Below are 89,877 nucleotides of genomic sequence, written 5' to 3' on the forward strand. Positions count from 1 at the left end.
AGCGGACAAACCGGTTGGACCAGCTTTCGATAGCAGCCAGAATCCTGAGCTGCTCTCGCCAGACCTGTACTCAAGTGGCGCCAAGTCCGGTCAGGAGCCGATGGTTCGCTATGGTCGATACGCTCTGGTGAATACCGCTCCAGAGGCCGAACAGCGTGACCTGATGGCCCAGATCATCGATGTCAGCATTCCGGCCAATATGCATCCGTCCGTCCAGGATGCGATGCAGTATGTGGTCAGCCGCTCAGGCTACACCTTGTGCCCACCGAGCACCGGTCACGTAAACATCTTGTTCACACGCCCTCTTCCTGCTGCCCAGTACAAGCTAGGGCCAATGAGCCTGCGCAACACGCTGCAGGTACTGGCCGGTCCGGCATGGCAGGTCAAGGTCAACGAAGTAACGCGCGGTGTGTGTTTTGTACTGCGGCCAGGTTACCAACTGCCGGAGACGTCTAAGCCCGTGGCACTGGCTCAACCTGCGCAACCGGCCAGCACTGGATCAACCTCGGTAGCCAGCACCTCCCCTGCCGTTACCGTTGTAACTGCCCCGGCAACCGGAACCCCATTCAGCAAGGACACATCGCCTGCAGGGCAACCGCAAACCACGGTCGTCACGCAGGCAAAAGCGCAACCAGCTGCATCCATCAGCACCCCAGCCAAGGAAGGCACCCCTACCCAGCAAAAGCCGACTCCTGTGAGCGCGGCTCCGGCGAAGGCCACATCTCAGACCACCGTCACCAAGAGCATCGCTTCGACCAGCCAGGCTCCGATGAAACCTGAACCAGCAGCGAAACCCGTAGCAACCGTTGCGCCACAGCAAACGTGGAATGCACCTGTGGGCAGTACCTTGCGTCAATCGGTCGAAGACTGGGCCAAGCGGGCCGGCTGGCAGGTTATCTGGGTACCGGAGGACCTGGACTACCCCATCGAAGCACCGCTGAGTTTTACAGGCTCCTTCAGTTCGGCGGTCAGGCAGATATTCCCGCTGTACGACAACGCCAAACGGTCCTTTGTGGTGGACGGTAATGAGGGCAATGGTCAGCAGGTTCTGCACGTATCGGAGAGGAAAAAATGAGCATGCCCTTCATGCGTCAGACCGCTCTGAGTCTCGCTGTTCTAACGGCATCAGCATGCTCAGTGCAACGGGTGGATGAAGCCGCTGCACGGGCAGAGGCTACCGCCGATTCTGCCGGCCGTTACGCGGCTATCCAGCGTAACAAGCAGCAACAGGAACGTCGGGACACAGTGATATTCAGCGACAAACCCTGGGTTTCAACGCAGCCAGTTGTTGCGAGACGAGGCATCCCCACCAAGTATGACTGTGAGGTCGCATATAGGCCTGCTGGCAGTGTCGGAATTGCTGAAATTGCCCAGTACATTTCCAGACAGTGCGGGATCCCTGTCCTGGTCTCGCCGGATGCGCTCAATCCTGGCCTGCTGAACGCTAATGCACCTGCACAGGGCAACAATGCGCCTCCAATCAGCACGGCCCCCAACCCTGATAGCCTGGCCGGGTTGCTGCCTGCAGGTATTACGGGCGGCTCCAACCTGGCGCAGGCCTCTCAGGGGAGAAGTTCTGACTTCGCATCCATGCTGACACCGAACCTCGTCAGTGGGTTGCGCTTCACAGGGAAAGCCTCGGGTCTGCTGGATGAGGTCACCGCGCGGCTGGGACTCACCTATCGATTCAATCCCACCTCACGGTCAGTGCAGGTCAGCTATTTCGACACCAAGGTGTTTGACGTCTACGCATTTGGAGACGTGCAGGAAATCAAAAGCACCGTCAGATCCGGTATGACCACCTCCTCAGGTTCGGGAAGTGGTTCGTCGAGCGGATCATCGTCAGGTAGCAGTTCCTCAGGCGTTTCGGGTGACTCGGGCAGCAACCAGAGCACTACAGTCACTCTCAACACATCGATCCTGACTGACATCCAGAGCAACGTGAGGGCAATGCTGAGTACCTCGCCGCCTGGTCGCATGTATCTGTCACCGTCGACCGGGACGTTGACCGTGACTGACCGGCCCGACGTGCTTTCGAACGTTGAGACCTATCTGGCCAAGACCAACCACGCGATCACCCAACAAGTGCTGTTCAATGTGAAGGTGTTTGAGGCGACGCTGACCGACACCGATCAGCTGGCTTTGAACTGGGCGGCCGTCTACAACTCGCTGAGCACAAAGTGGGGCCTGTCTCTCTCGAATACTGTGCCAGGCATCAGCTCCAGCGCAATCTCGGGCTCTGTTGGCATTGTCGATACGGCCAACTCTGCCTGGGCAGGTTCGAACGCGATCATCCAGGCAATCGCAGAGCAGGCCCGGATCTCGAATGTTCGATCGCCGTCTGTGACCACATTGAATCTGCAGCCTGCTCCGCTGCAGATCGGCAACGTCCAAGGCTACATCCCATCGGTTCAGACCAACACCACGGCGTCAGTGGGCTCCAGCACGGCAATTACTCCGGGCACTATCACCTCCGGCTTCAACATGACACTGCAGCCTCGCTTGATGGACGATGACGAGATGTTGCTCATGGTATCGATCAATATGAGCTCCAAACCTACCTTCGAGCCATTCACGAGCAACGGCTCCAGCGTCCAGATCCCCAACTACGATGCGAAAAGTTTGTCACCGAAGGTGAAGCTGCGCAGCGGTCAGACATTGATCCTGTCGGGCTTTGAGGAGCTCAGCGACAACACGGACAAGATCGGCACAGGTTCCCCCGGATTCTTCGGGCTTGGAGGTGGGCGTAAGCGCACCTCGTCAAAAAGCGTTCTGGTAGTGCTGATCACCCCGATTGTGACCAACTGACATGGCGAACCTGTTCTCTCTGATACGAAAGCGCGCTACTCGCCCCCCAACGCCCAGCGATGGCAAAGTTCAGATTCTGACTTATCACGGACGATCTTTCGTTACAGGCCTGCTGTGGCACCCGTTGGGTAGCCTTACCGGCTACATGAAGGAAGCACGCCAGTTTGGTCGCACCCAGCAAATGGACATCGTGGCCATCAGGCATACCGAGTCGGTGATTCAGGCTGGATTTGTTTCGCAGAATGACGGTGCAGTCAAAGGTATGTATTCCCTTGCAGCTGCACTCGCCGGGCAGCTGGGCGCATCGTGGCTGGCTGCCTGGAAGATCGAGGACGCCGAGGATAGATACGCCTTGGTCGCAGTGTACCGAGGTGCGGTCATACCCGGTGCAGACCTGGTAGGCAGCAGTGAGGAAATAAAAAAGAAGGTGGCTCAGCAACTGAGCCGCTCGATGAGCTTCGACAAGATTTTTCTCCCCCCGGAGTTTGGTCGCGGTGGCGAACAATTCGACCCTGAAGCATTGTTGCAGCCATCAAATCTCAAGCGCGAATACAAACTGACACCGCTGGCATTCGGCCTGTCCAGACAGGAACTGCTGAAAGCCGGGGTGATTGGTGCCTTGGTCGTGGCCGGCCTGATTGGGTGGCACCAGTGGAATGAACATAAGCTGCAACTTGCTCGTCAGGCGCAGCAAGCGGCAGAAGCTGCAAGGCAAGCCGAATTGGATGCCCTGAACCAGCGAACAAACTCCCCAGTTGTGATCGAGGCGCTTGTACATCCGTGGGTAAAACAGCCTTCTGTCCCAGTATTTCTTAGAGGCTGTAACGGCGCAATTGACCAGTTACCACCGGCAATCGAAGGATGGCTATTCGTCTCAGCTAAATGCGACGGAACGCTGATGTCAGCCAACTACAACCGGACCGGCAACAGCACCACGCTCGCTTTCAGCGCCGCTACGGCGGGCTACTTTGCAGATACGCCCGCGTTCTACGACGAAGGCAACATGGCCGCGGTGAAGCTCACCTTCGAGCTGCCGCTGGCGGGTGATGACGTTCTGAACCCGGCAACGCAGGCCTTGGACAGCATCACTTCATGGCTGCAAGCCCAGAACGTCCAGCCCAAGATCACGGAAGTACCTGTGACGGTTGTCCAGCCACCAGCTTTGCCTGGCCAGCCAGCCCCTCCACCACCACCGCCTCCGGATTATCGACACTTCGAGATCCGCTACACGAGCCTGTTACCGCCAGCGACTGTTCTTCAAGGCGTGGAAAGCACGGGCATGCGCCTGCGTGAAATCAAAACCGACTTTCAAGACGGCAAATTAACCTGGAACGTCATAGGTGACCTCTATGTGTATTAACCCTCGCGCCTCCATTCTGATGACGTTTCTATTGTCCTGCGTGGCTGCCGGCAACATGGCCGTCGCTGCCGACCCATCTCCCACCGACCTGAGCCGGATCAACATTGGTGAGTTGTCCCAGGTGCAGAGTGAAACCCTGCTCTTCACAGCACAGGCGGCGCGGGCTCGTGCCAAGGAAGACATCGTAAACGGAGCCAAAACAACCACGTCTGTGCCGGTTCAGACTACGCAGAACGCTTACACGACGCCCGCCCCGGCCAGCAACAGCACACCGCAGTTGCCGGTGGTCAAGACCGTGTTCAGGATGAATAACGCTCTGTATGCAACGTTACTGTACGGAAGTGGTTTCGAGGTCGATGCATCTGTTGGTAATGCTGAGCTGCCAGGAGGATTCAAGGTAATCAGCGTGTCACTCGACAGCGTGGTACTGGGCCATGACGGACGCCGGTATCCATTAGGTTTCTCGACCCGGGCACCAAGTGGCTCGGTTGACGCGCCCCAAATGTCACTGCAGACACTCAAGCCTGTAGCTCCGGGGCAGCCCTCGGCTATGAGTCCGCTGTCCAGCATGTCGCAGGAGTTTCAGCGATGAGCGGCGCGGTACGAATTGAGCCAGACATTGAGGCTGATCCGTTGGCACGCCAGGTCGCCCGGCCGACCGCAGTCGTGCAACCGATCACCATTGCCATGCAATCTGACGTGGTCGGAACCGTCCTGACTGCGGAGGGAAATCGGTGGGGGGACATCACCAGCGAGTTGCGTCAGCTCGTTGCCTTGTTAGCACCTGCCCCAGAGGCTGAAGAAGCAGAATTGCTCGTGTCGTCTCAGCACATGCACGACCCTTATGTGATGGCATTTATGGACCGCCTGGACCGAGCCGGCGTGCCGTTTCAGACCATCAGCAGCACGCTCAGCGACATCAAGTCTCTGTATCAGAATGCGGGTAAAGCTTTCGCCGGATCTATAGACAGTACCCAGCGTCAACAAGAGGTGATTCGTATCATCGGCGCGGCCCATGCACGACGTGCTTCCGACGTTCACTTCATCGTTGGCCACGAAATCACCTACATCAAGTTTCGTGAGGACGGTCTCTTGCGGGAGTACGGGCAGATCCAGAGCGCCGTAGGAAACGAGCTCTGTTCTTCACTTTTCAACTCAATGTGTGACGTCAAATCTGAGGGCTACTATCAACCGGAACTGAAACAAGATGCGCGCATGGCTCGCACCTTCCTCGATCAATTGGGACTGTCAGGGGCCCGTGTAGCAACCCGCCCTCTCGTCGAAGGGCCTTTGATGGTGCTGCGACTGATTTATGACGATCAGGAGAAACAGTCCGTCGGCGATCTGGGGTTTCTGCCAGAACAGAATTTGCTGTTCAAGCGGCTGAGAAGTCTTCCTTACGGCGTGATCATATTGACCGGTCCGACTGGATCAGGGAAATCGAAGTCGCTCCAGGTGCAGATCAACCTTCTGGCTGAAGAGTGCAAAGGCACAAAACATATCCTGACCGTTGAGGACCCGCCCGAATATCCGATGCGTGCAAATCAGTCCCCTCTTGGCAGCAATGAGTCATGGGGAGAATCCATTACAAACTCCGTGCGACTCGACCCCGACATACTGATGTATGGGGAGATTCGAGACCTTGAATCAGCTCAGGGGGCACTGCGAGGGGGGATGACCGGCCACCTGGTTTTATCGACTCTGCACACCAACAACGCTGTAGCAGCAATTCCTCGCCTGATCGACATGGGGGCTGATACAAGCCTGGTCACCGACCCAACACTCATTGTCGGCCTTATCAACCAGTCACTGCTGCCAACGCTGTGCAAGAAGTGTCGCGTGCCTGCGCGCAGCCAGATCAGTACCTTGGATCCGCAGCTGGTCGAGCGGCTCGAAAAGATGACCGTGCTGGATCAGGTCTATCTGGCTGGGCCGGGTTGCTCTCTATGCCGTGACGGGGTGAACGGCAGGGCCGCTGTCGCCGAGATTCTTCTCCCGACCCACCGGTTCATGGAGGAGATCCGAAAAAATGGCCCAAGCGCTGCGCGCCAGTATTGGGTCAAGCACATGGGTGGTATCACGAAGGTTGCCCACACGCTCATCAAGATAAATACAGGGCTGATTGACCCGCGCATGGCAGAGGCCGTAGTCGGTCCATTGGATTTTGACAGCTACATGCTGGATGCCGAAGCGCCTGAGGCAGAAGTCCATGCTCAGTAAGGTGATGGATGCCTGGTCTGGGCTTGTAGATGGCTTTTACAGGAACCAGTTTGGAGGCAATGAGCGGATCCGGCTTTACGAGAGCATGACCGCTCTGCTCGAGAACGGGGTGCCGCTCGACCTGGCTCTTGATCGTATTGGATCGATCTACAGTGATGGAGGCCGACGTGCTCGACATCCGATCGCGCTTGCCAGCTATGGCATAGGCAAAGCTGTGGACGGCGGCAAGACGCTGGCCCAGGCCTGCCTTAACTGGGTGCCTTATCAGGAGCACGCCGTTATCAGCGCCGGCGAGAAGTCAGGGAACTTGATCCAGGCATTCAGCGACTGCGTGCGGATCATCGAAGCTCGGCAAAAAGTGATGAAGCTGGTGGTCTCAACGGCCTCGTACCCGGTTTTTGTCTGGAGCCTGATGGCCTACTTGCTGAACGTAATCGCCACCCGGGTGGTGCCGGCCATGAGCCGCTCATCCAACCCAGAAGCCTGGTCCGGCGCACCCATGGTTCTGCACATGATCGCCACCTTTGTGACTAACTGGGGACTTCTGACTTTGTGCCTTGTGGTAGTCCTGGTTGTCACCAGTGTCGTCACTCTGCCTTACTTCCGTGGCCCTTGGCGGACAAGGCTGGAGATCTTGCCTCCCTGGTCAATCTACAAAGCGCTCCACGGCTCAACGTTCCTCCTCAATATCGCGGTCATGCTGCGAGCAAACATCGATCCGCTCGGAGCGTTGGACACGTTAAAGCGTGGGGCAAATCCGTGGCTGCGTGAACGCCTGGAAGCCGCCCACTACGGGGTTCGGATGGGTAAAAACTTTGGGGAGGCTTTAGATCTTTCCGGGCATGAATTCCCAGACCACGAAGCGATTCAATTTCTGATTGTTCTCTCCACTACGCAGAGCTTCTCGGCTGCAGTGCACCGCTACAGCCTTCGCTGGTTGGAGATATCACTGAAACAGGTCGAGCGTTACGCAAAGACACTGTCCCTCGTATCCATGGTTCTGATCGGCCTGTTGATGATTCTGGTCATGGTCGGGGCCTACAGCATGACCGGCAATGCCACACAAGGCATGACGCACTGAGCACTACACCCGTTACCCACATACCCAGGACCACACACATGCAAAACACCAGTCACTCCGCTCGGGCGAACCAGATCGGTTATATCTCGATTGAATTGCTCTTCGTTCTCATCGTTATCCTGATCGGGATGGGCTACGCCCTTTACAACGGTTGGGGCGCGATGGGCAGTTCGGACGTCAACAACGAACAGGGTAACGTCGGTCAATTGATCGCGAACACTCGCAAGCTCAAAGGCAGTACCGGTTACGGAGCGTCAGGGACCGATCTGATCGCCCAGCTCAGCTCGATACGTGGCCTGCCCAATATGTCGTTCTCCAGCGGCAAGCTCTACAACGCCTGGAGTGGCCAGGTCACTGTGGTTGCCAACGGGATGACATTCACCGTGACCGAGGCCGGTTTGCCCCAAGATGCCTGTGTGACACTGGCCACGAAGATTGGACGCGGGCAGAAGGTCACCACCTCTATCAATGGCGGCACAGTTGTGAACGGCGAGGTGAGTTCAGCTGCTGCCACCAGTGGCTGCTCTACTGATAGCAACACGTTGGCTTGGACGGCCTACTGAGCATGAACCCAATTATCGACACGCCTTTTAGTGACCTCTACTTGGGGCCGGATTTTACGGACGTAAAAGGCCTGGATGGCCAGAGCGGACGTGTCGAGGCTCCGGAAAACTGGAAAGAAAGCGCCCTGCTATTACGGGAGGAATGCGCAAAGCATTTTGAAGTGCATCAGGATCCTGAGTTCTCGTTGATCAAAGAAGGAACGGTGCTTCGCGTCACTCAGATACCCGATGCCTTTGGCCAGGCCGTGTTCGTACTGCGCAGATCAAATGCGCAGGTCCGGCAGTTCGACCAATTGGGTTTTCCTGAAGACCTTGTCGAATCGCTACTTACGAAGCAGGTGCGCGGCCTGGTGATTTTTTGCGGCGAGATTTGCACCGGTAAGACGTCAAGCGCAGCTTCGCTGATCATCGCCAGGCTAAATGCGTGCGGTGGGATCGCGTTGGCTGCAGAGGATCCAGCTGAGACAGATTTGAACGGTCGTCACGGACCTGGTCGTTGCATCCAGATGCAGGTTTCGAGACGCAATGGCGGGTATGAGGAGGCTTTGATGAGAGGCCTCCGCTCTGGCGCGGACATGATGCTTATCGGTGAGATCAGAGACACCCCCACGGCAGTTCAGGCAGTGCGAGCGGCAATCAATGGCCTGTTCATCATCACCACAGTTCACGCGGGAACAGTACCGCAGGCGATCGAGCGAGTAGCGACTCTTGCGGAGCCGGCCATCAGCAACGTCCGATCAATTCTGTCACAGGGTTTGGTAGCTGTAGCTGCGCTTGCCCTCGAAGGTGAAGGCGAAATGCGACATCTGAAGATCCAGAGCCTTTCACTGACTGGACCTGACGGCCCTGGTATTCGCGAGAAGATCCGTTCGAATCAGATCGCGATGCTTAGCCAGGATGTGGATCAACAATCGAACAGGAGCCTCTGGGGATGAATGTTCTCAAGCATGGCCAGACCAGAAAGAATGGTTTTGTGGTGATCGAGCTGCTCTTCGGCCTGATCATTTTCGCCATTGCGTCGGCCATAGGCGTCTCGCTGATGGCCGACAGGATGGATGCGCAGAACTATCAAATCGCAGCTCAGCAGCAGCAGCAGATCGCAGAGGCCGCTTCTAAATACTTGAAGGACAATTTCGCAACGGTCTATGGATCGGCGGGCACAACCACGCCTGCGACGATTACCCCTCAGATGCTACGCAACACCAACTATCTGCCAGCCAGCTTCAGTGACACAAATGCATTCGGTCAAAGCTTCGTGGTGCTTGCTCGAAGGGTCAACGTCAACCAGCTCGAATCCATCGTGATCACTACCGGTGGCCAGGCTATCGATGAGATCGGTACCCGGACGATTGCGGAAAATATGGGTGCGCCGGGTGGCTTCATCCCGTTCAACAACACCGGCGTTATCCAAGGAGTACGAGGCGGCTGGCAACTTGCGCTGAGCAACTATGGGATCAACCCAGGCGTTGGCCACACTGCGAGTGCCTTGTTTCTCCAGGATGGCACGCTCTCCAACGACTACCTGTACCGCAACGCCATCCCAGGAAAGCCTGAACTCAATCGCATGAACACGGCGCTCAGTATGGGAGGAAACAATGTCAACGATGTGGCTGCATTGAACGCCTCTGGAACAGTGACGGTTGGAGGTAATGTCGACACTGCTGGGTCAGTGAACGCCGTTGGCAATGTGAGTGCCTCGGGATCTGTCACAGCCCAGGGGAATGTGAGTGCGTCGGGGAGCGTCACAGCCCAGAGCAACGTCATCGCTGCAGGTGATGTATACGCGCAGTCGGTGAATGCCTCGGCCAACCTCACGGGGGCGGCTGCCCGCATATCAGGCGAGACTGTCACAGGCGGTTGGTTTCGCACTCAGGGCGACACCGGCTGGTACAGCGAAAAATGGGGTGGTGGCTGGTACATGAGTGACTCGGACTGGGTTCGGGTCTACGGCGACAAGAACCTCTACACAGCCGGGAACATCCGGGGTGGGACAGTGACTTCGGAAGGTCGCGCGACCGTCGGTGAATACCTGCAGCTGAATGGCGTTGCAACTGCCGGCACTGCCTGTGCTGCAAACGGTATGGTTGGTCGAACCAGTACGGGTCGATCCCTTTCTTGTGATAACCAGGTCTGGGTGGTGAACGGTTCCAGTGCCCCTACCTGCACGGCAAAAACCATCCCCGGCTACGACGCAAACGACGTCACTACCTACGCTTGCCCAGTCGGCTACACAAAAGTTGGTTGGGACACGGCCGGCTCAGGCCAACGATTCAGCAGTACCCCAGGAATCGTGGTCGGCCAGAACGATTACGCCACCATTTTCTGTTGTCAGTTCTGACCAGGCTCATAACTGTCATCGAGGACGTAGAGTGAACATTTACTGGCTTGCAATGGTGGTGATTACAGCAGTGCTCGGAATGGTTTATGAGAAGTCACACCAGGCAGAACAGAGCTCCCAGACCGTAGAAATCTCCTTGATTGCTCATAACGTCCTCGTCTACAGAAATGCCTTGGCCGAGTATGCCTACGCTCACAAAGCTGCATCAGGAACGGTGGCCGATAACCAGTTGGCACTGCCCACCTGGTACGCGCGTTACCCTGGGGTGGAGGGAGTGATCGATGCTGGACGAAGTTACGCGTTCGTCGGATCCCCTCCTCCCGGTCTTGTTTCAGAGATGATCAATTTGACTGGGGGGTCGCTGGCCATCGGAACGGCGTCGTCTGGCAGCCTTGTCACCCCGTCATCTGGTAACGTGGGGGTCGCACTGCCGGCGACAGTACCCAACGGCGCAGCCGTGGCGTACCAATGAGTCAATTGACGGATCGTCACAGATGCGAACAGAAAGGCAGCAGGGGCGCATGCCCCTGCTGGTGTTGCTTAGACTTGTTGAATTAGTCGAATCAGACGAATAGACCAGTAAACGGTCTGCAGCGCTCTAATCAACTCTTCAGGTATGAATCGCAGCATGGCGATGTCCTCGCAGAGTGAATGGGATCAGGATTAGGCTCCTGACATATCCACACGACAGCGAGTAAACCCCCTAGAGGAGTTGACGCAGAGGGTTACCAGCAATACTCTGAGATTTCCTAGGTCCCGTTGTATGCGTCATGTGTTGCACCGATGTTAAACGCAAGAAAATTGCATTGCCACCTGATAAAGACAGTGATGCACTCTGCCCCCGCCTCGCGCGGGGGTTTTTATGACTACGCGATTTTCGTAGAAATGGTGTTTTGAGGTATCTGGAAGCATCCGGGAGACCTCTACGAGCCTTTCCGTCAAATTTCGAGATTTGGAGTGAGCAGTAATTACCAACCTTAATTCTCCGACGAGTGGTAGTGGTTGAAGGGTGGCCCACAATCCGCGGTTCTCAGTATTTGACTTTAAACGTCGGAGAGTCTTCCGGTCGCTGGCCGCGCCGATCATACAAACGCGTCGTGCTGATGTTTGCGTGCCCCAGCCAGATCTGCACCTTGGCAATGTCCGCGTCATGCTCAAGCGCGTTTGTCGCCGCCGTGGCCCGCAAACCATGGACGCCCAGACCATCAACCTTGATGCCGGCAGACATCGCCCAATGACACACGATCTTATAAATGCCATCGGCGCTCAGCCCGGTACCAGAGGCGCGACCTCGTAGTGACCTAAACAGCGACCCATTCCCTGCTCCTCGCTCAAGATCCTTTTCCATATATGCGTAGATACGTTCGGCGGCCACGGGGTGCAGCGGTAGCCAGCGCAGCTTGCCGCCTTTGCCGTTCACCCGCAGGTGCTTAATGCCCCGTCGCTCCTGCAAGTCGCTGGTTTTCAACTGCGCGCCCTCCTCCCGGCGCAGGCAGTGGTACAGCAGCACGGCCAGCACAGCACGATCTCGTAGTCCCTTGAGGCTGTCAGCCGGCGGCGCATCGAGAAGCGCCTTGGCCTGGTGGTCCGCGAGCGCGGGCGTCTTCCCTTCGTTGCTTTCGATCCGGGGCCGCTTGACGCCGTGGACCGGATTGCCCCCTGCCACTGCATTGTTCTCGAGCAGATGATCAAACAGGCTGGCAAGCGCGGCGAGTTTACGCCGGATCGTTGCTCCGGCCAGACCACGCTGCTCCAACCGAGCGCGCCAGGCCAGGACATGTGCGCGCGTCACGGCCCGAAACTCTTCGGCCCCGGCCAAGCCGACGAAACTGCAGAAGTCTTGTAGGTCGATCTGATACGCCCGGCGGGTACGTGGATTATCGATATTGGCAAACCACTCCACGGCTGAGGGTACAGCCGTCAGTTGCTGGAACTCCGCCGCCGTAAGCCGACGTCCGCCATCCTCAATTGAGATCAATTCTCCCGGCATGGACCGTACTCCGCGTCCCATTTAGCCTTAATAGCAGGCCACTCATCCGATGCCATGAGCTCACGCTGCAAGCGCTCATGGATCGGCTCAGGCACTAGGTGCTGCCAGCGATCCATTTCGGCGATCATTTCCATGCTACGAATCTCATCTCCGATTACGGCTCCCACCGCCGCAAAACGTATCCGCGCCTTGTGCCAGAATCCATCTGATGTGCCAAATTGATACAGGGGCACTATGGGCAGGTGGTGCTTTTGCCAGAGTTGCCAGAGCGCGCTTAAGGCGAACCCGCGTCGTCGATAATCTGCGTCGATTTCGATCTTGTCGATGTAGAGCCGGTCCTGCAGCGGGTTGATGCAGTAATCAATGTGGCCCACTCGCTTGCCCTCGACCTCCAGCCTGGCCAAATAGTCCATCCCAGGGAAAACGAAGTTGCCTCGTGGCGCTGCTTGCTCCTGAACCAACAAACTCAACTTGTGCGCCACCTGAATCATCATTTCAGCTTCGCGTCTATGAAAATAATGCCGAACTGGCTCAATGATAGACATACGGTCAGCCCTCCTGAATTAGCGTGATAACGTATTTCTTACATTGGTAAGTAACGGCCATAACCGACAATGGTACGCATGCGCCGCCGGGGGACGTGGTGTCAACGAGCTGACGAACAGCCATAATCCTTCACGATTTCTAGCCGATAGCTTCAAGACCAGGCCTCTGGCCATCTTGCAGTGGGAAGTCCTATGCGGCTCAGAAATATAAACCTCGCTCCACGCGCCACCTTGTTTTTTTCGGCCATCATTTTGCTGGTCGTGGTCTTGGGCGTCATCGCCATACTGCAGATGGGCAAGCTTCGCGATACGGAAAAGGATGTCGAACTGAATTGGCTACCCAGTATTCGGCAAACCGCGATGATGAACTCCACCGTCCTTCGCGTCCGGTTGGAGACCCAGCGGGCCGTTGCCGATCCTCAAACCGTTCAGCAGACCATCGTCAAATTTCCTGCCTACCGGAAAGCCATGAAGGATGCGGTCTATAACTATGAGACCCTCATTGCGAGTGACCAGGAGCGACAGTTGTTCTTGGCCGTGAAAAAGTCCTACGACGATTACGCAAGCCAACTGGATCTGCTGGAACCTTTGTTGAAGGCAGGCGACACCGCTTCGATTGTCAAACTCGTCGCTACCGGTATACGTCCCCTCACGAACCAAATGGAAACTCAGGTCGAGGAATTAACACAATTCAATAACAAAGGCGCTGCGCTTGCCGGTGTTCAAGCGACGCAAGTTTATGATTCAGGTCTTTACATCGTCATCGGCCTGATTATCTTCGTCGCGCTCCTGACTCTTTGTTTGGCAACTCTTCTAACCAAAACGATTACGTCGCCCATCGGGAGCGCCCTTAGCGTCGCCGAACGCATTGCCTCAAGCGACCTGACGAAGGAGGTTGAGGTAAGCGGTACCGACGAGGCAGGCAGGCTTTTGAGCGCGTTGGCCACGATGCAGCAGAACCTTCGAAGCACGATCACGCAGATCGCTGACTCCTCATCCCAACTGGCTGCCGCCTCGGAAGAAATGACCGCGGTGACTGAGCAATCCAGCCTTGGCCTGGTGTCGCAGAATGATGAAGTAAATCAGGCTGCAACTGCTGTCACCGAGATGAGCGCTGCAGTGGACGAGGTAGCACGCAATGCCGAATCAGCTTCCGAAGAGTCCAGGAAAGGTCAGGGCTATACGGAGGTTGGTTTGGAGCGTGTATCGCAGACGCTTAAGTCCATCGAAAAGCTGTCGAGCAACGTGCGCGACACCAGCGAGCAGATCACTGGCTTGTCCAATCGTGCACAGAACATTTCCAAAGTGGTTGAGGTGATCAGAGCCATTGCTGAGCAGACCAATCTGCTTGCGCTCAATGCCGCGATCGAGGCCGCTAGGGCGGGTGAACAAGGCCGAGGCTTCGCAGTCGTTGCCGACGAAGTTCGAGCCCTCGCTCACCGCACGCAAGTGTCTACGCAAGAAATTGAGCAGATGATTCAGGCCATTCAGAACGATTCTGACCAGGCCGTGAAGGCGATGGCCACCAGCAGAGAACTGGCTGCAGAATCCCTAAGCGTCGCAGGCGATGCCAGCAGTTCGCTTGACCAGATCGCGACAGCTATTACGGGCATCAACGAGCGTAACATTCTCATCGCCACCGCTTCGGAAGAACAGGCGCACGTCGCCCGGGAAGTCGATCGCAATCTGGTTAGCATTCGCGAGCTGGCCTCCCAAAGTTCTGCAGGTGCAAGCCAGACTGCAAGCGCTTGCAACGAGATGTCGAAGCTTGCGGTTAATCTGAATCAGCTGGTCAATCGTTTCAAGGTTTAAGGTATTCACGTACGTCAGCGGACTCGTCCGATGTCCTTGGATATCGGACCTAGACTGTCTGGCGATATACCGTCCTCCCTGAGCCTGAGCCTGCAGGGATTGCACAGTCTATTGGCTATTGGGTTGATCGGCTGTTTGTGTTTTGTGGGGTGGGTGACGTTGCGGGCCCGTGAAGATGTCCCGTAGGATCATTGATCTGAATTGTCTTCCCATGCTGCCATCCATCCGCACCTGGATCTGCTTTGGGGATCTGAATATCGGCTCGTTGAGCTTTGATTGCCGACTTGACGATTCCCAAGCGTTGGTTGCGTTGTTGCTGCATTGCGGGATCAGCCTGGCCGTCAGCTGTGATCCCCATCATCAGTTGTGGAACACCTAGGGGAAGTGTTTTGTCTTGATCGGTGTGCCAGGTGTGCCACGTCTTGCCATAGGTATGAGCCAGTCGCTCCACCCGGTCAGCAATACACGTCGTGGGCTCGCTGGTAATGACGGCTGCCGGGCTTCTGTCCTATCAAATAATCAGCACGCGCTGAGAAGAGGAATATGAAAGGTTTTCTGGTGACTTTCTTTACTCAACAAAATCGTCGCTATCAGGGAAAGATGCTCGGCGACTGGGTCGTTGATTTGGCGAAAGAAATGGGACTGCGGGGTGCGACCCTGTCCACAGGTATCGAAGGCTTTGGGCATACCGGCCGGCTGCATTCCTCGCATTTTTTTGAACTAGCGGATCAGCCTACCGAAATTCGTATGGCCATTACCGAGGACGAATCTGAACAGTTATTCAAGCGATTGGAGCTTGAAGATATCTCGTTGTTTTACATAAAAACCCCAGTTGAGCTGGGCTTCGTCGGAACAGAGGTCACCTAGTTTGGCCCTCTTTCATAAGCGGTGACTCGAAGACGCCTTCGCTTGCCTCGTACTCCGAAACACGATTTTACATTTTGGACAGACCTAGCTAAGATCGGCGCATTGGAGATGGCATTCCTCCATTAACCAAACGCTGCGCCCGTAGCAGCTGATGATGCCTACAGAAACCTGATCGATCAGGTCTGTAGGCGTTCGCGCTCAGATTCCCTTTTTGGTCAGGCCCACTTACTTTTTTGTGGCTGGCCAAATGTCTAAATTTCGACGACCTGAACAACTCGACTTACTTCCCTATATAGCGAAATGGCTTGCGCTTGCAGGTCTTGTAGCTCTTTTGGCAGGCTCTGCTTCTGCGTTATTCCTCCTTTCCTTGGATCATGCCACCCAGTGGCGAGAAACCCATCCTTTGGTGATCTGGCTCCTGCCAGTGGCTGGCTTTGCTGTGGGACTTGCATATCACTTGATAGGCAAACCCGTTGATGCCGGAAACAACCTGATCATCGATGAGATCCATGATCCTAAGAAGATCGTGCCTTTGCGCATGGTGCCGATGGTGCTGATTGGAACCGTGATTTCCCACCTTTTTGGTGCATCTGTGGGACGTGAGGGGACGGCGGTGCAAATGGGCGGTGCCCTTGCCGATCAACTGACGCATGTCTTCCGTCTGCGCCGCGAAGACCGTCGGGTGATTCTCATGGCCGGTATCAGTGCTGGCTTTGCGTCCGTCTTCGGCACCCCTCTTGCCGGGGCTTTATTCGGACTTGAAGTATTGGCCATTGGACGTATGCGTTACGACGCGCTTTTCCCTTGCGTGGTTGCGGCAATCGTTGCTGACCAGGTGGGGCAAGCCTGGGGCGTGGTTCACACGCATTACGTCATTGGCGAAGTGGTTCCGGTGCAGCTGTGGAGCGTCATGGCTGTGGTGGCAGCTGGGATTGTCTTTGGCCTTACCGGCCTGCTATTCGCGACTGCGACCCACAAGCTCGGAGCCTCCGTTAAGCGGCTTATCACCTATTCACCATTAAGACCCTTCGCCGGCGGCCTGCTGATCGCAGTCGCAGTGTGGGCGCTCGGTAGTAACCATTACATCGACGTTGATAAGTACATCGGGCTAGGCATTCCGAGCATCGTCCAATCCTTTCAAATGCCAATGGCCCCTTGGGACTGGCTTGGAAAGATGGTGTTCACCGTTGTCTCCCTGGGGACTGGATTCAAGGGCGGCGAAGTCACACCGCTGTTTTACATCGGTGCCACCTTGGGGAATGCGCTGGCTCCCCTCTTGCACCTTCCCTTCGGCATGCTGGCTGGTATCGGCTTTGTCGCCGTCTTTGCCGGTGCAGCTAATACGCCACTGGCAACCATCGTTATGGCCATGGAGCTCTTCGGGCCCGAAATTGCTCCGCTTGCAGCCATTGCCTGTATCGCAAGTTACCTCGTATCCGGACACACCGGGATCTATCACGCCCAGCGCGTCGCCCACAGCAAGCATCACCGTCCTCTTCCGGAGGAAATCCGGCTCTCTGATATCAAGCAATTTCATGCTCAAAGTGAATCCGCCAGCGAGCGGAAAGTGACTCTTGCGGGGGAAGAGAAATGATTGAACATCACCAAGATCGCCTGAGAGCTTTGCAACTCTATTTTCCTGGCGCTAGCCGGGCTCGCGTGACCAGCTTCTGGCACCACCTAAGCGCACCTGCACTAGCCCAGCACCTCCTTAAAGTTGCTCAAAAAGCAAAAATTGAGCAGGTCATGCTCAAGACGATTTCTGCAGGTTATTTGCCAGGCTATCGCATCTCCCATCATCACCCGGAGCTTGGCGATATGCGTCATCCCCAGTGTCTGGAATTGCTGGATACAGAGGACAAGCTGCGCGCATTCCTGCGCGACCACGCTGACGAGTTACGCAAAGTGCGAGCAGTTCTTCTCTTATGTGAGTTACCGCTCACTGACGCGTCGTAATTCAGTTTGAAAACAGCTCGGAAATGAAGAGGTAAGGCCGACCGAAGCGTCGGTCACTCGCGACATTAGAGGATGTAGCTATGAACGGCTTTCAACTGACGTTTTTCACCGAACAGAGTACCAACTACCAGCACCTTCCACTGGGAGAGTGGTTGGTCGAGTTCGCAAAGCGAGAGGGCGCGCTGGGTGCGACGTTGGTAAGCGGTACAGAGGGGCTAGATCATTTGGGGCGTTTGCATACCGCACATTTCCTCAGCGGTGCCGATCATCCCGTCACGGTGACGATATCCACTGATGAAATTGGGTGCGACAGGTTGCTGGAGGCCTTGGCCAAGGAGTCGTTTTCACTGAGCTATATCAAATTGCCCATCGAATACGGTCGAGTGGGCCAGGCGAAAAACTAAAAAACGCACCTTGTTGGACAACCAATAAAAAGGATAAGCGCCATGTACCGAGTTTATAACCTACGTCCACAGCCAGCACCTGCTAACTGGGCTCGTGACAACAAGCCGCTTCTCGTAGGACTGGTTTTCTGGTCACTTTTTCTGGCCGGCATCGCAGGCAGTCAAAAGGTCTCGAGCGAGGGGTGGTACATAGTCACCTCGCTCGAAGGCGCATTGGTCACGCTGCGTATGCCCAGTGAGAAGTCCTGCAAGGCCGACGTAGCCCAGACCTGCGTACCGGGCTACGAGCTGAGAGCACAGCAACATTGAGCGCGATGGCGGTTGGCAATCCAAAGATGAGATCGCGAAATGGAGCTCACCGACGTCGGCTCATCAAAATCATTTTAGAGAATTGGGAGACCACATGAGCGCAGTGACGCTGAGCATCGTATTCGGGCTTGTGATGGGCAGGTTTTTCACAGGATCCGTCTATGAGTTCGCCGCGCTTTTCATCGTAAGCGTTGGAGTGTCCTTGCTGACCTTTCATCTGCTAAATCAAAGGCGCGTCAGGCTACAAGCCCAGACGGCGTATTGCTGCTCTGTAATGGTTGCTTCAAACCAAATGATGGAGCTTTTCCAGATGGCAAAAAGAGGGCAGTTCATGCCCTTGGTGGGAGAGATTCCTGAACTAATTATTGGAGGCTTCTTGGTTACCGCAATTGCGGTGTCGGCAGTGCAGCTGTTCAGGATACTCATGGAGAGCTGACGTCCGACATAGAGGCCTATCAACGGTTTCACATCGTTAATGACGTTCCCGAATCGTTACTTGGAGAAGATCTATGAAAACGCAAATCCAGGCCATTCATGCACGTGAAATTCTCGATTCACGCGGCAACCCTACCGTTGAAGTCGACGTCACCTTGGAGTGCGGCGCCATGGGCCGGGCTTCAGTACCGTCCGGTGCCTCTACAGGCGCTCACGAAGCAGTTGAGTTGCGTGACAAAGATACACAGCGGTACTCCGGCAAGGGAGTGTTAAAGGCCGTTAGCAATGTGAATACCGAAATACTTGAGTCTCTGAGGGGCATGAATGCGATTGACCAGGAACAAATTGATCATTTTATGATTAAGCTGGATGGAACCTCTGATAAATCCAGGCTTGGAGGAAACGCGATCTTGGGCGTGAGCCTCGCCGTTGCCAGAGCGGCGGCTTCTGCGCTGAACTTGCCCTTGTTCCAATATCTGGGCGGCGAGCAAGCAGCAAGAATGCCCGTCCCGATGTTCAATATTCTCAATGGCGGTGTTCACGCCAACTGGCAAGGCCCTGACTTTCAGGAATTCATGATTGCACCTACAGGGGCTGGCAGTTTCAAGGAAGCCTTTCGTTGGGGCGCTGAGGTGTACCACGAGCTGAAAGTGGTGCTTAAGGACGCCGGCTACTCAACTGCGGTCGGAGATGAAGGCGGCTTTGCTCCGACGCTCAAGAAAAACTCAGATGCCATTGAGCTGATCCTCAAGGCAATTGAAAGGGCCGGTTACGCCCCTGGATCTCAGATCGAGATCGCTATCGATCCAGCATCCAGCGGTTTCTATGAAAACGGTCTTTACCATCTGCGTTCGGAAGGTCGTAAGGTCGATGCCCAAGAGCTGATTAGCCTCTATTCCTCCTGGGTCGACAAGTACCCGATTGCGGTACTGGAAGATGGCCTCGCGGAAGACGATTGGGCGGGCTGGAAGCTATTGAATACTGCGCTGGGTGACCGGATCGAGTTGGTTGGAGATGACCTGTTTGTCACCAACGTCGAACGGATCCAGCGAGGCATCACAGAAAACGTCGCCAATGCCGTACTGATCAAACCCAATCAAATCGGAACCCTGACTGAGACCAAGGCCGCCATCGTAATGGCCTATGGGGCAAATTGGGGGGCGATGGTTTCTCATCGTAGCGGGGAGACGGTGGACAGCTCCATCGCTGATCTGACTGTCGCGATGGGGACTGGCCATCTCAAGACAGGAGCTCCATGCCGGGGGGAGCGGGTCGAGAAATACAATCAGTTTCTGCGAATAGAAGAGCATCTTGGCAGCCGTGCGTTTTATGCAGGACATGATGCATTCGTGCGCTGACGGCCTATCGCCGGTAAACCTGTTGGACTGGTTACCGTAAAAAAACGAACCACGTATAGCTGTTGGCAAAAACGTCAGTGGCATTGGCCTTTCCTAGACGCTTGGAGATATGAGCATGAGCTACACGGATATTCCAGCTGGTAACGCGATCCCCGATGACTTCTTCACCGTTATCGAGATTCCTGCAAACCACTCGCCGATCAAGTACGAGGTGGACAAGCCAAGTGGACAGATCTTCGTTGATCGCTTCCTCAGCACGCCGATGTTCTACCCGGCTAACTACGGGTTCATTCCAAATACCTTGAGCGATGACGGCGATCCTTTGGACGTCCTCGTGATTTGCCCTTACCCGGTATCACCTGGCGTTGTCATCCGCAGTCGCCCAGTAGGTGTGATGTACATGACGGACGAAGCTGGTGCGGATGCCAAGGTAATCGCAGTGCCTCATGAAAAACTCAGCTCTATGTACAGCAATGTAAAGGAATGCTCTGACCTCCCTGCGTTACTCCTCGCACAGATTCAGCACTTCTTCGAAAACTACAAAGCGTTAGAGCCGGGTAAGTGGGTGAAAATGGGCCGCTGGGGGAGCGCAGACGAAGCGCGGGAAGATATTCGTAAATCGGTAGCGGCCTATAACCTGAAGAAGGAGGCTTGCAAGTAGTGTTACTCAATCAGAAGAGCGCAGAGCAGGAAATTTCTCTGAAGGTAAGAGAAGACTTTTTGCTGCTGCCGAAAACTGCTGAATTGACGCGCTGGGTAATGGCCCAGTCCACGGGCGGAAGAACTTTACCGTATTTCGATCCACTGGATGGCGGCGTCTTCGCAAGGGTATTGATCTTGTTGGAATCGCCCGCTCGAACGGTCAGTCTTCCACGGTATGTCTCAAGAGACAATCCGGGGCCTGCACAACGCAACCTGAAAGGTTTCATTGAGCAGGTTGGACTGGCACGTCACAAAACCGTCCTTTGGAATTTGTACCCTTGGTTACCAGATCTCGATAAGCCCAAGGGTCCGCTCCGCAGAGCGCAAATTGAGGAAGGTATCGAGATGCTGATCACGCTACTGACGCTTTTCCCTGATCTCGTCACTATCGTGTTTGCCGGACGTGTTGCCCAGAAAGCCATACCGCGTGTTCGGCTCGCCTTCCCTAATTTTTCATTGCTGGAAATGCCACACCCAAGTCCCCTTTCTGTTTGCACTCACCCGAATGTTAGGCAGCGCATTTTGTCCACACTGCGTCACGCCAAACAGTCGATCAAGTAGCCAAAGGCTCAGGTTTTGCTCGCCTTGTTCAGCGAGTGGATACACGGCGAGACGAACAAGTTGCCGCGATAGGCACCAGCCAGGGTTTTAGCCGCGACGATCATCCACATGACAGTCAGCATCAACACCAGCACCACGCCAAAGAAGCTAAAGAACGTGAGGTGCAGCATAGAGCCCAATTTGAGGGTTGTTACGGCGTACACTCCCAGCGGAAAGGTGAAGCCCCACCAGCCGAGGTTGAAGGGAATGCCCTCCCTGAAGTAGCGCCCGGTAATTAGCAGCGCCAATACCATCCACCACAATCCCAGCCCCCAGAACAGCACACCACCGATCAAGCCAATGCCCTCGGCTACGCCGCCGATGCTTGCCATTCCATGAGCAGCAAAGATTGCTGGAGCATCGTTGCCCAGCAGCAACATCCCCAAAGCCCCGGTACCGATCGGCCCTAAAGACAGCCAGCTCGATGCTGCCATGCTTTCATGAGGTAGTTTGTGCAGCGCCATGCGCAGTAACAGGATCACCAGTATGCTCAAGGCGACGGGCACCGAGTAGGCCCACAGCACGTAGCTGGTGATGAGCATGGTGAACTGTGCGCTCGCATCAGCGAGGTGCGGAGCCAATAGACCGCCACTGGCGGCAGCCACCTCAGCCGCAACTACTGGCAGCAGCCATACCGCTGTCATCTGATCAATGCTGTGCTGCTGGCGAGTAAACATCATATACGGGATCAGCACCCCGCAGGCCAATGCCATGGTGACATCGATCCACCACAACACTTCCGCTAAAGCGACTACCCCACCCCCCCAGCGTGGCAAACCATAAAGGAGAAAACCGTTGATGATGGTCGCCAATCCCATGGGGATAGTTCCAAAAAACATCGATACAGTGGAGTGGCCGAAGATCTGTTTGGCCTCGTCGAAGAACAATACCCAACGGCTCGCGTACATCAGCGTAAACAGGCAAAACAGCACGATATTAAAAAACCACAAGGCTTCCCCTAACGCTTTGGGCCACTGCGCAACAAAGGGCAGTTGGCCCAGAGCCAGCGCCAGAATCCCGGTGCCCATCGTGGCGGCGAACCAGTTGGGTGTGAACTGCCGGATCGCTTCTCGTGGATTGGACAAAGCCGCCAGTGGATGGCTGCCGCCCATTATAGCTGCGAGTCGTGTCTCACTCATTTTCGCGCTCCCGCTTCAGTGTGCCTTCAATATGACATGGTTGAAGTATAGCTTGATGGGAATAGCGGTAAAAACGGATAGTATAGGTTTATATGACCTATAAAGAAGGTAGATTACATGAAGCTAAGCCTACGCCAGCTACAAATTTTCTGCGCCGTCGCGCAGCACGGTAGCACCACCAGCGCCGCCATTTCGGTGTCACTGTCCCAATCTGCAACCAGCGCCGCACTGAACGAGTTGGAAAGCGCCTTGGATACCAGGCTGTTCGACCGTGTAGGCAAGCGTTTAGTGCTGAACGATAACGGCCATGCCTTACTGCCTCAAGCCAGAAGGATGCTTGAGAATGCACAACAGATAGAGGCCAGTTTCTTACCCGGCCATGCCGGGCTGAAGACACGCTTGCGGGTAGGATGCAGTACCACGATAGGCAATTATGTTCTGCCATTGATTCTCGGTGAGCTACGTCAATCAACACCACATTTGAGGGTCGATGTCGACATGGCCAACAGCATGGCTATCGCAAGAAGAGTCGCTGATTTCGAGATTGATATGGGCCTGATCGAGGGGCCTTGCCACCTGCCCGAACTCAGTGCCGAGCCTTGGCTAATTGATGAGTTGCTTATTGCCGCAGGCCAACGGCACCCCTTGGCACTAAAGCAGCAGGTCACACTTGATGATCTTCGTACCGCTGAATGGCTACTGCGCGAGCCAGGTTCTGGTACCCGTGAAGAAGTCGAACAATTGCTGCTGCGTCATTTGCACGATCTCGCCGAAACGCGCCAGATCGGCAGTTCAGAGGCCATCAAGCATACCCTCGCACAAGGCATCGGCATCAGTTGCCTGTCCCGCTGGGTCGTTCGGGATCTACTGGCCTCTGAAGTCTTGGTTGAACTGCCGCACGCGTTGCCTGCACTGACCCGACGTTTTTTTCTGATCCGTCACCGGGACAAATACATCTCGCCTGGGCTTGAGCGATTCTGGGAAAAATGCAGTCAATTCGTGAGCCAGGAGTAGCTAGACCTATTTATAAAACAGGTAAGAGCTACCAAAACAAGTTGTTTGCGGAATTTATCAACGACGCATAAAGTCAACTCATTGCCCTGCAGCGATGAACGAGTTGTATATGCCAAGGCGCGACTGGGTGCCTTGCTTACCCTATGAGGAAATTCTGATGAATGTGATAAAGAAAACCGTCACAGCCCTGACGTTGGGTGTTGCGTTGGCCGCATCGATGAGCGCGTGGGCCGCGCAAGATCGCTGGACGTTTGACGGCGATATTCACAACAACTCGCTGGCCGTCAGCCCTGATGAAACGACGGCGGTGGTCTCTTACAGTCAGCGTCCAGATGTAGTGGTTTATGATTTGAAAACCGGTAAGGTTCGCCAGGTTCTCACCGGCTACGTCACGCCGCGAAATATTGTGTTTTCGCCAACTGGCGATGTGTTCTACCTCTCCGACAGCAGTTTGGGGGTCGTGCGCAAGATTGACACCAAGACTTTAAAAGTGATCGCAGATATTCCGTTGGGCGCAGGTGCTTTTGGTACCACACTCAGCAAGGACGGAAGCCTGCTCTACGTCAACAATGAAGCGGCCAGCACGCTGTCGGTCATTGACCTTGATCACCAGCGGCCAGTAGCTGTGGTACCTGGCTTCTCCCAACCGCGCCAGGGCATCCGAGTAAGTCCTGACGGCAAAACCGTCTATGTCACCAACTTTCTTGGGGACAAAATTACCTTGGTCGACAGCAAGACCAATACGATTGAAGGTGAGATCACTGGCTTCAACAAGTTGCGCGCCATCTCCATATCGGCGGACGGCAATACGCTGTACGCGGCTAACAGCGGCAGTAACAGCATCGCAGTTGTCGACACTCAAAAACGCGCCATCACAACCACCGTCATTGTTGGCAAAGACCCCTACGGCGCAGCCCTCACTCCAGACGGGCTGCACGTCTACTCGGGTAACCTCGGTGACAACAGCCTTTCAGTGATCGACACCAAAACGCTGAAAGTGACCACCACTGTGACCGGTTTGAAGGCACCCCGCCAGGCCATTGTCTTCACCAAAGACAAGTCGAAGGCGTATGTCCTCAATGAGGACTTGAGTATCTCCACAGTCGATCTCGCCAGCAACAAGGTGGTGTCGACGCTCAAGGCCGACTGATTGAACAGCGCAGGCCTTCATGGGGGCCTGCTGATACTCCACGACCAAGTGAATAATAATGAGTGAAAATGATGAGTCCTGGATGATGGATCGCCGTCGCTCATTGAGATGAGCCAATGATGCTTGACCGTGAGCGTCGCTTTGCTCAATTGAGGAAGGCACAGGGTCCGGGGGGGGGGAGAGCCCAGCATTCCAGCAAAAAATGATATCGGGACGTTTTTTCTATGGAGTCGAATTAACCTGTTTGTGGCTCGTCTATTGTCTGATCGCTTGCCGTTTCAGAGGCAGGTGGGTCTTCTAAAAATTAAAAATGACCAAAGGAAATACATATGTTCAAAAAGATGATTCTCACCGTCGCTGTTGCCGCCAGCTGCATGTCGGGTTTGGCGCTCGCCGATGCGCCAGTCAAGCTTGCTGAAACGGACAAGGGAAAAGTACTCGTAGACGCAAAAGGTATGACTCTTTATACCTTCGGTAAGGACACCTCGGGCAAGTCGGTCTGCAATGGGCCATGCGCTTCAAACTGGCCACCTCTACCGGTATCCGCAGACGCGAAAGCGGGTCATGATTACTCTGTCATCACTCGAGACGATGGCACAAAACAATGGGCATACAAAGGCATGCCACTTTACAGCTGGGTCAAAGATACCAAGCCAGGGGATACAACCGGTGACGGCGTCAACCAAGTCTGGCACGTTGCCAAGCCGTAACGTCAAATAATTAATAGGCTGGCTTACGCCACTGGCTTTGTCAGTGGCGCAAACCAGAAGAATACACACCTGATATTTTCGCCAACATACAGCCGCCGCGCCTCATAAATCTTTGATGGATCATTTCAACGAAAAATGGGGCCGAGGTACGGTACACCTTGGACGTATTCCCGTAACGCCAGCCTGAGGATTTCGTTTGGCCGGGAGTCTGTGACGATGCGCATGGTGGTTCCATCCAGCCGCTAGTGGACCGATATTCTGAGGCAACGCCAATTAGAACGGTAGGGCATCGTAAATATGCGGGCGAAGGTCTGCTTATGGCCGAAAGCTGCCGTTAATAAGCCGACCAACAGGCGTCGCTTTATTGGTTGGTGCGCATGGCTTACAACTCAAACAAGGGTATGGTTTTGGGCGTATCAAACCGGCCCGCACAGCGCTACCTTCAGCATCTAACAAACGTACGCTGAGGAGTCGAAACAGTGGAGACTGAACGAGGTGTTGAGGAATGGAACGGTCGATGGTCGATCGTTGCCGGACGTGCTGTATGCACTGGCTGCATGGAAAGCCAAGCGCTGGAAGACAGCGAAAGCCCCTTTCTACATGCCGACACCTGTCCAGCCAGCGATGTGGAAGGTCATCATCCATGGGCAGCGTTGCACCACATCCTCGGCAGTGCGCGTGGGTGAGCTGCCGCTTAGGCCTCGATCACTTCAATTAATACTTCACTTTATAGGTGGGTGAATCCTCCGGCCGGTTCTCCCGCCGATCGTAGATCTTGGTCGTGCTGATGTTGGCATGACCCAGCCAGGCCTGGACCTTGGCGATATCGGCTTCATGCTCCAAGGCGTTGGTGGCTGCCGTTGCTCGGAGTCCATGAACCCCAAGGCCGTCGACCTCAATCCCGGCCTTTTTCGCGTAGGCCGTGACGACGGCATAGATGCCGTTTGCCGTGATACCGGCGCCGGTCAATTTACCTCGCAGCGGCATGAACAGTGGCACCTTCCGTTCGGCCAGATGATGCTCTGAGTTTTCCAGGTACTGATGAATACGCCCGGCTGCGATCGGGTGCAACGGGAGGTATCGCACCTTGCCGCCCTTGCCGTGAACCTTCAGATGCTGAATACCGCGGCGCTCCTGAATGTCGCTCACCTGCAGCAGCGCCGCTTCTTCGCGGCGTAGCCCGTGATAAAGAAGAACAGCCAATAGCGCCCGGTCGCGTTGCCCTTTGAGCGTCGTTTCATCCGGGGCTTCGAGCAGCGCTTTGGCCTGGTGATCGCCCAATGCCGGAGTCTTGCCTTCGTTGCTTTCAATCTTCGGCCGTTTTACTCCGTGCACGGGATTGCCGCCGGCGATTGCATTGCTTTCCAGGAGATGATCAAAAAGGCTGGCCAGCGCGGCCAATTTGCGCCGGATCGTCGCTCCCGCTAAGCCGCGATGTTCTAGCTGGGCACGCCAGGCCAGAACGTGCGATCGGGTCACCACACGAAACTCATCGGCCGAAGCCAAACCGACAAATCCGCAGAAGTCTTCTAAGTCATTTTGGTAGGCGCGTCGTGTGCGAGGGTTGTCGAGGTTGGCAAACCACTCGACTGCGGCCGGCACCCGGGCCAGTGTCTGAAATTCGACTGACGTCAGCCTGCGCTGATCGTTCTGGGCGGTTTTCGTCAGTTCATGCATATCTATCTCTCTGTTGGCACAGCTACGATCACTGATGGTCATCCCAGTCACCAAAGCAACGCGCTAAGCTATCGGCGTACGCAGATCGGATAAACGGCAATAATTGGTGATAACGTATTTTATCACCCTAAATTAGCTTTCGCTTGGATCGGAGGTTCTCTCGAAGCGCACCTCCTACCGATCATCAAAAGTGCAGAGTCATCAGGCTTGCTATCAGGAATCTCACTGCTATTATCAAATCGCCACTATCAAAAGGAATTGCGTCAATGACTGGACCAAGAGTTTACGTTATCCAATATGATGAAAAGAACGAGTACCCCTATGGATTTGTTTCAGTTCCAGATTGGGAGATGAAGCTTCCAGAAAAGATTCAGGACGAGGATGCACTTCGCATTCAATATGTAGTTGAATATAATAAAGATGGGGACGCAGAACTTTACAAAGTTACAGGATGGGACCGGAGGATAGTAAACCGATCGCAAGGAAAGATGATTGACTGGACTCTGAGAATAGGGGGGACAGTTGGATTATCCAAGGAGCAGGTAAATTACTTGTTGGATACTTACCGTCCAGGTACGGAACTGACATCTTCTCAAGTGACAGACTTTGACGCCTTTCTAAATAGATCTCGTAAACCTCCAGAGGTCTTCGACCTAGACGGAGTTTTAAGGAAGGCAATGTCGTTGGAGGATGCAAAGCTTGCGGTTTCGAAATTCTACCATGTTAGACCTGAGCAGGTTCAAATCAACATCATAGGATAAATGACGGCATTCGGTGGACGCGTGAGGCGCTTCAGATAACCCTGTTGGACCAGTATAGGGTTTTCTAAGGCGCATAACTTCTCAAGCAGGCAATGTTTCTCCTTTGAGTAAAACGACCTCATCGGAGTCCTTATGCGTTTGTATCTGTGCGAGAAGCCCAGCCAGGGTAAAGACATCGCCGCCGTACTCGGGGCCAAGACACGAGGTGACGGCTGCATCAAGGGCAATGGTGTGGCCGTGACCTGGGGAATTGGGCACTTGCTGGAAACGGCTCCACCGGATGCCTATGGCGATCACCTGAAAAACTGGAGCCTGGATACACTTCCAATCCTGCCTGTTGAATGGAAAGTGCTCGTAAAGCCGAAAACCTCCAGTCAGTTCAAGATCGTCAAGCAGCTTCTCAAGCAGGCTACCGAGCTCGTCATTGCGACAGACGCTGACCGCGAGGGGGAGATGATCGCGCGCGAACTGATCGAGTATTGTGGGTACCGAGGACCGATTCAGAGGCTATGGCTGTCTGCGCTCAATGAAGCATCCATCCGCCAAGCGCTCAACACCGTCAAGCAAGGCTCAGAAACCTACCCGTTGTACCTCTCGGCGCTCGCTCGCTCCAGAGCGGACTGGCTCATCGGTATGAATTTTTCGCGGCTATTCACCCTGCTCGGCCGACAGGCCGGGTACACCGGTGTGCTCTCCGTGGGCCGTGTCCAAACACCGACCCTTCGCCTGGTGGTCGACCGCGACCGGGATATCTCGAACTTCATACCCAAACCGTTCTGGAGTGTCGAGGTTCAACTCTGGACGGCAGGACAATCGTTCTTGGCGAAATGGGTCGCCGATGAGTACGTGGTAGATGAGGAAGGCCGTTGCCTTGATCAAGCTGCTGCAGCTGCTGCACTGGCCGCGCTGAAAAGTAGTCAGGCTGCCTCAACAGTTTCTGTTGATACAAAGCGTGGCAAGGATCCAGCTCCGCTCCCGTTCGATCTGAGCACCCTGCAGGAGGTGTGCTCTGCAAAGTTTGGGATGGGTGTGCAAGAGACGCTGGACGTAGCACAGTCACTTTACGAAACTCACAAGGCGACGACCTACCCAAGGACCGATTGCGGGTACCTGCCGGAGAGCATGTTTGACGAAGTGCCGATGGTCCTCGATGCTCTGAATCGAACGGATCCATCCATCGGCAAAACGCTGCAACTGATCGACCCGGAGCAACGTTCCCGGGCATGGAATGACAAAAAAATCACTGGTCCCCACCACGGGATAATCCCCACGCTTGAACCTGCAAACCTTTCAGCAATGTCTGAGAAGGAACGCAAGGTCTATGAATTGATCCGCGCCCACTTCCTTGCGCAGTTCCTGCCTACCCATGAGTACGACCGGACCGTGGCCACCTTCGAATGCAATGCCGTTCTACTGCAAGCAGTGGGCAAGCGAATCGTGGTCCCAGGCTGGAAGGTTCTTTTTTCTGCATCGTCCGAAGAAGAGGCTGATGACAGTGGCGGCCGCTCTCAGATCCTGCCAGTGCTGCAAATTGGCACTCGGTGTGACGTTCAGGACCTGCATCTCAAATCGCTGAAAACTGAGCCGCCCAAGGCTTACACCGAAGGTACATTGATCAAAGCGATGAAAACCATTGCCAAGCTGGTGAAGGATCCACGACTGGCTCAAAAGCTCAAGGAAACCACCGGTATTGGTACTGAAGCAACTCGCGCAGGCACGATTCAGGGCTTGATAGACCGAGGGTCACTCATCAAGAAAGGTAGCGCGCTGCGAGCAACTGAAGCAGCATTCTCGCTAATTGATGCGGTCCCTCCTGCTGTGGCCGATCCCGGCACAACTGCGATATGGGAGCAAGCGCTTACGATGATCGAGCAAGGCACCTTGACGCTCGATGATTTTATCGCCAGACAATCGAGCTGGATCACCAGGCTCGTCGAACAATACAAAGGCACCACCTTGTCGATCAAAGTGCCCGAAGGTCCCAAGTGCCCTTTGTGCAGTGCGAAAACCTCGCAGCGTAAAGGATCCTCAGGCGTTTTCTGGGCGTGTTCCCGCTACCCCGAATGCAAAGGTACGGTGAACATTGGTACAGGGAAGAAAAAATCACCTGGCAAGTCAGCCAAGCCCCGAGCCGCTACTGTCAAGAGCAGCTGAGAGGCTGGTGATAGCGGGGTTACAAATGATGTGCCACAATGGGGCTACTACCAGTTCCACCCCGCTGGTCACTGACGGTCATCAGTGACACCCTGGAGAAGTCGGCCTTGCCTTCATTCTCCTCCCCCAAAGTACGCAAAGCATCGGGAGGGGCGTACAGATCTTGTTGTGAATTCTCCCTGTGTCTCCCTGTTCAGTAGCAGACACGCAGCCGTCTAACTCGTGAAAGCGGGTTCATAGGCACACAGAGTTCACAGAAGGTTCGATGCATAGTCGTCTCAGGGCCGCACTGGTGTTGCGGTCCACTTTTTTTTAAAAACGCTTCCGACTCTCTCGGCAGGTAACCTGGTCATCTCGCAACGCTGGATGACCAGGTTACCTTCCGAGGTAGCCACTTTTCGCTGCCGGCGCCCACCGGTGAAAAAACGGGTTCCCTTTGTGCGCGAATGCGTGCCTTTTGATAACTGGCCCAAGCCACGACAACGGGCCGGGTGATGTCGATGTAGCAATGCGTGCGATCAATGCCCAGGGATCCTCGCTGAGCTAGCGCTCACAGGTGGCAAACTTTACAAGTTGTTGCAAAGTACACATCGGCTGAGAGCTAGCGTCTTCAATGAGATAGCTCTCAGCACGATTCCCATTGAGTCAGCGTTAGAACAACATTGTTTCTCCAGCCAGATAAAGCGTCTGTTCGCGTGAAATTCCTTTAACAGGTTGTTCTTTCGCGTGAATAAAACAAGCTCTAATTACGCCTCGCTTTTGCGGGGCTGAGTCAGTAAGGAACGCTGTATTTTGCGTTCATCAATATTAGGAATTAACATGAGTGTGCTGAAGGGAGTGCTTGACTGGATGATCACTAAACTTGCGTCTAAGCAATCTCCAGTAAGACCAGAAACAGTTGAGAACCAAGCGGCTCAGGCAGCCTTAGAACTCGCTGCGATTCTGAGAGTAGGGGGAGCCTTGGAGCATGATGAGATCCCAATGATCACACGTCGACTGCAGTCCGTGATTGATGCGACAAATGCCGTGGTTGCTGCCTGCGAACCAAGTCAAGCAGAAGGAAGATACTGTCGTAGAGAGCTCTGACACAAGCATCTCACGCTGGTCGTGGCCAAACCCGACAGCTCGTGCTTGACAAGCCTTCAAAGAATTCACATTCTCAAGACATGTACCGCTGACGTTGTCAGCAACATGCCCGGGTAGTCAGGATCTCACGACTACGATGCGTCCCACGCATTGATCCCGCCCAAAGTTCGCAAAGCTTCCGGAGGCGCGAACGATCGGTATTGGTTACCGATGGATGCATATTTCACATCGCCCGCAACGCTGCACTCGGCTTGGCTGAGTCATGTCATACAACTCACCTGCCCTCGGGGAATACTTTCCCTTAGGGACAAGTTTCTCCGTTTTCTACTATTTGAACGGAGACTGACCATGTCGAATCACACGGCTATGCACTCAGCATCTCAGAATGTTGAAATCACGAAACGCGTTGATATGCTTTATGGCGAGGCATGCCGTCAATTTCCGACATACGAAACGATGGTCTTTGAGCATTTCTGCTCTCAGATGATTGAGACTTTCGGCGATGACGAACTGGCGCTTGAAGCAGCAGATGCGTTTACCTATGCACGCTTGGACTATGATTATCTTTCCCCGTCAGAAATCAAGGCGGCAAGGGAAATTAATCGAAGCCATGGAATCTGCAGTCACGGTCTTACTGAAGACACCTGCCCATGCGGTTGTTTTGAGTTCACTGGGCCAGAGGTTTATGAGCACTATGGACCTGAAGATTGTGACCTTACTGATGCTGAAGTCTTTGAAATAAGTGATCCAGCCCTCGCGATGAGTGATGAGGAATGGGAGCTTATGAATGAACAATGGCGTCAACAAGAAATGTTATACGCAAGCAAACCTATCCGTAACCTCCTCAAAACTTTGTGGATTAAGGCGTTGGAGTTATCAACTATTCGTCGAAGGTAGTCTGGATCTCACGACTACGATGCGTTCTACGCATTGATCCAACCTAAAGTTCGCAAAGCTTCCGGAGGCGCGAACGATCGGTGTTTCAAACGCCGATGGATGCACATTAAACGCGTCACTCACCCAGCGGGGAATCACTCCCCTCTCGGGCGGTGTTCTCCGCAATTTTCCCTGGAGAAACATCATGAGTACAGCAAGCTTTCGTTTTGGCGTTATGGTTGGTACAGCATTGCGTGAATGCATCCGTGCAGTCACTCATAAGCCTAATCCTGAACCAGTGCAAGTCGCACCACAGCAAGTCAGGACAATGCCTGAACCTGTGATGTCCAACGAACAGTGGGAACAATACCGCCTGCCGGCATTGGCTCGATGCAAACACGTCGATCTTGCTGGCTGGTATGATCACCACATGCAAGAAATTCAAGCCAAACCCGTAAAGAAACCCCGGAAATCTCGCGCATCGAAGGCGCTTGAAACATCCCAAAAGCAGGATGCTGAACCACCAGTCAAGGCCCCTGTGATGGGTCCTTTGGACCAGCTCATTGCCTAATACTCCCCACCCTTGGCAAGCCCCTCATGTATTGAGGGGCTTTTTTCATTTGGAGGGTTGACAAACGAATCGCCCTTAAAGGATTCTAAAGCCATGTACCGCTGACGTTGTCAGCAACATGCCCGAGGTAGTCTGGATTTCATGACTACGATGCGTTTTTCGCATTAATCCAACCCCCAGTTCGCAAAGCATTCGGAAGCGCGAACGGTTGATCAGTTTATCTGGTTGATGGATGCACAATGATTCTCTCACCCCATCGGGACCTTTCCCGTAGGGTTGGTCTCGTGCCCAGCAGGAGACCTTCATGAAAAGCAGTATTGCGCTGTACCAAGCATTGATTTCAATCGATGTTCCGGAAGACCGCGCCGCTGCAGTCGTCGATGCTCTGGAGTCGGATATGCAAACGCAACTCGCGACAAAAGCCGACATCGACACTCTCGAGTCTAGACTCGAACTGAAACTCACCATTCGTATGGCCGTCATGCTGACTGCTGCTGTAGGCGTTATGCTTACTGCGTTCAGATTCATGCATTGATTGTCGTAAAATTTCGCTTTACCACCCATGCGGGGAATACCTTCCCCTTGGGCGAAGTGTATCTCCGCTTTGAACACTCAAAACTGGAGATACATCATGAGCAATTCTACCAACGAAACCAAATACTTCGACCTGCACACCGTCGGCATTGGCTATCTCAACCGCATTCGTGAAGTGAAGCCTCGTAAGGGCGCTCCTTTCATGGCTGTGACAGTAGCTGCCCTCAAAGGCACATCTGAGAAACCTGAGTACGCCTACATTGACTGCAACGTGGTTGGTGCTGAAGCTGACAAGCTGATTCGCCGTTGCCAGGAAGCTGTTGCTGCCGAGAAGAAGGTTCTTGTCTCTTTCCGGATCGGCGATATCTGGGCTGATGTTTTTACTTACAGCAGTGGTGCTAAGCAGGGCCAAGCAGGTGTCAGCCTCAAAGGCCGTCTCTTGTACCTTGCCTGGATCAAAGTTGAAGGTGAATACGTCTATCAGGCTCCGCAGAAAGAAGAAGCACCTGCCTCTTCTGAAAGTTCAGAGTCCGAAGCTACCCCAGTCGTTCAATCCGAGGCGTCTGCCTCCAGCGAACCAACTGATGTGGCTACTCCAGCTGCTACTCCCCCTAAGCCAACACGAGCAAAACCAGCTCGCGCAGGACGAGGAGAGAAACAAGCCGCTTGATAGATTTTTTACAACCTCAAGGCGCCCTGCAGGCGCCTTTTCTTTTCTCCACATAGTAGGTAACGACTTCATGAAATTCGCTATCGCTACACTCGTGCTTACAGTGCTAAGCATATTTTTTCTGGAATTTGGACAACAGCTCTCCGCTCAACTACTGACACAGATCGGCGCAGGAGGACTGGTCGCCACTTTTCTTGCAATGACAGGTATGGTGATCACTTCTTGACACTAAACCTTCTACTTTACCCTTAAGGCCCCCACCCTTAAGGGTCCGGGGCCCTTATATTGGAGCTCCTATGGACAGTAATACTAATAGACTTACCTTGCGACTTGAGCTCGCTTTTCTGATCTCAAAAGCACACACTCAAGATAGTATCTATCAACAGGTTTTGAACAAAGATACGCCTCCAGATCGCTTTTCCAGTTTGTATTGGGAGGATGTCCTGGACAAGCTCGAAGACTTGGCCCTATTGGACCACGTTGAGAATTTCACACCGGACCACAGCTCGTATATTGAAGATGCTGCAATCCTCAGGTCTTACTGGACTCTTCGGGAATGGTGCGGGATAGATATATATCCTGATAGCCCATCCGCTGTAACAGAAAGACTCTAACCAAACGTTCTCAAGAACGAAAACCAACCTGACCGGGTAATTCACCACCCGGTCGGGCCAGGTGGTTACCCGCACCTGGAGAACTACTATGTCCACCGCCATAAACCACTTGCCATCCACTTTGCTGAAATTGCCAGTTGTGCTGACGCCTTCCGCATGGAATGAATCTGTTCACCTGGAAGCCCCATCACATATTGCAGAAGTCGGCACTCGCCTAGGCGAAGTCGTACTCGAAGCGTATCGTGAACTCCACCTGCAACCCGATGAAACCCAGATAGACTTCGGTATCTATCGTTTCCCACCTAACGGTGACCGCTCAGGGCGTGAATGGCTGGAGCTAAAACTCCATCGCATTGATGCAGTACACGGTAATTCGTACCTGTGTATTTCGCTGAGGGATGAAAAGCCGCTCTATCTTTGCTGACCCAGTTAGCAACCTGCAACCACGAACAAGCCCGAATATTCGGGCTTTTTTTCGGGCTCCCATATTAGTGGCCTGCCCGATAATCCGGAGTAGTCATGATCAACCTGCCCGGCTATTTGGCCATACGCACCATCAGCGGTCGCAACGGCGCTTTCAACGTTGGGCGACTTTCGACGTCCATCGGTGAGTTCGTTATCAAGGACGCGCTGCTGGACCAGTACCACGAGGGCAAATATCGAGGTGATTTTGTTATCACCGAAATTCGTCCCTCCTACTACACAAACGGCGGCAGATTAGTGGTAGAAGTCCGCGCCAGGCTGGACAGCATGTCTTTGGACGATGTGGCCAACCTGAGCGCAGACGAGGCTGAGAGGCTGTCCAACAACGAAACTGACCCACTCGACGAAGAAGCCTCGGGAGGCTCGTCGTCAACCAAACCTCGCCCGACTATTCAAACAACTCCGAGAAGATCAGTTTCTGCTGGCAGTGACGCACCGTTCGGGATGTCGAGATCCGAGCCTGAGAAACAGGTCACCGCACATGAGGCTGATGCAGAGCTGTTCGGCACGATCTGGCCGATTGGACGTTCAGTCAAGCTGGACACAACTGTAGACCGTAAGCGTCTGCGGCAACAATGTGTTCGCCTTGGCGAGCTCGGGTATGAGCTTGACTTCAAGCTGCAGATTTGGAATCTCAGCACTTATTGACCTTGCTCAGAACTGAGCGTTTTCTACTTTTACATCCCCTGAGGGCTCCCTCATGGGTGCTCCTCATTACTAACTGAAGGAGCATCACATGCATCCGCTTTTCATAAATATCAAGAAAGCGATCCTGGATATCATTGAGGATCAACTCACCAACAACGAAGAAGCGCCTGACTCTGAAATCTGGAACATTCTGGTCGACGAACTTGACTTGACCGTAGAACAGGCAGACGCGGCCATAGCAATGCGACCGCGCTTCCGATGCGAGATATTCATTGCTGGGCAAAGCCCGTTGTATCAAACAAACACCGTAACCTTCGATCCGCTTGAGAAAAAACTCGTGGCTGCTGAGCCTTTGAGTTTCGATCAGATCCTAGAGATATACACGATGCTGCTGAAGAGTCGACCGGGTTACCGACTCAAACTGGGGGCTCACTGGGCAGCCGGTTTGAATTCAGAGGGTGAGCTGTATTGCACCCATCTAAACCCATGCGACAAAAACGTCATGTTTGAAGTTTACGACTTCGACCGCGATGCGTTCGTTGATGGTCGCTGGCAGTACGAGACAGAAGAACAAACTCGGGCGGCAATCGATAAACCCGAATTTATCCGCTAAACACATTGAATCCCGAGGGGCATCACCGCCCCTCAGGGCGGTTCCCCTCGTGTTTTGGAGGACCTAATGCCGAACCGCACTCAACTCTTTCACATCGAAGAATGCCCGGATCTGTACGTCGACGCGTGCGTCTGTGACGAGCAGCGAAACCTGATATTTCTATCAGCCTGGGGCCGCGACACGGCCATGCAGGAGTTTCTGGCCAGACTCACACTCGGTACCACCGAGAACGGCCTGGACCAGTTCCACATCGTCATGAATGACCAACGCATCCCGGTGTTCCCTAATACGGATCTGTTGGAAAAACGCACCACTCGCCAGCTTCGCGGAACGCTCTTCGGCAGCCTGCTGCACTTATGGCTGTTCGATCAGCGTTGCTCGCAGCCGGATAGAGCAAACCATTCTGCTTACGCGCTCATCAATCAAGCCCAAGACCCGTTCGATAGGTTGTGGCCGCTGATCGTAGACACTTGCCCTCTTCCGTTCCTTCCACATTGGCGTGAGCCGGTGATGGAGGTCCTTACTGCGCACAACATGTTGCACCCGCTACCGGGAGCTATTGGCTCGGTGACAGCCTGGCGTTTGTCGCTGCAGCTGGACGTGCTCGAAAAAGCTCTCGGCGAACTCATTCGCGCAGGGAAGCTCACCACTGAAGTTACGGCGTAGTTCACGCCCACCAGTCCAAGGAGCCAACCATGGCTTTGATGTTCTCACGGCTTGCCCGTAATTTTGCACGCAACGGCTATTACCCGACTGACGAACTGACTCTGGAGCGCACTCTGCAGGCATTGTTGCCGGCGACCTCGGGACGGATGCGGATTCTTGATCCGTGCTCGGGAGAAGGAGTGGCTTTGGCTGAGGTCGCACACCGGCTGGAGCGAGACCGAACAGAGACGTATGCGGTTGAGTACGACAAAGAGCGCGCTGATCACTCGAAAACGTTGCTGGACCGAGTGCTGCAGGGTGACTTGATGGACACCATGATCTCTCGACAGTCCTTCGGACTGCTCTGGCTCAACCCTCCTTACGGGGATCTGGTCGCTGATCACTCTGGCGCTTCACAGTACCAGGGTAGCGGCCGCAAAAGGCTGGAGAAGGCATTTTACCAACGGTCACTGCCGTTGCTTCAGTACGGAGGGGTGATGGTATTCATCGTTCCTCACTACGTGCTGGACGACGAGCTGTGTGGCTGGCTCACCAATCACTTTACCGGGCTGCGGATCTGCGCCGCGGTAGACCGGACGTTCAAACAGGTCGTGATATTCGGAATCAGGGTACGGCGTCAGGATCTGGCAAGATCCCGGGAACTGGCGGCGATGCGTGAGTATCTGCGGGCAATCGGATCCGGGGAAGAAGCTGCTGATCTGCTACCGGCCACTTGGCCATGGGAGCAATACGCTGTCCTACCGATCGCTAATGACCTGGAACACTTCTACCGAATCACTCTTGAACGCGAGCAATTCAGTGAAGAGGTTCTTCGTCTGAGAGGCCTATGGCCTGATTTTACGCTGCACTTTGGCCAGACTGGCGCTCAACCGCGGGCCCCGGTGAAGGCACTTTCACGGTGGCACTTGGCACTGGCACTCGCTGCTGGAGCCATAACTGGTGTAGTGACCTCTCGTTCCGGGCGTGTCCTGGTGCTCAAGGGCGACACTTACAAGGATAAGGTTCCCAAGACCGAATTCACTGAGGACGAGGACGGCAACGTGTTTGAGACACGGATCTTGACTGATCGTTTTGTGCCCAGGATTCGGGCATGGGATATGACGCCAGGCTCATCCTATCTAGGGTACGCACTGACCATCAGCTCGGATGCGACAACACCAGCTACACACGAAACCACCTCAAACACTGCTGCAAGTAGTCAGAACGCTTCAATTGAACTGGGCCGTGTGATGGTCACGCACAGCGTTCAAAGTCTGCTTCAAAATAGCTCTCTCGACGTGAGGCAGTACCTGCGGCGTCACGCGACGGGCGATTGGGGCGAGATTTCGAACGACGACTGGGACAGCAACCAGCAAGCACTGAGTGCTGATGGCCGATTGTTTTCCGGGTATGACATCGACGCAGAGGATGAGACCAGACTCTGGATCATTACCGAGTCTGATCGCTCAGCAACAACAGTCATGTTGCCATCTGACTACTAAGAAACTTTACCAACACCTTTCAATCATCTAACCGCACCTCAGGGTATGAACAATACCCTTGGTGGTGTCGTGCATGCCCTGTTTAACCCAATAGTGGAGAAACATCATGAACGACCTGCCTTTGGCTGCGCCTGCAGGCCACCCTTGTGTGCCAACTTTGAACATCGGGCTCACTGAGTTTATCGAAGAGTTTGGCGACGAACTCCTGGAGTCACTCAACCGCTCCAACCCACCGGTTTACGCCGGCATCGACAATCCGGCTCGGCAGTGGGTGCTGGACGGCCTCAAACGACAGCCCTTCCCTGCCCAGGCTCAAGTGGTCCAGGCAATTGCCGCGCTTTTGCTCGATCAGAATGAGCAGGCTGGCATCATCAATGCCGAGATGGGGACAGGCAAAACAATGATGGCCATCGCTCTCGCTGCAGTCATGCATGGAGCTGGTTATCGCAGGACGATGGTCATCGCGCCTCCGCACCTGGTCTACAAGTGGCGGCGCGAAATCCTCGAAACCATCCCAGACGCTCGCGTCTGGGTGCTCAACGGACCGGATACCCTGGTCAAGCTGCTGAAGCTGCGCGATCAACTGGGTGATACCTACGACGGACGTCAGGAGTTCTTTATTCTCGGCCGTGTGCGGATGCGGATGGGGTTCCACTGGCGTCTGGCCTTTTGGCAGCGACGTGCCGGCGGTGGAAGGAGCCTGGCAGCGTGTCCAGATTGTGGGCGTCTGCTCCAGGACCAGGAAGGCAATCTGATCACCGCTGAGGAATTTCAGCGTGAAGAGCGACGTCGACGCTGCGAACACTGTGATGCCGCTTTATGGACGCTGATGCGCCCGGGCAAATCGGATGGCGGCAGCCGCCGTAACACGATCCTAAAGTCGATGTGCCGCATCCCTACAATCGGACCTGTTCGTGCAGAACGGCTTCTATCTGACTTCGGCGAAGACTTTCTCGCCTCGATGCTCCTGGACAATGTCTCTGAGTTCATCAACCTGATGGACGCCAAAGGCAACTTCATCTTCAGCGACCGCCAGGCCAAGCGCATGGAGCGTGCGATGGCGAACATCGAGTTCGGGTTCGGCGAAGGGGGTTACCAACCCACCGAGTTCATCAAGCGCTACCTACCTTATGGGTGCTTCGACCTACTGGTCGTGGACGAGGGGCACGAGTACAAAAACAGTGGATCGGCACAAGGTCAGGCTATGGGCGTGCTCGCAGCCAAAGCACGAAAGACTGTGCTGCTGACCGGCACTCTGATGGGCGGGTATGCAGACGATCTGTTCTACCTCCTGTTCCGAATCCTCACCAGACGTATGATCGAGGACGGCTATCAGCCCAACGCGCGAGGAAGCATGGCGCCGGCGGCGATGTCTTTTATGCGGGATCACGGGGTATTGAAGGATATCTACACCGAGCGTGATGGCAGTTCTCACAAGACTGCCAAAGGTAAGAAACTCTCAGTGCGGACGGTCAAGGCTCCGGGGTTCGGCCCGAAAGGCATTCACCGCTTCGTTCTACCCTTCACTGTGTTCCTGAAACTCAAGGATATCGGCGGCAACGTGCTACCTGGTTACCGGGAGGAGTTCATTGACGTACCGATGTCTCCAGACCAGGAGGCGGCTCACCGTAAGCTTGCCCAGACATTGACCGCCGAGCTTCGGCAGGCGCTGGCTCGTAGAGATACGACGCTGTTAGGGGTGGTGTTGAACGTGCTGTTGGCATGGCCGGACTGCTGCTTTCGACCTGAGGTGGTGAAACATCCTCGATCCAGAGACACGTTGGCTTTCGTGCCGTCGGTCTTCGATGATGACGAGCTCATGCCGAAGGAACAGGCCCTTCTGGACCTATGTCTTGCTGAAAAAGCCCGGAACCGCAAGGTTCTAGCCTACTCGGTTTACACGGGTACCAGAGACACCACGAGCCGCATGAAGCGGGTGCTCGAGCAATCGGGACTGAAGGTGGCAGTGCTGCGTGCATCGGTGGACACCGCCAGGCGCGAGGACTGGATCCTTGACCAGGTTGATCGAGGCGTCGACGTACTGATCACCAACCCGGAGCTCGTAAAAACAGGTCTGGACCTGCTGGACTTTCCGACCATTGCGTTCATGCAGACGGGTTACAACGTCTACACGGTGCAACAGGCGGCAAGGCGCTCATGGAGGATCGGACAGAAGCAGGACGTCCGGGTGATCTTTTTCGGCTACATCGGCAGTTCTCAGATTACCTGCCTGCAACTGATGGCCAAGAAGATCGCCGTATCGCAGAGCACTTCAGGGGATGTTCCAGAGTCTGGATTGGATTCACTGAACCAGGATGGTGATTCCGTAGAGATGGCACTCGCCAGACAACTCATCAACGCTTGAACATGGCCACCTTCGGGTGGCCATTTTTATATCCTTCGGGTGCCTCCAAGCAACACACTTCCTGCCCCCAGCGCCGCAGGCCATGGGGTTCGAGTCATGTAAACAGACGCTTACTCTAGTCTTTATCTTGAAGCGCATGCCACATGGCCACTTGCCTTAAGCATCCTTCAAGGAGAATATGTGCCCTCATTTGGAGGGACCTACGATGAACAACGAACAACTCAAAGACACGCTGATCCACGCGACTCGGGATTTTTGGGCGGCCTACAGCAGCCCGTTGTTGCTGAGCAACCTACCCAGCTCTCTGTCCGAGAAGGGAATAGCAGACTATAAGTCCATCCTTGGAAATACTTCATTGAAGGCCTTTGTAAGCACCTTAGCCGAACAAGGCCACCTCAAAGTTGTCACTCACCCGCAGCACCGCGCGAAGATTGGGCTTATTCCCGCCGAAGAGTCTTACGATTTTCCGCAAGAGGAGGATGCTGTAAAGCAAAAGCAGAAGTACACCGGTGACAGCCACGCAGTCCGGTTACTCGACATCCTTAGCAAGCTAGATGATCAGGATCTAGTAAACCTCAATATCCCAGTCTCTGTGCTGGCAAAATTGCACCGCATGCCATGAACGTTTTCATTGCGCTGGCAACCACGAACGACTTTCTTCGAAAGGAATTCATAAAGCTCCGCAATGGCGTCGCCCTTCCCGCTAACCTCAGTGAAACAGCAATAAAACTTGAGTTGGGTACTCCAGAGGTTGGGCATTGGGACACACTAGAAGACTATTTTCACGCAAAATCAGCTTGCAATGACGCTCTACTCGTAATTGCGGATCACGCTTGCGCGACTAAAATCGACTTCACTCCAACGGCGCTTTTCAGCTATAGACTGGAAATTCCCCAACGAGTTGAGAATCCTGCGCCATTTCTAAAACATCATCTGTCTCGGCTCCTAAATCACTTCAGTGCCTTCAAGCAGCTCAATGCAAGGGGCGAAAATTACCTTGTCTCGATCCTGCCAGCCCTGAACTTTGATGCTGATGAATGGCGCCAACTACTCGACAAGGTACGTTGTGAAACACACAGTGACACCTTTATCAAAGAGGTAGAGATTCTACTGACAGACATCCGCAGAAAGAGACGGAAACCCAGGCGTAAAAACAAGGATCGAACACATTTCTTTATAGATGATGATGATAAGCATTTTTTATACGGGAAAGAACATCACTCACAGTTCCAAACAGGTGAACCTCACACTAAGTCTTGTGACCTCAACGGCAGATTCAGGTTCGGCAGGAAAGTGGATGATCCTCTCAGGCACTTCAACGTGAATCGCGGGTCGGGGCGAAACCCATCGGTTAAGGGAGCATTTGTGAATTGCCATAATGAGACCCGTGAGGTCACTAAAACGTCTCACCTGAACATGTTCATGAACGACTTTTTTTGATCGAAAAAAAAGGGGAATCAATTAATTGATTCCCCTTTCCTGCAGCCTATCGCTTATTCCACCCTCAGCGTCAATAGAAAGGATTGCTGCTCTGAAACGAATACGTTTCTGGTGCTTTCCCAGCTATTGGCAACGCATTCATCAGTCGATGACCAGGCCGGTGTCCAACGTATTGGATTCAGCAGCCCGGAAGGCGTGGAGCGTAGCGCTGTATCGTACGATATCATCCTAACAAACTTTTGCGCAAGAAGACTTACCTCCTTGACCGGTTGAGTACCCTCGTAGATCAGCCCGAAATCCTGAGGTTATCCCTGAGAATGTTCGCGAATTCCCAGGAGGAGAATTTCTCTCTCGGAAACCCAACGCAATCCAAAAACGGTTTGGTACTGATTCTGATGATCGCTTTTGCGAACCTGCCTCACATCTTGAGTGAGGTCCTTCATGAAACTGCCACTGCGCCCTTCTCTTTCCCGCGCTGCCATCCTGCAAATACTGACCCTGATCGTGCTGATCGGCATGTTGGTCTACCAGCAGTGGCAGATTTTCCACCTCAATGCCGGCTTTGAGTCCGCTGCAAACCTGGAAACCGTCAACGCCATCACCCAACGCATCAATGGCGTGGATGACCGGCTCGATGCCGCCAGCCAGATGAAGTCCGTGACCATCGATGATTTCAGAGCCGGCCAGCAGGCTTTGTCCAACCGCATCGATGCCGTTCAAGCCCTCCTGAAGCAGGTGCAGGAGGCGGCGAAGGAGGCTGCCCAGCAGGGTGCCACAATGGAAGAGGTTGTGGTCATGGGGGCTCGGATCGAGGAGCTGCAGGTGAAACTCCAAGACCTGCGTGCGGCTAAACCAGCATCTGTTCAAATCACGGCAGCCAAGCCAAAGACTCCACCCCCCTCCCGCAAATCAACAGCACAAACCAAAGTTCCGGAGGCTCCTCCACCGTTTTCGGTCGTGGGTGTGGAGTATCGCGGGGGCGAACGTTTCTTGTCAGTTGCCCCGCCTGGCAGCACTCAACTGAGTCAATTGAACTTGGTACGCCCGGGCGACGTGGTCGCGGGGAGCAACTGGCAGCTCAACAGCCTGGATGACTCGCGCGCCCTGTTCAGCATCAACGGCTCCACCCGCATACTGCCCCTGCGCCCTTAGAGGTTCACATGTCCATTTACACCTTGCGAATGTTCACACTGACGGGAGTGATCCTGCTCTCAGCAACTGGCATGGCCAACGCCGCCAGCAATAGTTCAGCGCAGTCCACCAGTAGAGAGCAGCAGAGCGCTTTGCTGGACAGCCAATCGCAATCGAGCGACGAGATGCTGGCACGAGACTGGAACCTCAGTCCTCAGGAATGGCAGCGCTATCAAACGCTGATGCAGAGTTCACGAGGTGTGTATTCCCCCGGGCTGGATCCGCTAACTGCATTGGGTATCGAAGCCCGCAATGATGAAGAGCGCCGGCGGTATGCAGAGCTCCAGGTCAAAGCCGAGGCGCAGCGCACGGCAAAAGAATTGGCGTATCAACGCGCATATGACGATGCCTTCAAACGCCTCTATCCCAATCTGATGCCCATCGCCAGTTCGGCGTCCCAGGGGGGGACCGCGAGCCCTGCTAACCAGGGCAATGGCCGATTGGCAGTGTTCGTCAAGGACGATTGCCCGGAGTGCTCCGTTCGGGTTAAGGCCCTTCAAGCTCAGAAGCAGCCGTTTGACGTGTACATGGTGGGTAGCCAGAACGACGATGAGCGAATTCGTAACTGGGCGATTGTCTCGGGGATCGACCCTGCGAATGTCAGAACCCGACAAATCACACTCAACCATGACGGTGGACGTTGGCTTGGCCTGAGCTTGGGTGGCGAGTTACCGGCCGTTGTGCGAGAGGTGAATGGGCAATGGCTGCGTCAGTGACGTGGGCAGGCCTTGCCCTGCTGTGCTTCGCGTTGACAAGCCGTGCAGCCGAGCTTCCGCCGCCGGCTTATCAACTGGCTGCTCACGCCGCGAACATTCCGTCGGAAGTGCTCTACTCGGTGGCACTGCAGGAAAGCGGGACGCCACTGCGGGGCCAACTGGTCCCGTGGCCTTGGACGCTGAACGTTGCCGGCGCAAGTTATCGTTTTGCAACCCGTGCCGATGCCTGCACCGCACTTATCATCGCACTCGCGCAGGCGGGTCCCAAGCGGGTCGACGTCGGATTAGGTCAGGTCAACATGGGCTGGAACGGCCAGAGATTTAAATCAAGCAATCCGTGCGACGCGCTCAATCCCTACAAGAACCTCGATGTAGCTGCCCAGATGCTCGCCGAACTGCGCGCGCTTGGCGGTGACTGGATCACCGTAGCCGGACGCTATCACCGGCCTGCCGGCGGCGCTCCAGCCGCCAATTACCGCAAGGCCTTTGCCAAACATCTCAGCCGGGTAACCGGCATCCAAATGCTGGTGACCAATCCATGACCCGATCAGTGATCCTCGGCGCAGCGCTCTGCCTGCCATTTATGATCTGCCAAGCTGCAGAGCTCACCGTGGTTGAAGACAAAGGTGGTGACTCAGCGCTGCCTTACTATCGATCTCTCAATCCCGAGCCGTCCTCTTCTGTCTCAAATGACCTGACCTCGCAACTGGATCCTGTAGCAGCACAGGGCTTGCCGGTACGCACCACTCGAATGACTCCGGGGACAGTTCAGGGCCGAATCATCAACGCGCCAGGCCTGCAGCCTTTGTTCCTGATCGGTGACGATGAAACATCACGCCGATGGCTACAAGAACGCGGTGCGGTGCTGAAGCAGATGCAGGCCGTAGGACTGGTGGTCAACGTGGCCACACAAGAACGACTTGCCGTAGTCAGGAGTTGGTTGCCCGACGCGCTCGTGTCCCCCGCATCAGGTGACGAGCTTTCTCAACGACTCGGCCTGAATCACTATCCGGTGTTGATCACCCCAACCGCCATCGAGCAATAGGAGGTCGGATTATGGCTCACGATTACGCCATTGAATCACTGCTCAGACCCGCCGTAGAGCTGTACACCGTGTACGTGTGCGCTGCAGGTGCATTCCTGTGCGTGTTCGCTCCCTGGGCGTTTGCGCTTACTCCGCTGTTCGGCATCGTGACCTCCGCGGGCTTTCTCGCTTTGGGTTTAATGCGTCTGAAACAAGCATGGCAGGTGCTGCGCTATCGCCGAAACATCCGTCGACTGCCTCATTACACGATGACCAGTAAAGAAGTGCCGGTCAGCAATCAACGTCTCTTCATCGGTCTTGGCTTTCGCTGGCAGCAGCGCCATACCCAGCGGCTGATGGACACTTACCTGCCGAAGTACGCCAGCTACGTTGAAGCTACCCCCCTTTTCCGCGCAGCGCGTCGTTTTGAGGAAAGAGCTGAGTTCGCCCCATACCCGGTCCGGCTTCTGGCCAGAGCCACATCATGGGACGTGCCCATCAATCCTGTGCGACCTCTGCCCCCCGTCGGCGGTTTGCCAAGGCTGCACGGCATCGAGCCATACGAGGAGAACGTCTCTCTCCCTTTGGGTGAGCGAGTAGGCCATTCAATTGTCCTGGGCACTACCCGTGTCGGAAAAACGCGCCTGGCTGAATTGTTCATCACTCAGGACATTCGGCGTAAAAAACACGGCCAGCATGAAGTCGTTATCGTCTTCGACCCGAAGGGCGACGCCGATCTGCTCAAGCGCATGTATCTCGAAGCCAAACGCGCCGGACGCCTGAATGAATTCTATGTGTTCCACCTGGGCTGGCCGGATCACTCGGCACGCTACAACGCCGTAGGACGTTTTGGTCGGATTTCGGAGGTGGCCACCCGGATCGCTGGCCAACTCTCCGGCGAAGGAAACTCGGCAGCATTCCGTGAATTCGCCTGGCGTTTCGTGAACATCATCGCAAGAGCCCTGGTCGCACTGGGCCGCCGACCTGACTACCTCCAGATCCAGCAGCACGTGATCAACATCGAAGGGATTTTCCAGGAGTATGCCTCTAAATACTTTGATGAATCTGATCCAAAGGCCTGGGAGGCGATCGTCGCCATTGAGGGCAAGCTCAACGACAAAAACGTACCGTTCAACATGAAGGGTCGGCCGTTCCGCGTGGTGGCCATCGATCAATACCTGTCTCAGACGCGCGTGGCAGATCCAGTGATGGATGGACTGCGCAGCGCGGTCCGCTACGACAAGACCTATTTCGACAAGATCGTCGCCTCGCTGCTGCCACTGCTTGAGAAGCTGACAACAGGCCGCATGGCGGAACTGATCTCGCCGGACTATCAGGACGTGAACGATCCTCGACCGATCTTTGACTGGATGCAGGTGGTCCGCAAAAAGGCCGTGGTTTATATCGGCCTGGACGCCTTGTCGGACACAGAGGTCGCCGCTGCCGTCGGCAACTCTATGTTCTCCGACCTGGTCTCGGTCGCTGGCCATATCTACAAGTTCGGTGTCGACGACGGACTACCGGGCGGCGTCCCTGGCACCAAAGTGCCTATCAACCTCCATGCCGATGAGTTCAACGAGCTGATGGGTGAGGAATTCATTCCGATGATCAACAAGGGTGGTGGTGCCGGCATGCAGGTGACTGCCTACACCCAGACAATGAGCGATATCGAAGCGAAGATCGGCAACAAGGCCAAGGCTGGCCAGGTGATCGGTAACTTCAACAACGTGTTCATGCTGCGCGTCCGCGAAACGTCCACCGCCGAGCTGCTGACAAACCAGTTGCCTAAGGTTCAGGTTTTCACATCCACCCCGGCCAGCTCGGCGAATGACAGTGCAACGGGCAGTACCGCGTTCACGTCCTCCAGTCATGACCAAGTTCAGCAGGTCAGCGTGCCAATGATTGAGCCAGCGCATGTCGTCGGCCTCCCCAAGGGCCAATGCTTTGCTCTCATGGAGGGCGGCAATCTGTGGAAAATAAGAATGCCTTTGCCCGGGCATGATCCTGATGAGGTGATGCCGGCAGATCTGCAGGCCTTGGCGGAAAGCATGCGTCAGACGTATCAGGTGGGCAAGGTCGACGACACTGGCTGGTGGTCAGCGCCTGGTTATCAGACGCTCAACGAGTCGCTGCCTGCAGATCTGCTCGACGACTTCAAAAAAATCGGTGCTGCACCTGAGGATGCGGCATGACTCTCGGCGGGTTGAGCGATCGGCAAGGGGGCATCTGATATGGCTGACGTTGCCGATCGCGCGAAACAGCAACAAGACCACGAACAGTCGTTCATAGGATCTCTTTTCACCCTGCCCTTCCGATTCGCGGCAGTGATGTTCCTCTCTCTGGGGGGAGCCATCATCGTCGAATGGATCTGCATGTACTTTTTCTGGCCGGAGGCCGGTTGGCAGCATGCTCGTGCAATGCTCGATCATGAACTCAGCTGGCTCTCCAAGGGGTTCCTGCAGAGTGTGGTTGTTCAAGAGCCAGGCCGAACGGCGACATGGCTGGTTCAAACCACATATGACTGGCTGGTGGTCAAGACCGGGCTTCAGGACTGGGTTCAACACACCTCTGATTATGCTGCGACAGGACAACGATCACGCGGTTTCGATATGCGCTACATGCTCGGCGTGGGAGTCAGCAAGTTTCAGGATTACGGCCTTGCGGCGCTCTACACGACACTGGTGTTTTGCGTGCGCCTGGTGATCCTGACCCTCGCAATCCCGTTATTTGTGATGACGGCGTTTGTTGGTTTTGTGGACGGACTGGTACGCAGAGACTTGCGGCGGTTCGGTGCCGGCCGCGAGTCCAGCTACCTATATCACAAAGCTCGAGCAACGATGGTGCCGCTGGTGATCATCCCCTGGAGCCTCTACCTGGCTCTGCCATTCAGCGTGAGCCCATTGTTGGTGCTCCTGCCATGCGCAGCACTGCTCGGCCTGGCGGTCAGCATTACGGCGTCCAGCTTCAAAAAATACCTTTAGGTGCCCTCCATGCAATGGACAGAAGAACAACTGCCAGCTATTCACTCCTTCGCGAAGAAGCTACTGGTCCAGGCATTTGCCGGTACCGGGAAGACAACGACACTCGTCGGTTACGCCACGCATAATTCGTCGGTCAAAATGCTGTACCTCTGCTACAACAAAGCCGTTGAGATCGCGGCAAAGAACCGTTTTCCACGCAACGTGACCTGCAAAACAGCTCACGGCCTTGCCTACGCTGTCTATGGCAGCCAGTACAAACACAAGCAGGCTGGCAATCTGCGTTTGACCGACATCGCGAGGACGATCAATACCCAGGATTGGGAGCTGGCCAAAGACATCGTTTCGACCCTCAATGCTTTCATGGCCAGCAAAGATCTGGAGCTGCTGGAAGACCACTTTGTGCGATTCCAGAGCAACCGCAGACTGACCTCGGTCCAGCAGCAGTACATGAGTAAAGCGCTCAACCTGACCAGAGGCGTTTGGGAGAAGATGGTCGATATCAACGATCGCTCAGTCCCCATGACGCACGATGGCTATCTGAAGCTGTACCAGATGAGCCAGCCAGATCTGAGCCAGCGTTTCGGTGCGATTTTGCTCGACGAAGGGCAGGACGTGAACCCGGTCATCGCGAACCTGGTCCAGATCCAAACAATAACTCAAGTCACTGTAGGTGATCGGCATCAGCAGCTGTATCGGTTCAGAGGCGCTGTGGATGCTTTAAACAGCCCGGCGATGAAGGACGCAGAGAAACACTTCCTGACTCAGAGCTTCAGATTTGGACCGGCAGTTGCCTACGTGGCCAACGTCATCCTTTCCTTCAAGGGTGAAAAGATCCCCCTGCAAGGCCTGGGACAGCCGACGTTGGTGAAACGAGCCTTACCGGACGACCTCCCTCACCGCACCTACCTGCACCGTACTGTGAGCGGTGTGATCGAGAACGCGCTGCGCCTGGTCAACCAAAACCACCGCATGCAGTGGATCGGAGGGATCGACAGCTATTCCTTGCGCGATCTGGAGGACCTGTTCTATTTCAGCCGGCATATGAATGACCAGGTCCAACAGCGCAAATTGCTGACCGACTATGCCGATTACGACCAGTATGTCGTGATCGCGAAGGCCACGCAGGATCCTGAGATGCTGCGGTCGATCAAAATCATCGAAAACTATGCAGATCTGCCCCAACGCATCGAGCAGCTGCGTGCTGCATCTGTCACGTCGGAGCTCGATGCAACCGTGACCCTTACCACCGCGCACAGAGCCAAAGGTCTGGAGTGGGACTTCGTTGGACTTTATGACGACTTTTCTGCGGATCCGCTTTCACCTGACATCGACGCAGGCAAACGCGACGATGAGCTGAACCTTCTATACGTCGCTGTCACACGAGCCATGAAGATTCTTGCCGTCAACTCGCTGGTGATCGACATCATGCAGCGCTTCAAAGACATGAAGCAGCGCTCGAAACCTTGATGCGCTGCCCCATCCCCAACCAACTACTTCTTATGACGCAAGTCTTCTTCGGTCAGAGCCAAGAAGCCAGGTTCTACACCGCTATGCGCTACAACGCTTTCGAAGCTCGCGTGTGTCCAATCCGGTTTACGTTCGGAATCAAGGGTAACGATTGCCCACGAACCGTCTGGTGAGATGCCAAGACCCGGGGCATATCGTTCGATCCAAACAGAACGCTCAAGAATTTTATCCATTGACGAAAGCGCCTTGGGAAGGGCTTTTTCAGAATCAAGACGCTTAACAACACCATACATGATGTCCTCAATGACGTTTGTAACTGACGTGCCATTGTAGTCACGAAGTTGAGCTATCAGACAGACAAGGAACCCGTCATCCTTGATACGCACACGAACAAAACATGCTCCCATGGAGTGGAAGCCTTTGTACTCAAAATTGTGATATTCCAGCGTCTGCATTCCCAACGTTCCCTTTGAATATAACTGCGTAGACCGGCTCATGACCGGCGTAGTAAATATCTCACTACCTATACCATTTTCCAAATGGAATAGGTTTGGCGCTTCGCCCAGCGCTTAGAGACTGCAAAAATGAACTGGCCTTCCCCATCTACTCGCAGCAGGTATCCGATGACACTCTATGAATACACCCAGACCTTCGTCCCCCTTCCCTACAAAACCGTGACCAGCGGCATGTTGATGTTCAAGTCGATAGATGAGACGACCCAGCCGGATGTTGAGAGGTATCTGAGCGACCCAGAAACTCTGGCCGTGTTGAATCGACATGGCAGAGAAGGATGGGAGCTGGTGAGCGTTCAGCAGATCAATCGCGGCCGTGAGCAAATTGGCAACCAAAACGCCCAAGGCTGGGCGCTTGGTTACACTCTCAGTACGGGCTTCCTTTTCTTTTTCAAACGCTGCGTGAGAATTCAACAAGTCGAATAATGGGACTTCGACCTGCTTTCTGGCGATAAATGACTTGAAGGGAGTGTCGCGGGCCTCCTAAACGTCATGAGCATCGTCCAAGTCGTCAAGAAGCCATGAATAATCTTGATCAAGCATAGGTCTCATCGAGTCGTCGAAATGAATTCTCGCGCGTTTGAGCTTAAAGTTGGACGTCGGCTCGGTTATTTTCCAAAATTTTATGGTCGATTTTTCCCCACCCAGCATCGACATGGTCGACTCGAAAATTGCTGAAGGACAGTTCATACCAAATGTGACGGATTTGACGGGGAATGGGCTACGGTCTAACCCGATGGGAGCGAGTAACCTCCATTCTTTCTCGTATCTCCACTCGCCCGACTTTGTGAGTAGGGAGGCCCTCTCGACCTCGAGCTGCGACTGCACGTCACCATCCTGCAACCACCGGAGAATTGCGTCGGCTAGTATTTCACGGCTCTGGCCATACACGACTTTATGGATACGCGTCGATTTGAGATCCGAAGTGTCGTACTCAATGCACACACCTCGATGCTGCTGCCCATAGTGTGACCACATCAATGGGCTTGTCGCATTCGCACTGAGGCAAAGAACGCCCGTGGCAAGTGTGTCTTTGACTTCACTCTGAATCAGCGTCAACAGCTCACGTTGATAATAGCCTGCCTGATCGGTGATCTCTGGATCCGTCGCCATATACTCTATGCCACGAATAGCATCCTGTACCTCGGTCTCCCCGAGTCGAGCTCGGTGCAAGTCGAGTCTTTGCCCCTTCAATTTTAAGCGTTTCAGCGCTGCAGAGGACTCCTTCTCTACGCGCCTAATGACCATTAACTTTAGAAGCAATTTCAGTCTTTCAATGCTTTGGTTACCAGCGATTACGACAGGCCGGCAATCTAATGGATCGTTGAACGTCCCTGGATCAGCGTAAAAAACCTTTCCGTGATACAGCTGCTCTACCATACGATCACTGAAACTTAGATATTTGTACAAGCTTGCTGGCGCTTTACCCATCACATCAATAACTCCAATCAGTCCCTATGAAGCTCTCCGCAGCATGTCTGCTCCGACTCAACATTGAGAGCGCTGCATGCTGTGCATTAAAGCCTCGCCAAACGATTTTCTCCATTGAATCTCTGGCCGGACGCGCAGTTAGCAGGCCAACCTAAACCCCCTCAGACCTAAAAAGGGTTTCATACTGATTCCATCCGGGCCGATGGTCATGCTGTGTACATAGATTCCTACAGCTTCCAAGGCCCGCGACGTGAAAATCAAACTCCCCGCGATCAAACCAGCGTTTTCAAGCGTGCAGATCTGCCTGTCTGCAGTCCTCATATGCACACCGCTGCTTTCCTCGCATGCCCGAGCAGCCGGCACGGCTTCCGAGCAAGCCAATGTGGAAGTAATGATTCGCCAGCTCAATGCGCTAGAGGCCGTTGCACAGCGCAGCGTTGACCTGCCCAGTGAATCGGCTCAGCGCTATCACCTGGATTACTCCAGGTTAGTCAGCGACATAGCTCGCATCCGCCAGGGCCTGCAGGACTATCTGACTCCCTCCCGGGCTCAGCCCCGCGACCCCGTCGAGATATCAGGCCATTACAACGTCAGCGGTGATCACACGCCATGACGATGTCCTCAACCCAGACCAGTGCCTTTCAGGCCGCTGCCGGATTTTCACCAGCCAGCAGCAACACGCTGTGGACCGGAATTGCGATGGGCATCCTCCTGCTATGGGGCGTCTGGGTTCTTCTAAGCATTTATCGCGGCTGGGCAACCCGAAACCTCGATAGATCGGCTGCTGCCGCTTCTGCCGCTCGCTGGGCCGTGCTGTTCATGGTTATGACTTTCATGCTGTTGAGTTGATTTTTCCAAGGAGATAAAGATGACGCTGTATTCATTGTTCACTCAGGCACGTGCCTTTTTGAAACGCCGGCCTTTTTCGGTCCTGCTGATGGCCGCTACCCCTGGCACTAGTTTTGCCGCCCTACCGGGTGCCCAAGCCCCCACGCGCGGCACTGGGACCAGCTTCCTGCAGACCTTCCAAAACTATGCCTACGACGGCTTCATGCTGCTGGGTCTCTGTTTGTGCGCGTTCGGCATCGTTCTGGTGGGGCGACATGCGCTGGGCGTCTACCACGAGATCCACATGGGCAAAGCCAAATGGGCTGACTTGGGCAGTACCGCTGTAGTCGGTGTTTGCTTGATCGGCGTCACGATCTACCTGGTCACCACCGCTACCAACATCCTTTAAGTCGTAGAGGCTCCCATGACTGAGCTCCAGCAAGATCAGCATGAAGACGGCACCCTGCGTTTTCTGCCCAGTCGCTTGAATAACCAGCCCGTGGTGATTGGTGGTCTTACGGCGGATGAGATGTGGGCGACCGTATTCGGCTGCAGCGGCATAGGCTTTGTGATTGGTCTGCCGCTGGCATTCATCATCACACCGTCAATGCCCGTGGTGTGCGCCCTGATAGGAGGAGTTTTGGGACTGCTCATCGCATCTCGGGTCTTGCGACGCCTCAAACGCGGTAGACCGGAGACATGGATCTACCGCAGGGTCCAGCTCCAGACGGCAATGCTCGGCCCGACCTCATTCAACAAAGCCAACCTGGTACTTCGATCAGGCAACTGGACTTGCCGCCGGAGCGAGCAACAATGAGCCGTTTCTTGAAATTGGCCGACTCCCAACGTGCCCACATCAACAGCTTGAGGATAGCGATTGTCTTGATCGCGCTGGTGGCAGCAGGCCTTGGTTTCGGCTGGTGGAGTGCGCCGAAGCAATTGACCGTTCACGTTCCGCCAGATCTGCGGTCTGGAAGCACGCGAATGTGGTGGGATGTCCCTCCACAATCGGTATACACATTCGGCCTGTACATCTTTCAGCAAATGAACCGGTGGCCGGTCGACGGCGAGCAGGATTACCAGGCAAATATCACCCGTCTGGATGCTTACATCACGCCATCTTGCAAGCATTACCTGCAGAGTGATTTTGAACTGCGCAGGTCTAGCGGTGAGCTACGCAAGCGCGTCCGGGGCGTGTACGAAATTCCAGGTCGAGGCTATGGAGATTCCCCAGAGATCAGGACGGTGACCAACTCTATCGACGATTGGACTGTGACGCTCGATATAACAGCAGACGAGTATTACGGCGGGCAGTTGGTCAAGCGTGCCCTCGCGAGATATCCACTCCACGTTGTACGTATGGACGTCGACCCTGAAACCAATCCCTTCGGTTTGGCTTGGGACTGCTACAACGGCGCACCACAACGCATCGAGGGCAATGTTGAAGCTCCCGCAACTCCGTCGAAAGGAGTCTTCAAATGAGCGTTTTGCGAGTAATCACATGCTCGACATTACTGGCGGTGTTGGCTGGCAACGCCCAAATCGCCTCGGCGGTCGAGATTCTCCGCTGGGAGCGGTTGCCACTGGCTATTCCACTGCGCATCAATCAGGAACGCATCGTCTTCGTTGATCAGAATGTTCGTGTTGGACTCCCGCGTTCGCTGACTGAAAAGCTGCGGGTGCAGAGTACGGGGGGCGCGATCTACCTATATGCGAAGGAAGCGATAGAGCCAACTCGACTTCAGCTGCAGAACGCCAAGACCGGTGAGATCATTCTGGTCGACATCGCTGCTACAGAGGCATCTACGGATCAAACGCCGCTCGAGCCGGTGAAGATAGTCGAAGGTGAAACATCATCAGCACGCTATGGAGGGGCTGCTACAGCACGCTCAGCCAAGGCCACTACGAAGAACACGGACTCAACCAGCCGTTCAAGCGATGAAGACGATGAACCAGAGGAAGTGGTCAAGCGAGAAACGCCCGTCCCAGTCGTCCTCACCCGCTATGCAGCCCAGATGCTCTATGCGCCGTTGCGCACCGTTGAGCCTGTAGACGGCATCGCCCAGGTGAAGGTTGAGCGCAGCCTTGATCTGGCGACCTTGCTTCCCACTCTACCTGTGAAGTCCACACCCTTAGGCGCATGGCGTCTGGATGATTTTTGGGTGACTGCCGTGAAGCTGCAGAATCAGACGGCGCAGCGGATCACGCTTGATCCTCGAGAGCTCATGGGTGAATTCGTCACTGCAGCGTTCCAACATCCTTATCTTGGATCACGCGGCGATGCTAGTGACACCACGACCTTGTACCTGGTCACGCGGGGACACGGGCTGACACAGGCGGCCGTATTCTCGGCGACCCAAGCAGATCCGCGTGCAGCGCAAGGAGCGAAGCATGAAAGGTAATCCGCTGCTCAAGTACCTGGTGATTCCATTCCTCCTGCTTGTGATTTTCGTCGGCATCAAATCACTGGGAAGTGCCCCCGCACCAAGTACCGAAACCCCTGCTCCAAAACTGACGGCTGAGCAAGCCAAAGCCCTGGGTGTGGAAGGCGACACGCCGAGCGATACGCTGCGCACGGTCGTCGCTGAAGGACGCGAGCTCAAGCAACAGATCACCGACGTCATCGCACAGAACACTGCGGTCAAACAGGATAACGAGACCCTCAAACAGCGACTGGCAAACATTGATCAGACAGTCGACCAGCGCCTTAAAAACGCCCAGGAACAGTTCAAGCTGGATAGTCAGCAGCAACAGCAGAGCGTGTTGGAGGGCTTGCGCAAACAGATGGATGAACTGACCCGAATGGGACAAAACAATAATTCCAATTCGGATTTACCGATTGGGTTAGGTGTTCAGCCTGGTGATGGCCAACAGTTCAAATCGGAAACAAACGGTTCAGACATCGTGTGGATCGATCCACAGGACGCGACGGCCCTGGATAGCAATGGCAAACCGATCACTGCCGGCAATAGCGTCCCCGCGAGCGCCTACAGCTTTCCTACAGCCTTCGGCGAGTCCGTGGACCGAGGACAGAAAGCGCTCACGACAGGTGCTCAGTCTGTCCGCGATGACATGGGTGGCCAGCAACAGGAGCGTAAGAAGGTACGACGTGCCTACACCCTCCCTCAAAACTCGACGTTGATGGGCTCGGTGGCCATGTCCGCGTTGATCGGCCGGGTTCCTGTTGATGGGACGGTTAATGACCCCTACCCGTTCAAGGTGCTGATCGGTCCGGACAACCTGACTGCCAATGGCATCGACCTTCCTGACGTAACCGGTGCGGTGGCCAGCGGTACAGCGTCCGGCGACTGGACCCTCTCATGCGTGCGTGGGCAAATCAAAAGTCTGACCTTCGTGTTTACCGACGGCACTGTCCGCACGTTGCCGGCACCGGTTCAGGGTGGCAATCAACAGAACAACAACCAGAACAACTCTGGAGACCAACAACCCATCCAGGGTGGCCTTGGCTGGATCAGTGATCCATACGGCATTCCATGTATTGCGGGCGAGCGACGCAGCAATGCGCAGCAGTACATCGGTTCACAAGCCCTCATCACCGCAGCAGGCGCTGGAGCAGCATCGTTGATCAAGACAGAGGGAAGCACCTCCTCATACGTCTCGAACGCTTCTGGGACGCTTGGTAGCACCGGTTTGTCTGGTAACGAGGCGATGGGGAAGATCCTGACCCAAGGAGTCACGGACGTTTCGAGCTGGGTTAACAAACTCTACGGACAAGCGTTCGCGGCCATTTATGTCCTGCCTGGTGCGCAAGTCTCACTGCATATCGATCAAGAGCTGGAAATTGACTACGAACTCAAAGGCCGCAAGGTCAAGTACGCCTCAGGAGCGAACCATGCCAATGCCAACCTGGATTGATCACTTGGGCTCAGCGCGCAGCGCGCTGATGTATTGCCTTCTCACGGCGGGCTTGCTGGCTGGATGCTCGACAAACAAAGAGCAAATGCTGCCGCATGGTCAAAACACCATGATGGACGTTTGGAACCAAGGAACGACCGGTTCGGCGGGAAGCGCTAGTGGCCGGCAGTTGCTCGATGCGCGCTCGGAGTTGCGCCGTCCAATCGATGTACGTGCTACCCAGCCCTTGCAGGACAGCGCGGCCTACACCCGTACCGCTCAAAACGAGATCTACAGCCAGTTCAAACGACTACCCAATCCGGATCTTGTCATGTACGTGTTTCCGCACCTTGCGGGCTCCGATCCAGCACCAGTCCCTGGCTACACCACTGTTTTCCCGCTCTATCAGCGTGTGCAGTACGCCATGCCTGGCGAGCGGGTTGAGGACTACTGATGACTCTTTTTCAACGGCTCAAAAGCCGCGCGCCCCTCAATTCAGCTACGCAGACGGATATAGCGGGCGACCCTCTGCTGAGCGAGCCTGCAGCGGTCGAACTTGAACAGCCTGAAGATGATCTGGTTGAGGATTTGAAAGCCTCAGATCAAAACGATGTGGATGCGGCACTTGAGCGTTACCTAAAGCGACTTGAGGATCAGGGCATACCCGCGCCTGGCGATTGGAGAAACCCGAAGCAGAAGCCTGCCACGGTTGGCGACGTCGCCGCGCTGTACGACGTCAAGCCGAGCTTTGTAGACCTCCTTCCATGGATTGAGTACCTGCCAGCGGAGCAAGCGATGCTGCTTGAGGATGGCAAATCCTTGGCAGCATTCTTCGAACTGACTCCGATCGGCACTGAAGGCCGTGATCCCGACTGGCTTCGCAAGGTGCGCGATGCCCTGGAGAACGCGCTGCAAAATAGTTTTGACGAGCTCGATACCTCACCTTGGGTTGTGCAGTTCTACGCGAAGGACGAAACCAGCTGGGATGACTACCTTCGGAACCTGCGTGAATACATCCGACCACAGGCTAAAGGCAGCCCGTTCTCGGAGCTGTATCTGGATCTGTTCAAGCATCACCTCGATGCAATCGCCAAACCTGGTGGTCTTTTTGAAGACACCACAGTTTCAAAATTGCCTTGGCGTGGCCAGCAGCGCAGAGTGCGGGTAGTCGTGTATCGCCGGGTAGTCGGTGATGCAGCGTTCCGTGGCCAAACCCCTGCCATGCACCTGGACAACATTTGTCAGCGCTTCACAGGAGGTCTGGCCAACGCCGGCATTAAAAGCAAACGGATGGACGGTTACGACATCCGACACTGGCTCCTGCAGTGGTTCAACCCTCACCCCGATCACCTGGGAACGACGCTCAAAGACTTTGATCGCTTCTTTCAACTGGTGAACAAACGCACAGAGGATGCCGGCGAGGATCTTCCACTGGTCACTGGCGACGACTTCGCACAGGGACTCTTTTATCGAGAGCCAAAATCCGACAGTCAAAAAGGCTTGTGGTACTTCGATGGCCAGCCTCACAGAGTCATCATGCTGGATCGGCTGCGCGAAGCCCCGAAGACCGGCCACCTGACTGGCGAAACACGTAAAGGCGGTGATGCCTTGCATGCCCTGTTCGACAAGTTGCCGGAGGACACTGTGTTGGCCATCACCCTGGTCATCACCCCTCAGGACGTGCTGGAGGCTCATCTTGAGAAGCTGGCACGCAAGTCGGTGGGTGACAACCAAGCTTCACTACTCACCCGCGAAGCGGTAAACGATGCCAGGAAACTGATCGGTCGTGAGCACAAGCTGTACCGAGGCAGCATCGCCTTTTACCTCAAGGGAAATGACGAAGCACAGCTCACCGCGCGCAGCATGCAGTTGACCAACGCATTGCTGGGTGCCGGTATGGAACCCGTAGCATCTGACGACGAGGTGGCCCCACTCAACAGCTACCTCCGTTGGCTTCCCGGGAACTTCGACGTCAATCAAAAGCGAGCCATGGACTGGTACGTGCAGATGATGCTCGCCCAGCATGTTGCAAACCTGTGCCCTGTGTGGGGTCGCTCCAGTGGTACCGGGCATCCTGGCATCACGCTATTCAACCGTGGTGGGGCTCCACTGACATTTGATCCATTCAACAAGCTGGATCGTCAGATGAATGCCCACATGTTTCTGTTCGGCCCCACAGGGGCAGGTAAGTCCGCCACGTTGAATAACCTGCTCAACCAGCTCATTGCGGTTTACGCTCCCCGCCTGTTCATCGTCGAGGCGGGTAACAGTTTCGGTCTACTCGGGGATTTCGCGAAAAAGCTTGGGTTGACAGTCAACAGGATCAAGCTAGCCCCGAACTCAGGCGTTAGCCTGGCTCCGTTCGCCGACGCTATTCGCTTGGTAAACACACCGAGCCAGGTCAAGACCTTGGACGCTGATGACTTAGAGAGCTCTGACGAGGACATGAATGCCAAGCCCGATGAAGACGATGATGAACGGGATGTCCTCGGCGAGATGGAAATCGTAGCCCGTTTGATGATCACCGGCGGTGAGGAAAAAGAGGAAGCTCGGCTGACCCGGGCTGACCGCAGCGTAATCCGACAGTGCATCCTTGCAGCGGCCAGAATTTGCTCCGACGCCGATCGCACCGTCCTCACGGAAGATGTCCGTAATGCGTTGCGCACGGCCGGGGAAGACACCTCCATCCCGGAGGGCAGACGCAATCGGATGCTTGAAATGGCCGAAGCCATGGACATGTTTTGCATGGGCGCCGACGGGGAGATGTTCAACCGTACCGGTACGCCTTGGCCTGAGGCAGATCTGACCATCGTCGACTTGGCCACCTACGCACGTGAGGGCTACAACGCCCAGTTGTCGATCGCTTACATCTCGCTGATCAACACCGTGAACAACATAGCGGAGCGTGATCAGTACAAGGGCCGTCCTCTGGTCAACGTGACAGACGAAGGCCACATCATTACCAAAAACCCCCTCCTCGCCCCTTACATTATGAAGATCACCAAAATGTGGCGAAAGCTCGGAGCCTGGTTCTGGCTGGCAACACAGAACATGGATGACTTTCCTCCCTCAACTGCACCAATGCTCAACATGATCGAGTGGTGGATCTGCTTGAACATGCCGCCTGACGAAGTGGAGAAGATCTCCCGTTTCCGTGAGCTCACACCTGCACAGAAGGGCTTGATGCTGTCAGCACGCAAAGAGAGCGGTAAATACACCGAAGGCGTGGTTCTTTCGAAATCGATGGAAGTCCTGTTTCGCGCTGTTCCGCCGAGCCTGTACCTGGCATTGGCCATGACCGAGCCTGAAGAGAAAAAACAGCGTTACGACCTGATGCAGTCCATGGGTGTCGACGAGTTGGGAGCTGCCTTGGAAGTAGCTGCAGATCTCGACCGGAAACGAGGTATTGAACCCCTGAACATTACATTCCCAACACCCCGTGCATTGGAGAACCTGGCATGAGAGCCATGGATGCCCTGACTCAAAACCTGATCGACAGTCTGACTCAAATACTTCAGTGCCCGCAGGAAGACTCCCTGCTCGCATTGAAAATCTGCGCGCCGGTACTGATCGAGCACTTACAAGTCGTCAAACATGTAGCGGTAGATCGCCGAGAGATTCAGTCTCAACTGCACAAAGCTTTGGATCAGTGGCTTGAGCATCACCCTCAGCCTGAAAGCGCCCAGAAAGCTCTTCTGACGCTGCTGGATCAGGAGCTGCTGGCAAAACAGCTCCTCGACAAAGAGGCCTCCGCATGAAGCGACCGACGCGCTGGCAAATCCTCTACTGCATCGGTGCGGTCGCCTTGGCTATCTCACCTTTTCTGCTGACCGAGCTGCAGAATAAGCCTGGCGTCACAGGTGGCCCCGTGGCGCCGGCAGCCGATCAGAAGAGACAAAGTGGCGGATGGGTCTACGGGAGCCGTGAGGCGCGTTTCACCATCATCCAATATGCAGATCTGGAATGCCCCTACTGCAAGGATTACTTCCCACGCCTCAAAGCCTGGATTGATCAGCATCCGGACGTGAATCTTCAGTGGCACCATCTGCCCCTGTCGATGCATGAGCCTGCAGCGAGCTATGAAGCTCGGTGGGCCGAGTGCGCGGGGATCGAGAGAGGCAATGACGCCTTCTGGCTCGCAGTCGAGCTCATTTATCAGCGTACTCGGTCAAACGGTGACGGAACTGCGGGCAATCCGCAGATCCCCGGGCTTGAAGATCGACAGCACTTCATCGATACCTGTGCTGCGAGCAACCCGTCCGTGCAACAGGCAGTCATTAGCCAGGCTCACAAGGCAAGCCAGGACGGCATCACGGCCACACCTACGCTAGTCATCAAGGACAAACAATCTGGCCGCTCGATCAAGCTGCAGGGAGCACCTGACGGTGACGTGCTTCTTTCCGCAATAGATTGGCTAGCTGCGAGGCCGGCCGCTGGTGATCACCAGTGAACACAAACGTCTTTAAGAGCGAAGTATTGGTCAGCTCATGCCACCCAGTCCTAGGTAGAGTGTACTGGAGCTTCGTCTGGAACGGCGACTGCAACTACCCCGACTATTATGGAATCACCGACAGTCGCGATTTCGCAATGCGACTGCCCCAAGGATGGCGCGATCATGATTACCTTAACTGGGCGCACAGATCCCACGTATACAAGGTATTCGATCCAGACAGCTTCAATAGCGACTATGTGCTGGAGTGGCGCGAGGAAGATCCAGATAACGAGGATCAGCCTGCGCAGTGCCAACGTTTGACGGGGCGGTTGGCCAACCTCCAATCAAGAAGTGGTCAAAGCATTGAAGAGTTCAGATACTGGATGTTCCACGCAGATTGGCAGGACATTCCATACCTGAAGCTGGTTTGATTCCTTCCGATAAAACTCCTGCAAAACTACCGTAAGCGTTCGGTGAGGTCGTCTAAGGAGCTATAGGTATGCAGCTGAGCTAGTTCGCGGATGGCCCCGCTGGCAAACTGCATTGGGACCGGGAAGCTGAAGACAACTACGCTTTCCACTGTAAAATCTCCTGCGATGCCAACAAAGGCACCCACTCGGCCCTGATATTCCCGCAGTACACGCACTCGGTCCAAGTGCTTTCTGAGCAGATCACGCTTGCCGTTTACTTCTAAGTTGCGAAAATCGCTTAGCTGTTCGGCAATTTCCCCGTAGGTCTTACGAAACTGCAGGTCCTTGCACTCGATGATGAGGACGCGCTTTTGCTCCGGGCTCCAGGCAAGGACATCAACATCTCCATAGTCACGGTCCAGGCTTTGCTTCAGGATCTTGGTAAGCTTGAGTTCGGCTGCTGTCTGCCAGCCTAGCTCCGTCAGTCGAGCCAGCACCTTCGCATTGAAGGCCATGCCATCTCTATTACGCGCATAGCCTGCGTAGCGTCTCATCGCGCTCCCCAAATGCCGGTCTGGGTAGCTGCCACTGTAGTAGCTCTGCACCGTCGCGGCGAACCCTTCACGCACCAGGCCGGGTGCAAGGATCAGGATAGGGTCGTCCTCAAGGTCGAGTTGGAAGATCGGTCGACGTAATGAACTTAGCCGCCGACGGAAGCGCCAAGGATCGATATCCTTTTGATCGTACCCATGCGGTACATCGGCCCAGGCTCGGCGGGGAGCCAGCACGAAGTGCTCGAGTATCGTTAGCCCCGTCTCGATCGAGTCCGCCATGGTCAATACCTGCGAGCGCCGTATAGCGAGCACTGCCTGCTGCTGGTCGATCCCATAATCCTCGAGGGCATCTAAGAATCGCCGGTAAGCATCCAGATCAACGCCAAATTCCTCCAGCCAGGCTTGGTTAAACTGAGTGTCGACGTCCTGTTGCACGCTTGCCGCGACCTTTGGCTGTTGTAGGTTCTTGTCATAGCGTCGCACCGATGCCTGGTAGCGATAGGCGCTGGTTGCCGAGCCGTAACCTTCCATCACCGTGTCGATAAAATCCTGTTGCACATGAACATCGCCGAGCGGCCGGATGATCACAATCGGCTTCATCAGGTCCCAGCGGATTAAATCCGACCAGCCTCCAATGTGGTAAAGCCGCGACGCCTTAGCCAGCAATTTTGCCAAGTCCAATTTGCCTAGTGGCTTGCACGTGCCCAGAGGCGATTCGCACAGCGCCATTTCCAGCAGGTTTCGGCTTGGCTGGAAGACGGCATTGAGCGTGTACTCATGATCGCGCATAGCACTCAACGCCCCCGTCTGGTTCTCGCGCAAGGCTAGGACTGCTGCGGCTGTACGGTGCCAGCGATCCCGCGAAACACCCGCCACCTCATGATTTTCTAGCACTGCGCGCACCACGCTCTCCCTGTCGAAGCGTCGTAATTGCTCACAAAGATCTCGCTGCAGTTGCCCGACTAACTGCCCAAAGTAGGCAAGGCACTCCGCCTTGCCTGTTATCCGCCCGCCGAGCTCGCGCCCGCGCACTGCCCAGCCCATACCCAAGCAGTCCGCTGCGTCGTCCAGCCGACTAATAGTGATCAGGGAACGACTTGCAAGCTCGGTAATTGCATCGCGATAGCTACGCACCGGAAATACATGGGCGTGCCGCGCCTTAGTGTTCGGCACGATCTGTGTCACAAGTGACTCGACCAGTTCAGACGCCGCACCGGCAAGGGTGACCACGCCTTCTACAAATGCCCGGACCAATGCGCGCTCGGCGATGTTCTCGGGATGGTAGATAGCCTGATCGAGGCCTTGGTCGATTAACAGCTCGACCGTCCGCAACTGTGGGTCCAGCCGACAGGTGATCGCTTCCTTGGCATCTGCTTCGTTGCCCCACTCGGACAGATCTGCGGCCAGAGGCGGGTAGACAAAGACGCACCGCCATAAGATAGGCCCATGGCCAAGTTGCTGCGCCAGCACACGTTCCAGCACCGGCGCGCATCGGACCAACCAGGTGGCCACCATCTTCCAACGATCATAGCTTTCCGTGTCCGGTCCCCCAATGGGAGACGCTAACTCACTCCACCAGCAGCGCTTGGTAGTCAAGAACGCCCCTTTAGGCCGCCCTGGCGCATTGACGCTGCCGTACAGCGGTTGAAGGTCATCCTCGTCGAAGTAGCTAGACTCCTCTTTTCGGATGATAAACCAGGAGCCATCCACGTATTCCCGCGCGTGTTCGTCTGTGGCAAGAAGCGCCCGATGACGAAGATCCAGAAGACCGTTTTGTGTGATTGATACCACAAGGCTGGTTACACTAGCCTCGACCGGGATCTCGGCATGCGGAATCATGTGGCCATTGAGCGCATCCGTCCACGCGCACATATTTAGGAGTCCGTTGGCGTTCTGCAGCCAGACGTTGCTGCCTTTCAGCCGCATCTCAGATTCCCACAACCGCCACAGATCCAGTGTATTGAAACCATTAATATGGCTCAGCGTACAAAGATCGTGGATGGCGATCGCCTCGATCTTCCAGTCCGCTCGTGGCGGTGCGACGAACGACATGCCCATGCCACGTCCGACCCCACAGCAAACTAGCAAAGTGATGCCGCTTTCAAACCCCGCACTCTCGCTCGCCCGTTGCTGGGCTTGCTCCACGATCCGAGAAACATCGGGCGCGACTAACTCGGTCATCTTGTCAACGCCGGTGAAACCGCCATCGGCAAAATTCTGGAGGCTATCTAGCACAAACAACATGTTGAGCCAGCGGCCAGCGTCTACCATACGAGTCAGGTGCGCCAAAGGCGCTGCCTGTTCATTCGTGAATGACAGCGGCTGCCTGGAGGTCAATGGCACCGCATCATGTAGTAACTGGACGTATTCGATGGCCAGGTTGTATCGCAGCGATGCGCGCAAATAAGGAACGCTAAAGCTGCGCAGACACCACCAACGGATGGCTAGAGACACTGCGGTCGGCAACACGAGATACAGGGTATCGCCGACCATTGCCAATGGGCGACGCTCCAAATCAGTATTGCCGAATGATTGCTCGCTCAGCCCCTGCCTGAGCTGGGGAGTGAACATGAATGGGCGTAGATCTTCGACATCTACATCAATTGCCCGCAAGTCTGCGGCAGTAAGTCCGACCCCATTACGTAATTCCGCTGCCTTCGACGCCATTCGCAAAGGCAGGCTAGTGAGGCCCATTTCGGCGCCGCGCAGATTACGGCTAAGTCCCGCCCTTGAGCAGAGCAGATCCGACACCTTCAACAATGCGTGCCCCGCATCGGCTATGACTTTGAAATTCCCCTCGACAGGCATCTCGTCTAGTAAGTTGACAAAACGTTGCAGATAAAAGCCTGCGCCCTCCCAGATGCCTGAGAGGATTCGGTAGTTACCGCGTCTGGAACTGATGTTCTGGACCAGTACGTCCTCCGGAGGATCCTCCAATACACCCACCGCACTACCTGCCACGTGAAAACCGTGCACCATCATTTCTGGAGGCAACGATCGTTTACCATTGCCCGCCGCGATGGCCATGTGAATCAAAAGCTCAATACGTAGACAGTGTTTTTGGCAATCCGCACGAAGCAGCAGCCCACCGAACGCCGCCGCACTTTTCACCGGGCAAAAACCGTCCAGCTTTTTAGGCAGTGGCGAACAAGCTGCCATTAGCGAACCGAGAGATTGTTGGCAGAATCCTTTCGCCATCTCAGTTAGTAATGAGCCATAATCCACTTGGTATGGGCCGAATTCCGGATCCTGCGTGTCCATATTCAATCCTTTGAAGCACCCGTTATAGTTGTGGTTTCGAGCAAACCGCTGGCCAGGGTGGAATTGCACAGCAAGATTCGGATGCACTATGCAAGGCTCGATTGAATAACGCTAGTAGGGAGCATGTGCAGCCTTGCGACAGGTGCTTGGCCAAAGCGGACGCATGCACGCTGCGCATGAAAACCATCGTAGCTTTGGAGAAAAACGCGCGCGCCCTTGCCCGCGTTTCATGTACTGGGTTGATAGACGGTGCCGAACGTACCGATTCCGCCCTTGACACAACTGGCGAACTTGTAAGAGCCTGGATAGGTAACTTCAGCTTCAAACCCGTAATGAGGGCTACCTACTAGTGGCCTCGACGCAGCTGTCTGCGTGAACATCCCCAAAGCTCGCAAAGCAACCGGAAGCGCGAGCGGCCAACTGACGTTGGTGGCTGCACACTCCTCACTTCATCAACCCAATGGGAATCCTCCCATTGGGCCGGGTTCCCTTTTTGAGAACCCTACATGAATACCTTCTCACTGCTCATCACCCCTAAGATAGGGGAAGCCCGCGGCGTCCCACGTATTTGGCTTGAGGGCCAAAAGCTTTTAAATGCCGGCATCGAAATAGGAACTCGTTTTTCACTCATCCGCCTAGAAGGACAGACTAGGCTGGAACTCGTGCCAGCCACATCACCAGAGTTCAACACAGGCGATGTCACGGTCTCCAGGCGGGTTAAAAATGGAATCACGACACCCCTCATCGAGATCCGGACAGCACTACTCAGAAGCTTGTTCAAGACCGCAGAGAAAGTCCGAGTTGTCATTCGTTTGGGAAGGATCATCATCACCCCCCTCGACAATGACAAGAGGATTGAAGAGCGTCTGGCGCGAATGAAGCGCAAGCTCGATGCCCAAGAACCACTGGCGGTATGCAGTCTGTTTCACGGTGGAGGAGTGCTGGATCGTGCGATACACGCCGGCCTGGCGCGTTCAGGAATTGATACGTTTGTCAGGATTGGTATTGAGGTTGAAGATCAGTACCTGGACGCCAGCCTGCGCAACAACCCAATGCTTTGGCGAGACACTTCATTCGCAATCTGTGCAGATGTCCGGGACGTACAGCGCGGCACGGGCACACCGGAATGTGATTTGGTTGTTGCGGGCATTCCTTGTACTGGAGCGTCCCGTGCAGGCAAGGCCAAAAACAAACTCAATTCAGCCGAACAACATCCGTCCGCGGGCTCGTTATTCATAGACTTTCTGGACTTTGTCCGGTACTCCAACCCAGTCATGGCAATCGTCGAAAATGTACCTGATTACCAGACCAGCACTTCGATGGAAGTGATCAGATCTGTGTTGAAGTCATTGGGCTACCGGCTGTTCGAGTGCATCCTCGACGGTGCCGTGTTCGGGGCTTTCGAAAGCAGGTCCAGGATGGCTTTGGTTGCATACACGGAGGGGGCTTTTGAGCCTTTGAGACTGGATCAGATCACCCCTCTTCGCACAAAAGAGCGCTCACTCAAGGATCTCATGGACGCTGTGCCAGAAACAGATGAAAGCTGGAAGTGTTATGACTACCTGGGACGTAAAGAGGAGCGCGACATTGCTAGCGGCAAGGGCTTTCGCAGGCAGTTACTGACACCTGAAGCAACCTCATGCGGTTGTATTGGGCGTGGGTACGCGAAGGCAAGATCGACAGAACCATTTATTCGACACCCAAGAAACCCGGCGCTCAGCAGGCTTCTGACGGTAAGCGAACATGCTCGCGTCAAAACCATACCGGTTGAGATCGTTGAAGGAGTATCCAACACCACAGCCCACGAAATGCTGGGTCAATCTGTCATCTATACCGCTTTCGAAGCGATAGCGGCCGCTGTAGGAAAGTTGATAACGAAGCTGCACAGAACTGCCACACCGGCAGGTGTGATGGCGGCTTGAAAACGTCCGGCCTACCTTATGGGTAGCGCCGGGCTATCCTCGAAAGGTTTTAGTACCAGCCATGTTGCTTGTGGGTTTTCCAAATCTTCACTGAGCATGCAAGGCCACTTACAGCGCAGATCGCCATGAATACGAGCTCCGGAGTCCCTCTACTGTCCCAGCCGGTCAAGGCGCTAAGCGAGTCATACCCCAAAGCCACCGTACCGGCTACGACCGCAGCCGTACCGCCAAAAATGAGCAATAAATAAAGCAGAAATGTTTTCATCGCATTACCTACTGTTTGTCCAGGTCAGCCGCTACCCAGCCTTTTGCACCATTATATTCATCACCTCCTTCGGCGATGAAAATGTGGCCAGTTTCATCCACAGCGAATACACCCGGGCGCTCATGGCTCGCGTCACGCAATGAATCCTTCCAACCGTATACCTCGCCTTGCCAGATCAGCACAATGCCGCCATGGTGATCCTGGTTGAGATCTCGCCACTTAGTGGCAGTTGCGCGCAGAGCTCCGCTGAGATCGGTCATGGCTAAATCTCCTATCCTGATGGGGCCTCGCGGCAATAGGCTGCTTATGTGGCCTATGCTGGACCACCATTCCAATTGGAAACGGCAGACTTCAGCTCTACGTCAAGCATTTCGCACTGCTCTTCACCCAGCAAACTCTCTGCCTGCAGAGCGCCGATCCACCCCTGAGCTTGAGCTGCAACATGGAGCATCACCTCCAAGTCGCCAGCTATGGCCACGTTCTCGATGCGTTGACGGGCACGTTCCATGATTTGGACGCTTGGATCATTGTCTTTCATCGTAGATTTTTCGCTCTGTTCTGACCTATCAATGACTTTTCACGCAGCACTTCAAAGACCTCGCGCGCAAGTGCTGCCATCATCAGAACAAATCCCAATAGCAGAGCAATAATACATGCCTCGCTGTACGCCAGATCTGCAGTGCGCTGCCCTGCTTCCCCCAGACCTATAGAAGCCAAAACCGCAATCAATTGAGCCACTGCTAATTTCATAAGACGTTCCTTCTGTCTTTTCGATGCAAAAGTCGTGTATTTCTAATTGCCAAGCCCCGCACGAAGCGAGGTTTGGAGTGAAGCTGTGCGGCAGCCAGATTGGCGGTCGGCACTGGGCGCGAAAGGTCTTTTCCTAATGCAACTGTGTGCTCCGCAACAACAGTGCAGTCGTCCAGCGAGACAGCACCCGAAACATCCTCCACCATGATAACCGGCTCGCAGCAAAAGCTCGATCGTAAGCTTGCAGGCCCGCTTGCTGCACTGTTTACCGACACCACTACCGCGCCTGCTGCTCGATGGCAGGCTCACGGTCCAGACAGGCGCCACCAAACCCCAACCGTCCCGATAACGGTTTCCTACTGACGACAGTTCATTAGTCGCGTTTTCTGTACCTGACACCACTTGCAGGTACTGCCTAATGCCACCCTCCAGCCCCTACCGCCTCAGCGGCAAGAACCGCATGGCCTTACTGATCTTGATTGCGGCCATACAGGTCCCCCTCACGAACGCGGAGACGTGGATCGTTACCGACCGGAACCACCCAGTTCAGGCACCGGCACATGTCCGGCTGATCCTCCTCGACGAATCCGAACGGCTCGAAGCCAAGCTGTCGGAAGGACTGCCAGCGAACCAGCAACAAGCCATCGCGATCATGCAGCAACGCCTCATGAGCAGCGATGCGCAGCGCTTGCAACGAGATCTGGCTTTGGCTCAACAAAACCTCGTAGACGCCTGGAGCATGGGGGTAACGAAGGTCCCTGCAGTGGTGGTCGACCGCAAGTTTGTTGTGTACGGGGAAACCAACGCTACGGCCGCTGAATATCGCATTGCCCAGTGGCGCGCCACCGCCAAATACCAAAATGCAACTGGCCGGGGGGAGGCACCGCGATGAACTTGCCAAAGCCTCCAGCATGGGCAGCCCTGGCACTGTCGATCACAACCTGGCCGGCAGCAGCGGGCACGGTGACATCTGCCACCCTGGTCGCCTCAACCCTGTCACCTGACTGCCTGGAATACAAGGTGGTCGGGATCTGCTACTGGCTGCTTTGCACTCCGTTTGGATGCAAGGTGAAGACGTCGACCAAGGTTCGTCACTTCGTTCCAGACGCCGTGGTCTCAAGCTACTCGAATACCGGTGAAAACCCTTGGGTGGAGGTCTCTTCGTTGAGCTCACCCACTTCATTCGCCCAGGATGGCGGTGACGGAACCACTAATCATAATAACGAGAATAGCCTGGCTAAATTCAAAAACGCTGACGTCATAGGCCACCCCGGGGGTGCAACATTCAGTAAGTTTGCCAGCGCCTCGGGCTATGCCTGTCAAGGCGCTGCAACGCCCTATATGCCCTACCTGCTGAGCACCTTGGACACCGTCGCCTGGCGTTACGGCGTTCCAGAATCTGTGTATCCAGAAGCACTGATTCCCGGCCGTCGAGAGGTGGGTGGTCTGACGTCGGGGGACATGTGGGGAAGCGTCTACCCTCGCAGTGGTTTTATCCATCAAGCCGACGATTACAAGGCGGCATCCGTGATAGCGCAGCGTGCAGGTGACGTGGTCACTCGCAGCGGTCAGGTTCATGTCTATCAACCGCTTCTGGCACAGCCGCAGCCAGGCTACTGGCCGGCAGGAGAATTGATCGAGACCGACGCCACCACCGGTAAGTGGCAAGAGCTCACGCCGACCCTCAGTCAAAGCTGCGCGGTATTTCCAAACCCCCAGCCCCGTGTGCAGGCGACCGATGGTGGTTACGCCTGGGCGTTATGGCGCCCGTATTCCTGCTGCAAGCGGGAAGGACAAACCTTTCTTGGCAGTACGGACTTTCAATGATGATCAAGAGGACTTCAACTATGCGCCGCGCTGCCTTTCTGACTATTGCATTCATGAGCACCCTGACAGCCCATAGTGCTCTCGCCGAAATCCCGGGAATCAATGCAAGCTCATCGGGCAGCGTGATCGGTGACGACGTGCTCTACAGCGTTGGAGGCGGCAACGCTGTGACGATGGGTACGGCGGGGAATATGGATAGCATCAGCATCGGCGGTGGCTGGAACAGCAACCTAGTCTGCGGAAACATGAGCATGAACAACACGCTCCAGAATCAGTTGAATGGAGCAACTTCCGGATTTCAGACGATCATGGGGTCGATGATCTCAAACGCTACCAGCGCCGTCTCATCACTACCAGGACTGATTATCCAGCGGGCTAACCCGGCTTTGTACAACCTGCTTACCAACGGCATTCTGCAGGGTCGTCTTGACTTCGACCGCTCCAAAGGCACTTGCCGTGCCATTGCTGACAAGATGCTCGACGTCGCCGGAGGACAGATGGGCTGGAACAAGATCGCCGAGGGCCAGGCTATGAGTCAGGCGGTGAAAAACGGGAACACAGATGCTGTCTCAGCCGTTGCACAGGTCGAAAAGCAGGGAGGGAATGACGGTATTACGTGGCTCGGAGGGAATAAGGCCGGCGGATCTGGCCAGCAACCTATCAAGGTCGTAGGCGACGTTACCCGAGCGGGATACAACTTGCTGAACGGACGCGGCGCTGCCGATACATCGTCCATTAGTCCTTCGGCCTGCAACAACGGCATGGTGTGTTCCACCTGGTCCTCGCCTCAGGCAGCTACCACGTTCGCCAACCGGGTACTGGGAGAGCAACAACAACGCACTTGTGAGGATTGCACCAAAACAACCTCCACTGCCGGCGTTGGCCTCACACCACTCATACAGGAATCCTACGACTCCAAGCTCAAGGCGCTGCAGGAATTGATCTCGGGCAGCAAGGCCCTCACCTCAGAAAACTTGACTGCAGCGAGCAGCGATTCTCTGCCTGTTACCCGTGGAGTGGTCGAGGCACTCAGGACTGAGCATGACCAGGACATTCTCGCAAAACGTCTTGCTTCAGAGGTAGCGTTATCTGAGGTTCTCGGCAAAGCGCTACTGCTTCAGCGCACTATGTTCACCGGCAGCAAAGAACCGAACATTGCCGCCAACGATGTGGCCCTGCAGGCGGTCAGTCAGCAGAACAGCAGCCTGCAACAGGAAATTGACAACCTCAAGACCGAGTTGGATATGCGTCGCAGCTTGGCCAGCAACTCACCGACAGCCATCCTACAGAGGGCTCAGAGCCGGAAGGACAGCTCCAAAGGCATCTTTCAAGGAGATCCAACGCCAGACCGCCTCGATCAGCTGCAGAACCCTGCGAAAGGTAACTGATCATGAGTTCATTGCCGGTTGCCAAGGGATGGCTACGTAGGGGCGCAAAGGCGCTTGTATCGTTCACCTGGCCGGTCTTGCTGACCATTGTTCTGGCTTTGATTTTCATGACGGCCATCGTACATTTCTTTGGAGATATTGAGCAGTTCAGGGAATGGCAAAAAGCGCACTACAACTACATGCTGGCCTGGCGGCTGTCGCTTTATGCGGCGATAGGGCTCGGCTGGTACAGGCTAAGGCGCACCCTTAAACAGCGAGCATCAGAAACAAACCTATTCCCCTCGGGACTTCGTCGCTGCGAGGTCATGGCCATCTTCGTCATTCTCCTTTTCGAGCTTCGGCGCGCCGCCACTGTAGCGGGAGTTGACCTGCCATGATCTTGCACACGAATGATTACCTTGAGTATTACCTGACGTTGGTCGGATGGCTCATAAACGGCGGCATCTGGAACATGATCGAGGACAGCGGACTCTTCGCAGCGCCCTTTGCCGCCATTGTCATCAGCGAATGGCTCAGAGCCCGCGGTGAGGGAGCTGATGAGGGCAACAAGGGCGTCCTCTCATTGGCCCGAGTAGAAAACCGGTTCTACACGGCAATCCTCGTGATCATTCTTGCCTGTATGCCTCTGGTGAACGTCAGCATTGATACCATCCAGTTCGACCGAAGCCGCTCAGAGCAATGCCAATACTCAATACCCAATCCGACTGATACAGGCTGGGAAACATCCTTCAGTACGCTGAACGGTAAAAGCGCCACAGTGCCCGTCTGGTGGCTGTTTGTGCATGCGATGTCCAAGGCAGCAACTGCGGCCTCAGTCGCAGCTATTCCCTGTGGAGTGGATTTGCAACAGGTCCGGATGGACGTCAACAAGGCCCGCATCAACGATCCGCTGCTTGCCCAGGAGGTCGCTGACTTCACGAACGATTGCTACGCACGTGCGCGCGCAAAGCTGTTCATGACCCAGCCTACCCTTAGCAATGATCAACTCAACGACGTCAACTGGATCGGTTCGCACTTCTTCCTGCAAACATCCGGCTATTACAGCGATGGTTTCTCTGGGTTCAGATCACACACTCCCCGAACCAAATGGCCCTATGACGCAACCCGGGACGCGGGCCTGCCACAAACCACTGGTGGTGGTGGGTTTCCTACATGCACTCAATGGTGGTCGGATGGAAGCGTCGGGCTCAGAGCCAGGCTGCTGGCACAGGTCAGTCCAGATCTGCTGAGCAAGCTTGCTCAGTGGGCAAAATTCATGACCCAGACCGAAGTGAGCGACTCGGTCATCCGGGATCTGGTCTCTCCGAGGAAGCAGCAACTGACCCAGGGTCAGGTTTATTCAGACTATGGCGGTCAAGTCGGTGGCTCTGTGCTAAATGACTTTACACGCCTTGCAGCTACAGCTGGTCAGGCAGCAGGATCTCTTGTGATGTATCCAGCCATGGACAGTGTAAGACAAGCAGCGCCCATGGTGATGGCCTTCCTAAAGATGGCTCTCATCATTTGCATTCCGTTTGTACTGGTGATCGGGGCGTTCGACTTGAAAGTCGTGATGACGGTGACTTTCGCAGCATTTGCCTTGATTTTCGTGGACTTCTGGTTCCAGCTCGCACGATGGGTAGACAGTACGATTCTCGATGCCCTCTACGGCAACGGGATCGGCAGCAATGTTCCTCACACCAATTTTGACCCGGTATTTGGAGCGAGCAATGCGCAAGGAGATCTGCTGCTGGACTTCGTGATGGGAGCGATGTTCATCGTGCTCCCCAGCTTTTGGATAGTAGCGTTGGGCTGGAGTGGGGCGAAACTAGGAAGTTTGATGAGCGGATTGGCTACTGGCACTAGCGCGGCTCAGGACGCTGGAGGGAAAGGTGGACAGTTGGCTATGTCAGTAGCCAAAGGGAAGATCTGACCAACTACGTAATGTGCCAGGTACTGGTTTGAAACAGCTACCTGGCGCACTTACTCGACCCGATGGCTACCAACATAAGTCCCATAACCATCCAAGCCTTCACGGACTTCGATCTTCGTTGCCTTGTTGGCATCCAAGTCAAAGTCGACGCTCTGCGATCCCTGCTGAATCGAAGGGCTGCTAAAGATGCCGATTCCGATCGCGATGATGGCAAGCAATCCAAGAAGCTGTAGCAAGCCCCAAGTTGCGAGCAGCGCTCCAGCACCGAGGACAGCCACCCGAGCACTCCACTTCACAGCGGTCACAATAAGTGCAGGTATACCGGCACGGCCCAGCGATGACCACAAAGCTTTTTCCAGGCGCAAAACTGCAGCCACACCACGGCCCAGGCCCTGCCCGATCCGCATTGCAGCGCTGCCTTGTACTTTAACTGTGCTCATAGCCACCTCGTGACTCAATCAACATGTCGTTCTGACATCATTTATAGACCTATAAACTCACATATTCAACCTACTTTCCCTTAGAAATCAACCTTCCGACGAACAGCCGGCCGACTGTTTCAGACCGTATAACGCTTCGGTACGACAGTGTTTTCAAATGAAATACTGTTCCATTAATCCAAGTGCGTCCGCGCTTCCATCCCTACCATTCCAGAGCTGCTACACACTTTTCACCTCCCACAACTGATCGAGCCTGGTCGTATAACTTTGACTCATCAGCTCGCGACGCATAGCCCACTCTGGATTGGAAGGAACACTCCCAGCTCGTAAAGTCCCTCTGCCCCAGCGTGTATTGATCTCGTCCAGGACTCCCATGACCTTCTCCGAAGATGCCGGCTGCGAAGCAGCGAACATGTCATCCGTAAATTCGCCAGGCTGTCTCAGATCCAGCAACAGAACCTCAGCTTTGCTGTACTTGAACCCCGGTCGAAACAAACGATTCACTGCCTCAGTCGCCGCCCTGGTCATCAAGCGCACGTCGTTGGTGGGGTATGGCAATTCAACCAAAGCGCCGTTGGCGTACTTGGCTTCTTCCGGATTGAACATGCCGGTACGGATGCTGACGCGGATCTTCTTGCACAGCGAGTTTTGAGAACGGAGCTTCTCGGCCGCACGCTGAGTGTAGGTGGCCACCGCCTCTTTGATAGGCTGAATGGTGGTTAGCCGTTTTCCGAACATTCGGCTGCAACATATCTCCTGCTTGGGTGGTGCAGCTTCGCCCAGCTCCAGGCACGAAGTACCTGCCAGCTCACGTGCGGTCTTTTCAATGACCACGCTGAACCGGTCGCGCAGAGTACGCGGGTCGGCGGTTGCAAGGTCCATTGCGGTGCGGATGTTCATAGCCTCCAGGTGGGCATTCATCTTCTTCCCTACCCCCCAGACCTCTGAGACCGCCGTATTACGCAGTACCCAGTTGCGGTTATGCAGGTCGCAAATGTCTACAACACCGCCTGTATGGGATAGCAGTCGCTTAGCAGTGTGGTTTGCCAGCTTGGCGAGCGTTTTCGTAGGACCGATACCCACACCAACAGGAATGCCAGTGCATTTAAGAATGTTCGCCCGGATGCGTCGACCGAACGCTGTGAGATCGCCAGTGACCCCGGTGAGGTCTGCAAACGCCTCATCGATGCTGTAGACCTCGGAGGCTGGCACCATCGACTCGATGATCGACATGACACGCTCGCTCATGTCGCCATAGAGCGCGTAGTTGCTGCTGAACACCTTTATGCCGTGGCGGCGCAACACCTCTTTGATCTGAAAATAGGGAGCCCCCATTTTCACAAATGGCTTGGCGTCGTAGCTACGGGCGATGACGCAACCGTCGTTATTGCTGAGTACCACGATGGGCGTTTTCTCCAGATCTGGACGAAAAACACGCTCGCAGCTGGCATAGAAGCAATTGCAATCGATAAGCGCGAAGACAGCCTCATGCTTTTCCATGACGGCGCATGCTGTAGTTCACTACGCCCCAGATGACGAGGTTGTCACCCTCCAGGATGTGCTTGGACGGGTAGGCACTATTTTCGGATTGAAGTTTGACAACCCCATCCATCATGAAGAGCCGCTTGCAAATCGGTTCCGAATTATTAAGCGCTGCCACAACGATCTCTCCATGCTCGGCAGTGCGACTGCGATCAACGACGATCAAATCCTTATCAAAAATACCTGCCCCAATCATGCTGTCTCCGAGAATTTTCGCCAGGTAGACATGCGGTGCCCGTACCTCGGCCAGTTCGTCTAGGGACACGTGCTTCTCGATGTAATCGACAGCGGGAGAAGCAAATCCAGCTGGCACCTGAAATGAGTAGAGCGGTAGCTTGATACCCCCTTCAGACAACGGACCAAGAATGACTACGCTCATGATGAAGACCTTTCTATAAAGTTAGCTGTATAGATATACAGTTAACTCTTTGGCCCGCGCGCGGTCAATCGTACTGAAAGGCATTTTCGACGAGTGACATTGGGGTGACATCATGTGCGGACGCTACTCGATCTACGAATCCATGGACCACTACCTCAAGGAGCTTGCCCCAGAGCAGATCGTGATCAATGGGTACGACCTCCTGCCCATAGAGCGCTACAACGTGGCTCCTAGCACTCGGGTTGAGATCATCCGTCCCACCGAGGGGGGTCTGAGTGTCGACAAGGTTCGGTGGGGGTGGGAGCCTTTCTGGGCGAAAGGCAAACGACCAGCCCCAATCAACGCTCGAGTCGAAACCGTAATGACGGGAAAGTTCTTCAAAGAGCTCTGGCCTACCGGACGGGCAGTTGCCCCAGCGAACGGTTGGTTTGAATGGGTGAAGGACCCGGATGACCCCAAGAAAAAGCAGCCCTACTTCATCCGTCTCAAGAGTAAAAAGCCTATGTTCTTCGCGGCATTGGCCCAGGTCCACAGAGGGCTTGAGCCGCATGATGGCGACGGGTTTGTCATCATCACGTCGGCAAGCGACTCGGGAATGGTGGACATTCATGATCGCCGCCCGGTGGTACTGACGGCAGAAGATGCGCGGGCATGGCTTGATTCCGAAACTACACCGCAGAAAGCCGAAGCGTTGGCAAAAGAGCACTGCAGGATTGTTGACGATTTTGAATGGTTCCCGGTTGATCGCGCAGTGGGGAACGTGCGGAATCAAGGACCGGAGCTCATCCAGCCCGTTGAGCTTTGACTGCCCCACGCCTTTGACTTCGACCCGACCAACGGCTGTCCGTATTCGTCTGCCCCCGGTAGTCCGCACCGAAAGGGCGAAATGGGCTGAAGCAAATGGCAAAGCGAAGGGTTTGAATGGAATGGGGGAATAAGGGTAAGTGCCTTACCCGAAAGGGCCGGCGAGTCCGCCGGAAATGGATGCCGAAAGGGTTCGAAAGGCGTCCTCAATAAAAATGAAATTTACAAAAAATGTTACTTAACAGTCACTTGGAGGCTACATTTTTTTACGCAAGCGTGGCAACATCCGATTCTGTCACTGTTTGGATCCCAGCCAATCGAGTGACGGCTTATGTATATAACCTTTCCAGGATGGATATAGGTTTCGACTTGTCACGCTGAGCCATATAAAGCAAAAGGCCCACCAATGACTTCATCATGGGTGCCTAAATGCTTAGTTTCTTCACGCGAAGAAAAGCGTCTCCGATCTCGTCCAATGCTGCTGCAGGCTTTTTCAAACCAGAATCTCCCGACGCGTTGCTGTCGACTTCCCGACGGCGCCAGTTGATTGAAAACATCTGGCAGCGGACCTCTCTGCCCCGTGAGCAGTTCGAGACGCTTTACATGCAGGCATTCAAGAGCTACGCAGCCTTGGTGCAGCATCTCCCAGCCTCTGAGAATCATCACCATGCATATCATGGTGGCATGCTGGATCACGGTCTCGAAATCGTCGCCTACGCACTTAAGATACGGCAAATGTATCTGCTCCCCATCGGAGCGCCGCCCGAGTCGCAAGCGGCTCAGTCAGAAGCATGGTCTGCAGCATCGGCCTATGGTGCGCTCGTCCACGACCTGGGAAAGATTGCGGTAGACGTCAAGGTTGAACTCGCAGATGGCACTATCTGGCATCCATGGCACGGGCCTCTGGATCAGCCATACCGATTCAAGTACGTGAAAGGTCGAGACTATCGGTTGCATGGAGCAGCTTCGTCGCTGATCTACTCCAATGTGATTCCGGCGAAGGCATTGGACTGGCTCAGCGGGTTTCCCGAGCTCTGGTCTCAACTCGTGTTCGCGTTCGCAGGTCAGTATGAGCATGCCGATATCCTTGGTGAAATTGTCTCCCAAGCTGACCAGGCATCCGTGGCACAGGAACTCGGAGGCAATCCTGGCCGAGCTATGTCAGCGCCCAAGCAGTCTATCCAAAGGCAGCTGGCTGAAGGCCTGAGGATGCTCGTGGCGGATAAATTCAAGTTGAATCAGCCAGACGGTCCCTCAGACGGATGGCTGACTCAGGAAGGCTTGTGGCTTGTCAGCAAGCCAGCTGTAGATCAGCTCAGAGCACTTCTGCTGTCTCAGGGTATCGAACACATCCCCTCGTCCAACGCCCCAATGTTCAATCTGCTCCAGGATCAAGCGATCATTCAGCCCAACGGAGAGGGAAAAGCCATTTGGAAGGCCAGCATCGACAATGGTCGTGGCTGGAAGAACACGTTCACAGTGCTGAAAATAGCGCCGGCACTGATCTGGCCAAACACCACTGATAGACCTGAGACGTATACCGGTACGCTGACCGTGGAATCTGCACCAATGGCGGATGACAACGAGCAAGTTCCTGCTGGAGGCGACGAATCTCAACCGGTGAACAGCAAAAATACGCCTGCGGCATCAGCAGTGCGCCCTGCACCTCAGCAAGCACCTCCTGCAGCAAAAGATTTTGATGCGCTGGACGAGCTGCTCGATCTGTTCCCGGACCCGGTAGCGACAGCACCGACTCAACCAGCACCCGAGCAGGTAGGCGATGACGATCAGATTCCGTTTTTGCCCCCTCCTCCGGCACCTACCAATCTTAGCCAACCTCGGCAGCTTGTGGGTAACAAGGCAGAGAACCACACAGCCCCAGTCGAAGAGCCGGCAAAAGTCTTGCCGGAAGGTAGCTCAAGCCACGGCTTGAACTTCCTCACCTGGCTGAAGGGGGGCGTGATCTCCCACAGGATCATCATCAATGACGCCAAGGCACGTGTGCATACCGTGGATGGCACTGCGTTCCTGGTGAGCCCGGACATATTCAAACGTTACGCACTTGAGCACCCGGGCATAGAGCGTGAAGCTAAAGAGCGGGATCTGGAAGCTTGGCAGGTCGTTCAGCGTTCTTTTGAGAAGCTGAAAAAACATCGCAAGACTGGCGCAGGCCTGAACATCTGGACATGCCTGGTCAAAGGACCACGAAAAAGCAAGCAACTGCGGGGCTATCTGCTCATAGAGCCTAACGACGTTTTCAGCGAGGTGCCCTATGACAACCCGGTCATCAGCTTGGCAGAATTGGTAGACAAGGACACATCTGAATGAAACCGATGACGCTTCCGGAACTGACCCAGGAATACATACTCACTCATGACCTTAGGCCCGACACCGTCAAGATCTATTGGGCTGCCACAAAATCCTACGTCAGATTCTTCGGCGACTGCCTTGCCTGTGAGACGACCCACCGAGACATGCTTGACTGGCGCAGGTCTGAGCTCGAGCGGATCTCCAAGCGCAGCTGGAACACGTACTCCAGCCATTTGCGCACCATCTACGGCTATGCAATCGAGCACGGTCTGCTGGAGCTGGTTGTTAACCCACTTAAAAACACGCGTGTGATGCCGCCCAAGCGCCCAAAAAAGACAGTTGCGAACGACGCAAGCGTCCGCGCTCGTAACTGGCTGAGGATGCTGACCGCAGAGGAGCGTGCCACCGCGAAACGGACAGAAATTACACCTGCCTGGTTCTGGCTGAGCGTGTTCGAAACGTTCTACTACACGGGGATCAGGCTCAACGCGCTGCTATGCCTGAGATATGCGGATGTATACCTGCGCGACCGGCTGATCAGAGTCAGAGGCGAAACGGAGAAGACTCATCGTGAGTTCCTGATTCCTATCCCGGACGGCCTGATGGCTCAGATAGAAACACTTATGCAAGCAGCGAAGGCCTTGAGGTTCCAGCCGGGTGACCAGTTGTTCAACGTAAACAGATTTTCAGGCCACTACCGCCGCCATGAGATGAACTCCAACCAAGTCGAGGCGATGTATAAAAAACTCACTGCGATGACCGGTGTACGGATGACGCCTCACCGCTTCCGACACACGATCGCCAGTGAGCTAATGACGCTACCGGAGCGCAACATCTATCTGACCAAGAAATTGCTGAACCACTCGAATATAGCTACCACGATGGATTACATCGAACCCGACTACGACATGATGCGGGAGGTGATGAACGAACGAGGAAAGCGGCCGGCCAAAATCAGCTACATGGCAAAACCGGATGCGACGCTGCGTGCTGATAGACACCGATCAATATCTGCTCCAGTTAAGGACTTGACTGCATCGACTACGACTCGCGAAACAACTGCAGAAGCCGAAAGCTCAGTCGGCCAGGCCTTGGCTAGGCCCCGCGCACTGCCTACACCGGTCTCGACCATGTGCCCATCAACTGCTCAAGATACCAGGACAGTGAACCGCGACGAGACGCCCTCACCCACTAGTGACCGCGACACCGCAGTCAGCCAGCTACCGTTAGGCTGCTCCAGTCCAGAAGATCTGTTGAGAAGCTTGGGGGAACTCACCAGGTGGGTACAGAACAACATTGCCGGCGGAGGAATTGGTGCTGAACCAGTAATCGAGGAAAGACCTGTCCCAAGCCAGGATGCTCGGCATCTACGCCCTGAAATGCTGGAATTGGCCGGATGGATCGGCAGGTCAGGCTGATCACTTGCGTTGGATACTTGTAAAAATACTCAATCTGCCATTATCAGCAGATGCATCGCGATGCCGATTATTTAGTTATCAGGCCTAATGACTGCTTCATATGGGCCGATACACGCGCAGCACAGCATTTTTTGCCAAAAAAAACGCCCCGTACACAAGCTTTCGCTCGGTACGGGGCGCTCCAATTTGACATCACAGCTTGCTGGCGCTATGTTTCGCGACAGACGGCTGCTTGTTTGGGTATAAGACCCCTCATACGGTAAAGCCTGCCTCAAACTGAGACATGAACACCCATCAAGGTCCTAAAGATACAGCCACAACAGTGTTTGGTCGGGGTAAGGGGATTCGAACTCCTGACATCCTGCTCCCAAAGCAGGCGCGCTACCGGACTGCGCTATACCCCGGTAAATCTAAAAAACACCTCCGAGGAGGCGTTTTCTATTTGGGTGACGCTTGTGGCGTCACTCCCTAAGATCCAGCCAGATACAAACTGACCAAAAATGGTGGGTCGTGTGGGATTCGAACCTACGACCAATTGGTTAAAAGCCAACTGCTCTACCAACTGAGCTAACGACCCAAATATGGTCGGGGTAAGGGGATTCGAACTCCTGACATCCTGCTCCCAAAGCAGGCGCGCTACCGGACTGCGCTATACCCCGACTAAAACTGCATTGAATCTTGCGAAATCTGGCTCCACGACCTGGACTCGAACCAGGGACCCAGTGATTAACAGTCACTTGCTCTACCAACTGAGCTATCGCGGAACTATCGATTTCAGATTCAACTTTACAACCTGTTGCCTTGAAACCAGCGTGCTGTTAACTCGTTGATTTCAATCTCATCGACCTTTGCGCTTCGTTTGTATCGTTGCGTTCACGTCTCTGAGGCGCGCTATTCTACAATTTTAAAAACACCTGTCAACCCTATAAATTGCTTTTTAAGACAATGATTTGCGATTTTTTCCCAGATCCCCTTTCAGGCCCGATTTTACTGCTGGCAGCATCCTCAGAAAAAAGGCCCTCGGCGAGAGGGCCCTCTATATAGAGCTGGCGAGCGCTATCAGGCAAACACGATCTCGTCGTCGACCACCTTGCCGGTGATGGTGGTACCGGGCATGAAGCTGCCCGAGAGGATCATCTGTGCCAGCGGGTTCTCGATCCAGCGCTGGATCGCCCGCTTCAGCGGCCGTGCTCCATAGACCGGGTCGTAACCGACGGCAATCAGCTTGTCCAGCGCCTCGGGGCTCAGGGTCAGCGCCAGCTCGCGCTCAGCCAGACGCTTGCGCAGGCGGCCCAGCTGGATATCGGTGATACCGGCGATCTGGTCACGCGCCAGCGGTTCGAAGATCACCACTTCGTCAATCCGGTTCACAAACTCCGGCCGGAAGTGCGTACCGACCGCATCCATCACCGCAGCACGTTGCGCCTCACGATCACCGACCAGTTCCTGGATCTGCGCCGAGCCCAGGTTGGAGGTCATGACGATCACGGTATTGCGGAAGTCCACCGTCCGCCCGTGGCTGTCAGTCAGGCGTCCGTCTTCAAGCACCTGCAACAGGATGTTGAACACGTCGGAATGTGCCTTCTCGACCTCATCGAGCAGGATCAGCGAGTACGGCTTGCGACGCACGGCTTCGGTCAGGTAACCGCCCTCTTCGTAACCGACATAGCCCGGTGGTGCACCGATCAGGCGAGCCACGGAATGTTTCTCCATGAACTCGGACATGTCGATACGCACCATCGCCTCTTCGGTATCGAACAGGAATTCGGCAAGCGCCTTGCAGAGTTCGGTCTTACCCACACCGGTCGGGCCAAGGAACATGAACGAACCGCTCGGGCGATTCGGGTCGGAAAGCCCTGCACGCGAACGACGTACGGCATTGGAGACCGCGACCACCGCTTCTTCCTGACCGATTACCCGGTTGTGCAGCAGGGTTTCCATGCGCAACAGCTTCTCGCGCTCGCCTTCCAGCATTTTCGACACGGGAATACCGGTCCACTTTGACACGACTTCGGCAATTTCTTCCTCGGTCACTTTGCTGCGCAGCAATTGGTTCTCGGGTTTGCCGTGCTGATCGACCATTTGCAGGCTGCGTTCCAGGTCCGGAATGATCCCGTACTGCAACTCGGCCATGCGGTTCAGGTCGCCACGACGACGCGCCGCTTCCAGTTCCTGACGGGACTGCTCTATTTTCTGCTGGATCTGTGCAGAACCCGTTACTTCAGCTTTTTCCGAGGTCCAGATTTCTTCGAGATCGGCGTATTCCTTCTCAAGGCGCACCACTTCTTCCTGGAGTTTTTCCAGACGCTTGATAGCCGCTTCATCCTTTTCCTTCTTGAGCGCCTGAGCTTCCACTTTCAGCTGGATCAGGCGACGCTCAAGACGATCAAGCACTTCAGGCTTGGAATCGATCTCCATACGAATGCGGCTGGCCGCTTCGTCGATCAGGTCGATGGCCTTGTCGGGCAACTGGCGATCGGTGATATAGCGATGGCTCAGCTTGGCCGCGGCGATGATCGCACCGTCAGTAATGGCGACCTTGTGGTGCACTTCATAGCGCTCTTTCAGGCCACGCAGGATTGCGATGGTGTCTTCTTCGCTCGGCTCGTCCACCAGCACTTTCTGGAAGCGACGCTCAAGTGCAGCGTCCTTCTCTATATATTGGCGGTACTCGTTGAGCGTGGTGGCACCGACACAATGCAGCTCGCCGCGAGCCAGCGCAGGCTTGAGCATATTGCCAGCGTCCATCGAGCCTTCGCCTTTGCCGGCGCCGACCATGGTGTGCAGTTCGTCGATGAACAGGATGATCTGGCCTTCCTGCTTGGACAGTTCGTTGAGCAGCGACTTCAGGCGCTCTTCGAACTCACCACGGTACTTGGCACCGGCAATCAATGCGCCCATGTCCAGCGACAGCAAGCGTTTGCCGCGAAGGCCATCTGGCACTTCGCCGTTGATGATGCGTTGCGCCAGGCCTTCGGCGATAGCGGTTTTACCCACGCCAGGCTCACCGATCAGCACCGGGTTGTTCTTGGTACGGCGTTGCAGGACCTGAATGGTGCGACGAATCTCGTCATCACGACCGATCACCGGGTCGAGCTTGCCTTCTTCGGCACGCTTGGTCAGGTCAACGGTGTACTTGTCCAGCGCCTGACGCGACTCTTCGACGTTAGGGTCATTCACGGCACCTTCGCCGCGCAGGTTGTTGATGGCGTTTTCCAGGGCTTTCTTGCTGACGCCCTGCCCCAGCAACAATTTGCCGAGCTTGCTGTTCTCGTCCATTGCCGCGAGCAGCACCAGCTCGCTGGAAATGAATTGATCGCCTTTCTGCTGTGCCAGACGGTCGGCCTGGTTAAGCAGGCGCGCAAGATCCTGCGACATGTTGACGTCGCCAGTGGGGTTCTGGATTTTTGGCAGTCGGTCCAGCTCTGCGCTCAGTTCCTTGCGCAAGCTGTTGATGTCGAAGCCTACCTGCAACAGCAGAGGCTTGATGGAACCGCCCTGCTGCTCAAGCAGCGCCTGCATCAAGTGCGCAGGTTCGATGGCGGGATGGTCGAGGCCAACGGCCAGCGACTGGGAATCGGATAACGCTAACTGTAATTTGCTGGTCAATCTGTCGATACGCATTAGTCACCTTCCTTTAATGCAGGCCGGAGCAATGAACACACCTATAACGAAAACCTGCTGAATAGCCAGTTAGATGCGGACGATTCTGCGCGTTTCAAGCGTGCCGTGGTTGATACAGATCAGACGTGTGTTCAGCCAAGCCTAGCTGGCCCGCGCAAAAGAGCCTGCAATCAGGTGTGATCAATCCAGATCAGCGAGGCGAAGCGGCCAGTGCGCGCGGCACGCCTGTAGGAAAAGAAGCGCGGATCGGTGAAGGTATCCAGCCCGCCGCCGTACACGGCAGAGATACCTTGGGCTGCCAGTCGTAACCGGGCGAGCGCGTAGATGTCGGCCATGAAACGATCAGGATTCGAACTGGCGACAAACGCAGCGACCGTCTGCGGGTGGCTGGCGGTAAAGGCCTCGCGCACCTCGGGGCCGACTTCGAAAGACGGCTGGCCGATGGCCGGACCCAGCCAGACCATGATGTCTTCAGGAGCGCACTGCAAACTGTCGGCGGTGGCTTCCAGCACACCGGCCGCCAGTCCGCGCCATCCGGCATGCGCGGCGGCGACGCGGGTGCCGTCGCGACGACAGAACAGTGCGGGCAGACAATCGGCGGTCATGATGGTGCAGGCAACGCCAGGGCTATCGGTCCAACTGGCATCGGCTTCGACAACCCGGGACGGATCAGCAGGCACGACGTCGACGCCATGCACCTGCTTCAACCAGGCGGGCTGAACGTTGAGACTGGAGGTCAGGCGCTGGCGATTGGTCGCCACGGCCTGCGGGCTGTCATCGACGTGATCGCCCAGATTGAGGCTGTCGAACGGGGCCAGACTGACCCCGCCCGAGCGGGTGGTGACGCACGACTTGATCTGAGCTGGCGCAGGCCAGTCAGGTATCAGCCAGTCATTCACCCGATGAACGCCTCGCGATCCTGCTTGAGCAGCGACAGCAACCAGACGAAATCATCCGGCAGTGGCGACTCCCAGCTCATGCGCTTACCGGTGGTCGGATGATCCAGCTCCAGAAAGCGGGCATGCAACGCCTGCCGCGGGAAGGTCTTGAGCGAATCGACCATGGTCAGGCTGGCCGCTGGCGGAATACGGAAACGACCGCCATAGGCAGGGTCGCCGACCAACGGATAGTTGATATGCGCCATGTGCACGCGAATCTGGTGGGTACGCCCGGTTTCCAGCTTGACCCGTACATGGGTGTGCGAACGGAAGCGCTCCAGCACGCGGTAATGACTGACCGCCTGCTTGCCGCCCTCCATCACCGCCATGCGCTGGCGCTGCTGGCCGTGACGGCCGATCGGTGCGTCGATCTTGCCGCCTGCGGTCACCACGCCAATCACGATGCACTCGTAGATACGACTGACACTGCGACTCTGCAACTGGGTAACCAGTTGGGTCTGTGCCTGAATGGTCTTGGCGACCACCATCAGACCAGTGGTGTCCTTGTCCAGACGATGCACGATGCCGGCACGCGGAACATTGATGATGTCCGGCACATGGTGCAGCAAGGCATTGAGCAGCGTGCCGTCGGCATGACCGGCAGCCGGATGCACCACCAGACCCGCAGGCTTGTTGATGACGAGGATCTGGTCGTCTTCATAGATGATGTCGAGCTCGATGTCCTGAGCAACCCATTCACCCTGGGCCTCCTGCTCGGCAATCAGCTCGAGAACAGCGCCACCATGCACGATGTCGCGGGGGCGCAATACGCCTCCGTCCACAGTCAGGCGGCCGTCCTTGATCCAGGCGGAAAGGCGCGAGCGCGAGTGCTCAGCGAATAATTGTGCGGCGACTTGATCGAGGCGTTGACCGCCCAATTCGGACGGCACCTCTGCGCGGAGTTCTATATTTTCGGACATGACCAGACTAGGTGGCGGCTAGCCTTTGGTTTCGGCAGCGCGCTTGTGGTTAAATACGGCGTCTTTTGTCCCGCCGGTATCGCGGGGCGCTCATCATAACAGGACGGCCCCGCCCAAGACAGCAGGCCGTTATAGGGACGCAAGCCGCCATGCAAGTGAAACACCTGCTGCTGATCGCCATCCTCGCATTGACTGCGGCCTGTTCGTCGAAGGAAGTCATCGACGAAAACCTCAGCGAAGTCGAGCTGTACCAGCAGGCGCAGGCCGACCTGGGAAACAACAGCTATAACAGTGCCACGGAGAAACTCAAGGCACTGGAATCACGCTATCCGTTCGGTCGCTACGCTGATCAGGCCCAGCTCGAGTTGATCTACTCGAACTACAAGAACGGTGAACCCGAAGCAGCCAAATCCGCTGCCGAGCGTTTCATCCGTCTGCATCCGCAACACCCGAACGTCGATTACGCGTATTACATGAAGGGCCTGACCTCCTTCGATCAGGACGTCGGCCTGCTGGCGCGCTTCCTGCCGCTGGACCAGACCAAACGTGACCCGGGCGCTGCCCGCGACTCGTTCAACGAGTTCGCTCAGCTGACCAGCCGCTTCCCGAACAGCCGCTATTCGCCGGATGCCAAGCAGCGTATGATCTACCTGCGCAACCTGCTGGCCTCCTACGAAATTCACGTAGCCGACTACTACCTGACCCGTCAGGCCTATGTCGCCGCCGCCAACCGTGGCCGCTATGTCGTGGAAAACTTCCAGGAGACGCCATCGGTAGGTGACGGTCTGGCCGTGATGGTCGAGTCCTATCAGCGTCTGCACCTCGACGATCTGGCAGCCACCAGCCTTGAAGTGCTCAAAACCAACTACCCGAACCACCCGCAATTGGCTGACGGCAAGTTCACCCCGCGTCAGGCGGAAGCCGACAACCGCTCGTGGCTGTCAAAAGCGACCCTTGGTCTGATCGACGGTAGCGCACCGCTGCCACCGGGCCAGACCCGTGCCGATCAGGACATCAAGAAGCAGTATCAGGACGCCAAGGACGCCATTCCGAAAGAGCTGTTGCCGGAAAATCAGGCAGAGCTGGACGAGCAGGCGGAAAAAGACGCCGAAGCTAAAGGCACCAAGAGCCGTTCGTGGTTCAGCTACATGACCCTGGGTCTGTTCGACTGATCTTCACGCCATTAAGAAAGAGGCCTTCGGGCCTCTTTTTTTATGCAGCACATTTATGCGCCGCAGCCACTGTGCGCCTGACTGTACCTTGGCTACACTGCGCCATCGTCAATCACTAAGCTGGTAGTCATGGTTCGCTTACTCATGTGGGCCGCGTTGATCGCGGCGGTGATCTGGTTCGTCAAGCGCCTGATCAATCCCCCCAAGCCGAAGTCCCGTGCCGAGCCGCCTGAAATAGCGGCCACCCCAATGGTGCGCTGCGCACACTGTGGCGTTCATCTCCCTCAGGATCGCGCGCTGAGCCAGGCACAGCAATGGTATTGCAGCGAGGCACACCGCCTGGAAGGCCCTGCGGCACGTGACCGCTGACACGCCCTCGCTTGCCAGCCCACAGGCGCAAAGGATTCTGCGGCTTTACCACCTTTATCGGCTAACCATCGGCGTGGTACTGGTCCTGCTGATTTCCAGCAGTCTGGAAACCGAACTGTTGCAACTGGCCAATCCAAACCTGTTCCGCTCGGGTTGCTGGCTGTATCTGGTGTTCAACATTCTGGTCGTCGTGCTGCTGGAGCGTCCCAGCCGTCAGGCGCAGCTGTTCAGTCTGGCAATGACTGACGCAATCATGCTCTCTGCGCTGTTCTACGCGGCGGGTGGCCCTTCCAGCGGCATCGGCAATCTGTTGATTGCTTCCGTAGCAATCAGCAATGTATTGCTGCGGGGCCGTATCGGTTTGCTGATCGCCGCCGTTTCTGCCATCGGCATCATCTACCTGACGTTCTATATCAGCTTCGGTACACCGTCGGTTTCCAACGACTACGTGCAGGCTGGCTCTCTGGGTGCCCTGTGCTTCGCCGCCGCACTGCTGGTGCAGGCGCTGACAGCGCGCATGCAGGTCAGCGAAGTGCTGGCCGAACAGCGTGCAGCGGATGTCGACAGCCTTGAAGAACTCAACGCGCAGATCCTGCAACGCATGCGTACCGGCATTCTGGTACTGGATGCCAACCGTCAGGTGCTGCTGGCCAATCAAGGTGCCCTTACCCTACTGGGCCACGAGCGACTGGTCGGCCAGGTTATCGACGCTTACTCGCCGCAACTGGTGGAACGCCTGCGCCAGTGGCTCGTCAACCCGATCATGGTGCCGCGTAGCGTCACGACTTCACCCATCGGGCCGGTGCTGCAACCGAGCTTTGCCGCGCTCAATCGTGGCGATCAGCGCCAGACGCTGATCTTTCTTGAAGACCTGTCGCAAATTGCTCATCAGGCGCAGCAGCTCAAGCTCGCCGCACTGGGACGCCTGACCGCCGGGATTGCCCACGAGATACGCAACCCGCTGGGCGCAGTCAGCCATGCCGCACAGTTACTCAACGAATCTGAAGAACTCAGCGCAGCGGACCGACGCCTGGGGCAGATCATTCATGACCAGTCGGGGCGTATTGATCGGGTCATCGAAAATGTTCTGCAATTGTCGCGCAGACGCGAAGCGCAGCCCGAACTGCTGGACCTGAAAACCTGGCTGGAACACTTTATCGCTGAATTTCGCAGTTCCGCTGCGCCCAATCAGTCGATTCATGTCGACATAAGCCCCGGCACGCTGACAACCCGCATGGATTCAGGGCAACTAACACAGATCATGACCAACCTGCTACAGAACGGCCTGCGCTACAGCGGCAGAAATCATTCGTCAGCGCAGGTCTGGCTGAAGCTGCATCACGACCGACAAAGCGATTTGCCCATTCTGGAAGTACAGGACGACGGGCCAGGGGTCAGCGAGCAACATTTGGCCAAGCTATTCGAGCCGTTTTTCACCACGGAAAGCAAAGGCACCGGTCTTGGTCTATATCTGTCACGCGAGCTGTGCGAAAGCAATCAGGCGCACCTGGAATACGTCCCGCGGCAAGGTGGCGGCAGTTGCCTGCGCATAACCTTCGCCCACCCGTTCAAAACGAGCTGAGCATGAGCCAACGGCAAAAAATCCTGATAGTCGATGACGAGCCGGATATCCGCGAACTGCTGGAGATCACTCTGGGGCGCATGAAACTCGACACCCGATGCGCCCGCAATGTTGCCGAGGCCCACGACTGGCTGGCCCGCGAGCCGTTCGATATGTGCCTGACCGACATGCGTCTGCCCGACGGCAACGGCCTTGAGCTGGTGCAGCATATCCAGCACGGCTACCCCCATGTGCCAGTGGCGATGATCACTGCCCACGGCAACCTGGACACCGCGATTAATGCGCTCAAGGCCGGGGCTTTCGATTTTGTGACCAAGCCGGTTGACCTCGGCAGGCTGCGCGAACTGGTCAATAGTGCGCTGAGCCTGCCTTGCGCCCAGCCAGCCCGCAGCATCGACAGCCGCCTGCTGGGCGACTCGCTGGCGATGCGTACCTTGCGCAACCAGATCGGCAAGCTGGCCCGCAGCCAGGCACCGATCTACATCAGCGGCGAATCGGGCAGCGGCAAGGAGCTTGTAGCGCGGCTGATCCACGAGCAGGGTCCGCGCATCGATAAACCGTTCATACCGGTGAATTGCGGGGCCATTCCTTCCGAGCTGATGGAGAGTGAATTCTTTGGCCATCGCAAGGGCAGTTTCAGCGGTGCCCACGAAGACAAGCCCGGTCTGTTTCAGGCGGCACATACCGGGACGCTGTTTCTCGACGAGGTGGCCGACCTACCACTGGCCATGCAGGTAAAGCTGTTGCGAGCCATCCAGGAAAAATCAATCCGCAGTGTAGGCAGCCAGCAAGAGCAGATTGTGGACGTACGCATTCTGTGCGCCACGCACAAGAACCTTAATGCAGAGGTTGCGGCAGGCCGTTTCCGTCAGGATCTGTATTACCGGTTGAACGTGATCGAAGTGCGCGTCCCCTCATTGCGCGAGCGGCGCGAGGACATCGATCAACTGGCAGCCAGTGTTCTAAAGCGACTTGCTGGCAATGGCACGCAACCGGTGGCGCGCCTGAATGCGCAGGCGCTGGACACGCTGAAGAGCTACCGATTCCCCGGTAACGTGCGCGAACTGGAAAACATGCTGGAGCGCGCCTACACGCTCTGTGAAAACGATGAAATCCATGCCAGCGACCTGCGCCTTGCAGAGTCCGCCAGCCCCCAGGAGCACAGCGGTCCTAGCCTGGCCGACATCGACAACCTTGAAGACTACCTGGAAAGCATCGAGCGCAAGCTCATTCTGCAAGCCCTGGAAGAAACCCGCTGGAACCGTACCGCAGCGGCAGAAAGGCTCAGCTTGTCCTTCAGATCGCTGCGTTACCGGCTGAAGAAACTGGGCCTGGATTGAGCGCTCCGTACGGCACAGCCTGACCGACTATCGTGCGACGCTCCGCATCGGCATGCCATTTCTGGACGCTCTGCGTCCTATCCTGAATAAGCGGCGCGGCGCAGATTTGTGACGCGGAGCGTCACCCAAGGCATTCCCACGCTGGAGCGTGAGGAACGATAAGTGTCTGGGCAACGATAATCTCCACTATCGTGCGACGCTCCGCATCGGCATGCCATTTCTGGACGCTCTGCATCCTATCCTGAATAAGCGGCGCGGCGCAGATTTGTGACGCGGAGCGTCACCCAAGGCATTCCCACGCTGGAGCGTGCGG

The 89,877-nt window shown here is 55.4% G+C and carries 89 protein-coding genes, 4 tRNA genes, 2 pseudogenes and 1 riboswitch (1 of these 96 cut by a window edge); of the genes and pseudogenes, 74 read left to right on the forward strand and 21 right to left on the reverse strand.

The features are described from left to right. The 10 genes in view from RYB66_RS07840 to pilM are tightly spaced (at most 38 nt apart) and all read left to right on the forward strand, a layout consistent with a single transcriptional unit that may run on beyond the window. On the forward strand, positions 1-1,075 hold the 3' portion of the coding sequence (locus tag RYB66_RS07840) for a TcpQ domain-containing protein (protein ID WP_074291191.1). It extends 59 nt beyond the left edge of the window; the window shows 1,075 of its 1,134 coding nt (coding positions 60-1,134); its start codon lies beyond the left edge, outside the window; the stop codon is at positions 1,073-1,075. Continuing rightward, positions 1,072-2,808, forward strand: a complete 1,737-nt coding sequence (locus RYB66_RS07845; protein ID WP_011267069.1) for a PilN family type IVB pilus formation outer membrane protein — start codon at positions 1,072-1,074, stop codon at positions 2,806-2,808. The genes RYB66_RS07840 and RYB66_RS07845 overlap by 4 nt, the downstream gene beginning before the upstream one ends. Before the next feature lies 1 nt (position 2,809). Next, positions 2,810-4,168 (forward strand): type 4b pilus protein PilO2, encoded by a 1,359-nt coding sequence (pilO2, locus tag RYB66_RS07850; RefSeq protein ID WP_087677446.1) that lies wholly within the window; start codon positions 2,810-2,812, stop codon positions 4,166-4,168. Continuing rightward, positions 4,158-4,760: a type IV pilus biogenesis protein PilP gene (gene pilP / locus RYB66_RS07855; RefSeq protein ID WP_003317569.1), complete on the forward strand. Its 603-nt coding sequence runs from the start codon at positions 4,158-4,160 to the stop codon at positions 4,758-4,760. Before pilO2 ends, pilP begins: the two co-directional genes overlap by 11 nt. Further along, complete coding sequence (locus RYB66_RS07860; RefSeq protein ID WP_087677445.1) at positions 4,757-6,388, forward strand: GspE/PulE family protein; 1,632 nt, start codon at positions 4,757-4,759, stop codon at positions 6,386-6,388. Before pilP ends, RYB66_RS07860 begins: the two co-directional genes overlap by 4 nt. Beyond that, a complete protein-coding gene (locus RYB66_RS07865; RefSeq protein WP_003348930.1) occupies positions 6,378-7,469 on the forward strand; it encodes a type II secretion system F family protein in 1,092 nt (363 codons plus the stop codon). The genes RYB66_RS07860 and RYB66_RS07865 overlap by 11 nt, the downstream gene beginning before the upstream one ends. Positions 7,470-7,507: 38 nt before the next feature. Further along, positions 7,508-8,032 (forward strand): type 4 pilus major pilin, encoded by a 525-nt coding sequence (locus RYB66_RS07870; RefSeq protein ID WP_087677444.1) that lies wholly within the window; start codon positions 7,508-7,510, stop codon positions 8,030-8,032. A gap of 2 nt (positions 8,033-8,034) precedes the next feature. After that, on the forward strand, positions 8,035-8,967 hold the full coding sequence (locus tag RYB66_RS07875; protein ID WP_003425013.1) for an ATPase, T2SS/T4P/T4SS family: 933 nt from the start codon (positions 8,035-8,037) through the stop codon (positions 8,965-8,967). Further along, positions 8,964-10,370, forward strand: a complete 1,407-nt coding sequence (gene pilV / locus RYB66_RS07880; RefSeq protein ID WP_003425014.1) for a shufflon system plasmid conjugative transfer pilus tip adhesin PilV — start codon at positions 8,964-8,966, stop codon at positions 10,368-10,370. Before RYB66_RS07875 ends, pilV begins: the two co-directional genes overlap by 4 nt. 31 nt (positions 10,371-10,401) lie before the next feature. Beyond that, a complete protein-coding gene (gene pilM / locus RYB66_RS07885) occupies positions 10,402-10,842 on the forward strand; it encodes a type IV pilus biogenesis protein PilM (protein ID WP_003425016.1) in 441 nt (146 codons plus the stop codon). A gap of 558 nt (positions 10,843-11,400) precedes the next feature. Here pilM and RYB66_RS07890 read toward each other — a convergent pair. Beyond that, positions 11,401-12,360 (reverse strand): tyrosine-type recombinase/integrase, encoded by a 960-nt coding sequence (locus RYB66_RS07890; protein WP_087677443.1) that lies wholly within the window; start codon positions 12,358-12,360, stop codon positions 11,401-11,403. Beyond that, positions 12,345-12,905: a GNAT family N-acetyltransferase gene (locus RYB66_RS07895; RefSeq protein ID WP_003425019.1), complete on the reverse strand. Its 561-nt coding sequence runs from the start codon at positions 12,903-12,905 to the stop codon at positions 12,345-12,347. The genes RYB66_RS07890 and RYB66_RS07895 overlap by 16 nt, the downstream gene beginning before the upstream one ends. Before the next feature lie 192 nt (positions 12,906-13,097). Between RYB66_RS07895 and RYB66_RS26545 the strand changes: the two are divergent. Next, positions 13,098-13,859 (forward strand): annotated as a pseudogene (locus tag RYB66_RS26545) (MCP four helix bundle domain-containing protein); the annotation flags it as partial. 69 nt (positions 13,860-13,928) lie between these two features. Then, positions 13,929-14,717: a methyl-accepting chemotaxis protein gene (locus RYB66_RS26550; RefSeq protein WP_410478370.1), complete on the forward strand. Its 789-nt coding sequence runs from the start codon at positions 13,929-13,931 to the stop codon at positions 14,715-14,717. 115 nt (positions 14,718-14,832) lie between these two features. On the opposite strand, the pseudogene RYB66_RS07905 reads toward RYB66_RS26550, so the two are convergent. Further along, positions 14,833-15,168: pseudogene (locus tag RYB66_RS07905) on the reverse strand (DUF1264 domain-containing protein); the annotation flags it as partial. Positions 15,169-15,260: 92 nt separating this feature from the next. On the opposite strand from RYB66_RS07905, the gene RYB66_RS07910 reads away from it, so the two are divergent. The 9 genes from RYB66_RS07910 (at position 15,261) to RYB66_RS07950 (ending at position 21,309) form a co-directional block, all read left to right on the forward strand. After that, positions 15,261-15,584 carry a DUF190 domain-containing protein gene (locus RYB66_RS07910; RefSeq protein WP_005895494.1) on the forward strand — a complete coding sequence of 108 codons (324 nt, stop codon included), beginning with the start codon at positions 15,261-15,263 and terminating at the stop codon, positions 15,582-15,584. A 95-nt stretch (positions 15,585-15,679) separates the two neighbouring features. Beyond that, positions 15,680-15,752, forward strand: a riboswitch (Fluoride riboswitch). Between the two features lie 79 nt (positions 15,753-15,831). Beyond that, a complete protein-coding gene (locus tag RYB66_RS07915) occupies positions 15,832-17,178 on the forward strand; it encodes a voltage-gated chloride channel family protein (RefSeq protein ID WP_087677440.1) in 1,347 nt (448 codons plus the stop codon). Then, the gene (locus RYB66_RS07920) at positions 17,175-17,540 is read left to right on the forward strand and encodes a hypothetical protein (protein ID WP_087673444.1); all 366 of its coding nucleotides are present in this window, start codon (positions 17,175-17,177) and stop codon (positions 17,538-17,540) included. The genes RYB66_RS07915 and RYB66_RS07920 overlap by 4 nt, the downstream gene beginning before the upstream one ends. Positions 17,541-17,620: 80 nt before the next feature. Then, the gene (locus RYB66_RS07925; protein WP_087673443.1) at positions 17,621-17,944 is read left to right on the forward strand and encodes a DUF190 domain-containing protein; all 324 of its coding nucleotides are present in this window, start codon (positions 17,621-17,623) and stop codon (positions 17,942-17,944) included. Positions 17,945-17,986: 42 nt separating this feature from the next. After that, entirely contained in the window at positions 17,987-18,253 is a 267-nt protein-coding gene (locus RYB66_RS07930) for a hypothetical protein (RefSeq protein ID WP_057409479.1), read from the forward strand. A 94-nt stretch (positions 18,254-18,347) separates the two neighbouring features. Further along, the gene (locus RYB66_RS07935; protein WP_163031786.1) at positions 18,348-18,689 is read left to right on the forward strand and encodes a hypothetical protein; all 342 of its coding nucleotides are present in this window, start codon (positions 18,348-18,350) and stop codon (positions 18,687-18,689) included. 73 nt (positions 18,690-18,762) lie between these two features. Next, positions 18,763-20,046, forward strand: a complete 1,284-nt coding sequence (gene eno, locus RYB66_RS07940) for a phosphopyruvate hydratase (RefSeq protein WP_087677438.1) — start codon at positions 18,763-18,765, stop codon at positions 20,044-20,046. A 115-nt stretch (positions 20,047-20,161) separates the two neighbouring features. Then, a complete protein-coding gene (gene ppa / locus RYB66_RS07945) occupies positions 20,162-20,707 on the forward strand; it encodes an inorganic diphosphatase (protein WP_010924789.1) in 546 nt (181 codons plus the stop codon). Beyond that, positions 20,707-21,309, forward strand: coding sequence for a uracil-DNA glycosylase (locus tag RYB66_RS07950; RefSeq protein ID WP_052739322.1), 603 nt, complete (start codon positions 20,707-20,709; stop codon positions 21,307-21,309). Before ppa ends, RYB66_RS07950 begins: the two co-directional genes overlap by 1 nt. 8 nt (positions 21,310-21,317) lie before the next feature. Here RYB66_RS07950 and RYB66_RS07955 read toward each other — a convergent pair whose 3' ends face one another. Next, on the reverse strand, positions 21,318-22,487 hold the full coding sequence (locus RYB66_RS07955; RefSeq protein WP_010924791.1) for a TDT family transporter: 1,170 nt from the start codon (positions 22,485-22,487) through the stop codon (positions 21,318-21,320). Between the two features lie 117 nt (positions 22,488-22,604). On the opposite strand from RYB66_RS07955, the gene RYB66_RS07960 reads away from it, so the two are divergent. The 4 genes from RYB66_RS07960 (at position 22,605) to RYB66_RS07975 (ending at position 26,047) form a co-directional block, all read left to right on the forward strand. Beyond that, entirely contained in the window at positions 22,605-23,501 is an 897-nt protein-coding gene (locus tag RYB66_RS07960; protein ID WP_003317531.1) for a LysR family transcriptional regulator, read from the forward strand. Between the two features lie 157 nt (positions 23,502-23,658). Then, on the forward strand, positions 23,659-24,651 hold the full coding sequence (locus RYB66_RS07965) for a beta-propeller fold lactonase family protein (protein ID WP_003317529.1): 993 nt from the start codon (positions 23,659-23,661) through the stop codon (positions 24,649-24,651). Between the two features lie 329 nt (positions 24,652-24,980). Then, positions 24,981-25,361, forward strand: coding sequence for a hypothetical protein (locus RYB66_RS07970; protein ID WP_003317528.1), 381 nt, complete (start codon positions 24,981-24,983; stop codon positions 25,359-25,361). 479 nt (positions 25,362-25,840) lie between these two features. Continuing rightward, on the forward strand, positions 25,841-26,047 hold the full coding sequence (locus tag RYB66_RS07975; RefSeq protein WP_074996485.1) for a hypothetical protein: 207 nt from the start codon (positions 25,841-25,843) through the stop codon (positions 26,045-26,047). A 28-nt stretch (positions 26,048-26,075) separates the two neighbouring features. Here RYB66_RS07975 and RYB66_RS07980 read toward each other — a convergent pair whose 3' ends face one another. After that, positions 26,076-27,038: a tyrosine-type recombinase/integrase gene (locus RYB66_RS07980; RefSeq protein WP_029571625.1), complete on the reverse strand. Its 963-nt coding sequence runs from the start codon at positions 27,036-27,038 to the stop codon at positions 26,076-26,078. A 266-nt stretch (positions 27,039-27,304) separates the two neighbouring features. Between RYB66_RS07980 and RYB66_RS07985 the strand changes: the two genes are divergently transcribed. From RYB66_RS07985 to RYB66_RS08095, 23 genes are all read left to right on the forward strand, one after another. Continuing rightward, positions 27,305-27,799 (forward strand): hypothetical protein, encoded by a 495-nt coding sequence (locus tag RYB66_RS07985; protein ID WP_003425067.1) that lies wholly within the window; start codon positions 27,305-27,307, stop codon positions 27,797-27,799. 132 nt (positions 27,800-27,931) lie between these two features. Beyond that, on the forward strand, positions 27,932-29,953 hold the full coding sequence (locus tag RYB66_RS07990) for a DNA topoisomerase III (RefSeq protein ID WP_003425069.1): 2,022 nt from the start codon (positions 27,932-27,934) through the stop codon (positions 29,951-29,953). An 819-nt stretch (positions 29,954-30,772) separates the two neighbouring features. Beyond that, on the forward strand, positions 30,773-31,039 hold the full coding sequence (locus RYB66_RS07995; protein WP_017699420.1) for a hypothetical protein: 267 nt from the start codon (positions 30,773-30,775) through the stop codon (positions 31,037-31,039). A 348-nt stretch (positions 31,040-31,387) separates the two neighbouring features. Beyond that, positions 31,388-31,936, forward strand: a complete 549-nt coding sequence (locus RYB66_RS08000) for a regulator (RefSeq protein ID WP_087677437.1) — start codon at positions 31,388-31,390, stop codon at positions 31,934-31,936. Between the two features lie 307 nt (positions 31,937-32,243). Then, positions 32,244-32,486 carry a hypothetical protein gene (locus RYB66_RS08005; protein ID WP_003317521.1) on the forward strand — a complete coding sequence of 81 codons (243 nt, stop codon included), beginning with the start codon at positions 32,244-32,246 and terminating at the stop codon, positions 32,484-32,486. 304 nt (positions 32,487-32,790) lie between these two features. Next, on the forward strand, positions 32,791-33,021 hold the full coding sequence (locus RYB66_RS08010) for a hypothetical protein (RefSeq protein ID WP_003425076.1): 231 nt from the start codon (positions 32,791-32,793) through the stop codon (positions 33,019-33,021). A 96-nt stretch (positions 33,022-33,117) separates the two neighbouring features. Continuing rightward, positions 33,118-33,690, forward strand: coding sequence for an STY4534 family ICE replication protein (locus RYB66_RS08015; protein WP_004409789.1), 573 nt, complete (start codon positions 33,118-33,120; stop codon positions 33,688-33,690). A 70-nt stretch (positions 33,691-33,760) separates the two neighbouring features. After that, on the forward strand, positions 33,761-33,916 hold the full coding sequence (locus RYB66_RS08020; protein WP_003317518.1) for a hypothetical protein: 156 nt from the start codon (positions 33,761-33,763) through the stop codon (positions 33,914-33,916). 476 nt (positions 33,917-34,392) lie between these two features. After that, a complete protein-coding gene (locus RYB66_RS08025; protein WP_054991125.1) occupies positions 34,393-34,728 on the forward strand; it encodes a hypothetical protein in 336 nt (111 codons plus the stop codon). 95 nt (positions 34,729-34,823) lie between these two features. Continuing rightward, on the forward strand, positions 34,824-35,435 hold the full coding sequence (locus RYB66_RS08030) for a DUF3275 family protein (protein WP_003317516.1): 612 nt from the start codon (positions 34,824-34,826) through the stop codon (positions 35,433-35,435). Between the two features lie 88 nt (positions 35,436-35,523). Further along, complete coding sequence (locus RYB66_RS08035; protein ID WP_003425083.1) at positions 35,524-36,048, forward strand: hypothetical protein; 525 nt, start codon at positions 35,524-35,526, stop codon at positions 36,046-36,048. Between the two features lie 66 nt (positions 36,049-36,114). Then, on the forward strand, positions 36,115-36,714 hold the full coding sequence (locus RYB66_RS08040) for a hypothetical protein (protein WP_029573114.1): 600 nt from the start codon (positions 36,115-36,117) through the stop codon (positions 36,712-36,714). A gap of 29 nt (positions 36,715-36,743) precedes the next feature. Continuing rightward, the gene (locus tag RYB66_RS08045) at positions 36,744-38,195 is read left to right on the forward strand and encodes a DUF6094 domain-containing protein (RefSeq protein WP_003425086.1); all 1,452 of its coding nucleotides are present in this window, start codon (positions 36,744-36,746) and stop codon (positions 38,193-38,195) included. A gap of 106 nt (positions 38,196-38,301) precedes the next feature. Further along, complete coding sequence (locus tag RYB66_RS08050) at positions 38,302-40,560, forward strand: DEAD/DEAH box helicase (RefSeq protein WP_016567474.1); 2,259 nt, start codon at positions 38,302-38,304, stop codon at positions 40,558-40,560. 205 nt (positions 40,561-40,765) lie between these two features. Next, a complete protein-coding gene (locus RYB66_RS08055; protein ID WP_229621099.1) occupies positions 40,766-41,182 on the forward strand; it encodes a hypothetical protein in 417 nt (138 codons plus the stop codon). Further along, the gene (locus RYB66_RS08060; RefSeq protein WP_029572124.1) at positions 41,179-42,000 is read left to right on the forward strand and encodes a hypothetical protein; all 822 of its coding nucleotides are present in this window, start codon (positions 41,179-41,181) and stop codon (positions 41,998-42,000) included. The genes RYB66_RS08055 and RYB66_RS08060 overlap by 4 nt, the downstream gene beginning before the upstream one ends. A 441-nt stretch (positions 42,001-42,441) precedes the next feature. After that, on the forward strand, positions 42,442-43,152 hold the full coding sequence (locus RYB66_RS08065) for a hypothetical protein (RefSeq protein WP_029572125.1): 711 nt from the start codon (positions 42,442-42,444) through the stop codon (positions 43,150-43,152). Between the two features lie 8 nt (positions 43,153-43,160). After that, on the forward strand, positions 43,161-43,907 hold the full coding sequence (locus RYB66_RS08070; RefSeq protein ID WP_016567472.1) for a TIGR03759 family integrating conjugative element protein: 747 nt from the start codon (positions 43,161-43,163) through the stop codon (positions 43,905-43,907). Next, positions 43,892-44,449: a transglycosylase SLT domain-containing protein gene (locus tag RYB66_RS08075; protein ID WP_074952376.1), complete on the forward strand. Its 558-nt coding sequence runs from the start codon at positions 43,892-43,894 to the stop codon at positions 44,447-44,449. Before RYB66_RS08070 ends, RYB66_RS08075 begins: the two co-directional genes overlap by 16 nt. Next, positions 44,446-44,952, forward strand: coding sequence for an integrating conjugative element protein (locus RYB66_RS08080; RefSeq protein ID WP_003435734.1), 507 nt, complete (start codon positions 44,446-44,448; stop codon positions 44,950-44,952). The genes RYB66_RS08075 and RYB66_RS08080 overlap by 4 nt, the downstream gene beginning before the upstream one ends. An 11-nt stretch (positions 44,953-44,963) precedes the next feature. Continuing rightward, the gene (traD, locus tag RYB66_RS08085; protein ID WP_087677435.1) at positions 44,964-47,123 is read left to right on the forward strand and encodes a type IV conjugative transfer system coupling protein TraD; all 2,160 of its coding nucleotides are present in this window, start codon (positions 44,964-44,966) and stop codon (positions 47,121-47,123) included. 39 nt (positions 47,124-47,162) lie between these two features. Next, a complete protein-coding gene (locus RYB66_RS08090) occupies positions 47,163-47,912 on the forward strand; it encodes a TIGR03747 family integrating conjugative element membrane protein (protein ID WP_003425101.1) in 750 nt (249 codons plus the stop codon). Positions 47,913-47,921: 9 nt separating this feature from the next. Continuing rightward, a complete protein-coding gene (locus tag RYB66_RS08095) occupies positions 47,922-49,379 on the forward strand; it encodes a UvrD-helicase domain-containing protein (protein WP_083181163.1) in 1,458 nt (485 codons plus the stop codon). Between the two features lie 23 nt (positions 49,380-49,402). Here RYB66_RS08095 and RYB66_RS08100 read toward each other — a convergent pair whose 3' ends face one another. Then, a complete protein-coding gene (locus RYB66_RS08100; RefSeq protein WP_074952385.1) occupies positions 49,403-49,834 on the reverse strand; it encodes a hypothetical protein in 432 nt (143 codons plus the stop codon). 168 nt (positions 49,835-50,002) lie between these two features. Between RYB66_RS08100 and RYB66_RS08105 the strand changes: the two genes are divergently transcribed. Continuing rightward, positions 50,003-50,317 carry a DUF4177 domain-containing protein gene (locus RYB66_RS08105; protein ID WP_054994234.1) on the forward strand — a complete coding sequence of 105 codons (315 nt, stop codon included), beginning with the start codon at positions 50,003-50,005 and terminating at the stop codon, positions 50,315-50,317. 57 nt (positions 50,318-50,374) lie between these two features. Here RYB66_RS08105 and RYB66_RS08110 read toward each other — a convergent pair whose 3' ends face one another. Continuing rightward, entirely contained in the window at positions 50,375-51,322 is a 948-nt protein-coding gene (locus RYB66_RS08110; RefSeq protein ID WP_236534903.1) for a DUF2971 domain-containing protein, read from the reverse strand. A gap of 250 nt (positions 51,323-51,572) precedes the next feature. Between RYB66_RS08110 and RYB66_RS08115 the strand changes: the two genes are divergently transcribed. Genes RYB66_RS08115 through RYB66_RS08170 form a run of 12 tightly spaced genes read left to right on the forward strand, consistent with a single transcriptional unit; the run spans position 51,573 to position 60,868 of the window. Continuing rightward, positions 51,573-51,935 carry an RAQPRD family integrative conjugative element protein gene (locus RYB66_RS08115; RefSeq protein WP_074952394.1) on the forward strand — a complete coding sequence of 121 codons (363 nt, stop codon included), beginning with the start codon at positions 51,573-51,575 and terminating at the stop codon, positions 51,933-51,935. Further along, positions 51,932-52,171 carry a TIGR03758 family integrating conjugative element protein gene (locus RYB66_RS08120; RefSeq protein ID WP_074952398.1) on the forward strand — a complete coding sequence of 80 codons (240 nt, stop codon included), beginning with the start codon at positions 51,932-51,934 and terminating at the stop codon, positions 52,169-52,171. Before RYB66_RS08115 ends, RYB66_RS08120 begins: the two co-directional genes overlap by 4 nt. A 19-nt stretch (positions 52,172-52,190) precedes the next feature. Next, entirely contained in the window at positions 52,191-52,559 is a 369-nt protein-coding gene (locus RYB66_RS08125; RefSeq protein WP_074952401.1) for a TIGR03745 family integrating conjugative element membrane protein, read from the forward strand. Positions 52,560-52,574: 15 nt separating this feature from the next. Beyond that, positions 52,575-52,967 carry a TIGR03750 family conjugal transfer protein gene (locus tag RYB66_RS08130; RefSeq protein ID WP_003435722.1) on the forward strand — a complete coding sequence of 131 codons (393 nt, stop codon included), beginning with the start codon at positions 52,575-52,577 and terminating at the stop codon, positions 52,965-52,967. Then, positions 52,964-53,632, forward strand: a complete 669-nt coding sequence (locus RYB66_RS08135) for a PFL_4703 family integrating conjugative element protein (RefSeq protein ID WP_024960171.1) — start codon at positions 52,964-52,966, stop codon at positions 53,630-53,632. Before RYB66_RS08130 ends, RYB66_RS08135 begins: the two co-directional genes overlap by 4 nt. Continuing rightward, positions 53,629-54,552, forward strand: coding sequence for a TIGR03749 family integrating conjugative element protein (locus RYB66_RS08140; RefSeq protein WP_074845320.1), 924 nt, complete (start codon positions 53,629-53,631; stop codon positions 54,550-54,552). The genes RYB66_RS08135 and RYB66_RS08140 overlap by 4 nt, the downstream gene beginning before the upstream one ends. Further along, positions 54,542-56,026, forward strand: a complete 1,485-nt coding sequence (locus tag RYB66_RS08145) for a TIGR03752 family integrating conjugative element protein (RefSeq protein ID WP_316894211.1) — start codon at positions 54,542-54,544, stop codon at positions 56,024-56,026. The genes RYB66_RS08140 and RYB66_RS08145 overlap by 11 nt, the downstream gene beginning before the upstream one ends. After that, positions 56,004-56,459 (forward strand): TIGR03751 family conjugal transfer lipoprotein, encoded by a 456-nt coding sequence (locus RYB66_RS08150; protein ID WP_003425120.1) that lies wholly within the window; start codon positions 56,004-56,006, stop codon positions 56,457-56,459. The genes RYB66_RS08145 and RYB66_RS08150 overlap by 23 nt, the downstream gene beginning before the upstream one ends. Beyond that, complete coding sequence (locus RYB66_RS08155) at positions 56,459-59,467, forward strand: conjugative transfer ATPase (RefSeq protein ID WP_087677434.1); 3,009 nt, start codon at positions 56,459-56,461, stop codon at positions 59,465-59,467. Before RYB66_RS08150 ends, RYB66_RS08155 begins: the two co-directional genes overlap by 1 nt. Continuing rightward, on the forward strand, positions 59,464-59,763 hold the full coding sequence (locus tag RYB66_RS08160) for a hypothetical protein (RefSeq protein WP_011267019.1): 300 nt from the start codon (positions 59,464-59,466) through the stop codon (positions 59,761-59,763). The genes RYB66_RS08155 and RYB66_RS08160 overlap by 4 nt, the downstream gene beginning before the upstream one ends. Further along, on the forward strand, positions 59,760-60,455 hold the full coding sequence (locus RYB66_RS08165; RefSeq protein ID WP_087677433.1) for a DsbA family protein: 696 nt from the start codon (positions 59,760-59,762) through the stop codon (positions 60,453-60,455). Before RYB66_RS08160 ends, RYB66_RS08165 begins: the two co-directional genes overlap by 4 nt. Further along, entirely contained in the window at positions 60,452-60,868 is a 417-nt protein-coding gene (locus RYB66_RS08170) for a hypothetical protein (protein WP_103392881.1), read from the forward strand. Before RYB66_RS08165 ends, RYB66_RS08170 begins: the two co-directional genes overlap by 4 nt. A gap of 26 nt (positions 60,869-60,894) precedes the next feature. On the opposite strand, the gene RYB66_RS08175 is transcribed toward RYB66_RS08170, so the two are convergent. Beyond that, positions 60,895-64,662 carry a zinc chelation protein SecC gene (locus RYB66_RS08175; RefSeq protein ID WP_122270532.1) on the reverse strand — a complete coding sequence of 1,256 codons (3,768 nt, stop codon included), beginning with the start codon at positions 64,660-64,662 and terminating at the stop codon, positions 60,895-60,897. A gap of 506 nt (positions 64,663-65,168) precedes the next feature. Here RYB66_RS08175 and RYB66_RS08180 point away from each other — a divergent pair. After that, a complete protein-coding gene (locus RYB66_RS08180; RefSeq protein ID WP_087677432.1) occupies positions 65,169-66,584 on the forward strand; it encodes a DNA cytosine methyltransferase in 1,416 nt (471 codons plus the stop codon). 273 nt (positions 66,585-66,857) lie between these two features. Here RYB66_RS08180 and RYB66_RS08185 read toward each other — a convergent pair whose 3' ends face one another. Genes RYB66_RS08185 through RYB66_RS08195 form a run of 3 tightly spaced genes read right to left on the reverse strand, consistent with a single transcriptional unit; the run spans position 66,858 to position 67,599 of the window. Beyond that, complete coding sequence (locus tag RYB66_RS08185) at positions 66,858-67,109, reverse strand: hypothetical protein (RefSeq protein ID WP_176394376.1); 252 nt, start codon at positions 67,107-67,109, stop codon at positions 66,858-66,860. A gap of 53 nt (positions 67,110-67,162) precedes the next feature. Continuing rightward, positions 67,163-67,387, reverse strand: a complete 225-nt coding sequence (locus RYB66_RS08190; protein WP_087672713.1) for a hypothetical protein — start codon at positions 67,385-67,387, stop codon at positions 67,163-67,165. Continuing rightward, complete coding sequence (locus RYB66_RS08195) at positions 67,384-67,599, reverse strand: hypothetical protein (protein ID WP_087677431.1); 216 nt, start codon at positions 67,597-67,599, stop codon at positions 67,384-67,386. Before RYB66_RS08195 ends, RYB66_RS08190 begins: the two co-directional genes overlap by 4 nt. Before the next feature lie 418 nt (positions 67,600-68,017). Between RYB66_RS08195 and RYB66_RS08200 the strand changes: the two genes are divergently transcribed. From RYB66_RS08200 to RYB66_RS08220, 5 genes are read left to right on the forward strand one after another with little or no spacing between them, the layout of a single operon-like run. Continuing rightward, positions 68,018-68,491, forward strand: a complete 474-nt coding sequence (locus RYB66_RS08200) for a TIGR03757 family integrating conjugative element protein (protein ID WP_087677429.1) — start codon at positions 68,018-68,020, stop codon at positions 68,489-68,491. Further along, positions 68,488-69,426 carry a TIGR03756 family integrating conjugative element protein gene (locus tag RYB66_RS08205; RefSeq protein WP_087672709.1) on the forward strand — a complete coding sequence of 313 codons (939 nt, stop codon included), beginning with the start codon at positions 68,488-68,490 and terminating at the stop codon, positions 69,424-69,426. Before RYB66_RS08200 ends, RYB66_RS08205 begins: the two co-directional genes overlap by 4 nt. Continuing rightward, positions 69,423-70,814, forward strand: coding sequence for an integrating conjugative element protein (locus RYB66_RS08210; RefSeq protein ID WP_004409751.1), 1,392 nt, complete (start codon positions 69,423-69,425; stop codon positions 70,812-70,814). Before RYB66_RS08205 ends, RYB66_RS08210 begins: the two co-directional genes overlap by 4 nt. Positions 70,815-70,816: 2 nt before the next feature. Beyond that, the gene (locus RYB66_RS08215; RefSeq protein ID WP_087677428.1) at positions 70,817-71,191 is read left to right on the forward strand and encodes a hypothetical protein; all 375 of its coding nucleotides are present in this window, start codon (positions 70,817-70,819) and stop codon (positions 71,189-71,191) included. After that, positions 71,188-72,726, forward strand: a complete 1,539-nt coding sequence (locus tag RYB66_RS08220) for a conjugal transfer protein TraG N-terminal domain-containing protein (RefSeq protein WP_087677427.1) — start codon at positions 71,188-71,190, stop codon at positions 72,724-72,726. The genes RYB66_RS08215 and RYB66_RS08220 overlap by 4 nt, the downstream gene beginning before the upstream one ends. A 50-nt stretch (positions 72,727-72,776) precedes the next feature. Here RYB66_RS08220 and RYB66_RS08225 read toward each other — a convergent pair whose 3' ends face one another. The 3 genes from RYB66_RS08225 to RYB66_RS08235 form a co-directional block, all read right to left on the reverse strand. After that, positions 72,777-73,166: a DUF3742 family protein gene (locus RYB66_RS08225; RefSeq protein WP_020314295.1), complete on the reverse strand. Its 390-nt coding sequence runs from the start codon at positions 73,164-73,166 to the stop codon at positions 72,777-72,779. 219 nt (positions 73,167-73,385) lie between these two features. Beyond that, positions 73,386-74,666, reverse strand: coding sequence for a translesion error-prone DNA polymerase V subunit UmuC (gene umuC, locus RYB66_RS08230; RefSeq protein ID WP_087677426.1), 1,281 nt, complete (start codon positions 74,664-74,666; stop codon positions 73,386-73,388). Beyond that, positions 74,653-75,087 carry a LexA family protein gene (locus tag RYB66_RS08235; RefSeq protein WP_003318766.1) on the reverse strand — a complete coding sequence of 145 codons (435 nt, stop codon included), beginning with the start codon at positions 75,085-75,087 and terminating at the stop codon, positions 74,653-74,655. The genes umuC and RYB66_RS08235 overlap by 14 nt, the downstream gene beginning before the upstream one ends. 112 nt (positions 75,088-75,199) lie before the next feature. Between RYB66_RS08235 and RYB66_RS08240 the strand changes: the two genes are divergently transcribed. From RYB66_RS08240 to xerC, 3 genes are all read left to right on the forward strand, one after another. After that, on the forward strand, positions 75,200-75,892 hold the full coding sequence (locus tag RYB66_RS08240) for an SOS response-associated peptidase (protein ID WP_083181171.1): 693 nt from the start codon (positions 75,200-75,202) through the stop codon (positions 75,890-75,892). A gap of 428 nt (positions 75,893-76,320) precedes the next feature. Continuing rightward, on the forward strand, positions 76,321-78,219 hold the full coding sequence (mobH, locus tag RYB66_RS08245) for a MobH family relaxase (protein ID WP_083181224.1): 1,899 nt from the start codon (positions 76,321-76,323) through the stop codon (positions 78,217-78,219). Next, the gene (gene xerC, locus RYB66_RS08250; protein WP_087677425.1) at positions 78,216-79,619 is read left to right on the forward strand and encodes a tyrosine recombinase XerC; all 1,404 of its coding nucleotides are present in this window, start codon (positions 78,216-78,218) and stop codon (positions 79,617-79,619) included. The genes mobH and xerC overlap by 4 nt, the downstream gene beginning before the upstream one ends. Before the next feature lie 327 nt (positions 79,620-79,946). Here the strand turns inward: xerC and RYB66_RS08255 are convergent. The 7 genes from RYB66_RS08255 to rluD form a co-directional block, all read right to left on the reverse strand. Further along, a tRNA-Pro gene (locus RYB66_RS08255) sits at positions 79,947-80,023 on the reverse strand. 97 nt (positions 80,024-80,120) lie between these two features. Further along, positions 80,121-80,196 (reverse strand) — tRNA-Lys (locus tag RYB66_RS08260). A 5-nt stretch (positions 80,197-80,201) separates the two neighbouring features. Further along, a tRNA-Pro gene (locus RYB66_RS08265) sits at positions 80,202-80,278 on the reverse strand. A 29-nt stretch (positions 80,279-80,307) separates the two neighbouring features. After that, positions 80,308-80,383, reverse strand: a tRNA-Asn gene (locus RYB66_RS08270). 295 nt (positions 80,384-80,678) lie between these two features. Next, complete coding sequence (gene clpB, locus RYB66_RS08275) at positions 80,679-83,243, reverse strand: ATP-dependent chaperone ClpB (protein ID WP_004663469.1); 2,565 nt, start codon at positions 83,241-83,243, stop codon at positions 80,679-80,681. Between the two features lie 170 nt (positions 83,244-83,413). Further along, on the reverse strand, positions 83,414-84,142 hold the full coding sequence (gene pgeF / locus RYB66_RS08280; protein ID WP_316894214.1) for a peptidoglycan editing factor PgeF: 729 nt from the start codon (positions 84,140-84,142) through the stop codon (positions 83,414-83,416). After that, on the reverse strand, positions 84,139-85,101 hold the full coding sequence (rluD, locus tag RYB66_RS08285; RefSeq protein ID WP_002551999.1) for a 23S rRNA pseudouridine(1911/1915/1917) synthase RluD: 963 nt from the start codon (positions 85,099-85,101) through the stop codon (positions 84,139-84,141). Before rluD ends, pgeF begins: the two co-directional genes overlap by 4 nt. A 149-nt stretch (positions 85,102-85,250) precedes the next feature. Between rluD and RYB66_RS08290 the strand changes: the two genes are divergently transcribed. From RYB66_RS08290 to RYB66_RS08305, 4 genes are all read left to right on the forward strand, one after another. Continuing rightward, positions 85,251-86,273, forward strand: coding sequence for an outer membrane protein assembly factor BamD (locus RYB66_RS08290; protein ID WP_005733851.1), 1,023 nt, complete (start codon positions 85,251-85,253; stop codon positions 86,271-86,273). A 129-nt stretch (positions 86,274-86,402) separates the two neighbouring features. Beyond that, positions 86,403-86,642: a PP0621 family protein gene (locus tag RYB66_RS08295; protein WP_002551997.1), complete on the forward strand. Its 240-nt coding sequence runs from the start codon at positions 86,403-86,405 to the stop codon at positions 86,640-86,642. After that, positions 86,632-88,224 carry a two-component system sensor histidine kinase NtrB gene (locus tag RYB66_RS08300; protein WP_316894216.1) on the forward strand — a complete coding sequence of 531 codons (1,593 nt, stop codon included), beginning with the start codon at positions 86,632-86,634 and terminating at the stop codon, positions 88,222-88,224. Before RYB66_RS08295 ends, RYB66_RS08300 begins: the two co-directional genes overlap by 11 nt. 2 nt (positions 88,225-88,226) lie before the next feature. Beyond that, positions 88,227-89,564 carry a sigma-54-dependent transcriptional regulator gene (locus tag RYB66_RS08305; protein ID WP_016982716.1) on the forward strand — a complete coding sequence of 446 codons (1,338 nt, stop codon included), beginning with the start codon at positions 88,227-88,229 and terminating at the stop codon, positions 89,562-89,564. The last annotated feature ends 313 nt before the right edge of the window (positions 89,565-89,877 follow it).

The organism is Pseudomonas syringae group sp. 243L2, from assembly GCF_032587875.1.
Classification (GTDB): Bacteria; Pseudomonadota; Gammaproteobacteria; order Pseudomonadales; family Pseudomonadaceae; genus Aquipseudomonas; species Aquipseudomonas amygdali.

Excerpts from the sequence above, each read along its gene's own strand:
- RYB66_RS08150 (WP_003425120.1), top strand. The coding sequence starts at position 56,004 with ATGCCAATGCCAACCTGGATTGATCACTTGGGCTCAGCGCGCAGCGCG.
- RYB66_RS08200 (WP_087677429.1), top strand. The coding sequence starts at position 68,018 with ATGCCACCCTCCAGCCCCTACCGCCTCAGCGGCAAGAACCGCATGGCC.
- pilP (WP_003317569.1), top strand. The coding sequence starts at position 4,158 with ATGTGTATTAACCCTCGCGCCTCCATTCTGATGACGTTTCTATTGTCC.
- RYB66_RS08305 (WP_016982716.1), top strand. The coding sequence starts at position 88,227 with ATGAGCCAACGGCAAAAAATCCTGATAGTCGATGACGAGCCGGATATC.
- RYB66_RS07970 (WP_003317528.1), top strand. The coding sequence starts at position 24,981 with ATGTTCAAAAAGATGATTCTCACCGTCGCTGTTGCCGCCAGCTGCATG.
- RYB66_RS07910 (WP_005895494.1), top strand. The coding sequence starts at position 15,261 with ATGAAAGGTTTTCTGGTGACTTTCTTTACTCAACAAAATCGTCGCTAT.
- RYB66_RS07930 (WP_057409479.1), top strand. The coding sequence starts at position 17,987 with ATGTACCGAGTTTATAACCTACGTCCACAGCCAGCACCTGCTAACTGG.
- RYB66_RS07870 (WP_087677444.1), top strand. The coding sequence starts at position 7,508 with ATGCAAAACACCAGTCACTCCGCTCGGGCGAACCAGATCGGTTATATC.
- RYB66_RS07980 (WP_029571625.1), bottom strand. The coding sequence starts at position 27,038 with ATGCATGAACTGACGAAAACCGCCCAGAACGATCAGCGCAGGCTGACG.
- RYB66_RS07920 (WP_087673444.1), top strand. The coding sequence starts at position 17,175 with ATGATTGAACATCACCAAGATCGCCTGAGAGCTTTGCAACTCTATTTT.
- RYB66_RS07860 (WP_087677445.1), top strand. The coding sequence starts at position 4,757 with ATGAGCGGCGCGGTACGAATTGAGCCAGACATTGAGGCTGATCCGTTG.
- RYB66_RS08215 (WP_087677428.1), top strand. The coding sequence starts at position 70,817 with ATGAGTTCATTGCCGGTTGCCAAGGGATGGCTACGTAGGGGCGCAAAG.
- RYB66_RS08165 (WP_087677433.1), top strand. The coding sequence starts at position 59,760 with ATGAAGCGACCGACGCGCTGGCAAATCCTCTACTGCATCGGTGCGGTC.
- RYB66_RS08100 (WP_074952385.1), bottom strand. The coding sequence starts at position 49,834 with ATGCAGACGCTGGAATATCACAATTTTGAGTACAAAGGCTTCCACTCC.
- rluD (WP_002551999.1), bottom strand. The coding sequence starts at position 85,101 with ATGTCCGAAAATATAGAACTCCGCGCAGAGGTGCCGTCCGAATTGGGC.
- RYB66_RS08235 (WP_003318766.1), bottom strand. The coding sequence starts at position 75,087 with ATGAGCGTAGTCATTCTTGGTCCGTTGTCTGAAGGGGGTATCAAGCTA.
- RYB66_RS08035 (WP_003425083.1), top strand. The coding sequence starts at position 35,524 with ATGCATCCGCTTTTCATAAATATCAAGAAAGCGATCCTGGATATCATT.
- RYB66_RS07915 (WP_087677440.1), top strand. The coding sequence starts at position 15,832 with ATGTCTAAATTTCGACGACCTGAACAACTCGACTTACTTCCCTATATA.
- RYB66_RS08095 (WP_083181163.1), top strand. The coding sequence starts at position 47,922 with ATGCAATGGACAGAAGAACAACTGCCAGCTATTCACTCCTTCGCGAAG.
- RYB66_RS08185 (WP_176394376.1), bottom strand. The coding sequence starts at position 67,109 with ATGACCGATCTCAGCGGAGCTCTGCGCGCAACTGCCACTAAGTGGCGA.
- RYB66_RS07985 (WP_003425067.1), top strand. The coding sequence starts at position 27,305 with ATGACTGGACCAAGAGTTTACGTTATCCAATATGATGAAAAGAACGAG.
- RYB66_RS08000 (WP_087677437.1), top strand. The coding sequence starts at position 31,388 with ATGTCGAATCACACGGCTATGCACTCAGCATCTCAGAATGTTGAAATC.
- umuC (WP_087677426.1), bottom strand. The coding sequence starts at position 74,666 with ATGGAAAAGCATGAGGCTGTCTTCGCGCTTATCGATTGCAATTGCTTC.
- RYB66_RS08155 (WP_087677434.1), top strand. The coding sequence starts at position 56,459 with ATGACTCTTTTTCAACGGCTCAAAAGCCGCGCGCCCCTCAATTCAGCT.
- RYB66_RS08105 (WP_054994234.1), top strand. The coding sequence starts at position 50,003 with ATGACACTCTATGAATACACCCAGACCTTCGTCCCCCTTCCCTACAAA.
- RYB66_RS08010 (WP_003425076.1), top strand. The coding sequence starts at position 32,791 with ATGAAAAGCAGTATTGCGCTGTACCAAGCATTGATTTCAATCGATGTT.
- RYB66_RS08180 (WP_087677432.1), top strand. The coding sequence starts at position 65,169 with ATGAATACCTTCTCACTGCTCATCACCCCTAAGATAGGGGAAGCCCGC.
- RYB66_RS08240 (WP_083181171.1), top strand. The coding sequence starts at position 75,200 with ATGTGCGGACGCTACTCGATCTACGAATCCATGGACCACTACCTCAAG.
- RYB66_RS08030 (WP_003317516.1), top strand. The coding sequence starts at position 34,824 with ATGATCAACCTGCCCGGCTATTTGGCCATACGCACCATCAGCGGTCGC.
- pilO2 (WP_087677446.1), top strand. The coding sequence starts at position 2,810 with ATGGCGAACCTGTTCTCTCTGATACGAAAGCGCGCTACTCGCCCCCCA.
- RYB66_RS08120 (WP_074952398.1), top strand. The coding sequence starts at position 51,932 with ATGACGATGTCCTCAACCCAGACCAGTGCCTTTCAGGCCGCTGCCGGA.
- RYB66_RS08050 (WP_016567474.1), top strand. The coding sequence starts at position 38,302 with ATGAACGACCTGCCTTTGGCTGCGCCTGCAGGCCACCCTTGTGTGCCA.
- pilV (WP_003425014.1), top strand. The coding sequence starts at position 8,964 with ATGAATGTTCTCAAGCATGGCCAGACCAGAAAGAATGGTTTTGTGGTG.
- RYB66_RS08045 (WP_003425086.1), top strand. The coding sequence starts at position 36,744 with ATGGCTTTGATGTTCTCACGGCTTGCCCGTAATTTTGCACGCAACGGC.
- RYB66_RS07845 (WP_011267069.1), top strand. The coding sequence starts at position 1,072 with ATGAGCATGCCCTTCATGCGTCAGACCGCTCTGAGTCTCGCTGTTCTA.
- RYB66_RS08110 (WP_236534903.1), bottom strand. The coding sequence starts at position 51,322 with ATGGGTAAAGCGCCAGCAAGCTTGTACAAATATCTAAGTTTCAGTGAT.
- RYB66_RS08005 (WP_003317521.1), top strand. The coding sequence starts at position 32,244 with ATGCCTGAACCTGTGATGTCCAACGAACAGTGGGAACAATACCGCCTG.
- RYB66_RS08175 (WP_122270532.1), bottom strand. The coding sequence starts at position 64,662 with ATGGACACGCAGGATCCGGAATTCGGCCCATACCAAGTGGATTATGGC.
- RYB66_RS07875 (WP_003425013.1), top strand. The coding sequence starts at position 8,035 with ATGAACCCAATTATCGACACGCCTTTTAGTGACCTCTACTTGGGGCCG.
- RYB66_RS07965 (WP_003317529.1), top strand. The coding sequence starts at position 23,659 with ATGAATGTGATAAAGAAAACCGTCACAGCCCTGACGTTGGGTGTTGCG.
- eno (WP_087677438.1), top strand. The coding sequence starts at position 18,763 with ATGAAAACGCAAATCCAGGCCATTCATGCACGTGAAATTCTCGATTCA.
- RYB66_RS08025 (WP_054991125.1), top strand. The coding sequence starts at position 34,393 with ATGTCCACCGCCATAAACCACTTGCCATCCACTTTGCTGAAATTGCCA.
- RYB66_RS07995 (WP_017699420.1), top strand. The coding sequence starts at position 30,773 with ATGAGTGTGCTGAAGGGAGTGCTTGACTGGATGATCACTAAACTTGCG.
- RYB66_RS07935 (WP_163031786.1), top strand. The coding sequence starts at position 18,348 with ATGAGCGCAGTGACGCTGAGCATCGTATTCGGGCTTGTGATGGGCAGG.
- RYB66_RS07925 (WP_087673443.1), top strand. The coding sequence starts at position 17,621 with ATGAACGGCTTTCAACTGACGTTTTTCACCGAACAGAGTACCAACTAC.
- RYB66_RS07990 (WP_003425069.1), top strand. The coding sequence starts at position 27,932 with ATGCGTTTGTATCTGTGCGAGAAGCCCAGCCAGGGTAAAGACATCGCC.
- RYB66_RS08290 (WP_005733851.1), top strand. The coding sequence starts at position 85,251 with ATGCAAGTGAAACACCTGCTGCTGATCGCCATCCTCGCATTGACTGCG.
- RYB66_RS08225 (WP_020314295.1), bottom strand. The coding sequence starts at position 73,166 with ATGAGCACAGTTAAAGTACAAGGCAGCGCTGCAATGCGGATCGGGCAG.
- RYB66_RS08040 (WP_029573114.1), top strand. The coding sequence starts at position 36,115 with ATGCCGAACCGCACTCAACTCTTTCACATCGAAGAATGCCCGGATCTG.
- RYB66_RS08080 (WP_003435734.1), top strand. The coding sequence starts at position 44,446 with ATGACCCGATCAGTGATCCTCGGCGCAGCGCTCTGCCTGCCATTTATG.
- RYB66_RS08055 (WP_229621099.1), top strand. The coding sequence starts at position 40,766 with ATGAACAACGAACAACTCAAAGACACGCTGATCCACGCGACTCGGGAT.
- xerC (WP_087677425.1), top strand. The coding sequence starts at position 78,216 with ATGAAACCGATGACGCTTCCGGAACTGACCCAGGAATACATACTCACT.
- RYB66_RS08135 (WP_024960171.1), top strand. The coding sequence starts at position 52,964 with ATGAGCCGTTTCTTGAAATTGGCCGACTCCCAACGTGCCCACATCAAC.
- RYB66_RS07895 (WP_003425019.1), bottom strand. The coding sequence starts at position 12,905 with ATGTCTATCATTGAGCCAGTTCGGCATTATTTTCATAGACGCGAAGCT.
- clpB (WP_004663469.1), bottom strand. The coding sequence starts at position 83,243 with ATGCGTATCGACAGATTGACCAGCAAATTACAGTTAGCGTTATCCGAT.
- RYB66_RS08190 (WP_087672713.1), bottom strand. The coding sequence starts at position 67,387 with ATGAAAGACAATGATCCAAGCGTCCAAATCATGGAACGTGCCCGTCAA.
- RYB66_RS08210 (WP_004409751.1), top strand. The coding sequence starts at position 69,423 with ATGATGATCAAGAGGACTTCAACTATGCGCCGCGCTGCCTTTCTGACT.
- RYB66_RS08140 (WP_074845320.1), top strand. The coding sequence starts at position 53,629 with ATGAGCGTTTTGCGAGTAATCACATGCTCGACATTACTGGCGGTGTTG.
- RYB66_RS08015 (WP_004409789.1), top strand. The coding sequence starts at position 33,118 with ATGAGCAATTCTACCAACGAAACCAAATACTTCGACCTGCACACCGTC.
- RYB66_RS07960 (WP_003317531.1), top strand. The coding sequence starts at position 22,605 with ATGAAGCTAAGCCTACGCCAGCTACAAATTTTCTGCGCCGTCGCGCAG.
- RYB66_RS08070 (WP_016567472.1), top strand. The coding sequence starts at position 43,161 with ATGTCCATTTACACCTTGCGAATGTTCACACTGACGGGAGTGATCCTG.
- RYB66_RS07890 (WP_087677443.1), bottom strand. The coding sequence starts at position 12,360 with ATGCCGGGAGAATTGATCTCAATTGAGGATGGCGGACGTCGGCTTACG.
- RYB66_RS08060 (WP_029572124.1), top strand. The coding sequence starts at position 41,179 with ATGAACGTTTTCATTGCGCTGGCAACCACGAACGACTTTCTTCGAAAG.
- RYB66_RS08020 (WP_003317518.1), top strand. The coding sequence starts at position 33,761 with ATGAAATTCGCTATCGCTACACTCGTGCTTACAGTGCTAAGCATATTT.
- mobH (WP_083181224.1), top strand. The coding sequence starts at position 76,321 with ATGCTTAGTTTCTTCACGCGAAGAAAAGCGTCTCCGATCTCGTCCAAT.
- RYB66_RS08075 (WP_074952376.1), top strand. The coding sequence starts at position 43,892 with ATGGCTGCGTCAGTGACGTGGGCAGGCCTTGCCCTGCTGTGCTTCGCG.
- RYB66_RS08295 (WP_002551997.1), top strand. The coding sequence starts at position 86,403 with ATGGTTCGCTTACTCATGTGGGCCGCGTTGATCGCGGCGGTGATCTGG.
- RYB66_RS07865 (WP_003348930.1), top strand. The coding sequence starts at position 6,378 with ATGCTCAGTAAGGTGATGGATGCCTGGTCTGGGCTTGTAGATGGCTTT.
- RYB66_RS08160 (WP_011267019.1), top strand. The coding sequence starts at position 59,464 with ATGAGAGCCATGGATGCCCTGACTCAAAACCTGATCGACAGTCTGACT.
- RYB66_RS07955 (WP_010924791.1), bottom strand. The coding sequence starts at position 22,487 with ATGAGTGAGACACGACTCGCAGCTATAATGGGCGGCAGCCATCCACTG.
- RYB66_RS08065 (WP_029572125.1), top strand. The coding sequence starts at position 42,442 with ATGAAACTGCCACTGCGCCCTTCTCTTTCCCGCGCTGCCATCCTGCAA.
- RYB66_RS08195 (WP_087677431.1), bottom strand. The coding sequence starts at position 67,599 with ATGAAATTAGCAGTGGCTCAATTGATTGCGGTTTTGGCTTCTATAGGT.
- RYB66_RS08090 (WP_003425101.1), top strand. The coding sequence starts at position 47,163 with ATGGCTGACGTTGCCGATCGCGCGAAACAGCAACAAGACCACGAACAG.
- RYB66_RS08220 (WP_087677427.1), top strand. The coding sequence starts at position 71,188 with ATGATCTTGCACACGAATGATTACCTTGAGTATTACCTGACGTTGGTC.
- RYB66_RS08145 (WP_316894211.1), top strand. The coding sequence starts at position 54,542 with ATGAAAGGTAATCCGCTGCTCAAGTACCTGGTGATTCCATTCCTCCTG.
- ppa (WP_010924789.1), top strand. The coding sequence starts at position 20,162 with ATGAGCTACACGGATATTCCAGCTGGTAACGCGATCCCCGATGACTTC.
- RYB66_RS08205 (WP_087672709.1), top strand. The coding sequence starts at position 68,488 with ATGAACTTGCCAAAGCCTCCAGCATGGGCAGCCCTGGCACTGTCGATC.
- RYB66_RS08130 (WP_003435722.1), top strand. The coding sequence starts at position 52,575 with ATGACTGAGCTCCAGCAAGATCAGCATGAAGACGGCACCCTGCGTTTT.
- RYB66_RS08125 (WP_074952401.1), top strand. The coding sequence starts at position 52,191 with ATGACGCTGTATTCATTGTTCACTCAGGCACGTGCCTTTTTGAAACGC.
- RYB66_RS26550 (WP_410478370.1), top strand. The coding sequence starts at position 13,929 with ATGACCGCGGTGACTGAGCAATCCAGCCTTGGCCTGGTGTCGCAGAAT.
- traD (WP_087677435.1), top strand. The coding sequence starts at position 44,964 with ATGGCTCACGATTACGCCATTGAATCACTGCTCAGACCCGCCGTAGAG.